This window comes from Bacillus chungangensis (assembly GCF_030812995.1).
Lineage (GTDB): Bacteria > Bacillota > Bacilli > Bacillales > Bacillaceae_C > Bacillus_CF > Bacillus_CF chungangensis.
Window position 1 is genome coordinate 57,672 of record NZ_JAUSTT010000007.1, and the last position, 115,343, is coordinate 173,014.

Consider the following 115,343-nt stretch of genomic DNA (forward strand, 5'->3'; position numbering starts at 1 on the left):
CTGATTGATCGCGATAAAATAAGGAAATCTTCAGCAGTGATACAGCGAATCTTTTTTCGATCTTTGCATCGTTTATAACAGAAGCTCCCCCTTTTTCAGGTATAAAAGGCCTTGTGATGACAAACAGAATTGTAAAATAAGCTCTCTTTGTAGAAAAGGCAGGCCAGAAACGGGTTTTAGGTATTTTAAAAAGACTGCATACATATATTTCCTCATTATAGTTTTTCAAAAAATATTTCTCTTTTTAGTGAGATATAGTATATTGATGATTGATTGCTGGGAGGGAAAAAGATGAGATTAATTAAATTTCTGTTCATTACATTGTTGATTTTAGGTGGATTAGGATATAGTGTCTATTATTTTGGAACAAAGTATGCTTCAGATAAGGCGATAGATATCATTTCAGAGCAGCTGGAGAATAATGAACAGTTGGAAGAAGAAATAATCCAGCAAATAGAGGATGATCCGATGCTCACAGACTTTATAAAAGAAGCGGAGCATGTTGATGAAAGTAAGCTGCCGTTTACAACAAAGGAAGAAGCAATGCGGGCTTTAATTGGAAAATTTAGTGTTAGTGAATTAATGGATATACAATCTCAAGTGCAAAAGGGGCTTTCGCCTGAGGAACAACAAGCACTTTTAAACGAAATGGAAAGTAAACTGACTGAGGAAGAAATATTAGCGCTAAAAGTCATTGTATATAAAGAGATCAACAAGTAGCTTATAGATTAGGGGCTTCACGAGCGCTTACACTCCTATATAAATGCTTTTATTTAAAAACCAAGCATGCGTCAAGTGCTCGACGCATGCTTTTTTTTCGTGCGATCTTTTTTCCACATCTATTTAGTAAATGGATGTTTAGAACCGACAGTCATTCCCTATTGGAGAAAGCTTCTTTAATCAAAAACTCCCATTCATACATTTCTCTGCCAGGAGAAAAGAATCCCTGCTTTCATTCATCACGCAGTTTTTATCCCACATCTAACTGGCAAGTCAAGCCCCCCACCTTAAGAGTAAGAGGAATCAGAAGCGCTAGGTGAGGGATAGCTAAAAGTCAAATGAGCCGGACAGGATAAGGGAAGAAAAAGCAGTTTCCTTTTTCGAGGACGTTCACGATCTTACCCTTTGTTCTACTTCTTATAAGTGGGGGATAAGAGAAAACCCCTCACTTCACTTTTTAAGTCTTGATTAAGAAAGGCACATCAATATCAATTAATCGTTTTTGTCAACTTCTAAAACATTCCCGCTCTGTGCGTCCACTTTTATCTCAAATTCATTTTGCCGCTCATCTAACAGATCAATTTCATAATAAGTGGGGCCATTTTCCCGCTTCAACATCCATTCAATTGCATTTCCATTTTCTTCTTTTTTTGCAATAGAGATAGCTTTTTTATGGCCGATTGTATTAGTTAAATCAATTTTTTTCCTTTGCCTTTCCGTATTTATTTCATCCTGATCCAATGGTTCTGTGATTTCTTTTAAGATGTCTCCAGTATCTGCATCGATTTTTACTTCTGTTTCTTCTGTATCTGTCATCATTTCAATTTTATATACATATCGATTGTTTTCTTTCTCTACGCCTAGCTCCGTTACATCGCCTTCGCTTTTTTCTTTGGCAATTTCGAGTGCTTCATCAGTAGAGAGCTTAAAATCAATGGTTTCAAGATCTTCTTCCTGTTTCTGATCCTGTTCCGTATTTTGATTTTGATCCGTATTTTGATCCTGTTGTGTGCGATCAGGAGAGGCATCCTCTGGCGTATTGTTGTTGGCGCAAGCTGTAATAAGACCGATTAACAAGAAAGCTCCTAAAATATTGTAGATTTTTTTCTTCAATTTTTATCCCTACTTTACATTTTGTTATAGATGATGTTACATATCCGAACAGAAGCGGACGCACGTTAAATGCTTATATTATCGTTTCGGATATAGCTTTTCTCGTTTTGTTGCTTTTTGAATATGTATGTAATTCTAATATTTACGTCCTTTATCCAATTTATACCGAAAATTTCTCTATTCCCTCAGTAAATTTTTCAATTGCTTATTAACTGTCATTAAAAGCCACTTTTTTATTATATTGTGAAAACTGATGAAAAATCTATTTATTTTTTATCCAACATCTAACTGGCAGTAAGACCCCGCCTTAAGAGTAAGAGGAAACAGAAGCGCTAGGTGGGGGATAACTGAAAGTCAAATGTCCGGTTGGTTCGGGCCTACAGGATAAGGAAAGCTTCTTGAATCAACATCGCACGAAGAAAAAGTGAACTTCTTTTTCGAGGACGTAGGTCACTCTAGCGTTGCGACATCTTTGTATGGGGGATGAGAGAAATTCCCCACTGATGGAAGTTTCACTTTATTCATTTAAACATTTTTAAGCAAAAAGTGTTTAAAAAAGTGGCAATTTTAGACACTAATTGTCATTGTTTAAATAATCAGAAATATTTATGATAAGGATATGCAAGGGTTTACACTGTGAAAAACGTATAAAAGGAGAGGGGAAAAACTTCATGATGAATGGGAAAGAGTATTTAGAAAGCTTGAGGGACGGCAGGGTCGTTTTTTTAAATGGGGAAAAGGTGGAAGATGTAACAACACACCCAGCTTACCGAAATGCAGCAAGATCTTATGCGAGGATGTATGATGCACTTCATGATCCTGATACGAAAGATGTGTTAACGACAAAAACAGAAGATGGCTATAGAACACATAAGTTTTTTAAAGCTCCTAAAAGCAAGCAGGATTTAATTGAATCTAGAGATGCGATAGCAGAGTGGTCGCGGTTAAGCTATGGTTTTATGGGCAGAACGCCAGATTATAAAGCATCTTTTACTGCTCATTTAGAGCCATTTGCCGATTATTATAAAGGCTTCGAAAACAATGCTCGCAATTGGTATAAAAAAGCGGTGAAGGAAGTGCCGTTTTGCAACCATACGATTATTAATCCGATGCTGGATCGCTCGAAGCCACTGCATGAAAATAAAGATGTATTTGTAAGAGCAGTAGAAGAACGAGATGACGGCATCATCGTTAGTGGTGCGAAGATGGTCGGGACAGCAGCGGCTTTAACGCACTACAATTTTGTCTCTAATTATGCTCCAACAGATTTAGGGGATGGAGATCAGAGCCATGCATTAATTTTCTTTGTGCCTATGAACGCACCGGGAGTAAAAATGATTAGTCGGCAATCATATGAATTGCTGGCAGCAAAAAGCGGCACCCCTTTTGATTACCCGCTGTCCAGCCGTTTTGATGAAAATGATGCCGTCATTGTGCTGGATCATGTCTTTATTCCTTGGGAAGATGTGTTAACTTACAAAAATGTAGAAGTGACCAATAGCTTTTTTGTCGAAACAGGTTTCTTTAATCGCTTTACTTTCCATGGCTGTACACGGTTTGCGGTAAAGCTCGATTTTATGGCTGGTCTATTAATGAAAGCGACAGAGACTGCTGGTTCTAGTGTCTTTCGGGGGGTGCAGGCACATGTTGGCGAAATTTTAGCGTGGCGCAATACATTTTGGGCAATGTCAGACGCAATGGCTATGAATCCACAGGAGGGGCCAAATGGTGTTGTTATTCCTAACGGTCACTACGGAGCAGCATATCGAGTCTTGGCTCCGATGGTTTGGCCAAAAATGGTGGAGGTTTTTGAAAAAATCGTTGCTGGCGGCTTAATCCAGTTGCCTTCAAGTTCTCAAGATTTTTTAAATGCAGAGCTGCGTCCTTATTTAGATAAATATTATCGCGGTTCCAATGGGGTGGACGCAGAAGAGAGAACGAAATTAATGAAAATGATTTGGGATGCGATTGGTTCAGAATTTGGCGGCCGACATGAATTATATGAAATTAATTATGGAGGGAATCATGAAAATATACGCCTCGAAGTATTGAAATATGCGGATGCACTTGGGAATGCTGGCCAATACAAAGCATTTGCCGAACAAGCGATGGCTGACTATAACTTAAAAGGCTGGACGAATAAAACGTGGATGCAAACAGAAAAAGAGCCGCAGTTGCAAAATTGAAACATTCTTTGACAAAAGAAAGACATGAAAAAAGTCGTTAGACCCTAAGGAGATTCTTGAGAATTACAGAGTTCATGATGACTTAAAGCTAGAAAAAGGAGGGAAATGAATGGATGGCAGGACGTTTAGACAGGCAATGGGAAAATTTGCAACAGGCATTACCGTTCTTACAACAGAGATGGCTGGTGAGATACATGGAATGACTGCGAATGCTTTTATGTCTGTGTCACTTGATCCAAAGCTCATTCTTATTTCAATAGATAAAAAAGCAAATATGCTGTCAAAGATTCGAGCATCAAATATGTTTGCCGTAAATGTATTAGCAGAAGAGCAGCAACAATACTCAATGATATTTGCTGGGCAGTTAAAGGAGCATGAGAAGGTAAGTTTTGCGAGACTGAATGGGCTGCCGGTTCTTCAAGATGCATTATTAACGCTTGCTTGCCAAGTGTATGCGGAATATGAAGCAGGAGATCATATTTTGTTTGTTGGCAAAGTAGATGAATTACAAATGAGAGAAGGCGATCCACTGCTATTTTATTGTGGAAAGTACCGGAGCATCAAAGATTGGGAGGAGCAGCTATTAGTCTAAGTTTCTCGATTAATGTAAAAGTTCATACTTAGTGCAGAAAGCAAAGTGATGAAATCTGTAATTTCAGAAGTGATCATTTAAATGTAATCTATGAAACTATTCTAGAAGAACATACGATATTACAAGAAATGGAAAAAGGGGAGGGGTGGTATTTCATGAAAATGATTGAAAAAAAAGCGATCTCCAATGCTCTGGCACTTGAAATGATCGAAGCAGCAAGTAAAAAGGCGCAGGAGTTAAAGATTACCGTCAATATAGCCATTGTGGATGAAGGCGGGCATTTGACAGCTTTTTCACGAATGGATCATGCTGCCATCTTAAGTATAAAGATTGCTCAGAATAAAGCTTACACTGCTGTTGCATTTGGGATACCAACTCATGAGTGGTATGGATTGATTAAAGAAAATGATGCATTAAAAACAGGGATCGTGCATACAGATCGACTCGTTATTTTTGGCGGCGGATACCCAATCTATTGGAACGATTTTTTGGCTGGGGGTATAGGCGTCAGCGGCGGTTCAGAGGAAGAAGATCAGCTTTGCTGTCAAGCAGCACTGCAAGTTTTACAATCTTATCAAATGAAGGGATGAAAAAGGCATGAGCGGAATTATGCGAATTGGGAGACTAGAGCTGCGGGTACTTGATTTAGAAGAATCTATCCATTATTACACAAATGTCATTGGTTTAGAGGAAACTGGCCGCGACAAAGATCGCATTTATTTAAAAGCTTGGGATGAATATGATCATCATAGCATTATTCTTCAAAAATCTGATAGAGCTGGCATGGATCACATGGGTTTTAAAGTGGCGGACGTTTATGCATTAGAAAAACTAGAAAAGAAAATCGAAGCATTTGGCTGTACGCTTACACGTATTACAGACCGAACCCGTTTAGCAGAAGGGCAAGCTGTTCGCTTCGAGATTCCAACAGGCCATAGTATGGAGCTTTATACAGAAATAGAACAGGTCGGCACTTCAACTGGTACGTTTAATCCCCATCCATGGCCGGATGGTTTGCGGGGAATAGCGCCTCACCGCCTCGATCATACGTTATTAACAGGCGATGATTTGGAAACGGTTACAAGATTCTTCAAAGAAGTACTCGGCTTTCACCAAACCGAAAAAATTGTCACTGTTGATGGCGAAACGATGGTTGGCAGCTTTTTATCGGCCACTAACAAGGCGCACGATTTGGCTTTTGTAAAAGGTCCTGATAACAAATTTCATCATGCGGGCTTCTTTGTCGACAATTGGTATGAAGTGTTAAAAGCCGCTGACATTTTATCAAAAAACAAAGTACAAGTAGAAGTAACCCCTACTCGCCATGGGATTACAAGAGGACAAACCGTCTATTTCTTTGATCCGTCAGGGAACCGCAATGAAGCTTTTGCCAGCGGCTATTTATCCTATGCGGATTTCCCAACGATTACGTGGACAGAAGACAAAATTGGGACAGGAATTTTCTATCATCGCCGCGAAATGATCGAATCATTTTCCAAAGCGTTAACGTAAGGTGGTGAATAAGTGAATGGACTATCAAAGAATAGCAACGGCATTATTAGAGGCGGAGAAAAGCGGTGTTCCAATTGAACCGCTTACGAAGCAAAATCCTAATCTAACAGCAGAGGATGCTTATCAAATTCAACTCGCTCAGGTAGCTCTAAAGGTGATGAAAGGTGCCAAGGTTGTTGGGAAGAAAATTGGCTTGACAAGTGCTGTTATGCAGGAAATGTTTCAAGTGAATGAACCAGATTATGGTCATTTGCTAGACGATATGATGTATGTAGATGGAGACACGCTTCCTTTAGATTCATTTATCGAACCAAAGCTGGAATCAGAAATTGCTTTCGTTTTAAAGCAAGACTTGCGAGGTCCTGGGATTACAGCCGTAGATGTTGCTGCTGCAACAGACTACGTTGTACCAGCTTTTGAATTAATTGATAGCCGGATTGTTGACTGGAACATTAAGTTTGCAGATACCGTAGCAGATAATGGTTCCTCTGCAAGGGCAATCCTTGGCGGGCAGCCAACTCCATTAGCAGCGGTAGATCTTGCTCATATTGGGATGAATGTATGGAAGAATGGGAGACAAATTGATACGGCAGCGGGAGCAGCTGTAATGGGAAATCCACTACAAGCAGTCGTATGGTTGGCAAATGCGCTTGGAAACTTTGGAATTTCGTTAAATGCAGGAGAAATTGTACTGTCTGGTGCTTTGGCAAAAGCAGTGCCAGTTCAAGAAGGGGATGTATTTAGTGCTTCATTCGCTCATATTGGTTCTGTCAGTGTATCGTTCACAAAGGAGGAGATGAGCTAGATGAAGAAAGTCAAAGCGGCCATTATAGGATCTGGAAATATTGGAACTGATTTAATGTATAAGCTGGAACGAAGCAAATATCTTGAAATGTCGGCTATGATTGGGATTGATCCTGATTCAGAAGGATTAAAGAGAGCCTTTGAACGAGAATACGAAACCATTGATTGCGGAATAGAAGGCTTTTTAAAAAAGCCGTATCTTGCTGACATTGTATTCGATGCTACGACGGCAAAAGCGCATGCAGAGCACAATCACCTCTTACAAAAAATTGGAAAAAAAGTGATTGATTTAACGCCAGCCGCAATCGGGCCATTTGCAGTTCCTGCTGCCAACCTGCAAGCACATTTAGATGAAAAAAATGTCAACATGATTACTTGCGGCGGACAAGCAACGATTCCAATTGTCCACGCGATTAGTAAAGTGGCCGCGGTTGAATATGCAGAAATTGTTGCTACTGTCGCCAGTAAAAGTGCAGGGCCGGGAACGAGGGCGAATATTGATGAGTTTACAAGAACGACAGCTCGGGGAATTGAAGTAATTGGCGGTGCCAAAAAAGGAAAAGCGATTATTATTTTGAATCCTGCTGAACCACCTATCATGATGAGAAATACGATTCATGCCCTTGTTGCTAAAGAAGGAAAAGAGGCGGAAATAATAGCATCGATTCAAGAGACAGTGAAAGCCGTTCAGGCATATGTGCCAGGCTATCGATTGCGAGGAGTGCCGCTTTTTGATGGCAAACGATTATCTGTTTTTATTGAAGTAGAAGGAGCGGGCGATTTTTTCCCTGCTTATTCAGGGAACCTTGATATTATGACGGCTGCTGCAGTGAAGGTCGGTGAGGAATTCGCTAAGAAGCAATTCGCCATTTTACAAAATCAATAAAGGAGGGACGCGAGATGACAGCAAAAAAAGCTGCTTTAACAATAGTTGATGTGACGCTCAGGGATGGCAGCCATGCGATGAAGCATGCTTTTACAGAGGAACAAATCCGCGATACAGCAAGGGGATTGGATGAGGCGGGAGTGCCATACTTTGAAGTGTCGCATGGCGATGGTCTCGGTGGTTCTTCCTTGCAATACGGGTTTTCGGCTATAGATGAATTGAAGTTAATCGCAGCTGCGAAAGAGGTTTGCCAGCAAGCGAAAATATCCGTCTTGCTGCTGCCAGGCATTGGGGTAAAAGAAGATTTAGAAGCAGCAGTAACGGCAGGTGCCGAAATGGTGAGAGTGGCAACTCATGTAACAGAGGCAGATGTCTCCAAACAGCATATTGAGCTGGGCAGGAAGCTTGGCTTGAAAACAGTCGGGTTTTTGATGATGGCACATATGGCGCCAACAGCAAAGCTCGTTGAGCAGGCAAAGTTGTTTGAGGAGTATGGCGCTGAAATTGTGTATGCAGTTGATTCTGCTGGAGCGTTGCTGCCGTATGAAGTGACGGAGAAAATTGGCGCTTTGCGTCAGTCATTGTCCATTGAAATTGGTTTCCATGGCCATAACAATTTGTCATTAGCCCTTGCGAATACGCTAGCGGCAATTGATGCAGGAGCTTCGTACATTGACGGCAGTCTTCGTTGTTTAGGAGCAGGAAGCGGGAATACACAGACAGAAGTAATGGCAGCAGTGTTAGATCGTTTAGGTTATGAGACGGGTGTTGATTTATACAAAATCATGGATGTTGCCAATAACGTGGTAGCCCCTTATATGCCGCGGCCGCAGGAAATCACTGGCGGTAGTTTAATTTTAGGCTATTCTGGCGTGTACTCCAGTTTTCTTTTACATGCGGGTGCAGCAGCAAAACGTTTTCAAGTGGACGAAAGAGATATTTTAATTGAGCTCGGTAGGCGGAAAGCGGTTGGAGGACAGGAAGACTTAATTATGGAAGTTGCAGCAGAAATTGCTCGCAGCTAGTAGAAAGATGGAGGGAAAGCATTGAAAAAGACAGCACTGATAGAAAAAGTAGCAACAGCACTTTTTGAGGCGGAAAGCACAGGAACGGAAGTAGATAAATTTACTGCCGCATATTCCGAGCTGGATGCAGAGCTTGGCTATCAAATATCTGAACGCCTCATAGAAATAAAATGTGAAACAGGGCAAACAAGAATTGTCGGTCGTAAATTAGGGTTAACAAGCGAAGCAAAAATGAAGCAAATGAATGTAGATGAGCCATGTTATGGAACGTTGCTCGCTAATATGGCTTGTACTGAAAATGAACCAATTTCATTAGCTAACCTCATTCATCCAAAAATTGAGCCAGAAATTGCATTTATTTTTAATCGCTCCTTGGAGGGGTCGCATATTACGGTTCCGCAAGTATTAGAGGCTGCTAGCTATATTGCGCCTGCTTTGGAAATAATCGATAGCAGATATCGACATTTTTCATTTACATTGCCGGATGTGATTGCTGACAATGCTTCTTCCTCGCGTTATATCATCGGAGATCAATTTTTTAAGCCAACTGAATTTAATTTGGCGCTGATGGGGATGGTGTTCAAAAAGAACGGAAAGATCGTATCAACTGGTACAGGGGCAGCCGTAATGGGGCATCCTGCCCGTGCAATTGCGTGGCTAGCAAATAAACTTAGTCAATCCGGAAAAACGATCCAAGCAGGTGATGTTGTGCTTAGTGGTGCTTTGGCAGGTGCAATAGACATTCAGCCGAACGATCACGTTTCTGTTAGCTTTGACGGAATTGGCAGTGTTTCTGCATCATTTTGTTGATAAAAGCAGATACAACAGCAAAGGAGTTTTGATATGCCGATCATTCAAATTCATATGATGGAAGGCCGCCCAGCCGACAAAAAAGAGCGATTGATTCAGGAAGTGTCGCAGACAGTTTCTGAAGTGCTCGAAGCGCCATTGGAAACAGTTCGTGTGCTTATTAATGAAATGCCGACTGAACATTGGGGAATTGCTGGACAGTCGGTTAGAAAACGTCGAGAAAAGAAAGAGGAGGCGATTCCAAGTGAAGCAAACTTTAACAAAGGTACGTGAAATTAAATTATTCATCAACGGAGAATATGTAGAATCAAGTGAAAATAAAACGTTCACTGTTAAAAATCCTGCAACACAGGAAGTGATTGCAACGGTACACGAAGCAACAAAGGCAGATGTCGATCGTGCTTGCCGTGCTGCCCGCGCAGCGTTTGAAAGCGGACCTTGGCGAATGATGCCGGTAAGTGAACGAAGTGCAAAGATTCGTAGAATGGCAGAGATAATGATGGAACGTCGCGAAGAGATTGCAAGAATGGAAGCATTAGATGTAGGGAAGCCCTACCCAATCGCCTATGAGCGAGAAATTCCTCGGGCGGCGTATAATTTAACCTTTTTTGCTGATTTTATGGAGCAGCAGGGAGGGGAAACGTTCCCAATGGATGAAGAATACCTTAATTATACTAGATATGAACCAGTTGGAGTCGCTGCTTTAATTACTCCTTGGAATTTGCCGCTTATGCTGACTACTTGGAAGCTTGGCCCTTGTTTGGCAGCTGGCAACACAGCAGTTATTAAACCCGCAGAACATACACCGATGACTGTGTCTTTACTTGGCGAAATTGCGAAGGAAGCTGGGATTCCAGACGGTGTTGTGAATGTCATTCAAGGCTTTGGAGCAAACTCCGCTGGTGCATATATGACGACGCATCCAGATGTAGACATGGTCTCCTTTACAGGCGAGACAACGACTGGAAAAACGATTATGAAAAGTGCAGCAGATTCATTAAAACGAGTATCGTTTGAGCTTGGCGGGAAGGCAGCCAACATTGTTTTTGAAGATGCGAACCTTGAAAAAGCAGTTCCAACGTCAATTACTGCCGCCTTTATGAACTCTGGCCAAGTTTGTTTAGCTGGATCACGCATTTTAGTTCAAAGGAGTATTTTAGATGCTTTCGTTGAAAAGTTTAAAGAAGCTGCTAATGCGTTAAAGGTTGGTGATCCCCAAGATAGCAAAACGAATATGGGACCGCTTGTAAGCGATGAACATTATCAAAAAGTGAGCAGTTATCTTGAGATTGCAAAAGAAGAAGGAGCAACGCTTGTTGCCGGCGGGAAAAGGCCTGAGCTGCCAGGTTATTTGAAAGATGGCTATTATTTAGAGCCTACGATCTATGTACAAGAAAATCCACAAGCAAGAATTTGTCAAGAGGAAATTTTCGGGCCTGTTGTAACGATCATTCCTTTTGATACTGAAGAAGAAGCTTTAGAGATTGCCAATGATACGGAATATGGTTTAAATGCTGTAGTTTGGACAGATAATTTACAGCGGGCACACCGAATTTCTCATCACGTAAGGGCAGGTACAATCTGGGTCAACTGCTGGTTTGTTCGTGACCTGCGTGCACCATTTGGCGGGATGAAAAAGAGCGGAATTGGCAGAGAAGGAGGAAAATTCAGCTTAGAGTTTTTCACAGAGTCTAAAAATATTTGTATTGCATTGAAATAATGAAACAGAGAGAGACTGTATAGCAATGAGTATAAAACTGGGAGGAAATGCATTTCCGACTTGCTCATCTTGATACAGTCTTCTTTCATCTATTTCTTTTAGAGGAGGAATGGAAGGATGTATCAAATTTCCTTTAGAAATGAGTCATTTACATGCAAAGAGGATGAGAGTATATTAGGAGCAGCGCGAAAAAAAGCAGTACAAATTCCTTATGGCTGTGCAAATGGCGGCTGTGGAATGTGTAAAATGCGAGTAGTACAGGGGGAATATAAAATTGGCAGATGTTCCAAAGGTGCGCTCGCTGATGAAGAAAGAGTAAATAAGTATGTACTTACTTGCAAAACGTATCCATTAAGCGATCTACAATTAAAATTGATAGAAAATTGAGAATATAAAGGTGTGAATGATGAATGGAAATTGATAATCAACTTGCCAGCAATTTTACTTTTACAAAGGACAAAGAGCTTATATTTATGGACGATGATCGACATATCTTTATTTCCATTTCAGCATTTGGAGAACTTAGAAAAGATTTAATTGATAATATTGGAATGAAAAGAATGAAAGGTTTTTTGTTTCGCTATGGCTGGGAGTTGGGACGCACTGATGGGAAAAAGGTAAAAAAGAAAAATATCCACTGCATTGAGGAAATGATTGAGTATGGACCAATGCTCCATTCGATGAAGGGGCATGTGATGGCAAGAAGTACGAAAATCCAAATAGATGAGTCGCAAAAATGTCCTTTCATTAGCATGGAAGGAACGTGGAAATCATCATATGAAGCAGCCGAACATATTCGCTTGTTTGGTCAATCTCATCAGCCTGTTTGCTACACACTAGTTGGCTATGCGAGTGGTTATATTTCCGAGTTATTTAAAAAAGTGGTGATCTTTAAAGAAATTGCTTGTGAAGGAAAGGGCGATGCGGAATGCCGCTGGATTGGGAAGCCGATTGATGGCTGGGGCCCAGAAATCGAAAGTGAATTGATGCACTTTAAAGAAACACCTATCGTTCAGGAGTTGGAAGAAACATACGAAAAACTATTATCTGAACGAAATAACTTAGCACAAACAGCGAAAATTCATAAGAAACTTACGGAAGAAATTATTCAAGGCAATGACCTCCAATCTATTGCGAATGTCGTTTATGAGACAATGGAAATTCCAATTTTAATTGAAGATGCTCAGTTCCGTCCACTAGCTTCCTCTGGTCTTGTTGATCATCATTATCATATTGCAAGCCAATCGTTGCAGTCTTATTTAGATAAAAAGAATTTTTCCTTATTTCTTGAAAATGATCAAACATTTCGTCCCTTTACAAAAACGAGAATGATAGAGACAACTGAACTTAAGCGCCTTATTACTCCTGTTTTTCTACAGGGGAAGATTTATGGGTACTGCTCGTTTCTCTTTTTTGCATCAAACAAAATGTGTACAGATATTGCTTATATGATCATTGAGCGTGTATCTTCGATTTGTTCTATCTATTTGCTTAATGAAAAATCAAAATTTGAAGCAGCAGAACGTGTAAAAGGCCATTTTTTAGAAGAACTGATTGGAGGCCATTACCGCTCTAAAAAAGAAGTCTTAAAAAGGGGAAATTATTTACATCTTGATTTAGCAAAGCCTTATTACATTGTCGTTATCCGTTATCATATTGCACAGTATCATCTCCAAAACGATATCGCCTTTCATGAAGAACTGCTCGAGGAAATCAGCCACTTTTTTAAAAAAGAAAAACTTAATTTGCTGCTTGGACAACGATCAAATAGTCTCTTTTTTCTAATACAAACGGAATTATTAAAGGAACAGGCAATTGAGCCTTTTTGTGAAGAGATCCTAGCGTACTTAATCGCTTTATTTCCACAAACTTCCTTTCAGATTGGCATCAGCATGAAAGGAGAGAAAATTGAATATGCACCTCGGCATTATAAGGAAGCGCTTACAGCGGTGAGAATGACGATGCCAACGAAGGCAATTGCTACCTTTGAATCTTTAGGAATTGTCGGTTCTTTAATTAATGACAATAATAAGGAAGCGGTATTGCAGATGGCTCAATATACGTTAGGATCCCTTTATCAGCCGATAGACGAAAGAAAGCATGACCTTTTAAAAACGTTATATTTCTTCTTGGCTAATGGTGGGAATTTGGAGCTGACAGCTGCAGACTTATCTTTATCGATTAGTGGTTTGCGTTACAGAATTCGCAAAATGGAAAAAACGATAGGACAAGAACTAAGAAATCCTGTTGTCAATTACCAGCTGTTCTTATCACTCCAGGCATTGATGTTAACAGGCGAATTAAATTTGGAACAGCCGTCTATTTAGAATGCATGAATCGTAATCGTCGTTTCAGAAGCCATTTAAAGCAGTATATATGATCATTTTCCCTTAAAAAAGTTTACTTTAAATGATAAAGTGAAACTTCCATGAGTAGGGGTTTTCTCTCATCCCCCACTGATAAGAAATTAGAACGAAGGCTAGGATCGCAACGTCCTCGAAAAGGAAACCGCTTTTCTTCGTGCGATGTATCGCTGCCGAAGCTTTCCTTGTCCTGTTGCAACGCCTTTGTGACCGACATCCTCGAAAAAGAAGAGCACTTTTTCTTCGTGCGATGCCGATTCAAGAAGCTTTCCTTATCCTGCCGGCCCGAACCAATCGGACATTTGACTTTCAGTTATCCCCACCCAGCGCTTCTGATTCCTGTTACTCTTGAGATGGGTTTTACTGCCAGTTAGATGTGGGATAAACAAGTCTTAAAAATTAGGAGAGCACATAGTAGTCCAATGTGTTCTCCTTTTCTTTTTTAAAAAGTTTCGTGAATAACTTCTTGCCAATTAGTTGAACCTTCCTTATTACTTGGGAAATAAATTGGATTGAAACAGCGAGGTAGCATGATGTAAATAGAAATGGACAAACTAGTAGGTATCAAATAATCGTTATGATAAGGTACATAAATTAGAGATTTTTTTCCTAACGCAACAATATGATATTTCGCCTACTTATATAAAACGATGCAAAAAGGTTGCTCTAGACCCACCCATATTATCGTTGATATCATAATCAAATACTTCATTAGGAGGTTAGAGGATGGAAGATCAAAAGTATTATGATCTTAAATTAGGTGAACGTGGAGCAATTATTAGTATTATTGCTTATATATGTCTTTCTATCATAAAAATAATGATCGGATATACGAGCAACTCTGCTGCGTTGAAAGCAGATGGCCTAAACAATACAACTGATATTATTGCATCTCTTGCTGTACTTATCGGCCTAAAGCTTTCACAAAAACCACCTGATAAAGATCATCGATATGGTCATTGGAAAAGTGAAACAATTGCTTCAATGGTTGCATCTTTTATTATGTTAGCAGTTGGTATACAAGTACTGATAGCTGCTATCACCTCTATATTTCAAGGGGGTAAAGAGTCACCTGACATTATGGCTGCTTATGTAGGTATTTTTTCAGCAATCGCAATGTATGGTGTTTATATATACAACAAAAAATTAGCGATTAAAATTAACAGTAAAGCAGTGATGGCTGCCGCAAAAGATAATATTTCAGATGCTTGGGTCAGTATAGGAACAGCTGTAGGGATATTTGGTTCTCAATTGAATATGCCTTGGCTTGATACGTTAACTGCGATTATCGTGGGGCTGCTAATATGTAAAACAGCTTGGGATATATTTAAACAAGCTTCACACGAACTTTCAGATGGGTTTGACGAAACTAAAATTCAATTTTATCAGGATGTCATTACAAAAGTGGATGGCGTTAAAGGAATAAAAGAAATGAAAGGGAGAAGCTACGGGAATAATGAAGTGATTGATATTGTAATACTTGTTAATTCCACGTTAAATATTAAAGAAGCCCATGACATCGCTACCCATGTTGAAAAAGTCATGATAAACGATTATGGGGTATATCGTGTTCATGTTCATGTAGAGCCAAATTAATTTTTAAAAAGGGGATGTAAAGTACTTGTTGTAGTATGCTATGTTTCAATAATAGTTATTTATCCCCACATCTCATTGGCGTTCATAAAAAAAAATCAAAGTTGCTAGGTGGTTAGCTTGACTCTTCTTACTTAAAAAGAAAATATTTACTTAACATCATGAGAAAAATTCCTTTCAAAAGAACAATTCTGAATGATTCTTAAGCTTTAAACAATCATTTCTTCCATTTGTTACATCTACAAGTCTCATTTAACGAAAGGTAGATTACCTTTTATCATTAGCCTTCAGCAAAAAAAGTCGTTTTTTCGTATCATATATATAAGACAACGATTATAAAATCTTTAGTCAAACAGCCTCAATTATTGAGTCTATTAATAGTAAAGAAATTATTTTTTAGAAAAAAATTTCACTTTATTTCAACTTAATGAAACTTTTTTCTGTTTTTACCCGTATAAAGTAGTATCAAATAATGGTAAAGGATAGATGGATATGACATTATTCGGCACTTCTATTGAAACGATTTATTTAGTGGCATTGATTGTGTCAGGAGCCATTACATTACTTTACATCTTGTTTTCTGACTTTCTTGAGGGAATTGCAGAAGCAGTTGGTTTCAATCCAACATTATTGTTAGCTTTTATTACTTTTTTTTCAGCAAGCGGCTATATATTGGAACGGACTACAACCTTTCATAGCTATATCATTATTGCGGTATCGATTTTGATTGCACTTATCCTTGATACACTGTTAAATGTTTTTGTTTTAATTCCGTTATCTTCAGCAGAGCAATCTCTTGTTTATACAGAAGATTCTTTAAAAGGCCGAGTTGGCAAGGTTATTATCCCAATACCAGAACAAGGATATGGGGAAGTAGTTATCGAAAGCAACAGCGGGATGATTTCTAAGCCTGCTGCAAGCTATAAAGGGACAATGGTAGAGGAAGGAACAACGGTTTTGGTGATTGAAGTGGAAAATGGCGTCCTATCAGTTGTCTCTTACAACAACAATAGATTACATGAAGAGGAGGAAGAATAATGGCAATGGAAATTTGGGTTGTGATTGGAATAGTATTCTGTTTTTTAATTGCGCTTCTTGCTGTATTTGTTACTAAATATCGAACAGCTGGTCCAGATGAAGCCTTAATTGTAACTGGAAGCTATCTTGGCGGTAAAAATGTTCATGTCGATGAAGCAGGCAATAAGATTAAAATTATTCGAGGAGGAGGAACGTTTGTACTTCCAGTTTTCCAACAAGCAGAGCCATTAAGCTTGTTATCTAGCAAACTAGAAGTAACAACACCTGAAGTTTACACAGAGCAAGGTGTTCCGGTGATGGCTGATGGAACAGCGATTATTAAAATTGGCGGTTCTATTGGAGAAATTGCCACAGCTGCTGAGCAATTTTTAGGAAAAACAAAAGAAGATCGAGAAATTGAAGCGAAAGAAGTTTTGGAAGGTCATTTACGCTCTATACTCGGTTCTATGACGGTGGAGGAAATCTACAAAAACCGCGATAAATTTTCCCAAGAAGTGCAGCGAGTTGCTTCTCAAGATTTAGCAAAAATGGGACTTGTCATCGTATCGTTTACGATTAAAGAAGTACGGGATAAAAATGGCTATTTAGATTCATTAGGGAAGCCGCGGATTGCCCAAGTAAAACGAGATGCTGATATTGCGACTTCTTTAGCCGAGAAAGAAACAAGAATTAAACGTGCTGAAGCAGATAAAGATGCAAAACGGGCAGAACTGGAAAGAGCAACAGAAATCGCCGAGGCCGAAAAAACAAATCAATTAAAAATGGCAGAATATCGCAGAGAGCAAGACATTGCTCGTGCCAACGCTGACCAAGCTTATGATTTAGAAACTGCTCGTGCCAAGCAAGAAGTAACAGAACACGAAATGCAAATTAAAATCATTGAACGTCAAAAACTCATTGAGTTAGAGGAAAAAGAAATTTTACGTCGTGAGAAACAATACGATTCAGAAGTGAAGAAAAAAGCAGATGCGGATCGCTATGCAGTCGAGCAGGCTGCAAATGCAGAAAAAATGAAGCAAATTGCTGAAGCAGACGCTAACCAATACCGAATTGAAGCAATGGCTAAAGCTGAAGCGGAAAAAATTCGGATTGATGGATTGGCAAAAGCGGATGCCGAGCGGGCACAAGGGGAATCAGCAGCAGAAGTTATTCGCTTGAAGGGGCTTGCTGAAGCCGAAGCAAAACAAAAAATTGCCGAAGCATTCGAAAAATTTGGCCAAGCTGCTGTCTTGGATATGGTCTTGAAGATGCTTCCTGAATATGCGAAACAGGTTGCTGCTCCATTAGGCAATATTGATAAAATTACGGTTGTGGATACTGGTAGCAATAGTGAAAATGGCGGCGGTGCAAACAAAGTTACAAGCTACGCAACAAATTTAATGTCGACACTTCAGTCGTCATTAAAGGCTTCTTCTGGTATTGATGTAAAAGAATTGCTGGAAAATCTATCAGGCAAAAACAATATTCGCACAAGCATTGATGAATTAACGAAGGAAGTAAAAGAAAGTAAGCAGCATCCAGAAGCAATAACAATAAAAAGTACGGAAATAGATGAACAAGAAAGTTAATGATAGCAGCAATGAGGTGAAGCCCGATGCTTCGCCTGATTGCTTTATTTTTTGTTCATAAGACCAAAATAGAATAAGGGCTTTTCAAAGCCCCTTCTCAACTCATTATTTTGTTTAATTGATGAATAAATTGAAGGGATCGCCCTGTTCCGATTGCGACTGATTCTAACGGATTTGGTGCAAGATGTACAGGAACGATAATTTCGTCGCTTAACCATTCTTGTAGTCCATTTAATAGTGCACCACCGCCACTAAGAATCACTCCGCGATCGACGATATCTCCACTTAATTCAGCAGGGCAATTTTCTAATGTTGCTCGTATCACTTCTAATATTTGCAGAAGAGATTCTTTTAGGGCTTGTTGAATCTCCTTTGAAGTAATGGAAATAGTCTTTGGAAGTCCTGTTACTAAATCACGGCCGCGAATATCCATTGCTAATATGTCATGATCTACAAGGGCATAGCCAATTTCCATTTTGATCATTTCCGCAGTGCGTTCTCCAATAAGCAAATTATAGTTTTTGCGTATATGTTGTATGATATTATCATCTAATTGGTCGCCGCCGATCCGGATTGCATTGTTCGTTACAACACCACCATAAGATATAATGGCTACTTCTGTCGTTCCGCCGCCAATATCTACTATGACATTAGCAATCGGTTCTCCAACAGGAAGATCGGCTCCAATAGCAGCTGCTACTGGTTCTTCAATTAAATATACATTCTTCGCACCAGTTTGCTTGACAGCATCATGAATAGCACGTTTTTCTACTGAGGTGGCCCCAGAGGGAGCACATACGATCACATCTGGTTTTCTCCAAGACAAACCTAATTGTTTACTGGCTTTTTTCATAATTACTTTTAACATTTCTGTTGTGACATCGAAATCGGCAATAACACCATCTTTTAAAGGCCGTACAGCAATGACTTTACTTGGTGTTTTACCTATCATTCTTTTTGCTTCCATGCCAACTGCAAGGATGGCCTTCGTTTCTGTATTCATTGCTACGACAGAAGGCTCATTCATCATGATGCCTTTGTTTTTACTATAAACTAGAATGTTGGCGGTTCCAAGGTCAATGCCTATGATTGTATTTGATAACATGTATAAATTCCACCCTTACCTTTAAAATCTGCACTTGCTAGTTCATTATAAAAGAATGATCATTATTTTTGGGGTGGGATATTATGACAGTCGCATAATATTACAAATGCGTCTTTTGGTGATATGCGCTTAACAGTAGAACGGCAAGCATTTGAGCATCCTTAGTCACTTTGAAGAAATAGTGACTGTTAATAAAGTTTAATATCTATGTAACATATAGAAGTTTTTCAAAAAATCATGAAAATGCTGCTATATAATCACTTCATACTACATGTATACTAGTACAGGTAGAAGCAAGCATACTTCTACCTGTTAACTTTATTTTTTAAGAGATGCAGGACAAGGAGAGCTTTGTCACCGATACATCGCACGAAGAAAAAGCGATTTTTTTCGAGGCTGCCTGCGTATTTAGCTTGAGATTTTCTTATAATAAAAATCAACTTCTAGAAATTTACATTTTCATATAAATACACTGAAATAGGTTAAAACAGATAACACAACAGAGACAATCATTAAGGCGATTAATGGTCGCAGCGCTTTTTCTCTTAACGTTTTCAAATGAATATTTAAGCCTAGTCCTGTCATCGCCATTGTTAAGATAAATGTAGTGCCCTTAGAAATGGAATCTAGTGTTCCTACTGTTGCAAGTTGTTTTTCTGATATAATTGTGCCGACAATACTCATTATAATGAAGCCAAGCAAAAACCATGGAAAAGGAATGGAGGCCGCCTCCTTCTGATCTTTACTATTACGTTTCTTCCAGTACATAAGAATAAAGCAGACAGGGATGAGCAAGAGAACTCGTCCAAGCTTTGCTAAAAGGGATAATGCAAGTGCTTCTTGGCCAGCAGGAGCAGCTGCTAAGGCAACATGGGCAATTTCGTGCAGACTAATCCCCGACCAAAGGGCATACGCTTTTTCAGACAGAGGCAAAATGGGAAATAAAACGGTATATAAAACTGCAAATATCGTACCAACTAGTGCGATCATTCCAACTCCTGCTGCAGTATCTTCCTCCTTTGCTTGTAAAATCGGGGCTGCCGCTGCAATCGCTGCTGCACCACAAATTCCCGTTCCAATGCCAAGCAAGAGGGCGATCTGTAAATCTGCTTTTAGCCATTTTGCAATAAGGAGCATAAAAGCAATCGAGAAGATAATAACGATGCCCCCGCGCACCAATACACTAACACCTTCTTGAAGGATCAAAGAAATATTTAATTTTAAACCATAAAGAACGATAGCTAAGCGAAGCAATGTTTTGGAAGAAAAGGCAATACCAGCTTCAATACGATGCGGAAAGCCAAAAAATTGTCTGTACAATACAGCAATGAAAATAGCACTTGCCAATGGTCCGATTTTTTCGAAAATAGGCAGTAAAGCGAGCAGCGTGCCAGCAAGTGCTATAAGGACTGTAAAGCCTATTCCACCAAGTAAACGAACAACCTTTGATGGTTGTTTTTGTATTTCTAATTGTTCGGGTTGCATCATCTACACTCCAATCTGTTTCCTTCTTTATCCCACATCTAACTAGCAGTAAGCCCCCCACCTCGGGGAGTATGATGAATCGAAGAAGTCTAGGTGGGGGATAACTGCCAGTAAATGTCCGATTGGTTCGGGCCGACAGGATGTCGGTCACAAAGGCGTTGCAACAGGACGTTGCGATCCTAGCCTTTGTTCTAATTTCTTATCAGTGGGGGATGAGAGAAAACCCCCACTGATGGAAGTTTCACTTTATCTATTTTAAGCTATAATCTATTATAAATAAAATGAATAATTATGATTATTAATATAAGTAATTACTTATATTAATAGGAAGAGAGGTGAGCACAATCGAACAGAAATTTATTGTATTTTTAGCAGTTGCAGCCGAAAAAAACTTTTCACGGGCGGCTTCTAAGCTTTTTATTTCACAGCCGGCGATTAGCCAATACATTCAAGCGTTAGAGGCGGAGTTAGGGACCATATTATTTGAGCGAGGACGTAAAGGGGTGGTGCTGACAAAAGCAGGAGAAATTGTTTTAAAACATGTGAAAGAATTGAAGAGCGTGTATGAAAGTATGGCGAGAGAGGTAGAAGAAAATATTCATGAGCCGAAAGGAACGTTAAAAATTGGGGCGAGCTACACTTTTGGCGAATATGTGCTTCCATATGTAATTGCGAAGCTTTTAAAGCGGTATCCGTTGATACAGCCTTCGATTGTGATCGGCAATACGAAAGAAATAGGAGAGGGAGTAGCAAACCGCAAGTTAGATATTGGCTTGATAGAAGGAGAGACGCATCATTCATCACTGCACATCCAGCATGTAGCGAAGGATGAAATGTACATTGTTGCCCATAAAAAACACCCATTGTTATTAAGAAGCATTATTGAAAGAGAGGATTTGCAGGATGTTACTTGGTTAATTCGCGAGCAAGGATCAGGGACGAGAGAGGCAATCGAACGATTTTTTCTTCTATATGAGATAAAACCAAGCAAAACTTTGGAATTTGGAAGTACTCAAATTATTAAAGAGTCAGTGGAAGCCGGAATCGGTATTTCCTTGCTTTCGGCATGGGCGGTAAGAAAAGAGCTTCAACATGGTGTGTTCCAATATCTCAAGATGGAAGGAATGCCTTTGCGGAGGAATTTTTCCATGATAAAAGCAAGAAGTCAATTTGAAACGAAAGCTTGTGAAGTTTTCCGAAATACGATCATTGCCTTTTTTCAAGACGATCATAATATTTAGAAATTCCAAGGTTTAAAAAAAGCTATGCTATATTTTTGATCATTCATTACTCATAAAAGGTCTTAATATATTGCATAAAAAAACCTCACTTTATTTACCAGGAAATAAAGTGAGTAGATTCTCAATATTGGGTTTGTTTTCGATTTTTATACATTTGGAAGTTAATTACATATAGAAGCGCACTAATCACTGTAAGTAACGTTAAAATAAAGAAAGCTCTTGCCGCTTATAAAGAGACAAGAGCTTAAAAATTGAACTAAAATGCCCAATTCCCATTACGGAAAATTGGTTCAGTTGTGCCATCTGCTTGGATGCCGTCAATATTCATAACGTCTGATCCAATCATAAAGTCAACATGCGTAATACTGGAGTTCAACCCATGCTCTTCAAGCTCTGCTTTTGACATTTTCTTCCCGCCTTCAATACAGAAGGCATAGGCGCTTCCAATTGCAAGATGATTGGAGGCATTTTCATCAAATAATGTGTTGAAGAATAAAATGTTTGACTGCGAAATAGGTGATTGATGCGGCACTAGAGCAACCTCGCCAAGATAGTGTGAACCTTCGTCAGTTTCTACAAGGCGTTTTAAAATTTCTTCTCCTTCTTTCGCTTGAATATCAACAATTTTTCCTTCTTTAAAAGTGATTTTGAATTGATCGATAATATTGCCCCCATAGCTCAAAGGCTTTGTACTTGATACGTAGCCATTTACGCCCGTTTTATGAGGAACAGTGAAAACTTCCTCAGTAGGCATATTTGCCATAAATTCGCCCCCTTGTTCATTGATGCTGCCTGCTCCACACCAAAGGTGCCCTTGAGGAAGTTCGATAACTAAATCTGTACCTGGTGCTGTATAATGTAATTTTGCATAGCGTTTTTTATTTAAATAATCGACTTTTTCATGGAGGAGCTTGTCATGCTCCTGCCATGCATGTACAGGATCAGCTAAATCGGATCGAGTTGCCTTGAAAATGGCATCCCAAAGCATTTCTATACTTTCTGCTGGTAATGCATCTGGGAATACCTTCTGCGCCCATGCTTCAGATGGAGCGGCAATAACGGTCCAGCTCACTTTATCTGCTTGTATGTATTGACGATATGTATCCAGGGCTTGTCCAGCAGCCTTTTGGAAATCTGCAATTCGTTGAGGATTTACACCTTTTAAAAGGTCTGGACTGGAAGAGACGACAGATATAAATGCAGCGCCTTTTTTAGCAAGCTCTTCCATCTCTTGGGCACGAAACTTTGGATACTCTTGGAAAGCTTCATCAGGAGCGAGCTCATATTTTAAACGTGCTACTTGATCATCACTCCAATTCACAATTACATCTTTGGCGCCAGCCTCATATGCTTTTTTTACAATAAGGCGAATAAATGCAGCATTATCTAACGCTGTATTAATGACCAACGTTTGATTTTTCTGGATATTTACCCCGACTTTCACTGCAAGTTCCGCATATTTTTCTAATTTCTGTTGAAAAGTAGACATAATTTTCATTCCTTTCTTTTTCTAAGTAGTAAATGATTTGAAAACGATTACAAGTGTTATCCATCATACGTTCCCGTAATTCAGGAAGCTTTTTCATTTTATCACATTTTGATGTAAAAACGGAACGAATACTCTTTCGAGGAAAACATGTAAAGGGAAAATTAGATGGTAATAGAAGCAGCATAAACATTTGAGGCAGTTGATCATTATAGTCCGATATTGCTATTGATAATCGAACACCAGCAATTTATCAACGCCACTTCATATTTTCTAATTGCTGTTTATCCCGATTACAAATGTCTATTTTATGTTTAATATCCATTATCGTCATTGATTTTACCATACGATTTTTGCTGTTTTTAATGTACAGGAGTAATGAGCTGGATAAGTTACGAAAATATTCTTTATTTCTTGTATTGTTTCAACATCTAAAATGAAGAAAGTGGATGATAAAGACCTAAATTTGTATACATCATTTGCAACTATTTTGTATATACTATGTATATACAATAAACTTGGAGCGTGTTAGAATGGATGAGAAGGAAACACTCAATGAAAAAGAGGGGGAAATCATGACATTGACTACGACTGTCCAAAAATGGGGAAATAGTCTTGCAATACGAATTCCTAAAGATATTGCCGAACGAGTGGAGATTCATCAAGGATCCGAAATGGAGATGAAAGTTGTAAACAATGAAGGAACCATTACATTAGTTCCTAAAAAACAACAAAAGAAATACTCATTAGAAGAGCTCTTGGAACAATGTAAATCTGAAAATCGTCATCAAGAAATTTATCTAGGTACAGAGGGGAATGAATTAACTTAATGTTAACACCAGAACGTGGCGACCTTGTTTACGTGAACTTTAATCCACAAACAGGATATGAGCAGGCAGGCAAACGTCCTGGAATTGTTTTATCGCCAAAATCTTTTAATGACATAACAGGTTTTGCAGCAATATGTCCAATCACAAACACCATCAGGGGATGGGGTTATGAGGTTATACTCTCTGATGGTTTAGCTTTTCAAGGTGTTATTTTAACAGACCAAGTGAAAAGCTTAGATTGGCGAGCCCGTAATCTTCAAGTGAAAGGACAAGCTCCTCAAGAAATTGTAAAGGATTGTTTAGCTAAGATACATACTTTTTTATCAGAATAACTTTTTTACGAATTAATTACTGCATTATTTATACTCCGTTTTCATTATAAAGCTGCTTATGGTACAGCCTATTTGTAAACCACTATCCAATGTCCGCAAATTTATCTATTCTCCCGGGTTGCGTCACCATCTAATTTGAAAGAAAATGATTGTACATTTTTTATAAAAAAACGTACATTTCGTTATCCTGGTTAAGGATGACGAAATGTACTCTTCCAATCATTTAAAAATCAATATGATCTGGGTCTGGTCCTATTCTTTTATCAAGATTTAATCCATTTATTTGTTCCATATCCACTGGATCTAATTCAAAATCAAAAATTTGTGCATTTTCAATAATACGCTGTTCCTTAACTGATTTTGGGATGGTTATTACTTCGCTTTGAATATCCCAGCGCAAGATGATTTGTGCAGGTGTTTTGTTATATTTTTGTCCCATTTTTACAATCAATTCATGGTTAAGCAATTGTCCTTGCATAAGTGGCGACCATGCTTCCAATTGGATGTTGCTTTCTTTACAAAATTGCCGTAGCTCTATTTGTGTAAGAAGCGGGTGAAACTCGACTTGGTTGACCATTGGTTTGATTTCACAATCTGCCAAAATATCTTTGAGATGATGCACTTTGAAGTTGCTGACGCCTATTGCACGAACTCTGCCATTTTTATAAAGTGTTTCAAGTGCTTTCCAAGTTTCTTTATATTTTCCTACTACTGGCCAATGCACTAAATAAAGGTCAAGGTAATCTAGACCGAGCTTATGCAAGCTTTCATCAAAAGCATGCAGTGTTGATTCATAGCCTTGTTCACTATTCCAAACTTTTGTTGTCACAAAAAGTTCTTCACGAGGAATGCCTGACTCTTTAATAGCTTGGCCGACACCTTCTTCATTTTGGTATATTGCTGCAGTATCTATACTCCGATAGCCTGTTTTAAGAGCTGCTTTCACTGCATTGATAACTTCTTCACCATTCTCTACTTTAAATACCCCAATGCCTACCCACGGCATTTTCACGCCATTATGCAGTATCGTTGTATCTTGTAAATTTTTTACCATTGCTTCGGTCCTCCTTGTTATTTTAGTATGCCACCTTTCCCCTTCCAAGTTATTTTACTGCCTCGAATGTAAAAATGCTTGTTTCATTTGTTGGCTGTTTGTGATCTTTATAATCAGCAGCAGTGCTGATTTCAGAAAAGCCGACATTTGCAAGAATTAATTTGAACTCTTCATACCCATACCATCGCAAAGGAAAGCGCTGGAGTTCCGATTGAATAAGCTTGCCCTCGCGCCATTTTTCATACTTTAAATAAGAAACAGTACATTGGTTGATATAATCGATTTCGGCGCAATTTTCTTCCATAGTGATCAATTCTCCTGATGGCAGCGGATAAGCTGAAAAAGATGTTTTTCCGATTTCTAAGTTAGATGCAGGTAAAAAAAGATCAACTATCAGACGCCCACCTGGAGCGAGATGGTCAAACAATCGTTTCAAAGTACGCATCGATGTCTTGCGATCTTCAATTAGTAAAAAAGATCCAGTTGGAATAATAATCGCTTCATATTGATGAGAAGAGGAGAAATGTTCGACACTTCCTTCGATCAAAATGGGATCAAAACCTTGCTCTAAGCAACGTTTACGACACGATGCAAGCATTTCTGGGGAATAATCGATGCCATCAACTGTAAACCCAGCTTTTAATAGGGGGATCAACATGCGGCCTGATCCGACAAATGGTTCTAAAATACGTCCTTTGCAGCCCTTTAGCTTTTCTAAGTAATATTCTTTGTCGCCATTAATAGAAAATCCAACAGGTTTTGTAAGGTCATAAACTTCAGTACTTAGTTCATTATAAGAAAACATTTTCAATTCCCTCCTGTTATTAACGGAAGGCTTAGTCTATAAATTCCTCCCGTACAATGAATATATGATTGTGTTTACTAGAGCTGACTATCATTTTCTTCACTCGCTTTCATAAAAGATAGATATATCATAACATAGACAATGTAGGATAATAACTTTTTATTTTTAGAATTTTTTATACATTGATTCATGACCAGTATGACTAATAACTTCATTATGTGTAAGTAATACTTTAGTTTTATTTGACGATCTGTTCACAATTAGGTCTAAAGGTATTAATATGGATAGATTTTTATCCTATTTAGGATTAAAATAAGCATAAAGTATGATGGGTGAAAAAGATGATTTTTATTAAAGCCTTCAAATAAATTTTTTTTATCCGATATATATAGTGGACTATTTTAAACGTTAGGGTGAGGCGTATGGACAAAACATCAGTGATAGGTTTAATTTTAGGTATCATTGCAGTTGGCGTTGGAATGGTGCTGAAGGGCGTTGGTTTGGCCGCTTTAGTAAATCCAGCTGCGATCCTCATTATTATTATCGGGACAATAGCAACAGTTGTGATTGCTTTTCCAACAGATGAAATCAAAAAGGTTCCAAAGTTATTTAAAATTCTTTTTACAAATCAACAGCTCATGCAGCCGAAAGAAATTATCATGCTTTTTTCTGATATGGCACAATTGGCTAGGAAAGAAGGTCTTCTTGCATTAGAATCACGTACTTCTGAAATTAACGATCCTTTTTTAAAGCATGGCTTAAGTCTAGCTGTTGATGGACAAAATGCCGATTATATCCGCGATGTTTTAACAGAAGAAATAGATGCAATGGAAGAAAGGCATCAAGTTGGTTCAACGATTTTTTCTCAAGCTGGTACATATGCTCCAACCCTTGGTGTATTAGGTGCGGTTATCGGGCTTATTGCAGCGCTTGGAAATATGGATAATACAGATGCACTTGGAGAAGCGATTGCAGCAGCGTTTGTGGCAACGATGCTTGGTATTTTCACAGGATATGTGTTCTGGCATCCTTTTGCAAATAAACTAAAGCGAAAATCAAAAAAAGAAGTGCAGACAAAAGAAATGATGATCGAGGGAATTTTATCGATTATTGAAGGAGAAGCACCGAGAGTTATTGAACAAAAGCTAGCATCCTATTTACCGGCAGCTGAGAGGAAAAAACTATTGGAAGAAAGCGGCGGTGTCACTCAAGATGTCAAAGCGTAGAAAGAAAAAAAAAGACGAAGTACATATTAGTGAGTCATGGCTGCTTCCATATGCTGACATTTTAACATTACTGCTGGCTCTTTTTATTGTATTATTTTCAATGAGTTCGGTAGATGCTCAAAAATTCCAACGTCTTTCCCAAGTCTTTAACGGGATTTTCGTTGGAGGAACTGGTGTGAGCGAATATAACGATCTTCTTCCTCCTGATAATTCGCAAGCAAGCGTTGGGAAAAATGAAAATGATGGCGAAAAGGAAGAAAAGGAAGTTCAATTTGCAAAACACGAGCAAGAAGAGCTGGAACATATTCAAATGAAAATAAATGCCTATATGATCCAAAAAAATCTTGAAGGAAAATTTGATATTTCTTTAACACAAGAGGGTCTATTGCTTACGATTAGGGATAATGTGTTATTTGAATCAGGAGTAGCAGATGTTCGAAAAGAAGATTTAACAACAGCTAAAGAAATCTCAGAACTGCTTGTAATGGATATTCCTCGTGAAATTATTATTAGCGGCCATACAGATAATGTTCCAATTAAAAATGCTCGCTTTCAGTCAAACTGGGAATTAAGTGTCATGCGGGCAGTCAACTTTATGAAGATTATATTGGAGAATGATGCGCTTGATCCTGGGTTATTTAGTGCAAAAGGCTTTGGAGAATTTCAACCAATTGCCACCAATGATAATGCCGAAGGGAAAGCAAAGAATAGAAGGGTCGAAGTCTTAATTCTCCCTCAAACTGAAATGTCAAACCAATAGGAAAAAGCTTTGAACATCTTAAGGTGTCAAAGCTTTTTCTCGTTTATCCCACATCAAACTTGCAAGTCAAGCCCCAACCTCGGGAAGTAAGAAGGGAAAACTGAAAGTCAAATGTCCGATTGGTTCGAGCCTATAGGACAAGGAAAACTTCCGCAGTGATACATCGCACGAAGAAAAAGCGGGTTTCCTTTTTCGAGGACGTCGCGCTTTTAGCTTGAGATCCATTGTATTGGGGATGAGAAAACCCCTACTCATGGAAGTTTCACTTTATTGATGAAACCATTTTCATTTTTATGTTAGCGCAGACTTCAACGATTGCTTGTTGACAATGTCAGCAAATTGCTTCCCAAATGCTCTACATCGTTCAAGGTCTTCATCTTCAGGCGTTAAATCAACTTTTAAGCTATCGAGCACGATGGAAGCACCTAATTCTCGCAATCTTTCTGTCAATGAATCAACTGCTTTTGCAAATTTAGGATAAAAGCGATCTCCAGAACCGAAAACAGCTGCCGCTTTCCCACCAAGATAAAGCCCTTCCATTTCTTCGTAAAAACCCATAAACTCATCAGGGATTGCTCCATCTTCATAAGTATGGCTGCCGAATAAAATGCCATCATAGTCAAGAAGTTCATCTGCATAAGCATCAAGCGAATCTTTGATGATGACATTCATATTTTCAGCTTGTATCGCTTCTGAAATTACTTCCGCCATCATTTCCGTATTTCCTGTCATGCTTGTAAACACAAGAATGATTTTTTTCATTACATTCACACTCTCTATTATTCTTCACTTGAGAAGCAATTTTCAATACATTGCTTAAAGATTTGTGTGTATATCGAAAAAATCACATCTGCTGACAACGTATTTCGAGTTTTACTATCTTTGAACACGTTATTCCGCTTATGGCCTTTTGAACAAAAGTGATAAGCGAAAATAGCTTCTCATTTTTATTTTACTATGAAACAGTCTCATGCGCCTAATGATAAGCATGTACAAGAAGCCCCGAAAAATAAAGTGTTTTTATCGAGAAATGCAACATTTAATCTAAGTAAACGTAAGGAATATGAATAACGATTGATTTTTGTAAACAGGACTAATGTTGATTATACTATCTTGTATAGGGATAAAATTAATTTTAAAAAACCGTATGCCACAGGAAAAGCGAATGAAAAAAGGAAATTGCTATCCAACAAACATAAAGATAAGATAGAAGAGACTGTTTAGAAGTGAAATAGAAGGTCCTTTTTTCTCATTTTGCTGAAAGTATATAGTCTTAGGCAAGGAATTAAAAATGGTATTTTATAAAGTGAACAAAAAATTGGTTTTAATCATATAAAGCCATCATAACAGCTATAACGGTGGAGGAAGGGAAGAGAAAATGGTTACCATAAAATCTCAACGGGAAATAAACATGATGAAAAAATCGGGCGAGCTGCTTGCTTCCATTCATAAAGAAATTGCAAAAATGATGAGACCTGGGCTAACGACCTGGGATATCGAAGTTTTTGTAGATGATTATTTGAAAAAACATGGTGCTACACCAGAGCAAAAAGGGTACAGAGGATATGAATATGCGACCTGTGCAAGTATCAATGATGAAATATGCCACGGATTTCCACGGAAACAGCCTTTAAAGAATGGCGACTTGGTAACGATTGATATGGTGGTGAATTTAAATGGAGGATTAGCAGATTCAGCATGGTCGTACGTAGTTGGAGAAGCAGATGAATCCGTTCTAAAACTAATGGATGTTACAAAAACAGCATTATATAAAGGAATTGAACAAGTAAAACCGGGAAATAGAATCGGGGACATTGGTCATGCAATCCAAACCTATGTAGAGGGAGAAGGTTATTCTGTTGTACGTGATTTTATCGGACATGGGATCGGTCCTTCCATTCATGAAAAACCAGAAGTGCCGCATTTTGGTTTGCCAGGGAAAGGGCTCCGTATAAAAGAAGGCATGGTTTTTACAATCGAACCAATGGTTAATGTGGGAAGATACCATTCAAAAATGGATGCCAATGGTTGGACTGCTAGAACGGCAGACGGATCATTATCTTGCCAATATGAGCATACACTTGCGGTAACGAAGGACGGAGTCATCATTTTAACAGATCAAGATTCTACTGGCGATGACAATTAGTCATTCATTAAGATCGAGTGGTATGAAGGTTCTAAAAGGAATAAGGAATAGGGGTGCTTACTGAAATAGGATTGCAATCAGGTTAAGCAATCATTCTGCTTGATTGCAATTCTTATATACACTGTTATTCTCGCTGCTCCTAGTTTGAATGCCATGTTTTCATTTGTCTGCAAGTATGGTAAAATTTTTCAAATAATAGGTTTTATTAAAGGAGTTAGCATGAAAGGACTCATCCTGCTTATTGTTGCTTACTTAATCGGTTCTGTAATGACTGGGCATTTATTGTCTAAGTATTATCAACACGGTAATATGAAAACAGAAGGGAGCGGCAATATCGGTGCACGCAATGCAGGGCGTTTATATGGGAAAAAAGCATTCATCATTACATTTATCGGCGATGCTCTAAAAGGCGTGCTCGTGATTGTTCTTGCTTCTTCTTTCGATTTTACAGTTGAATGGCAGCTGCTCGCTTTACTGGCTGCAATTTGCGGCCACATTTATCCTATTACATTGGGATTTCATGGCGGGAAAGGCATGTCCACTTTTATCGGCGGTTTTTTAACGTTTAGCCCACAATTGTTTTGTGTTTTTTTAGGAGTGTTTCTTGTCTTATTTTTAATCACTAGAAGTTTGACAGTAGCGGGAATGGCAGCAATGTTTTTTATGCCATTTATATTTATTCTTTTTCCATTTTCTTATTTCACTTTCTTTATATCTGCGGCGATGTCTTTGCTCATTATTTTTAAACATCGAGAAAACTTGCAAGAAAAAATCAATTCACGGAAAGGAATGCGTCTATGAGTTTTGTTTTCAAAATTGCTAGAGAGCCCGCTGAATTTGAACAAATTAATATCTTAAACTATAAAACTTTTGCAGAGGAAATTCCGCAGCATGAAGAAAATGACCAACAGCGGTTAGTGGATAAATTTCACACTGAGAACACTTATATCATTTGCAAGAAGGACAACCAGGTAATTGGCATGATTGCTGTCCGTGGAAAACGTCCATTTTCTTTGGATGGCAAAATTGGCTCTGTGGAAAAACACTTGCCAATCTCTCCTCAAAAAATGTGTGAAATCCGTCTGCTTGCTGTTGATCCTGCGCATCGAAATGGCAGAGTATTTTTAGGACTGGCACAGGGGTTAATTAGATATTGCTTAAAAGAAGGATATGATACCGCGCTTATTTCTGGGACAACCATTCAAGAGAAATTATATAAACAAATGGGATTTACACCATTTGCCTATCTTACTGGCGAGCAAGGCGCTTATTTTCAGCCAATGTATTTAACAAAGCAGACATTTGAAATGTCTCTTGCCGGCAGAATTCGCCACGATCATATCAATTTTTTGCCAGGACCTTTAATGATTGCGGAAGAAGTGAGCGAAGCATTAAATGCGACACCAATTTCTCATCGCTCAACTGCCTATCGGTCTTTGCTAACTTCTGTTCAAAACAAACTGAAAAAATTAACGAATGCAAATCATGTTCAATTGTTTCACGGTACAGGCACTTTGGCAAATGATGTTGTTGCAGGACAGCTATTATTATTAAAAGGTAAAGGCCTCATCTTAGTAAACGGAGAATTTGGTCAACGCTTGGTCGACCATGCGACTAGATTTGGCCTAGATTTTGAATGCTTGCAAGTTGAATGGGGACAGCCCTTCCAAGCAACTGAAGTAGCTCGTGTTTTAAACAGCAGTAATTACCGATGGATGTGGGCGGTTCATAGTGAAACATCAACAGGTATTTTAAATGATCTCCATATGTTAAAAGAGCTAAGCACACGTTTTCATCTTCAGTTAGCATTGGATTGTATTAGCTCCTTAGGTACGGTTGCTTTGGATTTGCAAGGAATTTCCTACGCATCAGGGGTGAGCGGCAAAGGCTTGGCAGGTTATACTGGCATTTCCTTTGTTTTTCATGATCAAAAAGCAGAACCCACTTTGGCTTTGCCGAGGTATTTGGATCTAGGGACATATCAAATGCTCGAAAGTCTTCCTTATTCCCAATCTTCCAATTTAGTTCAAGCTTTAGAAACTGCGCTCAGAAGATTTCGTGAACCCGAACAGGTATATAAGCGAATTTATCATACGTATTGTAAGATTAGAGAGAAATTAGAAAGTGCAGGCGTTGAAATTTTAACGCCAATGGAACATGCTACTCCTGCAATTATGACGGTTGCCCTAAAAAAAGATATCTCCTCTCAACAAATAGGAGATGATATGTACCTAAATGGTTATTTGCTTCATTATGAAAGTTCCTATTTATGCAGCCATAATTGGATTCAGATTGCATGTATGAGTGAACTGACAGATAAACAGATAGAAAAAATGGCCATCTTATTCGGAAAATTACTCGCTGAGAGAAGTTCACATCCAACACTTTCTTAGAGTGCCAGTGAACGGACCCTAATAGAAGCAGCTTCATCTGAAGAATTGCTAGTTTTCTTTTATAAGGCGGCAGACATATTTTCAAACTCATTGGCAAAAAACCAATGAGTTCTTTTTTTGTGTTGCATAGCAAGAGAAACTAACTACTTATCTGGTAAATTTTCAATTAACGTGATAATTATTGACAAAGGTAGTTGATTAAATATGAATTTTTTGTGTATATGAAAAAAAAGGATTTCAAAGTCAGAACATTTAGTATATAATTAATAGATCAGTCCATATTAATATTAAGAAAGAGATGGTGAGTCTTTATAAAAATAAGATAAGGTGGGATTTTATGCAATCAGCAAAAACTGTACATGCGTCAAAAGAATCGCTTAATCCGTTTGAAATTGTTCAAAAGCAAATTGATTCTGCAGCATCTATTCTTCAATTGCCTTCGTCCATTACGAAAATTTTAAAAAAGCCAAAACGTGTTATTTCCGTTAGCTTTCCTGTAAAAATGGATGACGGTACAATTGAGGTATTTGATGGATATCGCTCGCAGCACAATGACGCTTCTGGACCAACAAAGGGGGGAATTCGTTTTCATCCTGATGTTGATATAGACGAAGTAAAGGCATTATCGATGTGGATGACATTTAAGTGCCAAGTCGTTGGCCTTCCTTATGGAGGGGGAAAGGGTGGCGTTGTATGTGATCCACATCACTATAGTACATCCGAGCTTGAAAGAATTAGTCGAGGATTTATGGAAGCAATAGCGGATGTTGTTGGTCCAGAAACGGACATTCCTGCTCCAGATGTTTATACTACTCCGCAAATTATGGGGTGGATGATGGACACCTATAGCCGTCTAAAGGGGACATACAGCCCTGGTGTTATTACAGGCAAACCCCTCAGTATCGGAGGCTCTAAAGGGCGTTCGTCTGCGACTGCAACTGGATGCGTTTATACGATTAGGGAAGCGATGAAAGACCTTGGGCTGCCGATGGAAGGCGCAACAGTGGCCATTCAAGGATTTGGCAATGCTGGGCGAATTTCGGCGCTTTTATTAGCGGAATTAGGATGCAAGATTGTGGCGGTCTGTGATACGAAAGGCGGAATTTATCATCCAGACGGTTTAGATGTTGATACACTTTGCCGCTTAAAGGATGAGACGTCAATCATGGAATATCCAGAAAAACAAGTGATAGGCGGCGATCAGCTCTTAAAACTAGATGTTGATATTTTAATTCCTGCTGCTTTGGAAAATGTCATCACTAGTGAAAATGCTGACAAAATAAAAGCCAAGATCATCGCTGAAGCTGCTAATGGTCCGACAACGCCATATGCAGATGAAGTGTTAAAAGAACGTGGAGTTATTGTCATCCCTGATATTCTAGCTAATGCTGGAGGAGTAACTGTTTCTTATTTTGAATGGGTGCAAAATCAAATGCATTTCTATTGGACTGAAAAAGAAATCAATGAAAGACTAGAGCAGATAATGGTGACTGCCTATCGAGAAGTTGCAGATATTTCTAAAGAATATCAAGTTGATATGCGCAACGGCGCCTTTATCATTGCGATAAAAAAACTTGCTGAAACAATGGAAGCAAGAGGCTGGATATAAAAAAGTTCCCTTAGGAGAAAGGACTCCTAAGGTGTTTTTTGCCGCTGAATGGAAACGCTTTAATTTCGCTTTCCTTATGGATCACTCCCTGCCCCCTCATTGTAAAAGGACCCAGTACAATCATGAACCCCTTTTTTCTATACCCAATTTTCCTATCTACTTTATTTGTAATGCGTTTTAATCAGCATCCGTAAGTTTTTTGAAAGCATTGCCAGTCGATGCAAGACGTCTAAGTGAAAAACCCTACCCTGGATAATAGTAAAGCTCTGGCGAATTAGGATAGGATAAATCTTTATGCCATATCTAACTTGAAGCAAAGCCCTCACCTTGAACGTTTAAGGATCAGAAGCGCAAGGTGGGGGCCGCAGGATGAGGAAATCTTCTTAAAATAGCCTTCACAAGAGAAAAAGTTTCTTTTTGAAGCAGCCAGGCTTCTGTTGAGAAGATGGGAGAAAGATTTCACTGAAGGAAGTCCCTATTTTCTTAAATATCCTAATTCTTCGACAATAGCTTGCATTTCATTTGGACTAAAGGATTGTTTCTTCATGACCATTTCATATATTTCTTTTAAATCTTCGTACTGATCTTCACTATAATCAGAAGATTGAATTGCTTCGGCGTTAACCATCTTTAATTTTTTCGTTATTTCTTTAATAAGATCATGAATGTTGTCAGGTGTATTGTTTGAAAGTGCCAATTGTTTTTCCCCCTTTTACAGCATACTATCATATTTCCATGAATTCTAGTGGTTGTCAAACTAGGAATCAACTTAGGAACTTTTGGAAGTGATTGGTTAAGCGGCTAATGTTTTTTGAATCTAGGGGGAAAATTTGGCCGTTAAGCAGTATATAAGTAGGTATTACAAGCAATGAAATGAAATGCATCGTTCAACTGCTTTGCTCTTCTCTATGTATGAAACAATAAAATGAACGAAAGCAAACCAATTCAAGTGAATTGGTTTGCTTTTCTATCATCTCTTACGCTAAAGCATCTGTTAAATCTTCCAATAAGTCTTCTACATCTTCTATGCCAACTGAAATGCGAACGAGTCCATCGGTAATGCCAAGTTCTAAACGGCGTTCACGCGGGATCGAAGCATGCGTCATTCTTGCAGGAACAGAAATTAAGCTTTCCACTGCTCCAAGGCTTTCGGCAAGTGTGAAATAACGAAGCTTGGCAAGCAGCTCATCGGCTTTTGATTCACTTCCAACATCAAAAGATATCATCCCGCCATAACCGGTCGTTTGTTTTTTCATTAACTCGTGCCCAGGGTGATCCGAGAGGCCTGGGTAATATACTTTCTGAACTGCATGATGGTTATTTAAAAACGCCGCAATACGCTGTGCATTTGTATGATGCTCTTCCATACGAAGACCGAGCGTCTTCATTCCGCGCATTAATAGCCAAGCATCTTGGGGTCCCAGCACTGCCCCAACTGAGTTTTGAACAAAATGTAAATCTTCAGCCAGTTGCTCAGAGTTGACAACAACGAGTCCGGCTACAACGTCACTATGTCCCCCAAGATATTTTGTTGCACTATGCACAACGATATCAGCTCCAAGTGCAATTGGCTGCTGGAAATATGGTGTCATAAATGTATTATCCACTATTGTTAATAGCCCTTTCGCTTTTGCAAGCTTCGCAATTGCTTCAATGTCTGTTATTTTTAATAAAGGATTTGTGGGTGTTTCTAAAAATATCGCTTTCGTATTGTCTAAAATAGCATTTTCCACATGAGATATATTACTCGAATCAACAAATGTCGCGTCTATTCCGAAACGGTTTAATACTTTTGTGATGACACGGAATGTGCCGCCATATACATCATCCGTAATAATAACGTGATCGCCTTTACTAAAGAGCATCATAATCGAGCTTGTTGCCGCCATTCCGGAAGCAAATGCAAATCCTGCCGCTCCGCCTTCTAAATCGCGGATGAATACTTCTAATGCATGACGAGTCGGATTTCCAGTCCGGGAATATTCATAGCCTTTAAATTTACCGACTGCATCTTGTTTATACGTACTTACCTGGTAAATCGGCGTCGACACAGCGCCAGTTGCTTTGTCGCCAACAATTCCTGCATGAATGAGCTTTGTTTTTGCACGCATATATTATCTCTTCTCCTTCAATAAATCGTATACTTTCTGACTTAAATACCGTTCGCTTGAATCGGGAAAAATCGTCGCAATATGACTTCCTTCTTTCGCAATTTCCGCTTCTTTCAGTGCAGCATAAAAAGCTGCACCTGATGAACTTCCGACAAGCAATCCTTCTTCTTTTGACAATGCCCGCAATTGTGCAAAAGCATCTTCATCACTCACTGTGTGAACCGCATCAAAATACGAGCGATCCATAAAAGCTGGCAAGAACTCCATCCCTATTCCTTCTGTATGATGGAAGCCTGCAGTGCCTCCATTTATAATCGATCCTACGGGCTCCACTATCACTGTCTTTACACGAGCATGTTGTTCTTTTAAAAAGATAGCTGTTCCCATAAATGTTCCGCCAGATCCAGCACCGGCAACAAATATATCAATCTGGCCATCTAAATCACGCCATAATTCAGGACCAAGTGTTTTTGTATATGTTGCTGGATTCATTGGATTCGAAAATTGAGATGGCAAAAATGTATTTGGCATTTCTGCGGCTAATTCTCGTGCTTTATCGATCGCGCCTTTCATCCCAAGTGCTGTATCCGTATTGATAATTTCTGCACCAAGGGCACGCATCAAAGTCTGTTTCTCCACGCTGAACTTTTGGGGAACGATAAATATTACTTTGTAGCCCTTGCCGATAGCTGCAAGCGCTATACCAATTCCTGTATTACCTGCAGTCGGTTCAATAATCGTTCCACCTGGCAATAACTTGCCGGACTGTTCTGCATCCTCGATTAAAGATAAACCAAGTCGATCTTTCACACTGCCGCCCGGATTTAAATATTCAAGCTTGGCAAATATTCGGCATTTATTTGGAATTGGGATATGGGAAATCTCCACAACAGGAGTGTTTCCAACCAACTCCTGTACATTTCGATAAATATTCATTACGCTTCCTCTTGATAAATTTGCCGCCACTCGTCTTTTTTCGCAAGCATTTCTGCGGCAATTTCTTTCGCGCCTTCTAAACTATGACTTGCAGCCCATCCGCATTGCACTTCATTGCACGCGGGAACCTCTGTTGCGTCCAACACATTTTGTAATGTTTTTTCTAAAATCGTTAAAATATCGTCATAATCAGTATGATTAATAACAGATAAATAAAAGCCTGTTTGGCAGCCCATTGGACTAATATCTACTACTTGATCTGTATGATTACGGATATTTTCCGCCATTAAATGCTCTAGTGAATGTAAACTTGGCATTTCCATATGCGCTTTATTAGGCTGTTTAAAACGAATATCATACTTATAAATTTCATCACCGTGAATACCTTTTTTCGTCCCAGCTAAACGTATAAATGGTGCAGCTACTTTTGTGTGATCTAAGTTAAAACTCTCAACATTCATTTTTTTCATGTTAATCGCTCCCTTTTTTGACGCATCCATTAACCAGACATAGTCATTCATTTGTGTAAAGTTTACTTGAAATCCAGCCTCTTCGAATAAACTCATTAGGATTGGAATCGTCGTGTAATATTCTCTTTCTAGATCATCTGCTACTAAGTGAAAATGACGATTTCTTTCTTTCGCAATTTGTAGATGTTTTGCTTCTTCTGAAATAAAGGCAGTATCCGCAAAAACGATTTTCCCGTTAGGTGGGAGCAGCTCCGCATATTTCTTCAGTGCAGCTCCTTTTTCCTCATCTGTTAAATGGTGAAACACATACGAACTGACAATCGCATCGATGTTATCTAGTCCTGCGTCAAATTGAAGCAAATCACCATCAATTACTTTTATAGCAGGGAAGCGTCTAGCAGTTAGCTTGCGCATCGTTTTGTTAGGTTCGATGGCGATTACGGAAGCACCTTTATCAATTAACTTCGCGGTTAAATTTCCTGTCCCAGTTCCAAATTCAATAACAGTCCCAGAAACTCGCTTCGCAACTTCACTTAAAATATTTTCATAGTCTTTAAATACATCTCGATACTCTGGGTCTTTACCAGAGACAGAGGCCTCATAAGAGTGTGCCCATTCATCAAATATACCAACAAATTCTCTGCCCATTCCGTTATCCTCCTTTTAAAATATATTATTCCTACCGGATTACTTTGGTTTGGGCGTAACATAAATATTAATATCACGAATAGATAAAATTGTCAAATAAAAAAAGAGCTTATCCACAATTGGAGAAACTCTTTTTGATAAAATGATAGTGAGAAAGAAAGGAAAAGCATTAGGTTCATATATTATTGAACAACTGGTTCATAGTCTCACTAGATACTCATTTCTATTGAGACTGGCCATTTTTATCCCATATCTAAATGCGAGTCAAGACCCCCACCTTGGGGACTAAAGGAATCAGAAGCGCTCGTTGGGGATAACTGAAAGTCAATGTCCGCTTGGTTTGGGTCGACAGGATAAGGAAAGCTTCTTGAATCACATCGCACGAAGAAAAAGCAGTTTCCTTTTTCGAGGATGTTGCAGCCTTAGCCGTTGTTCTATTTCCCATTAGTGGGGGATGAGAGAAAAACCCCCACTGATAGCAGTTTCGCTTTATCCAGCTTTTAATCCTGCATTCGGATCAATCTTCAGTGCTTTCATTGAAGGGATCCACGCACCGATTATACCGACGAGAATAGGAAAGATCAAGGCAGCTCCAAAAACCCAAAACTGATGATAAGGAACAGAACCGTACATTACTTTTAACATCATCAGTGCAAAAATGATGCCTGTTATTCCACTAATACATCCGATGAAAGCTCCTTCTAACAATACTAGTTTTCGAATCATGCCGTCTTTCCAGCCTAACGCTTTATACAAGGATATTTCACTGGTTCTTTCTAATAAGTTTTGCCACATCATTTCTGCTGTCGTTAAAATAGCAATTACAAAAGCAATCGCAATCGATATGTAATGGGGGGCTTTTACTTCCAGGGCAACATATTGCCCAAGCCAAGATGTAAATAACGTACCATCCATTTTGATTGATACAAAAATAAACAGAATAAGTAGTGCGCTAGGTAAGCTGATTGCTAAAATAGAGACAATGTTCCTTAACCATCGACTGAAAACACTGTTAATGACGATGCCCATTTTTCCTCTAACACGAACCAATCGTGAATGGCGCTTGACACTTACTTCACCAGCTTTCATTACCTGGACAGGTTGCAGTTTGCTGATATGGTAGCAAGGCCAAAATGATCCTGACACATAAATGAACAAGATAAAGATCATGATGAGTAGGAAGCTTGTTAAACTTAAAGACTCAGGATTTCGGATTTTCATCATAAGTAGAACAATGAGCGTTAAAAAACTGACGATGCTGCCAATGAGAAGAGATTCAATAAATAGCATCTTCCTCATCTGTTTTGTCTTCCAACCTAACGCTGATAATACAGCAAATTGTTTTTTTCTTGCTAAAAATGAAACAAGGTTGGTTGCAAAGACATACATAAGCGAAACAAACAATAAGCAGCCGATGATGCCAGAATACCCTAACTTCGTTTCCTTAAAAATAGAAATAGATGCACCTGTTTTGATCCAAGGTTGTTCTATCCAGCCTAAATCAGGAGCAAGATTTACCTTTGGAATATGAATTAATACTGGTTGTGGAGAGGATCCTAATGTAATCGTTGCTTTCAAGCCTGTTTGTTTCTCAATTTCCTTTGCGATATCTTCTAATTTGGTCTGACTCTTTTCATTTAACTGTTCCACTCCATCCACTTTTATTCTTATGGAAGAAATCGGTTTTTCACCTAATAATGCTTCTGCTGCTTCTAATGTAGTCAGCATGACTGGAGGCTGCATAATATAGCCAAAAGGATTAGAAGTGGCTTTAATGAATGTCGGTGGATTGATCGGTTGTTTTTTGTGATCTAAGACAAGATTGGCTGTTGGAGAACGATATGTTTCCATTGGCAACTCTGTCGTTGGGTCCAACGGTATATTCAATTTTGCAGGATCATAAAAACCAATGAAATCAGGTGCTATTCTTGGAACTTTAGATGTATCGTTGTCATAGAGACTTGGTTTTCGATAGACTGGGTAAGAATGCAAATAAAGAGACCCTTCGGTTGGCACAGTTATTTCATATGCTTTTTCCCATCGATCTTGAAATGGGCTGTCAACTGATTTGTAAGTTAATGGACTCGTTTTTAATAACAACAGACTTTCAAGGGAGTTTATTCCTCGATTAAACCCAAATACGACATTTTCAATCAATGCCTGGTGCGATTCTGCTGAAGTAAAGGAAAACGTTTGTTTATGCATTGCTTTTAACGTTTCTAAATAATGAATTCCTCCTTTTTCTTTAATAAGGTTGAATGTTTCCTGTGCATCCTTCACGGTTTGAAATGGCAATGGAAGTTTCTCAATCGTATAATGAAAGGTCTGATCAACAAAATGATGGCTGCTCATGATTAACGGGAGGGAGATTGTTTTAAACCCCATGTCTGGGTGGACCGTTGATGTTACTTTGTCTTTTTTGTTAAAGTAGCGGCTTTGATGATCTTGGATGATAGCCTTGTCAAGGCCTACTAGTTGCGCCTCCTCATCAGGATCAATAGCGGCTATTAAGACACGCGATAGATTCCCTAATGTACCATCAAATTGAATGAGGCCATATTGGTTAAAGGTATCGCTAGAATCTTTAGGAGAATAACCAATATGAAAATAATTACTCGTTACAATTTCCTGATCATTTATTCCATCATGATCAATAATGGAACTTGTAAGTTTATAGATACCTTTTTCCTTTATATCAATTTTATCAAAAGCAAAGCTATTTGACGCATAGCCCAAAACACTTAGAGGTGCTGTGATAGAAATCCCATCGATTTTTTTAATCGTTTCATATTCTTCAAGGGAAATTCCTCCTGATATCCCACTTAAATAGTTGGGATCCACTAGGCTATTATCGGTCATGTTGCCTTCTGAACGAGCAGGTAAAACTACGATATCATAGGATGCCCGCCATTTCTTTTCCAGCATATGAATGATTGTTCCTTTGTTTGTTTCGGAGAGGCCGATTAAGAAACTTAAACCAGAACTAATAAAAAGCGCACCAATAAGCAGCAGAATGAATTTTTCTTTTTGGCGAATCCAATTTTTCCAAATGAATGATATCATTGTTTCACCTTTTCTTGAGATCGGATCATCTCATCACGAATGATTGCGCCATCTTTCATTTCAATGATGCGATCCGTTTTTTCTGCTAAGGAAGGATCATGAGTGACAAGGATAATTCCACAGTGATTGATTTCTTTAACAGAGATTAAAAGCTCAAAAATATTTTTGCCAGTTTCCGAATCTAAATTACCGGTAGGTTCATCAGCTAAAAGCCAATCTGGTCGTGTAATGAGAGCACGAGCAATTGCAACACGCTGTTGTTGTCCACCTGATAACTGGGAAGGAAAGGATGAAATCTTTTCTTTTAATCCAACTAGCTGCAGCAATTCCTTCGCTCTTTTTTCTTTATGAAAAGGAACATGTTGATGAAACAAGGGAATACAGACATTCTCTAACGCTGTTAAGGAAGGCAACAAATGAAATTGTTGAAAAATGAAACCGATGTTACGGCTGCGTATATCAGCCAAATCATTTGAATGAAGCATCGTTACATCCCTGTCTCCAAGAAGTACATTTCCAGAGGATGGCCGCTCAAGTGTACCGATCATATTTAAAAGTGTTGATTTTCCAGAACCAGAAGCACCAATAATACTAGTGAAATCCTTTTGATGAAAAACGGTCGTAATGTCTTGCAGTGCCCATATCAGCGCATCATTGTTTCCATAATATTTAGAAACTTTTTGAAGTGTTATCGTACTAAACAAATAATCAGCTACTTTCTATAATACTTTTATTGTATTTTAAATTTTTCTATTTAGGTTTTTGTGATATCATCATATTATAAAAAATAGAAAAGTCAACATAATCTGACATATCGGCCAGAAAAAATCTAATACTAGTATTTATTTTAACTTATTTATGTAAAATGACGGGATAAATGTATTGACTTTGATTGAAATTTTGCTTAATGATTTCATGTTTATTAGCCTTCATCTGAACATCGAGTAAAATATACGTTCAATTTTGATGAAGGGGGTTAAGACAATTAGTCTACATATAAGACAGAAATATAAAGAACTTATAAAAATATAGTCAATCATAAAACTAAAAAAAGCATAGAAGGGAAGTCACAATGTCTGAAGAAATTACAATTAAAAGAACGGATGTTCCACGGACGCGTTCGTCGTTAGCAAATAATTTCCGTACGCTCGGTCTTAAAGAATGCATGACAGTAATCGTGCATACCTCCATGAGTTCTCTAGGTTGGGTTTGCGGCGGTTCAATAGCCGTCATACAAGCATTACAGGATGTCGTTACGTCTAAAGGAACGCTAGTAATGCCAACACATAGCGCTAATGTTTCTGATCCGATAAAATGGGAAAATCCACCCGTACCTAAATCGTGGTGGTCAACAATTCGTGAAGAAATGCCTGCCTTTGATCCGGAATTGACACCTACGTTTTTGATGGGATGTATAGCGGAAGCATTCCGTACATTTCCTGATGTCAAGCGAAGTCATCATCCTACCCACTCCTTTGCGGCATGGGGGAAACATCGAGATACTATTGTCAATGAACATTCGTTGAACAACGGCCTCGGGGAAAAATCACCGTTGGCTATGGTCTATAAATTGAATGGTTATGTTTTGTTACTGGGAGTGGGCTATGATAACAATACATCTATGCATCTAGGCGAACATCGTTCAAAATGCCTTGATACTATAACAAATGCAAGTCCGATACTAGAAAAGGGTGAGAGGGTTTGGAAGAATTATGAGGAATTAGATTATAATGACGAAATGTTTCCTAAAATTGGGGAAGCGTTTGAGGGAGCAAATAGAGTCAATATAGGTATGGTAGGCTCTGCGGAGTCAAGATTGATGTCTCAGCCTGCTATAGTTGACTTCACAGCTGAGCACATATGCAGATATAGCAAAGGGTATTCGGGTCTAACTTAATAAGTAACGGCCAGCTTAAAGTCTACATATCGTGTACAAAATGTTATCTAGATCTATCTCATATCTAACTGGCGCGTCAAGATTCCCACCTCGGGGAGTAAGAGAAATCAGAAACGCTGGGTGGGAGATAACAGAAATCAAATGTCCGTTTTAGACAAGCTTCTTAAAATCAGCATCGCACGAAGAAAAAGCAATTTCCTTTTTCGAGTACGTTTTTGTGATCTTAGTCTTTATCACCATGTCGAGAAAAATGATCATATTTATCATAAAATTCAGTCTTGACAGATTATTCCGGGTGCGATATGGTTATCTATAACATTAAATAAAGGTTTGCACATTGTATTGCAGCCTTCAATTAAATAGCTGATTTCTTATCCAGAGAGGTGGAGGGACTGGCCCTTTGAAGCCTCGGCAACAGACTCTATCGTACTGTGCCAATTCCAGCCAGCGTTAAAGCTGAAAGATAAGAAGGGATAAATGAATTGCTTAAACAATCCTCTTCTTATTTTTCGAAGAGGATTTTTGTATTTTGTATAAACTAAATCATTTATATGCTGATTAGACAATTAGACAACTGGGAAATCATTTCATCTATTGATAATCCGCAAATCCGGGCGTGATACGTATTTTTAATGAGGAGAGATGAATGAAATGAGTGAAATCGTCCTATTATCAGGGAGTCCGTCAGAATGTTCTAAGACTGACAAAGTACTCCACTATTTAGGTGCATTACTTGAAAAAGAACATTTTTCTGTGAAGCATATTTCGGTCAAAGATGTACCACCAGAGGTCTTAATATTTGGAAAGTACGATAGTCCGGTAATTAAAAGAATATCAAAGCAAATTCAAGGTGCACTCGGTGTCATTGTTGGATCGCCGGTATATAAAGCTGCTTATTCAGGGGCTTTAAAAACATTGCTTGATATTCTTCCGCAAGATGTACTTAAGAATACTCCAGTACTGCCATTGATGACCGGTGGAAGTTCTTCACACCTTTTAGCTATTGAGTATTCATTAAAGCCGCTATTGGCAACATTAAAAGGTCAGAATTTAAAGGGCGTTTATTTGTTGGATAGCCAAATTGATAAACATCAAGAAAACCCAATTATCGATAAGGAAATTTTACAAAGGACGAAAAAGCAGCTCCAGTATTTTATTGATATATTAAATAAAAGAAGGCTTTTCGAAACACTTTCATCATAATGAAGTGATTGTTGCATTGTCTGTGCCCTAATAACACATAAGTATCACATAAGTACGAAAAAGTTCATGCAGTAATGAAGATAAATGATCCGTATCAACAAAAAACATGCATCATTTGGATGTTCGGGGCTGTCGAAAACACTCGGCAGCCTCTTTTTACTGCTTAAGCACATTCTCTGCAAAAAGTTGATATGTAACATTTGATACGGTTAATCTAATGATGACGTAGATATGGCCATACTAATGATATATACAAGACTAGACTGTTTCCCCCTTTTCAGGAATAATAAAGAGAGCGAAGAAATGGATGATTGAGGTGAGATGATGGAAAGGTCAAATTGGGATAAGTATAAAATAATGACGATGATGCAAATTTTTATCGATCGGTTTATCAAAAATGATATTATTGGTTTGGCTGCGCAGCTATCCTATTTCTTTATACTATCCTTATTTCCGCTACTCATCTTTTTGGTAACGCTCATTCCCTACTTGCCAATTACTCAGGAGGATATGATTGGTCTTATTCGTGATTTCGCTCCTGTACAAACAATGGATTTTCTTGAAACGACACTTGCAGAAATTATGAGCAACCGCAGCAGCGGACTTTTATCCTTTGGGATTATCGGGACGATATGGTCTGCATCTAATGGAATGAATGCTGTAATAAAGGCGTTAAATCGGGCGTACAATGCAGAAGAAAGACGGCCTTTTTTAATTGCTCGCGGAATGTCCATTATATTAACGATCGGAATGATTATCGTCATTATAATCGTTTTAGTACTCCCTGTCTTCGGAAAGCAGATTGGCAAATATTTATTTCACAACCTTGGGTTTTCTATGGAGTTTGTAGCGCTTTGGAATGCTTTGCGTTGGGTTGTAACACCAATCGTTCTGTTTCTAGTCTTTCAAGTCCTTTACTTTTTAGCCCCATCTGAAAAAATCCGTTGGAAATCAGTGAGGCCTGGAGCAGTGTTTGCGTCAATAGGCTGGATTATTGTGTCGCTGGGCTTTTCTTCTTACATATCTAATTTTGGAAACTTCACTGCTGCTTATGGAAGTTTGGGGGGAATGATTGTATTAATGCTTTGGCTTTATTTGTCTGGGATGATTTTAATGATCGGCGGTGAGCTGAATGCTGTACTGGCTGAGAGTAAAAAAAATCCTTTTTAAAGAGCTGTTATTTGAACAGGGGATGATTAGATGAATGTGAGACGATACGGGAGTGGTCCATATACAGTGGCTGTGATTCATGGCGGTCCTGGAGCCCCAGGGACTGTTGCAGCAATTGCTAGAGAATTATCGAAAGAATATGGCGTATTGGAACCTATCCAGACAAAAGCATCTCTTGAGGAGCAAGTAAATGAGCTTTATGATGTGATTAAAAACAAGGGAGAGCTTCCGATCACGTTAATCGGCCATTCGTGGGGAGCTTGGTTGGCATTTATCGTAGCTGCAGCATACCCTTTTTTAGTAAAAAAAATAGTACTTGTAAGCAGCGGGCCTTTTGAAGACAAATACGTCCAAGAGCTGGAAGAGAATAGGCTGAACCGATTAAGCACTGTGGAAAAGGATGAATTCAATGACTTAATCGCTCATTTAAACAATCTCCATCCGCAAAAAAAGGACGAACACCTTGCTAGACTTGGTGAACTTGTAACAAAATCAGATCATTATCAAGCAATTCATATTCCAACAGATGAACAAGACATCATTCAAGTCAATAGCGATATTTTTCAATCAGTTTGGACAGAAGCGTCAATATTAAGAAAGACAGGATCACTTTTAGCACTCGGAAGAAAAATAAAGTGTCCTGTTTATGCAATCCATGGAAACGATGATCCCCATCCAGCAGAAGGAGTAAGCGTTCCTTTAAAAAAAATTTTAACCAATTTTCAATTTTACTTATTAGATAAATGCGGCCATACTCCTTGGAAAGAACAATATGCAAAAGATGCTTTTTATCAAATAGTGCGGGAAATACTGAATAGAAAGTGACAGACATGATTCGTTGGGGAGTTCCTGCTATTAATGAGGCGGCAGTTAAATGAACGCTTTAGCGTCCTCTTAGCTGCCGCTTATTTGCGTTCTAAAACAGCCACATCCAGCCGAGTGACATTAGAATAATAACAAATAAAGCTCCAATGACAACCAAAGAAATACTTTTCAATAAATCATTTTCTGCGGAGCGAATGCCCAACAAGGAAGAGCCTAGCATAACGCGGGCCGGTGAAGCCATACTTGCATGGGATGCGCTCGTATTTTGTATATAAATGTATAAATCAGGAGAGATCCCTAATGATTTCGCCGTTTGCATTTGCAATTGAATAAACATGGCGTTTGAGCCTGCATTACTGCCGGTTAGAAAGCCTCCCAATCCGCCAATGAAAGGAGAAATAATGACAAAGCTTGTACCAAATGCAGTTGCAGCCGCATTCGCAATAAACATCGTCATGCCAGCCTCCGTCATCACTTCTGCCATTGCGACAAATGCCGAGGTTGAAATAAAGAACGGCACCCATTGTTTGATGGTCAGCCGCAGCGATGTACGTACGACTTGCCAGTGAATCTTTAAGATAAAAATGGCGAATAAACTAGCAACGAACAGCCAAAATCCAGGCGAATATAACAGGGCTAAAGAGTAAGAATAGGCTGGTAAATCGATTACGAGATGCGATGTTAAAAAATGATTGATATTCGGCACAAGACGGGAGAGAAAAATACAAAAAGTTAAGAGCAAGTATGGACTCATCACTTTTAAAATAGTGAAGCTATTTTTTTCTGCTGCAGCAGAAAGTTCTGCAACAGTTTCTTCTCTTTTCTTTGCCTTTATTTTTAACAATCCTACTCCGAGCGTTGTTGTGATCAGAGCTGCTAGTACTCCTGCTAATTCGACGCTGACATAGGCATTAAAGAACAGAACGGATAAGCCAAATAGGATCGAGAAAAAGGTGATCTCTTTCCATTTTTCTTGAAGGGCTCGTTTGCCGCCAGCAATGAAAACCGCAGCGACCACAAAATAAAGGAAAACAGGTATGCTCATCACTGCACTTCCGATGCCTACTTTTTGCAGCGAGAGATCCCCAATTTCAGCGCCAACGACCATTCCAGTCGCTAAGGCGCCCCAAGGAACAGCTAGCAAACTAATAAGTCCGATTAATGCAGCACGAAAGGGAGCAAAGCCTAAAGCAATGAAAACAGGCGCGACAATTAAAAAAGCAGTTCCAAAGCCGCTTGCTGATTCAATTAATGGTGAAAAACCGATCACTAAAATAATGACTTGCAACATTTTATCATCCGTTGCTTGCGAGATAAAAGCCGCAATGACATCAATTGCGCCTGATTGTTTCATAAGATGAAAAAGAAAAATGCCAAAAAACAATACATAGGCGACAATAAAAGAGATTAAGACACCTTTAAAAGAAGCGTGGAATATCTCCTTTGTAAATAAAGGGAAAACCGAAGACCATTTTGTAATGATTACTGTAATAACGTAAGCGCAGATAGCAGCACGCAAAGAAGACTGCTTTAATAGAAATAAACATCCGACAATTGCAACAATAGGTAATAATGCAATCATTAACTCCATGCAAACATCTCCACTGCGATGATTTCTTGAACATATTCTTTCCTGTATTATAAAGGAAGGAAGCGATCATGTCAGCAATCGTTTGGACAAAATTTTCTCCCACCTCAATTGCTTTCGGCATTAAAGTGGGGGATAACTGAAAGTCAAATGTCCGATTGATTTAGGTCGACAGGATAAGGAAAGCTTCTTGAATCAGTATCGCACGAAGAAAAAGCGGTTTCCTTTTTCAAGGTAGTTCACGATCTAAGCCTTTGTTCTACCTTCCATAAGTGGGGAGAGAGAAGCCCCTCCCACAATGAATGTTTCCCTTTATTTAAGTAATCTAAGACTATTTAAAATGACAAGAATGGTGCTGCCTTCATGTCCAATGACTCCGTAAGGCAGGTCTAATATTTGTAAGAAGTTTGAAGCAATTAACCCCATGATGACGATAATGGAGAAGAAGACGTTCTGTTTTATAATACGATTCATTCGTTTCGATAGACGAATGGCTTCAGCTATACGAGGCAAATCGTTTTTCATCAGGACGACATCTGCTGTTTCAAGGGCAACATCCGTTCCTTCACCCATAGCAATGCCAACGTTTGCGGTTGCTAATGCCGGTGCATCATTGATGCCATCTCCGACCATTGCTACTGAACCATATTGCTTCATCAAATTCTTTAACTCTTTTACTTTTCCTTCAGGCAAGCATTCAGCAATATAACCGTCAATATGCGCTTCCTGGGCAATTGCTTTTGCTGTTGTTTCACTGTCGCCAGTCAGCATAATCGTATGAATCCCTTCTTTTCTTAAGGCTTCAATTGCTGCTTTTGTTTCCTCACGAACGATATCTTTTAAAGCAATAAGTGCAGCAATGCCATCTTTGTCTTTCACGTACACCATCGTTTTTCCATTTGCTGCTAATTTCTCTGCCACACCATCCGCAAAAGCAAGTGCTTGTTCTTTACCAACAAATTCTGCTTTGCCAATCAGCCATTGTTGGCCATCCATTACTGCTTTAATTCCCCAGCCGGCAACATCTTCTAAATCGTCGGGCTGACGGAGCGGTGCATCTATTGTTTGCTTAGTATAAGAAACGATTGCTTGTGCCAATGGATGGTTTGATTGGTTTTCAATAGAGGCAACAAGATGCAGCAATGATTCTTTCTGAATATCCTCACGTACATAAATATCCGTTACTTCAGGTTTCCCTTTTGTCAACGTTCCAGTTTTATCAAATGCAATACCCTTCATATGACTTAAATTTTCCAGATGAACGCCGCCTTTAAATAATATCCCGCTGCGCGCTCCATTAGAAATGGCCGATAAGGTTGCTGGCATAATAGAAGCAACAAGTGCACAAGGCGAAGCAACAACTAGTAAAACCATTGCGCGATAAAAGGTTGTGGTCCAATCCCAGTCTAGCAAATAATGGGGCAAGAACATCATCAGCCCGACAACTAATAATACGATTTTTACATATGTTCCTTCAAATTTCTCAATAAAGAGCTGCGATGGCGATTTTTCACTTTGAGCTGATTGTACGAGCTGAAGAATTTTTTGGAACAGCGTTTCTGTGCTAAGCTTTGTCACTTCAACTGTTAGAGATCCGTTCATATTCACCGTTCCAGCAAATACTTCATCGTGAAGTTCTTTCGTTACAGGAATGGATTCACCTGTGATCATCGCTTCATCGATAGCAGAGCGGCCTCTAATGACGATGCCATCTGAAGGAATTCGTTCTCCTGGCTTTACTAAAATATGATCTCCTATTGTTAATTCTGAGACATGAACGAGCGTTTCTTTGCCATTTTTTATGAGCAGTGCTTGTTCTGGCTGCATACCCATTAAAGAAGAAATTTCTTTTTGACTCTTATTCAACGTATAGGTTTCTAGTGCGCCGCTAACAGCGAAAATGAAAATAAGAATGGCGCCTTCTGCCCAATAGCCAATAACGGCTGAGCCGATAGCAGCAAAAACCATTAACATTTCAACATTTAACTCTTTTTCTTTGATCGTTTCTTGAATCCCTTCTTTAGCTTTTGCAAAACCGCCAATACAAAAAGCGAGTAAATAAAAAATCGCAGATGCAGTAGAAAGGTCTGATTTAGATAAACTCCATCCAATGAGAATGAGAACACCACTTAACAATGCAGATATTAATTCTACATGCGGCCTTATTTTTTGGAGAAAAGATGGAGAATCTTTTATCGCTTCTTTTTGTATGTTAATAGTTGCTTCGACGTCTGTCATAACAACAACCTCCTTTTAATATCATTTAAATTTTCTAATTGAGAAAAATAATCACCATCAATACGCTGATTAAACAACGAATGCTGTCACCGTGAAAGGAGACAGCAAAACTAGATGATTATAAGGGATATATAGTTTTAAAAGGGCAGATCACCCTTTCTTTAAAATCATTCTAACATATCTTTATAATGAAGTAAATAAAAATAATTATTAAGTAATATTTATTATTAGATAATGATTTCCGTTCTCAATTAGAATGAGATGTGAAAAAATACGCTGTATGATTGTTTTTTATATGCTTAGAAGGTGAATAATTGTCATGCAAAGTAAAAAAAGGGCTCGGCGTTTAGCCTGAGTCCTTTTTTTATGTGTATACTCTATTCTATTTTGATAGATATTTAGAGAAAAGTTAGAAGTATCTTATTCTGATATTTTTTCAATTATAGGTGCAATTGCAATCGGTGGAATGGAATTAGTCATCGCATCAGCATATACATTTAATTTATCGCCCACTTCATAAGCATCGTCACTTGATACTGGTACTTTTAATATTTTGTTTTGTAAAGCCAACTCCCACCAATCATCTTTGTACGAAAGGGCTTCTTCTTTTGTAGGAGTGTCTGCAACGATCATGTAGATGTCATCAATGGAGATAAGATATCCTGTAAAAGGTTGTTGCTCTTCTTTTTCTACAGAAGAGAGACTACGATGTGATGAGAAATCGTTCACTTCTGCAAAAGCTGGTGCTGAACCTACAGTAAGTCCACACCCTAATACTAAAGTGGTTGCTAAAACTACTAATTTTTGTTTTGTTTTGATCATCAACATTTCCTCCTTGTAAATTTTTCCTACAAATCCATCTTACTACACTTACATGTATAAAACTTCATTTATACAAATATTTAACAAATATGTCACAAGTGTAATAAAAATGGTCATTATTGTTTTAAATAAAAACCAAAATTGATTTAAATAAAAATTTGATGAAAATTGAAGAAGCTGCACGAAAAAATATGGTCTATCAAATAGGTGACATCGTGAAGGTATTGAAATTGCAAAAAGGCAAGGTAAATACAAAGGTAGGAAACAAAATATCATTCAGCAGCTGCTGGTAAAGATAAGGTTATTTATAATAAGGTTGTTCGTTTAATAAAATTTAAAGAAAGCATTATGGATATACACCGTCGTACAAGTTTAGCCAGGAATACAATTTGTCCTATTCGTGATGAAGGCGTTGAAAGAACAATGATTCATGAAGCGACAATTGGACGAATCTATTTGGCACAAGGGGCAACCAATTTACGCAAGTCCATCGATGGACTTGTGGCTATCGTAAAGGAAGAGTTCAACCTGGATCCTTTTTTATCCGTTTGTCTTCTGTAAATGCTCACGCGATAAAGTAAAAATTCTATTCTGGGGTCACAATGGATTTTGGCTCTATTATAGCCGTTTGGAGAAAGGAACATTTCATTGGCCAGCAGAAAAAGAAGGGATTTATCCATCACAAGAAGACAACTCAGGTGGTTATTGGATGGACTTCCCTTCATCAAAAGCACACCGAGAAGTCACAGCTCGTACCATTGGATAAAATTGTTTGAAAAAAAAGGGATTTGACGGGTTCTGAAGAATATATTCCTTTATGAAAAAGATGACGAAACAAACGCAATCTCTTACAATTGAATAAATGAAAGAATGAAATTAGACCTTAAAAATTAATTTTACGACTTCTTTAGGTCTATTTGTCGTTTACGAATAACTCGAAAACAACGAAAAATCGTAGTCGACCTGAAATCATTTGAATTTTCGTGGGTGATAATATGAAAATTTCTATAGAAGAAATAAGCAAAGAACAGGTAGAAGAAATCCTCATTAGGTGTCATGAGGTAGATGACGAAATACACGAAATCTTAAACAAGTTGGAAACTGAAAACCTTATTGTACTCGGACATCAAAAAGATAAAGTTCACCGTATTAAGCTTAGTGATATCTATTATTTCGAGGCAGTTGACGGAAAGGTTTTTATTTACTGTAAGGACAACGTTTTTGAGGTAAAACAAAAGCTTTATGAATTAGAGGAATTATGCAAAGAAAAGAACTGTTTTCGTGCATCCAAATCTACAATTTTGAACATAGCTAAAATTTCATCTATATATCCGTCCATAAGCGGCCGATTCGAAGCGGTGCTTGATAACGGGGAACGTACAGTCATCTCAAGGAAGTATGTGCCTGTCCTTAAAAAAATGCTTGGATTGTAAAAGGAGAGATAAATATGAAGATGTCTGAATTTGTACAAAAGATTATTAAGAATTTCTTCATCATCTTTGCATCCATCATCATGATGATTACAATTTTGCGACAAATCTATTATCCCAATATGGCCTTTGATTTGAAGTCGATTTATATCATTATGGCATTTTCATTTTTAAGTTCATTAACGGGGTTTATTTTGTATTCTCCTAATGATATAAGTGAGAAGAAAATGCGTATAAGAATTATCATTCATTTTTTCACTTTGGAGATTCTATTGATTGCCATTGGTAGCGTTATTGATCTTGTGAATAGTGCATTAGATGGAATCATTCTTGCACTGCAAATTGCCGTAATCTATACCCTAGTTCGTCTGCTGTCATGGCGAAATGATAAAAAAGAAGCCCAAAAAATCAACGAAAAACTAAAGGCATTAAAGAATAAAGAAAATCAATAAGCAGCAGTTGTCTGTAACAGATTATTTTACGGTAAGCATTATAGCTTACCGCTTTTTTTTGCATCTTATTTGCTTGTGGAAGCAACTTACCTTTTTTTTATATACTTCCTTTCAGCAGTTTATTAAGATGAGTTCATCAAAAATAATTCGAAAAGGAAGGAGTAACTACTATGGGAACTTTACTATTATTAATTGCTTTGACTTTCGAGATTGCTTTTGCAATTTACTGTATAGTAACTAAGCAAAATCATAAAAAAATTAAGAATTGGATAAGGATTGCTGCATTTATTGCATTTGTAATTCTCACACTTTCATCTGTAATTGTGTGGAGTTTCAGCTGGGTAATGTTTGCTATACTGCTTTTCATATTAGCGGTAAAGGGGACAGTTGCTCTTATCCATAACAAAACAAATACCAAAAAATACAAATCTTCTAAAATTGTGTGGAAATCCATAATGATGATATTAGCAACTGTATTTGTACTTGCACCTGCAATTGTTTTTCCGCAGAATAAATCACCAAAAGTGACAGGTGATGATGATGTCGAAACCGCTACTTATACATATGTTGACAAAAACCGTATGGAGAAATTTACAGACAAGAGGCAAAACAGATTTGTTAATGTGGAATTTTGGTATCCAAAAAATTTAGATGGAACATACCCGCTTTTGGTGTTCTCACATGGAGCATACGGTATCAAGGCAAGCAATACCTCTACCTATACTGAGCTTGCAAGCCACGGTTATGTAGTCGTTTCAATCGATCATCCCTATCACTCCTTTTATACCCGTTCAGAGGATGGAACAGTGACTATGATCAATACAGATTTTAAGCGTGAAATCGACAATATGAATAAAGGAGTTTACTCGAATGAAGAACTCTACGAACTCTACGAAAAATGGATGAAACTACGAACAGACGATATGAATTTTGTAATTGATACGATTCTTAAAAAAGCCAAAAGTGACCAAAATCCCATTTATCAACATATCAATACAGAGAAAATCGGTGTGTTCGGGCACTCAATGGGCGGCGCAGCAAGTGTTGGGCTAGGCAGAGAGCGTGATGATATACGTGCAGTTGTAAATATTGATGGCCCGTTCTTTAGTGAGCTTGTTTATAAGAAAAAAATAGATGATTATGTGGCAAGCAGCGAAGCCTACACGACCCCACTTCTTAACATTTATTCTGACGATGTTTGGAGACAGCTCGAAAGCAATTCCTTTTATGTAGCGAACAAACCGAATAATGAACACTTCAAAGATGTATATACTGTTCATTTTCAAGGTGCAAAACATTTAAGCTTGACCGATTTACCGCTTTTCTCTCCTATACTTGCAAATATTCTGCAAGGCGGAAAAGCCGACATTGATCCATATTACTGTATTGAAACTGAAAATGAACTAATTCTTAAATTTTTTGACTATGAATTAAAGGGAATTAGCCATTTCACTCCCAAAGGAACATATTAAATAAAAATTCGATTAAAGGCTGAAATATACATATATAAACTGTATATAGTTCAGCCTTTTTTATTTTACCTAATTAATTTAAAAGTAAACGACAAATAGACCATTTTTTCTTTTTGCGAATAGGGCAAAACCTGAAAAGGGAGCTAAACCATGTTTATCCCACATCTAACTGGCAGTAAAACCCCCACCTTAAGAGTTAAGAGGAATCGAAGAAGTCTAGGTAGGGGATAACTGAAAGTCAAATGTCCGATTGGTTCAACTAACCATCAGTGGGGGATGAGAGAAAACCCCGACTCATGGAAGTTTCACTTTATCTTCCTCAAGCGACTTATTTATGCATTCTCTATATTGAGCTAAAGCAACTTCATTGCGCCCAAAAATCAAGTGTTTATTTGCTTTAGTCCTAAAACCGACTTGCATTGTTTCACATGTTTCAAGATCCTCCATAATAGCAGCTTTGAATAAACGGATATTCTCCTCCCAAAAAGATCGTTTACTTAGACAGTCTTCTTGAACGATATGTGTTACTTCAATAAGGCTTGTCTCTGGACTTTCAGGAAAAATTTGCAATAAACTGAGGTGGCTTTTTTCAATAAAAAAAGTGGATAAAGGAAAGATCGTATATAGAATGGTGGCATTCGGCCGAAGATCCCATTCTTCAACAGGCTGTTGAAAAAGATCCTTGACACTCCGTTTTGGAGCAATTCCACGGATGTGATTCTGAAATTGATCGCAAATCGCTAAGTTATGAAGAAATAGCCAATTCGTACTATCCTTATGAAGAAATGCAAAATGATAGTTTTCTAAAAACTGTTCCACTCCACATTTCCAATTAAATTTCATGCGCCACGATTCTTTTCGATAAAATGTGTATTGATCAAATTGATAAGCCTTAAATTCTTGATCAAGCTGAAGTCCTAAGAAAGATTCAACATTGACAGTTCGTTCTTCGGATTTTTTCTCCTGATTTAACCGCACCCAAATAAAACCATGCCGTTCACTCACAGGCAAGGAAGAGAGAGGATAACAATTCATTTCTAAGTTGGGAAAGCTGCGTTCTTTATCTGGAACATTACATAAGTTTCCTTCCATATCATACGCCCACCCATGATATGGGCAGATAAAATTCTTTCTTATTCGACCATGATCCTTTAAAACTAAAGATGCTCCACGATGTTTGCAAGCATTTACAAAAGCATTCACAGATTTATTAGGTGTTCGAATAATAATGATTGGTACGCCCATCACTGTTTTCGATATATAATCTCCTACTTTTGGAATCTCACTCCCATGGGCAACAATAAGGGGCTGATTCATAATCATTGAAAATTCTTTTGTATACTGTTCAGAATCATAATAATCACTTACTAGCCAATGTGTTTCTTTTTCCCCTAGTTCCGTCTCTTTGTTCGTTATACGTTTGCGTATTTCTTCAATTAACTGAATTTGCGTTCGCTGTTCCATTTTCCCATCCACCTCTCCAATATTTTTACTAAGGCATAGCCCGCTCAACAATCTTCTCTAGTACTCCTTTATTTGCAAGCTGGCCAAAAAGAAGACTGTGATGCAAAAGTCGATTTTCACAAAAGGCATCTGCAACAAAAGACGGTGCATATCTTAACAGAAGGCTGGCTTGGAAAGTAACGGCCATGCTTCCAGTTAAACGGCGCGAAAAATACTCCACTCCCTCTTCTGAAATAGATGTAAACAGCAAGTTTTTCAGTTTATCGAGATGATCATCAAATAACGGATTCTCTCCTTTTCCATATTCACATTCGTCTATAAACCTTTCTAACACTTCTTTACGTTTCGTAATGATTCGAAGCACATCTAATGCTGCAATGTTTCCCGGTCCTTCCCAAATGGCGTTTAATGGTGCATCTCGGTAAAGGCGTGGGAGAATAGACTCTTCTACATATCCATTTCCTCCTAGACATTCCATGCATTCATTTACATGTACAGGTGTACGCTTACAAATCCAATACTTCATTAAAGCAGTCGCAAGCCTTGCAAAATCACTGTCGTTCTCGTCTAATGCACGAGCGATTCGAAACACTGCTGTCGTAGCAGCTTCAGATTCGATAGCAAGATCAGCAAGGACATTTTGCATTAATGGCTTTTCTAATAAACTTGAACCGAATGCTTTCCTATGTCTTGCATGATGTATAGCCTGAGTTAGAGCAATCCGCATTAGACCAGCAGAGGCAAGAACACAATCAAACCTTCCTAGATTGATCATGCGCATGATCATTTTTAACCCTTCTCCTTCATTGCCAATTAAACTGCCACGCACTCCATAAAATTCTACTTCAGCAGATGGGAGAGAACGAGTACCCATCTTTTCTTTTAAACGCTGAATAGTAAATCCATCATCATTGCTTTCAATTAAGAAACAAGAAAGCCCATTTGGTGTACGAGCAAGCGTAATAAAAATATCACATGAAGGGTAGGAGCAAAACCACTTATGCCCCGTAATTTCATATTCTCCTTCTCCAGCAGGCTTTGCAATCGTTGAAATTTTCCGTAAATCTGCTCCGCCTTGTTTCTCAGTTGTCGTAATACCTGCTAATACTGCTTGATCATATGAGTGTGAGAGCAGTCGTTGTCCCCATTTATTGAAAACCTTCTGATTGCTTTTCATAAGCGGTATCGCTGAATGAGTAGTAGCGAGCGGTGTCATTACCCCAATGTTCACCTGGCTCCATAGGTAAGCAAGCCCTCCTCTCACTACATGTGACCCTGGTATATCCATACTCCAAGGCAGTGCATGCAAACCTGCTTCAATTCCTTTACGGAGCAGCCAATTCCACGAAGGGTCAAGATCGATTCGATCAATTCTTCTTCCAAAACGATCATGTGTATGAAGAACCGGTTCATTTTTCTCAGCACGTTCAGCGTGTTCTAACGTTTCAATAGACCCTGCGATCGTCCCGAATTTGCGGCAGCGCTCCATCCCCCAGTCGCCTTTTTCTCTTGTTATCGCCTCTTGAAGTGGAATATCACTATCAAAAGGTTGGAAGGGATACAGTGGGGGAGACTGATTGGTCACTTCGTGTGTCCCGTACATGGATATCCACCTCTTCTATTATTATTCATTACTTTTTTCAGATGCTGAAGCCATAATCGTCCCTTGTGCAATCGCACAAACGGTTTCTTTTTCTCCCTTACGAATAGAAATATCGCATCTGCAAACCGCCTGGCGTTTACCTGAAGAAACGACTGTACCACGAGCAATGATCTTTTCTCCAACTGCAGGCCTTAAGTAATTGATCTTATATTCTGCGGTCAACACATTCGGCCCAAGAACAGAGCCAGCAACGAACGTTAATGTATTATCAGCTGCATAGCTTAAAACTCCGCCGTGCACAAATCCATTTTGCTGCAATACATCTTCACTAACTGGAATTTCTAGCACTGCTACACCAGGTTTGAATTCAATAAGAACTGTACCAAGAAGCCTGCTAAAAGACTGCGCTTTTAACGCTTGTTGGCCTACTTTAAATAATTCTTGCGTTTCCATGTCATTACTCCCTTCTTTCAATTGTTATCCGCTTTGCTTTTTTAAATAATCGAGCTTCTTCTCAAATTTTTCTTTAAAGTGCAGCAGTTCATCTCTAAGTTCGGTTAATGCTTCAATTTGAGCTTCTACTTGTTTTACTTTCTGCTCCCCATATTCAATTGTTCTTTCCAATTGTTTCATACCTGCTTGGTCTTCATAAAATAAATCAATCATTTCTTTGATTTCATCAAGTGAAAATCCAAACCTTTTTCCTCTTAAAATCAACTTAACTCGTGCGCGATCCTCCTTTGTATAATGCCTCGTACCGTTAGGAGAACGCTTTGGACTTAATAACTTTTTTTCTTCGTAATAACGAATCGTTCGAGTGCTCACTTCAAATTCCTCAGACAAGTCAGAAATAGTGTAGTATAAACAAGATTTTTTCATATTTATCTCTAGTAAAACTAGCATCCACCTTCTTTCTTTTTTGTTCACTTATACTCTAGATGAATTTGACGTTAACGTCAACAGTAAATTCTATAAAATCAGAAAAATTTAAAAAGAATAATAATTTATCGTTGTGATGAATCTTTGATAAAAACCGTGCAGCAATCTACACGGTTCATTTCAACGCTTTTGGTTTTATTCTTACGAAAGTACGTGCACCGTCTATTTGGAAAACCAAGATGATCATTGAAAGCAAAAATAGCATCGCACTGAAAATCATGAAGAGGCTAATGTCTTTCGTATGTTGAATGAAAAGCCCGCCAATGTAAGGACCAGTTAAACTACCGATGCTAAAAGCAATACCACATAATAAGTTGCCGGTCGGCAGCAGATTTTTCGGTGTTAAATCGGCCATAAAACTAATCCCAAGGCTAAAAGTAGAGCCAACGACCATTCCGGCAATAAAAATACAGATGAGGATTGCCACGAATGTTTCTTCAAAAAGGCTTGCTCCAGTAAAGCAAAGCCCACCTAAACTACAAACAATAACGAGTACCCTCCTTCTTCCGTACTGATCGCTAAGCATCCCTAAAGGAAGTTGAAAGAGAATGCCGCCAATTGCAAATGCAAACAACAACATCGAGACTTGCGAAATGGAGAGGCCAATTCGAAGTCCATATACCGGAAAGCTGCCATTCAATGTTGCTTCTAAAAAACCATAGCCAAAAGCAGGCAAAAACGCTAGCCAAGCAAACTTCCATGTATGCACAAATCGGGCAAAGATATCTTTAAACGTATTTATTTGTACTGTTTGTTCAGGAAACTCATTTATTAGTACAAATAATAATGTCCAAACAAGCAGACACAATAGAGACGACAACATAAATGGCAATGCTTCATTTATCCCACATCTAACTGGCAGTAAGACCCCCACCTCAAGAGTTAGAGTAATCGAGAAGTCTAGGTGGGGGATAACTGCCAGTAAATGTCCGATTGGTTCAACTAACCATCAGTGGGGGATGAGAGAAAACCCCCACTGATGGAAGTTTCACTTTATCTTTACTAATGGCGTCATCAATGGTCCAACGGCAAATCCAACGCCAAAAAATAATCCATACAGAGAAATATTTCGACCGCGTTTATGTACTGGAGAAAAATCGGTAATCCAAGTTTGAGTCCCGAAATGTAAAGCATGGTCGCCTATTCCAATAAAGAGGCGGAGAAGAAACCAGAACCAAAAAGACTTCCATAATGGAAAAAGTGCTAGAGATAAAATAACCAATAAGCCTCCCCCAATGATGATCGGCTTATAGCCATATTTACGTAAAGGTGCTTCCATAAATGGACTAATAAGTAAAATTCCGATATATAATCCTGCTGCATTGAGTCCATTTAAGGAGGAAGAAATGCCATCTTGTTCAAAAATAATCGCAATTAAAGGCAGGAGCATACCTTGGCTAAAACCAGAAATAGCAACAATGCTTACTAATATCCAGAAACGGCTTTTAACACGATTCATTTACAGACCCCCGATCTTAAATTTTTATTTGTAATGAATAGGAGCTGTAGTCGAATAAAGAAAATTTATAAAGAACGAACATGTGATGGAATGATGTTTATGCCAACATTTCATCATTTTAATCAGGTGATTCCATCTGATATTTAAGTACAGCTTAAAAAATTCGAATACGAGCAAACCTCTTATGATGTTAAAAGGAAATCCTTATCTTGACAAGATCAAACAAGCAAAATATTTTTATTCTAAAGAAAAGAGTTGTATACTTTAAATACACTGGGTGGTATATAAGAAGGGGTCTTTCATAAGACCTATATTTAGGTGAGATCGTTTACTTCATCTATTTTAAAGAGAAAGGAAGACCGATAATGAAATTTAACATGAAGGATGGCGGTTTTTATACAGAGCTTCCGTATGGAAGATTGGATATTTCCGGTAATGAGGAGAATGGTTTTCGTCCATTTCAGCTTCTAGTAACATCCGTCGCTGTATGCAGTGGTGGCGTTTTGAGGAAAGTTTTAGAAAAACAGCGTATGGAAGTAGAGGACATGACGATTACTGCGGATGTAAAGAGAAATGAAGAGGCTGCAAATCGTATTGAAAAAATCACGATCCATTTTAAAATCAAAGGGAAGAAGTTAGAGGAAAAAAAGGTCGCAAAAGCTTTGGAATTGGCGCAAAAAAATTGTTCTATGTTCCAATCTGTTATTGGAGCAATTGATGTAACAGAAACATTTGAGCTTGTCTAAATAATACGAATAATAACAGAGCTTCATTTTTAACAATACCTAATAACAATACTAAAAAACTGTCTCGAAAAAGGCGGTTTTTTATTTTGCATTTATAGGAGGCTTCATAAGATGTATTATTTGAAAAATCAGATTATAAATGCTAAATTTTTTCAATTGTAAATGGGATAATAACGTCGTTCTCGGTAAAAATAAAACAAGTAATGAAACGCTGTAGAAAGGAGTTTTGTAATGAAACAGCTACGCTTAGCCGCTATTTTTATTCTTGTTTTTACAATGATGTGTTTGCACGTTTCTGCTGAGAAAAAGACAACCAGTGAGAAGAAAAAACAATTAGCCATTCCATCCTCAGTGCTGCATATTGGGAAAGAAAATACGTACTCTAATTCCGATGAGGATCTGCCTAATCTTGAACCGAGCGAATGGACAAAGGAAATTCTTAAAACGACAAACGTTAAAATTGAAAACCCAAATCTTATTCGTATGCTAAATGAATCGGCAGTTAATAAGACGCCATTTGCAATCGGTCTTCGGGCAACTATTTATTTAGGAGAATGGCCTTTAAACTATGAATCGATTGAAACGATTCCAAATTGGCAGTATCAAAAAATAAATACAAATTATTATGATAATCGTGGCGGAAACACGAATTACCAGGTTCACTACGTCCAAGAGGTACAGAAAGTAGTAAAAGGTGGATTGACTGCAAAAGTGGATAAGGCGGATGATGTCAGGAAAATGATGCTCTTAAAAGCAATGTCTGCAACAAATTTGCCGCTTTCTTTTGAAACTGTGATTGGTGCTGGAACAAAGAAAGAACAAAGATATAACATTCCACCTCAGCGCTTAGGGTATTTATATACTTATGCTCCGGCGATTAGTGAAAAAGGGAAAGTAACGTCTGGTGAAGTGTATTTAGTAATAAAGGGTTCGAAGCGCAGTATTATGGTGAAAAATATTACTTCTCAAGGCATAGGAGCTTGGATTCCATTGCAAGATTACGTCTCGTTTAGCTTTAATGCAACAAATCAGCCTAGATAATGGAGAAGAAAAGGACGCTAGAGGCGTTCTTTTCTTCTCCAATTTATCCCACATCTAACTGGCAGTAAGACCCCGACCTCAAAAATAAGAGGACTCGAAGAAGTCTAGGTGAGGGATAACTGAAAGTCAAATGTCCGATTGGTTCGGGCCGACAGGATAAGGAAAGCTTCTTGAATCAACATCGCACGAAGAAAAGCGGTTTCCTTTTCGAGGACGTTGCGGTCTTAGCCTTTGTTCTACTTCCCATCAGTGGGGGATGAGAGAAAACCCCCACTGATGGAAGTTTCACTTTATTATGGTGCTTAAGATGACAGCTGTGACTGCCGTTTCATAAAGTCGACTTCTTTGTAATAAGCATCCTTTACAAGCAAATTTGGACCAAGGCAATGAACGGCAGGGCAGTGGCAATTTACAGATGATGCAAGTGAACCAGATAGCCATTTGTTAAACATTGTTGGTAATGAGGAATGTTGAATGTTTCCAATTGCTGGTATGTTGCTAAAGTCAGTCACGATGACATCACCAGAAAAAATATTAACATTCAAACGTGATCGTCCATCGGGATCATTCCTTAATGTGACATTCTTACTATTATAAAGTCTTCGCAATAATGCAAGGTCATCCTCTTTCGGACTGCATGGATAAAAAGGCAATGTTCCAAATAACATCCATACATTTTCATCACGAATATCGAGTAAGTGATGAATAGCTTCTCTTATTTCATCCAATGTCAATACTTCTAAATTGGAAGCGAAATCGACAGGATACATCGGATGAATTTCATGGCGTGCACATTTCATTTCGTTGACGATTTGATGGTGAATTCGCTCAATATGAGGAAGTGTTCGTTTGTTTAGCATCGTTTCAGCTGAAACCATCACTCCAGCTTCTACAAGCGTACGGCTATTTTCGATCATTTGTTCTAGAAATTTTTTCCGTTGTTCTCGCGTTGGTTTTTTAGGCATATTCGCAAAGCCGCCGTCAATAAACTCATCGGCATTCCCCCAATTATGGGAAATATGCAGAACACTTAAGTAAGGAGCAATCTCCATATAGCGATCGGTTTTCAAAGTGAGATTCGAATTAATTTGGGTATGAACCCCTCGCTCATGGGCATATTGCAGCAAAGGCAGGACATAATGATCCACACTTTTTTTAGATAGCATTGGTTCGCCGCCAGTAATACTTAAAGATCGCAAGTTGGGGATCTCTTCTAGTCTATCAATCAATAATTCTAGCGGGAGCGCTTGTGGATCTTTCGACTGAAGGGAATACCCTACTGCACAGTGCTCACAGCGCATGTTGCACAAATATGTTGTTGTAAATTCAATATTCGATAAAGTGAGCTGACCGTGGTCTTTTATGTCTAAATAAGATTCCCAAGGATCATAAGCAGGCGTTATTGTTTGTAATTTTTGAGAAACGTGTTGCATCATCAAAACCCCTCTAATTTGTAAGTGAACCTCTTAGGATAGTGCTTCACTGATATGTATGTTAGAAAAAAAGGAAGCATACCTGTTGTTTACGGTCCATTACTATTATTGGAGAACGATGTTCAGAAGTCAAATCTTGTCCTTACATTATTTTTTCCTTTTTATGAAAAATAAATAGTTGAAAACATCGATAATACTTGACCGAGTCTTGATATGTTGTTCTAATGAAGCCTTACTCTTCCATTCACTCGTTTCGAGGCGTATAATGATGTGGGTGGAGATAAGATCAAAAGGTAAAGTGTAAGAGGGGGATTCTAGCATGAATGTAGAGAAATTTCAAGAAAGCGTATACAAACTAATTGTAGAAACATCCACAAATCTTCCTAAAGATGTGAGAAGGGCAGTGAAGCTTGCCAAGGAAAAAGAAAGTGCCGGTACACGCTCTGCGATGGGACTAGCTACTATTACACATAACATCAAAATGGCAGATGAGCATGTTTCTCCGATATGTCAAGACACTGGACTGCCGACATTTAAAATTAAAACACCAGTGGGGATGAATCAGCTTGTGATGAAAGATGCGATCTATCGTGCAATCGCTTCCGCAACCAAAGATGCGAAGCTGCGGCCGAATTCCGTCGACTCTTTAACTGGCGAGAATAGCGGTGATAATCTTGGTTCTGGCACTCCGGTAATAAAATTTGAGCAATGGGAAAAAGATTATGTGGATATCCGTTTAATTTTAAAAGGCGGTGGCTGTGAGAATAAGAATATTCAATATAGTCTTCCGTGTAAATTAGAAGGCTTGGGACGAGCAGGACGAAACTTAGACGGGATTCGAAAATGCATCATGCATGCAGTCTATCAAGCTCAAGGGCAAGGTTGCAGTGCAGGCTTTATTGGCGTTGGCATTGGCGGGGATCGTTCCAGCGGCTATGATTTGGCGAAGGAGCAGCTCTTCCGTTCTGTTGATGATGTAAGTCCACATGAAGATTTAAGAAAGCTGGAAGAATACGTGATGGAGCACGCAAATAAGCTTGGTATTGGCACAATGGGATTTGGCGGCGAAACGACGCTATTAGGCTGTAAAATTGGAGTGATGAATCGAATTCCAGCGAGCTTTTTCGTCTCTGTAGCTTATAATTGCTGGGCTTTTCGACGTTTAGGTGCTGCCATTAATCCTGTAACAGGAGAAATCGACGAATGGTTTTACCAAGAGGGAGAAAAGATCGATTTTCTTGGAGAAGCAGAAACTGCTGCTGCTCATGAAACAGAAACAAAAGTTGTGACGCTTCAAGCGCCAATTTCAGAGGCGCAAATTCGTGAGTTAAAAGTTGGAGATGTGGTTCAAATTACAGGAAGAATGTATACTGGACGAGATGCAATTCATCACTATTTAATGGATCATGATGCACCAGTTGACCTCGACGGACAAGTAATCTATCATTGTGGACCTGTGATGGCAAAGGATGAACAGGGGAACTGGTCAGTGAAAGCAGCAGGACCGACGACATCAATTCGTGAAGAGCCTTATCAAGGAGACATTATGAAAAAATTTGGTATTCGCGCTGTCATCGGTAAAGGCGGCATGGGGCCAAAAACACTTACTGCGTTAAAGGAGCATGGCGGTGTTTACTTAAATGCAATTGGTGGAGCAGCACAATATTATGCTGATTGCATTAAGCAAGTAGATGGAGTAGATTTGCTGCAATTTGGCATTCCGGAAGCAATGTGGCATCTGCGTGTTGAAAACTTTACAGCTGTTGTCACAATGGATGCCCATGGCAATAGCCTTCACGAAGATGTCGATAAAACATCACTTGAAAAGCTTGCTCAATTTAAAGAGACTGTTTTTTAAATATTGAATGAACATGGGGGAATAAAAACTAGTCCCCCATGTTTAGTAAGAGAATACTCTTATGGCCCAATGTTTTTAAGGCAGTGTTATGAATGAAAGAAAAAATAATCATAAGTACTTTTTTAAATATTAGGCGGCATATTATCGACTTTTTTTAAATGAAGCAACTGTTATTATATGTATCATCATTCTGGCTGTCCTAGCAATTTATGATATTTATCATTTTGAAAAAGTATACCGCGCACCAAGTTAAACATTGTAGAATTGACATTTATAAAAATATTAATTGATAACATTAACTTTCAGTTTTCATTTTCTCATTGTATGCATTTCCATACTTTCCACTGCTACAAAGTCGGCAGCTTTTTTCACAATCGATATTTTTGTGTTGATGAACTTTGACTGGTTAGCAGAATATGTTAATTTATCTGAATCATTCGTATTTTATAAAGGCGCAAGTAATAAGAGCAAAAAAAATGGAAAAACAGCCTCGATTTTTACTTTAACTTCTCTATTTTGTCATTTTTAAAGTTTTGTTCACAAGCTTATCCCTCTTATTCCATATATTCTTTATAGATCAATAAAGGATTTTTTCTTTCTAACATTAAGTTAGTTTTCCAAGTGATAAGGATGCTTAAACAGCTATTAAATAGCTGTTTTCTTTTGTAATATAGCGATCATCGGCTATTTTTACTATTAGATGAAGCTCTAAGAATGTCGGAGCATGTTTGTCTTTTTCTTTATGGACGCTTAAATATAAAGCAATTCAATATCAGGGTAAATCGTTTCTTTTTCATTTTGTCAAAGCAAGCAACTTGATCTCCTTAAATCAGATTTCAAAATGAAGATGCTAAAAAATAAAAGCAAGCATAATAACAGGATTTTGGAAAAAAATAAGGAAAAGCTGAAAAAGGAAGGATGCTTAATGAAAAAATGGATAAAACTGTTTGCTGTTATCATTGTGCTATTCTCTGGAAGCACCGCAGTAAATGCGATTTCAAATAAACCAGTGCATTGGGGATTTAAGAAGGGCAGTAATGGTAAGCAAGCTGATGCTGGTGAAGAGTATGAGAAGTTGTTACATCAATATGGCGGATTTTACAAAGGCAGCAAAGATGAAAAAGTGGTCTATTTAACATTTGATAATGGCTACGAAAATGGCTATACGAAAAAAATTCTAAATATATTAAAGAAAGAGAAGGTGCCAGCGGCATTTTTTGTTACAGGTCATTATATACAAACTGAGCCTGAACTGATAAAAAGAATGGTGGATGAGGGGCATATTATTGGCAATCATTCATGGAGCCATCCAGATATGACGAAGGTGGACAAAGAGAGATTTGTGAGAGAACTTTCCCTTGTTGCTGAAGAAACAGCAAAAATAACAGGCCAAAAACAGATGCATTATTTACGTCCTCCCCGTGGTATTTTGAGTGAACGTACTTTACAGCTTGGCAATGAAGAGGGATACACTCACGTTATGTGGTCGTTGGCATTTAAAGATTGGGATGTAGACAAGCAAAGGGGTTGGAAATACGCTTATGATCAAATTAAGAAGCAAATTCATCCTGGTGCAGTGATCCTTCTACATTCTGTATCCAAAGATAATGCCGGCGCTTTAGAAAAGGCAATCAAAGACTTGAAAAAGGAAGGCTACCAATTTAAAAACTTAGATTATTTTATGGTCAAAGAAAAGATAAAAAATCCTGCATTATTTCATTAAGAAGGAAGGAGGTGGCAAAAAAAAGAACCAAAAACTCTTTTGCTTACCTCCTTTACTTATTTAATGTAAAAAGTGAAAGTAGTTTCTAACTTCGATATCATTCCCCCAACAACAATCTTAAATCATTCTCCGCCATGTATGAAAGTGTTTAATTTCATTCTCCCACATGAATCTTAATATCTCTTTAAAAAATAGGCTCGTTTAATGTTGAAAATTTGGGGAAACCCTAATAAATAGGGTTTCCCCAATACTTAATAAAATAAATGTAATCTTTAGCTTAATAAGAACCCTTCAATTGATACATATAATGAAAATAAAAAAACAGCAATTAGAAACCAACCCGTTACATTTCGTTTTTTTTGAAATTCTTCTATCCCAAAACCTACATAGTTAGACCTAAGAAGAGAATCATAATATCCACAAATTTAAAATCTTTCGTAATTCTTCCATAAAAAGCAAATAAAAGAGTTATTATTGATAACACATAACGAAGAATTTTTAACAAGATTATCCTTCCTTTCTTCTTGAACAAACTTGTTCCGTTAGTTGAATTGACTAAAATTTGAATTTTGACAATCCTTAAACTATCATATGTGTCCGTCATTTCAAATACAAATGATGTTAAATGATGTTAATAGAAATTCCTTGATATGCTGTTTAGTACTTTCGTCAACGATACCGTTGCCGACCATTATATTTTCTCAAATCGAACAACGTGTTCTGATGAACAATGAGGACACTCGAATCCTTCCTTGAATCGAGTCCCTCATTTCATTGATTAAACGACCATCAGCAGAGGAAGAAGGTTCAACATAGCGTTTAACCCATTGGTAAACTTGCTCTTTTTTGGTGTGTGGTAATTTGTCGATATACTTTAACAAGTTGCTAAACGCTTTGCTCACCTTGATAAGTCCACAAACACTTGTTCCTATGGTGATTATATCAAAAATTCAGACAGGCATCAAATATCAACATCTACCTTTAACAGAGCCAAAAAATAAAAAGCTTGATTGACTATATACACAAGATTCCGCTAATATTTAACGAAACCTCGGTCACTTCGTGAGTTGTAAGAGATAGGTTTCTTTATCTTATTAAAAAACCCTAGGCTAATTCGCCCATTAGCAAAATCTCCAAATCTTGACTAACATGAGTAGACATGGTATTAAAACATTAGCGGATATCAAGTATCCGAGCTGAAAATAACTAAAGACTGCTAAACTTCATAGCAGTCTTTACTCTTGTGTAAACATTTATCCCACATCAACTGGCGAGTCAAAACCCTCACCTAGGGGAGTAAGGGAATCAGAAGCGCAGGTGGGGGATGACTGAAAGTCAAATGTCCGATTGGTTCGGGCCGACAGGATAAGGAAAGCTTCTCGAATTAGCATCGCATGAAGAAAAAGTGCTCTTCTTTTTCGAGGACGTTGAGGCCTTAGCCTTTGTTTTACTTCTTATGAGTGGGGGATGAAAGAAAACCCCACTCATGGAAGTTTCACTTTATAGAAAATATGAATGTTGTATTCTTTCAACAAGGAGAGATTTTATTATGAAGCTATTATGGATAGAAGATGAGTATCGTATCGTTGCCGAGGTCATCCCTTTTTTGGAACAAGAAGGATGTAAGATAACACATGTTCTCAACTCCAATGAAGCATTATCTATTCTTGAAAAAGAAAGGTTTGATTTACTGCTGATAGATTGGATGCTTCCAGGAATGCCAGGGACTGAATTATGCAAAGAAGTGCAGCAAAGATGGAAAGTCCCTGTTATTATGTTAACAGCAAGATCCGAAGAATGGGATAAAGTGATTGCTCTTGAAATTGGTGCAGATGATTATATCGTAAAACCTTTTGGAATGAGAGAATTGTTTGCGAGAATAAAAGCAGTTTTACGAAGGGCGGGTTCCTATAATATAGCAAAAGATCGTGTTTTACAAATACAATCATTAACGATTGACATTTTAGGTCATGAAGTAAGAAAGAATGATGAACTTGTCTCCCTTACTCCAACAGAATTTAATATATTAGTAACCTTAGCTCAACAGCCTGGTCGTGTATTTAGTCGATTACAGCTGATAGATGATGCTTTAGGAGAGACTTATTACGGATTTGAAAGAACGATTGATTCGCACATTCGGAATTTAAGACAAAAAGTGGAGGATGATCCCGCTGACCCGCAATACATCTTAACCGTATATGGAATCGGTTATAAATTTGGAGGAGGCATTGATTAATATGTGGTCAATCGTTAGAAAGCGCTCTCTCCTAACGGCACTTATCACAGCTGTTGCCTGCTCTTTGTTTATATTTGTTTTTATTACATGGTTACAATTTCAAGCTAATCGAGATTATGAGCAGCAACAGAAGATGCAAACGGAGATTTTTCTAGCCTCCTATTACGAAATTTATGGAAACTGGGAAAATGCTATCGACAAGCTTCAAACAGCAAAACTATTTCAGAATAGTGACATTCAGATTTGGTCGTCCACTAATCAACCCCTCTGGCCGCAGAAAACAGTAGATCATGGTTCGGATGAGATAGGTAATCGCAACGTTGAGGAGAGTCGACGTCATGTGTTGATTTTAAATGGACAAGTAATTGGAACTTTTACAGGTACCTTTGAAAGAGAAAGCATCCCAGTTCCATATTTGATGATTTTCTCATTTACCATTGGTTTGCTCTTATTTATCATCATCTATAGCGTCATATTAAAAAAAGAACGAACGCATAGGCAGTCTCTTAAGAAGATCATCACGCAACTAGCTTTTTTTGAGCCGCCTAAACATGAAAAAAGACAGGATTCCTATTCAGATATGGAGCAATTAATAGAAACAAAAGTAAATAAGATTGCAGAGCGTCTGTATCTGCTTGAGACGATTAGGAAGTCAATGGTAGCGGATATTGCCCATGAATTACGAACCCCACTAACAGTGATGCGGGCTAAGCTTGATAATTCTTTACGTAACCAGATCCCATTGGAACTTCCTCAAGCTTCATTGCTTCAGGACGAAATATATCGAATGAGTAAGCTTCTTGGAGATTTACAGCAACTTGCCTTAGCGGAATCAGGCCATCTGATATTGCATAAAAATTGGTTTTCGTTACGGAGCATGTTAGAAGAGCTGACATCTTTATTAGCGATAGATTCGAAGGAATCAGGAATAGCAGTAAGATTACAAAGTGAAGAAGCTTTTCGTGTCTACGCGGATGAAAACCGTCTTAGACAAGTATTTGTGAATATCGTCGGCAATGCCCTAAGATTTGCACGCTCTATGGTTTCCATCTCAGTGTCTTTTGAGTCTTCTTCCTGTATCATTACAGTGACTGATGATGGAGTAGGGATAGAGGAGGAAGAGATTCCCTATCTATTTGAGCGTTTCTATAGAGGAACGGTAAACCGACGAAAAGAAGGGAACGGCTCTTTAACTGGTCTTGGTTTAGGGCTTCCTATTGCAAACGAGTTAATCGAAGCACATCATGGAACGATCGATGTAACAAGCAGATGGCAAGAAGGGACAACTTTTCAAATTAAATTCCCTATTTATTACGAAGCAACATAATCTGCACAACATCTGCATCATTCCTCTATCACTTCTGAATAATTACTTGTTACATTTATATCTAGTGAACTATTTAACATGTTATGGTGAGGCATATGCCCAGAACATCAGTGATAGGCTTAATTGTAGGTGTAACTGCAGTTGTTGTTGGAATAGTGCTAAAGGGTGTTGGACTTTCTTCTTTGCTTAATGAAGTTGCAATTCTTATGATTATCGCTGGGACAATTGTAACAGTTATCATTGCTTTTCCAAAGTGGTACTAAGAAGAGAAGAGGTAGGAAGATGATCAAAGCAAATCAACTAACCAAGATATTTGGAGAGGGCGAATCGATGGTTCGCGCATTGAAAGAAGTGAATCTCGTTATTGAGAAAGGTGAAATGGTCAGTATTGTAGGTCCATCAGGATGTGGAAAATCAACATTGCTCCATGTTCTTTCTGGAATTGACGATCCGACAGAAGGAGAAGTCTATATCGATGGATTTGACCTTTATGGAGCTAAAGATAATAAGCGCTCTGCGTTCCGCCTAACAAAAATGGGGTTTGTATTTCAAGCGTTTCATTTGATACCGGTGTTAACTGCTCTTGAAAATGTAGCGCTTCCGCTTATTGGACAAGGTCTGTCAACAAAGGAAGCAAATGATAAAGCGCGAGCAGCATTAAAGCAAGTAGGCCTCGAAGAAAAACTGTATACTCGTCCTGGTCAATTATCGGGAGGACAAAACCAACGTATTGCGATAGCCCGTGCGATTGTTACAGAACCTGCTGTGATTTGGGCAGATGAACCTACAGGGGCCCTTGACAGCCAAACTGCCCAGCAAATTGTCGGATTGCTTCGTCATATTAATGATACGATGGGGACAACGATTGTGGTGGTGACACACGACCTAAGCATTTCCAAACAAACCGACCGTATTTTTAGCATGAAAAATGGGCGAATCATAAAGACAGATACAGTAAACAACTTCGATATATCTGCTGCATTAAAGTTGGTGAGAGAATGAAAAGATTGTTTAATCATGGTATTGCTTGGAAAATGGCGTGGCGAAACCTTATGTCACAACGTCGACGGACACTGTTAACGATAGCAGGAGGCTGTATTAGTACAGCACTTATCATGGCGTCGATTATTTTTTATCAATCATTTGATGAAAGCGGCAACCGCTGGCTGAAAAAACACTACGGTCCGATTGATTGGGAGTTGCGTCCACCTAATAACAACTCCTTTTTTTCAGCCGAAGAATTGCTTACCATTGAACAATTTTTAGAACTATCTCAACTGCAACAATTACCAGCGGTTACATTTGAGACCCAAGTCAGCAAGGTAGACGGCAATCTTCAATCTGTTCGAAAGGGTATGCGATATCTTGGCATTGGACTGGATTTTTCACAAGCATCCATATTCGATACTGAAAATCTTTTGTGGAACCTTTCTCTATCCGAAGATCAGATCGTTCTCTCTGAAGCGATTGCAAAGCCGCTAGAACTTACGGAAGGAGATACGGTGACATTAACAGATGTTAAAGGGAAGGAGCATTTTTTTCAGGTTAAAAAAGTTGTCAAGGAAGAAGGAATTTCCGGTTATAGAGGCAGTTCCTTTACTGAAGGTACATTATTAATGGGATTGTCTCCTGCTAGAATGCTTGCTGGGCTTTCAGATCAAGCAATCACTTCTATATTTACCGGTATACCCGACAATTCATTATTTACCGGTATATCCGACAATTCAGATATACCCGACAATTCATTTATAATGCCGATTTTTCCAGCCCCATCGCCGTTATTTGAGGTAATAGAACAAAAACGGTTAGATTTTAATCAAGTCCAAGAGATGAAAATGAAGCATAGGGATATCTTTGTCGGTTGTAGCATGACAGCAATTATAGCCGGAGCCGTGCTCATGATACAAATCCTTCTTATGTTGGCGGATAGCCGTAAAGAAACAACAGCAATACTACGGGCCATTGGGTTTCAGCGCAAACAAACGCAAACAATTTTTTTTATCGAGGCTTTTTTAATCAATCTGCTCTGTACAGGTGTAGGAATTCTTTTGGGGACTCCACTCGGCTATTGTATCATCGTTTTATTTGGGTGGTTCAATCGTGATCTTTTATTTGCCTACAGTGCAAATAACATTCCAATCATACCGTATATCTCTCTTGAAGGAATGTTGTTAACAGGTATAATCGTTTTTGGGTTAATCATGTTAACTTCGCTTTCCGCTTGTTTCAACCTAGGAAATCTGAACATTGTACCTGTCTTACGAGGGAGAGACAATAAAATCGAACTGCGGAGCGCAAGCAAGTATACGAAAGCGCGAATCGGAGTAACGTTATGTGCAGCAATGATTCTAGGGATATATATCGTGCAATTAGTGATGGGAAAGGGAATTGCAAATAAAATGATAGACTCCAGATCATACTCTGCACCTGCTTTTGCTTTCTGGTTTGTTGCTTCCATTTCTTTATTATATCTAGTCATACAAATTATTCCATTCGTTCAAAAGCTGTTAAAACCATTATTGCTGCGATTGGGAATTGGAGAAGCAGCACAAATTCTTGCTTTTCGCTATCCTGCGGGAAACTATCGGCGTACATTCGGCATAACCGTATTATTTAGCTGTTGTTTCATGCTGCTTACGCTTGTTGTCATCATTACACAATATTTTGTTCAAGTCATGGAACAAAATCCTTATACAATTCTTAGCTATCCTGCTTATATCAAATATGAAACGGATAGCGAAAAAGAACAGATTTTATCCATCCTTCACCAAGATCGAAAACTCAGAAAAATAGCTAAAAAATCAGCTGTTCTCGAGCCCTATATGATCCAAACTGCTTCAAAAGGAGCATTCCCAGCAGGGGCTCAATTAAATTTGACAATTCCAAACGATGCTTTTTTCCATCATAAAAATCTCACCCTTTCCGAGCGTTCCACTGCTTTTGTTTCGGATGAGGAGGCTTGGAAAGCAGTGATGAATAATCCGCAATATGTCATTCTGGATAAAAAATATAGTTATGCACTTGAAGAGTGGCCTGGAATGGAACGAAATGTTTTGCGAAAATTAAATGTGGGAGATAAATTGAGATTGGATGTACTTGGCGTTAATGTTGAACCAAATACACCCGGTTTTGGAGAGGAACCTAAGGTTGTGGATTCCATTGATATCGAGATTATTGGTTTTGCAGATATTTTATCAAGTATCGAATTTTATAATATCATGTTCGTTCACCCGCAAGTTCATGAAAAGCTGAAGCCACTAGGATATCGGTGGCCGAATACTCCTGAAAAAGGCTATATCATGCTTCCTTTACTTTCTAAAGATATGAAATATCTACGTAAAATAGAAGAACAGGTTGCCATTTTAGGTATAAACGGTTTTTTTGCTCCTGGAATCGTGGATGCATCAGACGATATTAAACACATTCAGATGATGTGGATTTATAATGGTTTCATGATCTTGTCTTTAGGTATTGGTTTAACGGGTTTAGCGATTCTTCAGTTTCGTGCTGTCCAAGAACGGTCTAAAATCATTGCCATGATGCGTTGCATTGGACTCAGCACTCGACTTGTTCGACAAATGCTAGTACTTGAAGGAACGATGATAGGATGGATTGGTATCCTTAATGGTTTTTTGTTTGGTACGATAGGAGGGTATGTGATCGTAAATATATACGAGTCTTACAAGAGGCCAACAGACCCTTCACTGTCCTTTTATTTTCCTTGGGAGTTGATGTTACCAATAGTTGGTACACTCATGCTCTTAACACTTTTACTAAATGTAGAACCATCAAAACGTATCTTGCAGCTTTCGCCAAGTGAAGCGATCCGTTCAGTAGACTAGTAGAAGAATCTTACGAAAAGTTGGATGTTCAGCAACATGTGTTCTAAGAATAAGGAATGAGATGGTTCATCGGTAAAATATTATAAAGAACTGTGCTGCTGCCCACGGTAACATAAATACAGGTATTTTTTCATTCTGAAGTAAGGAGGTGAACAGAAAGATTCTTTTGTTCACCTTCTTTACTTATAAAAATAAAATAACATCTTGCAAAACAACTATCTATCCTTATAAAAATATTACATTTATTCAGTATTTTTCCACTTTTAATTCATTAAAGATCCTTGCGTTAGCCACTATGTAACACTATTTGAAAAGAAAAGGAAAAAACTATATTCTCCGTTTTTTCACAAATATACTTGACAAAAGCAACTATCTTACATTATATTATCATTACTTTCAGAAAAGGGTGATTTTTATAAATGGAGCAATACACGGAGGAGATAAGAAAATTTAACCGATTTTATACTCGGGTAATCGGAGTGAACAATCAATATACAGACAAAAGCAAATATTCGGCGACAGAGGCACAAATTCTCTATGAGATTAGTATAAAGCATCATTGCAGTGCTGGTTATTTAAGTGACTATTTTTATCTCGATAAGGGCTATTTAAGCCGAATCATTAAGCGCTTTGAAAAGGATGAAATCATTCGTAAAAGACCAGCGCTTGAAGATAAAAGAGTTGCGTACATAGAAATAACCGAAAAAGGCCGAAACGAGCTTAGTGAGTTAATTTCATCGGCAAATGATGTTGTTTCGAAGATGATTGCTCACCTCTCTGATGAAAAAAAACAGTCGCTCATTGAAGCAATGGAAAAAATTCAAGAAATATTAATTGATTATTGATCTCCATTTTTAAAAAATAAAAACCGATATTTAAATATCGTGATTTTTTTCAATCTTTTAGATTTTAAAAAAGAGGGGAGTTTTATTAAAAATGAGAAAACAGGCATACACCTTTATTTTTATGATTTTTCTGATAGTCACAACTGCGTGTTCTCCAGAAACAGCAGGAACAGATACGTCAGATAAAAAATCGAATAACAAGGGAGCAGAACAAGCAAACAAAACAGATGTGACGATTGCGATTGAAGCAGACGCAGGAACTTTACTAGCGAATACAGATGTAAACTATACAACAGATGTGCAAATTAGAAATATTTACGATCCTTTAATCGATCGCGACCCAAAAACTGGTGAAGTGATTCCAGCATTAGCAACAGAATGGGAAAACATTGATGAACATACGTGGGAATTCACCCTTAAAGAAGGAGTATCTTTTCACAATGGAGCTCCTTTTAATGCGGAAGCAGTAAAGTTTAGTATCGATTTTATTCTCGATGAAGCAAATAATTCTTTTTACCGCTCACGATGGGTAGATGTACAAGAAGTAAAGGTGATTGATGACTATAAAGTACAGATTATGACGTCAGCACCTTTTCCTAGCATGGTACAAAGAGTTGCAGAAGATCTTTTAATCATGGAACCAGGCTATGTAAAAGAAGTAGGACTTGATGAAGCAGCGAAGAAGCCAATTGGTACAGGTGCCTATAAATTTAAAGAATGGAGAAGAGATGAGCACTTAAAGTTAGAAGCAAATGAAGAGTATTGGAATGGCAAACCAGCAATTAAAGATGTAACATTTCGCTACGTACCTGAGTTTGGATCACGACTTTCTTCATTTTTAAGCGGAGAAATTGATTTGTTTAAAAACGTGCCAGTAGACTCAGTTGAAAATATTAAGTCTAATCAAAACGCGAAAATTGAAAGTATTGGCTCTTCTAGAGTGAACTATGTTGCCCTTAATAATTTCTTTAATGGGCCGCTTAAAGATAAAAAAGTGAGACAAGCTCTTAATTATGCAGTAGATGTCGATGAGTTGCTTGAAACTGTACTTAATGGCAATGGCACAAAAATGACCGGTCCGTTAGCAAAAATTAACCTTGAGTATACGGAAACTGAAGGCTATCAACATGATCCAGATAAAGCAATTGCACTATTGAAAGAAGCCGGATATGAGCCGGAAGATCTTAATCTTACATTAGATACACCGAATGGCAGATATCCGATGGATACACAGGTAGCACAAGCAATTGCTGCTCAACTCCAACGAATTGGCATTAAAGTAGATGTTGAAGTAAACGAATGGGGCAACCACCTAACGAAAATTCGTCAACGTGAAATGGGAGATATGTTTATTCTAGGTTGGGGTCCAGCCTTTGAAGGCCAGTCAACAATTGAAAACTTATTTACAGAAGCAGCTCCATACAGCGGTTTTTATGAGCCGGCAGTAGAAGAAGAAATTAAAAAAGCAATTCCACTTTTCGATCCAGAAGAACGTAAAAAAGCATTTGCTGACATCCAGCATCTTTTAGTAGAGGAAGCTGCTTGGATTCCGTTGTGGCAGCAAGCAGATTTATATGCAGTGCATAAAGACTTGCAATTTCATCCTCGTGTTGATGAAAGAATACAAGTATTTGAGATGAAGTGGTAGAAAAAAGGGGGGAGAAGCTCCCCCTTTTCAAATGAAAGAGTAAGAATTGGAGGATCATTATGCTTGAATTTGTCATTAAACGTACAGCGCAAATGCTCGTCGTCATTTTCTTAGCACTTACTGTCGTATTTTTCCTCATTAGACTTTCAGGCGACCCTACTGCCTTATTTCTACCACCAGATGCACCGAGAGAGCAGCTCGATAAATACCGCGAATTATTAGGTTTTGATCAGCCGCTGATTATTCAATATAAAGATTTTATGATCAATGCAGTGCAAGGGGATTTTGGAGATTCATTAAGAACGAGAGAGGATGCTCTTTCCGTCGTATTGGATCGGCTTCCTGCTACATTTCAATTGGCACTGTCTGCTTTAGTAGTATCGATTGTCATTGCTATACCGATCGGTGTGCTTTCTGCTTATAAACGAAATACCATTTTTGATCGCATCGGTGTTGCGTTGACAGTATTAGGACAAGCAGTACCAAGTTTTTGGCTAGGTTTAATCTTGATTTATTTTTTTGCAGCGACACTCAATATCCTCCCATCAGGAGGGGGAGGCTCGCCGCTTCATATGGTCTTGCCAACTTTGACCTTGGCAGCATACAGTGTTGCGAGATTCGCCCGTTTTACAAGATCAACGATGTTGGATGTATTGCGTAAAGATTATATTCGAACAGCGCGAGCTTCAGGTGTGCCAATGATAAAAGTGTTGTCAAAATATGCTTTAAAAAATTCACTTATTCCGATTATTACGTTAGTAGCCCTTGATTTAGGCGTGCTGCTGGGAGGCGCTGTAATTACCGAGGTCGTCTTCTCATGGCCTGGAATCGGAAGACTGCTGATGCAATCACTCTTAAATAGAGATTTTCCAATTGTGCTCGCCGGCGTGTTTTTAATCGCTGTCATATATTCAGTTATCAATTTCATCGCGGATCTTTTATATGCGTATGTAAATCCTCAAATTCGCGTGAAGTAGGGGGTTAGAGAATGTCAAATACCGTCATCGAGAAAGCAGCTCATCAAACAAAAACGAAGAAAAAACAGTCTGCATTCGCCTACTATGCTAAAAGTTTATGTAAAAGCGGAACTGGACTTCTTGGATTTATCATTATTTTGATCGTGTTGCTATGTGGAATTGCTGGGCATTGGATCGCCCCCTTCGACCCGCTTGCAACAGACTTTAGCAAAAAATTGCTGCCCCCAATGACAGCTGGGCATTTGTTAGGGACAGATCAATTAGGACGAGATATTTTATCTCGGTTGATTGCTGGGACGAAAATTTCTTTAATCATCGGTATCACTACTGTTATTTTCGCCGGGTTTATCGGCAGCATTGTTGGCATTATTTCTGGCTATTTTCGCGGTTGGATCGATACTGTCTTAATGAGAATTGTTGATGTGCAGTTAAGCTTTCCTTTTATTCTTCTTGTTTTGGTTATTAATGCGGTTATTGGAACAGGCTTAAAAAATATCATTATTTCGCTTGTGATCGGCGGCTGGGTTATTTTTGCGAGAGTCGTTCGCAGTGAAGTGCTTGCGCTTAGAGAGAAAGAATTTATTTTAGCTTGTGTTGCAACAGGAGTTCGGCGTTGGGAGATTATTGTGAAGCATATTTTGCCTAACTTATTTACGCCTATTATTATTTTGTCTTCTTTGCAAGTAGCAACCTTTATTATCGCTGAAGCGTCTGTAAGCTTTCTAGGATTTGGTGTGCAGCCTCCTCAGCCAGCATGGGGAAATATGTTGAATGAAGGGAAAGACTACATCTTCAATTCTTGGTGGCTCATCACATTTCCAGGTATAGCAATCGTGATCACTGCACTAGGAGTTAATTTATTTGGAGATTGGCTGCGCGATGTATTAGATCCTGAATTAAAAGGAAATTAAATGCGACTTCAGGGGGAGAGCTTATGAAAAAAATACTTGAAGTAAAGGATCTGAAAATTCAATTTAAAACGCCAAATGGCACGATTCAACCAGTGAACGGAACTAGTTTCCATGTAGTAGAAGGTGAAACACTTGGCATTGTTGGTGAATCCGGCTGTGGCAAGAGTGTCACTTCTCTTGCGGTAATGGGGCTGCTGCCAGTTCCGATTGGCTATGTTGCTGCAGGAGAAATTTTATTAGAGGGTAGAGATATTTCCCATTTGAAAGAAAAAGAGATGCGAAAATTAAGAGGTAATGATATTTCGATGATTTTTCAAGAGCCGATGACCTCCTTAAATCCTGTATTTACAATTGGGCAGCAGCTTAGTGAACCGCTGAAACAACATACAAAACTAAGCAAAAAAGAACGGAAAAAACGGATTGTTGAGATGCTGGAGCTTGTTGGAATCCCAAGAGCAAATGAAATAATAGATGACTACCCGCACCAATTGTCTGGAGGAATGAGGCAAAGAGTAATGATTTCTTTAGCAATGCTGTGCGAACCGAAGTTGTTGATTGCTGATGAGCCAACGACTGCGCTTGACGTAACCATTCAGGCACAAATTTTAGATTTAATGAAGAAGATAAAAGCAGATACGCAAATGGCGATGTTGCTCATTACGCATGATCTAGGGGTTGTAGCAGAAACGTGTGATCGTGTCATTGTCATGTATGCAGGGCAAATTGTAGAGGGAACCGATGTCCGAACGCTTTTTGATGACCCGAAGCATCCGTATACGAAGGGACTATTAGCATCTTTGCCGAAATCCAGCGAGCGAAAGCAGGATTTACATGCGATTAAAGGAAATGTGCCGAGGCCTGATGAGTTGCCGAAGGGGTGTGCTTTTTCTAATCGCTGCCCGCAATCGTTTGAAAAATGTTTCACGGAGAAACCGCCGCTCTTTAACATGGAAAAGCAATCATGCCGCTGTTGGTTGTATGAAACGGAAGAGAAAGAGGTGGCTGTGATTGGTAAATAACGCTGTACTAGAGGTAAAGCATTTAAAAAAATATTATGAAATCAACCAGGGCTGGTTTAAACCAAAAATTCAAGTAAAAGCCGTAGACGATATTAGCTTTACAGTGATGAAAGGGGAAACGTTTGGTCTAGTTGGCGAGAGCGGCTGTGGGAAATCAACGACAGGCAGGTCGATCTTACGGCTAAATCCAATTACAAACGGTCAAATTCTTTTTCATGGCAAGGATATAAGCAAGCTTTCTTATGAAGAGATGAGAAAATTGAGGCGTAAAATGCAAATGGTGTTTCAAGATCCTTACGCTTCTCTGAATCCGAAAAAAACGATACGGCAAATTTTAACAGAGCCTTTGCGAGTACATGGTCTTTATTCTAAACAGGAACGGGAGCAAAAGACAGTAGAAATGCTCGAAACGGTTGGTCTGTCTGCTTACCATCTTGATCGCTACCCGCACGAATTTTCTGGGGGGCAGCGGCAAAGGATAGGCATTGCACGTGCAGTTATTTTGCATCCAGAGTTGATTGTGACAGATGAGCCAGTTTCTGCGCTAGATGTTTCCGTACAATCGCAGGTGATCAATTTATTATTAAAGCTGCAAAAAGAATTTCAGCTTACTTATGTATTTATCTCACATGATTTAAGTGTTGTCGAACATGTAACAGATCGAGTTGCAGTCATGTATTTAGGAAAGATCGTTGAATTAGCAGAAACAGAAGCATTATTTGCTAATCCACTGCACCCTTATACGAAAGCATTGATTTCCGCTGTTCCTGCCAGCCATCCAGATGAAGAGAAGCAAAGAATCGTGTTAAAGGGGGATGTTCCAAGTCCGGCTAATCCTCCAAGCGGCTGTACCTTTCATCCAAGATGTTCCGCATGTATGGCAATTTGCAAAACGAAAAAGCCGCCTATCATTACTTTAGATAATGGCCATACTGTGGCCTGTCATTTATATGAGTAATTGATTTCACTGCTAGTATCTAAATGAAGAAGGGAAGGATTTCAAATGTTATTAGCCATTCCAAAAGAAGAAATTTTAGAGAGGCAAGAAAAATTCTATACCTATTTGCAGTCGAAGCAAGTGGATTGTGCAGTACTTTTTAGCGTTACAGATATTTTTTATTTAACTGGTTTCCACTTTTATCCTACAGAACGTCCGATTGCTTTTTTCATTGATGATAAACAGGGAACACACTTGTTTTTGCCTGCATTAGAGCATGAACATGCTGAAAGCTTTGCTTATGTGGATTATGTGCATTCTTATCCAGAATACCCGGGATTGCAGCATCCAATGGAATACCTGAAAAACGTGTTGCAGCGATTGCGATTCGCTGGGAAGAAAGTTGGCTATGATGCAATTGGCTATGGGTCTCCAATGGGATATAAAGGACCAATATTAAAAGATTTGCTTCAAGCTGAGTATATTTCAATTAGCGGTGTTATTCAAGAAATGCGGGCTGTGAAATCCTTTAATGAAATTGAGTTAATCAAAGAATCTTGCAGATGGGGGAATTTAGCCCATCGTTTATTGCAAAAATATTCAAAACAAGGCTTGAGTGAAATTGAGATTACAAGCAAAGCGACAACTGAAGCTACAATGGCGATGATTGAAACGCTTGGACCAGCTTATAAACCGCATGGAAGGACAGCATATGCGCTTTTTCGCGGCCAAATTGGAGAAATGTCTGCATTCCCGCATGCAGTTACTCAAAATCTTGTGCTGAAAAAAGGAGACACATTGGTAACAGGTGCGGCTGGCGAAGTTTGGGGCTATCATAGCGAGTTGGAAAGAACAATGTTTGTACAAGAAGCAAGCAAAGAGCAGGAGAAGTACTTCAATATCATGTATGAAGCACAAGAAGTTGCTTTTCAAGCAATTAAGCCTGGAGCTGCTTGTTCTGATGTCGAGCATGCTGTCCAAACTTATTTCAAGGATGCAGGTGTTTCGCATTTGGTTCAGCACCATACAGGCCATGCAATTGGCTTATTAGGACACGAAGCGCCGTTTTTTGATTTAGGAGATGAAACAATCATGGAGCCTGGAATGGTCTTTACCGTAGAACCCGGTATTTATGTGAGAGGATTAGGCGGATTTAGACATTCAGATACCGTACTTGTTACGGAGAAAGGCATGGAAATGTTGACTTACTATCCACGAGATTTGGCTTCACTAATCTGTCATTAATGTCTGGCCTTACCATCTAAAAAGTGAACGATAAAAAGAGAGGAAGCTATCTATGAGATTATCAATATCACAAGCAGAATTAAGAGAGCGTCAAACAACATTCTTTGAAAGATTGCAGGCAAAAGGGGCAGAATGTGCGGTGCTGTTTAGTGTAACAGATATTTTTTATTTGACAGGGTTTCATTTTCATCCGACAGAGCGTCCGATTGGATTTTTCATAGATCCTGAGCAAAAATCACATTTATTTGTCCCAGCATTAGAACATGAGCATGCTCAAAGCTTTGCTGCTATTGATTATGTTCACTCTTACCCAGAATATCCAGGGCTTCGCCATCCGATGGAATATTTAAAAGATGTTTTGGTGGACGCAGCTTTAGCAGGAAAAGCTGTTGGCTATGATTCCGATGGCTACGGTTCTGCGATGGGATATACCGGTCCTGCTTTAAGTGAAATATTGGCAGCTAAAACTTTTATCTCTTTACAAGGTCTCGTCGAGGAAATGCGATACGTAAAGTCACCTGCTGAAATAGAACTGATTAAAGAATCTTGCAGATGGGGAAACCTTGCTCACCGTCTGTTGCAAAAGTATTCAAAAGCAGGCTTAAGTGAAATTGAAATTACAAGTAAAGCGACAACCGAAGCAACGATCGCAATGATTGAAACGTTAGGTCCAGACTATAAACCACATGGAAGTCCAGCTAATGCTTTTTTTCGTGGACAAGTAGGGGAAATGTCTGCAATTCCTCACGCGGTAACACAAAACCTTGTACTAAAGCGAGGAGATAACTTAGTGACTGCTGCTTTATGTGATGTTTGGGGATATAAGAGTGAATTAGAGCGGACGATGTTTGTAGAAGAAGTGAGCACGGAGCAGGAAAAATATTTTCAGTTGATGGTTGAAGCCCAGGAAATCGCTTTTGCTCACATTAAACCAGGGAAAACTGTATCCGAAGTAGACAAAGCCGTTCGCCAATTTTTTAAAGAAAACAATGTCCAGCATCTTACACAGCACCATACCGGGCATTCAATTGGGTTATTGGATCATGAGGCGCCATTTTTTGATTTGGGAGACGAGACGATCATGGAACCAGGGATGGTCTTTACCGTAGAACCTGGTATTTATCTACGTGGACTTGGTGGCTTCCGTCATTCTGATACTGTGTTAGTAACAGAGGAAGGCATGGAATCATTAACGTATTATCCACGCGATCTAGCATCTTTGATTTGCTTCTGAGACAACTTGTTTCGATACGAAGCAATGAGAAGCTTTGTACCATCATTGTCAATGCAGCAAAGTGATAGACGCTAAAGATTCAAGAAATGTATCCCCTTCTTCATTTTGTTCATTTTCGTTGTAGATAGGCTGACAATAGATTATTCTAATAGAAAGTATAGTGATAGAGGTTTTAAAAAGGATGGATAAGTTCAAAAATTGCAGTGACTCTTTGAGAGGATATGGGATAACAAAAATCTGTTCTTTGAGTTTCCAATAGAACTTTTACGCGTTTTATAAAAGATACTTTTTAAATACTTTTATCATATTGAAAGGAAGAGGAGCATGACACAAGAACAGCGTTCATTTTTAGAAGCAAAGCTTTTAAAAGATTATCAGCTTGAATTAGATGATGAAGGCGTCAGCGGTGAGCGCCTTGCTTATCGGCTTGGCAAGATTGCAGAGATTGGGCTCACAAGTGAAGGCGGTTCTTATCGGATCGGTTTTTCAAAAGGAGAAAGGCAAGCAAAAGAGCTAATAAAAAGTTGGATGCGAGCTGCTGGTTTAAAGGTAACGGAAGATGGTGCTGGAAACGTTTTTGGAAGATTAGCTGGAAAACAAGCGCATTTGCCAGCAATTCTTTCTGGTTCACATGTTGATTCAGTACCAAATGGCGGGCATTTTGACGGTGTTTTAGGTGTTCTTACAGCACTTGAAGTCGTCGAAGCATGGAAGGAATCGAATTTTCAGCCGAAGAAACCTTTTGAAGTTGTTATCTTTACAGACGAAGAAGGATCCCGTTTTAATGGTGGGTTGACAGGCAGTGAAGGAATGATGGGCAACATAAAGCTGGAAGAAAGAAAACAACTAAAAGATCAGAATGGTCTTTCTTTCCAGGAGGTGTTAGAAGCAGATGGACTTAACATTGATGGGTATGTACAATCCCCTCGTCCATTAAATGAGCTTGAGATGTTTGTTGAAGTACATATTGAACAAGGGAAACAGCTTGAAAAAGCAGGCCTTCCTTGTGGGATTGTTACTGGAATTGCAGGTCCATGCTGGCTGGAAATTAAATTTTCTGGTGTTGCAGGTCATGCAGGGAATACACCGATGAATGATCGACAAGATGCATTAGTTGCTGCCAGTCAATTTGTATATGAAGTGAGCAAACTGCCAAAGCAAGTAAGCGAAACAGCAGTTGCCACCGTCGGAAAAATGTTTGTGCATCCTAATGGTGCTAACGTAATTCCTGGAGAGGTTCAATTATATGTTGATATAAGAGATATATTTGAAGAAACACGAAATCAACTTGTCGATTCAGTTATTTCATGCTTAAACGAAATAGCTGCCCAGTCGCAAGTGAAGGTGAAAGTGAAAGAATTACTTCGTGTAAGGCCTGTGCCAATTGCTAGTGAAATGCAAGAAAAGCTTAGTCATTCATTGCAAGCTCATGGAATAAAAGAAATGAGACTACCGAGTGGAGCAGGTCATGATGCGATGATTGTTGGGGAGAAGCTTCCTGTTGCCATGCTGTTCGTGCGCAGCAAAGACGGCATCAGCCATAATCCAAAGGAATGGACTTCTTTATCTGACTGTGTCCAAGCTGTTCATGTATTAAAACACTTTGTTGAACAGCTGCAGCAAAAATGAACATAAAGAAGACCCGAAGGCAAAATGCTTTTGGGTCTTTTACATGAGTCCCTCACCCCGAATTATAAGGGAGAGTCTAGGGTGTTCTAAAGGTGAGGGGCTGGAAGTAAAGTGGGAAGTGAATATTTTTCATTTCCCACTTTTTACAAGTAAATGGTTGTTTTAGGTCGACAAGATAAGAACGCTTCAATATTGAAGAAAAAGCGAAGGATCTTCTTCAAGAATGATGCATTCTGCACTTTTAAGCCTACAGATTTAGGTTAATTGCCACATGTTGTTGCGCTTTAAAAATGAGAAGTCTTTAATGTGTAATGAACAACCTAGCTGTAAGATGGTTCGTTGTTATTCTGGTTTTTTAATGGAAACGATTGGTACCGCTTTTAAAGAATCTTTTACTGGACACATTTTTTCTGCATGAGCAATCAGTGCCTGTATATTTTCTTCTGGCGAAGAGGAAGTAATATCAATGTGATAGCGAATTTCTTGATATCCTGGACGAACATCAGGATTCTTCCCTAAAAATCCATCTGTATCTAGATCTCCTTCCACATATGTTTGAACATCCTCAACAACAACTTTAAATTTTCGTGCAAACGTAACGATTACAACATTGATGCAGCCACCTAAAGCCGCTAGCAAGTATTCTACTGGGTTGGGACCTTGATCGGTTCCACCAAGAGAAGCCGGTTCATCTATTATTACTTCTTTCCCATTAATATCTGCAACAGATAAAACTTTGTTGCCAGACCATTTTACGTTTGTTGAAAATTTAACTTTGGCCATTATCTTCACCTCTACAATATGGTTGTGTACATTACACATGATAGAAACAGAATGATTTGTGAAGTAGTGAGCATGAATGTTTAAACAAAAATCATCCTATTTCTATCTTTAGTATACATGATAACGTCTCCATATGTCTATAAAATTATGAAAAACTAGTGACATATGGAGAAAAAGGTCGATTTTTATCCCACATCTAACTGGCAGTAAGCCCCACACTTAGTAAGAGGAATCGAAGAGATAACTGAAAGTCCGATTGGTTCGGGCCTACAGGATAAGGAAAGCTTCTTGAATCAGCATCGCACGAAGGAAAAAGCGGTTTCCTTTTTCTTTAGCTTGAGTTCCTTTGTAAAGGGGATGAGACGCCCTATTCATGGAAGCTTCACTTTATCAAAGCTTTCTAAAACAAATACTTGATAAGTGTCAACTGGATGGCATTCGCGGTAAAATGATGAATAGGAAAAGTTAGAGAGGAGGAAGAAGCGATATGAAAATAGTGATTGCCCCTGACTCATTTAAGGAAAGCTTAACGGCAAGAGAAGTAGCAGAAGCAATCGAAAAGGGATTAGCCTCTATTTTTCCAGAGGCAGAAATTGTAAAGATTCCGATGGCAGATGGTGGGGAAGGAACTGTTCAATCACTGGTAGATGCCACAAATGGCAAAATAATAGAAAAGACGGTAACAGGACCAATGGGAACTCCTGTAAACGCTTATTTTGGGTTGTTAGGGGATGGAAGAACTGCTGTAATAGAAATGGCGGCAGCATCAGGATTACAGTTAGTGCCTAAAGAGAAAAGAAATCCACTCTATACAACTACTTTTGGAACAGGTGAATTAATGACAGCAGCGCTTGAATTAGGGGCAAGTGAACTGATAATTGGCCTTGGCGGGAGCGCAACGAATGATGGCGGTGCTGGCATGGCGCAAGCATTGGGAGTCGTTTTTTTCGATCAATATGGAAAAACGCTTGACATGAATGGCGACAGTTTAATAAAAATTGCTAAGATAGATCATTCGCAACTTGATAGGCGTTTTCAAGATATTACGATAAAAGTTGCTTGTGATGTGAATAATCCATTAATAGGAGTACGAGGAGCAGCAGCTGTCTATAGTCCGCAAAAAGGAGCAACACCAGAAATCGCTAAAAAGCTTGATGTTCATCTGCAACATTATGCAAAGATGATAGAAGTATATGTAAAGAAAGATGTGCGGAACTTTCCAGGTGCTGGAGCAGCAGGTGGTCTTGCCGCAGGGTTGATGGCATTTTTTTCTCCAGTAATGATGCCGGGGATAGATATCGTGATAGAAGCAGCAAATGTAGAAATGTACTTAAAGGATGCTGCGTTCGTTGTAACTGGTGAGGGAAAGATGGACGGACAGACGCTGTACGGAAAAACACCAATAGGGATTGCAAGGCTTGCCCAAAAACATGATATTCCAGTGATCGGTATCACCGGATCAATCGGAGAAAATATCGATGTATTATTTGATTATGGGTTTGATGCAGTACTGTCAATCGTACCGGGTCCTGTTACTTTGGATAAGGCAATGGCCAATGCGGAAGACTATATCGTCCAAACGATGGCAAATGCTGCGAGATTAATGAAATTAAAGATATGAGGGGTATGGGATGATTGAAGACGTTCATTCATCCCATACGATTTTAACGTTAAGAAATCACTTTTGTGCAGTTATAGAGATGTTTTCTCTTAAGCTTGCTACAATCCGTTCTCTTTCCTCTTCAGAAACTTGATAATAATATGTGTTATTAATCATCGTATCTTCGCCTTTAATTTCTAATGTTTCGATAGGGAATTTTTTCCATTCTTTTGTATATAGTGCGAAGAAGGATTTCAATTCATCAAATGAAATATTGGTTTTAATATTATTTCCGATGATTTTATTAAAGTCTTGAATTTTAAAGATGGAGGACACATTTGTTGCTTTATCAACTAATGCAGAGAGTACTTGTCGCTGTCTCTCATTCCGTCCAAAGTCTCCCCGCGGATCTGTTTTTCGCATTCTTGAATAATGCAAAGCTCTTTCGCCATCGAGAGAGATTAAACCTTTATCGTAATGATGCGTTTTCTTCCCTAGCTCATCAGCCTGATCAAATGCAAACTTATTTTCGACTTCAATGCCGCCGACAGTATCAACTAATTCTCTGAATCCATTCATGTTAACTTGAACCACATAGTCAATAGGCTGTTCTATGAAATGTTCAACTGTTTTCTTTGCCATTTCGGTTCCACCATAAGCATAAGAATGGTTTATTTTATCTTTTATCCCTTTGCCGACTATTTCTGTTCGTGTATCGCGCGGAATATTGAACATAAGAATAGATTCATTTTTAGGGTTTACTGATACACATATAATGGAATCTGCTCTTCCCGGATCATTTGGCCGATCGCCAATGCCTAATAAGAGAAATAAAAGCGGATCACCTTTATCAATTACTTCTGTTTTCTCCTCATCCTCTGGAAAATCAATCTGCATCTCTTCCATATTTTTTTCGAGCGTTTTATATGTGTTAAATAAATACCCACCAGAAACAATAGCAAATAATGTGAATATTCCTAGTCCTATGTATAATAATTTCTTCATGTCGATCACCTTCCCTTTGTTGCAAAATCCCTCGCATCCATTCATAAGCATTCAAAAACAATGAAGGAGAACCTTCACATTCCGAATTATCTGTCAGTTAGTCAATGACCCAAGTGATTTATGCTGCATATATTATGTTGAAACGTTTCATGATGGTAATAATATGAAACTCTCTTCAAGTGATATAGAAGCATAATCATTGTAATAATAGATAATAAAAAAGAAATTGTCAATCTCGATTGTTTATCTTTTCCTATTGAAGCTAAATGATTACACCTCATTATTTTGTTATTTATTTTACATTTTATGCTGGATGAATTTGCCGAATTGGCGAATGGTAAGCAAACGCTCTATTATTAGTTTTCGGGTTTTATAGGACGTAGGTCATTAAAGCTTTGTTAGCAGATCGAACTGCTAGTTTCTAAAAAAATGAAGGTATGTTCTTTAGGAATTTATTTTAAAATCATATTTTTAAAAGTTTTTTAAGATCGAGGATATAAAAATAAATAAACTAGATTGTTGACGAAAATCAGTGAAAATTGGCGAATATATGAGAATGAAAATCAATTTTGTTTCATTTTCGAAGAATGTTTCCCTTGTCAAAAAAATGTGGTAGTAGTAAAATGTAATGCATCAACGAAATTAAGGAGGGAGTATAATGTCCTACGCAGTATCAGTTAAAAACTTACATGTCTCTTATTATGGAAATGAAGCGGTTAGAAATGTAAGTTTTACAATAGAAAAGAAAAATCTGGTTGGCATCATCGGACCAAATGGAGCGGGAAAATCAACACTATTAAAATCTCTTTTAGGACTAATCCCTAAAGATAAAGGTGAAGTTCAATTGTTAGGGAAGAACATACAAGAAGTTCGCAAACAAATTGCTTACGTTCCACAACGCAGCAACATTGATTGGGATTTTCCGATTACTGTGATTGATACTGTTCTACTTGGGACGTATCCAGCATTGGGTCTGCTGCGGCGTCCAAGGAAAAAAGAAAAGGAATGGGCATATGAGTGTTTGAAAAAAGTTGGGATGGAATCATTTAGTAAACGTCAAATTGGAGAATTATCAGGTGGACAGCAGCAGCGTGTTTTCATTGCAAGAGCACTTGCTCAGAAAGCAGAGATGTTTTTTCTAGATGAACCATTCGTAGGCATCGATGTAACGAGTGAAGAAATGATCGTTACATTGTTGAAAGAACTCCGCGATAAAGGCAAGACAGTCTTGGTCGTACATCACGATTTAAGTAAAGCAACTAGCTACTTTAATGAACTTATATTAATTAATAAGGAATTGGTCGGATGTGGTGCTGTTGAAGAAATATTCCGTCCAGAATTAATGACTAAAGCATATAAATCGCAATTCCCAATGTTTCAAGAAATAGGGGTGAGTGTCTAATGGAGTTTATTCAAGCTTTATTTGAATACACCTTTTTACAAAAAGCACTCTTTACTTCTGTTATGGTCGGGATTATTTGTGGAGTAATCGGATGTTTCATTATTCTTCGCGGCATGGCTTTAATGGGAGACGCTATTTCACACGCAGTGCTACCAGGTGTGGCAATTTCATATTTGCTCGGTATAAACTTCTTTATTGGAGCGGTTGTTACTGGAGTATTGACAGCGTTAGGAATTGGTTTTGTTAGTCAAAATAGCCGCATTAAAAATGATTCATCGATTGGAATTGTTTTTACCGCAGCGTTTGCGGTAGGAATTATTCTTATTTCTCAAGCGAAGAGCAGTACAGATTTAAATAATATTTTGTTTGGGAATGTGCTGGCCGTTCGTTCTTCTGATATGTGGACAACTCTAGGAATTGGAATCTTTGTTATTATGGCGGTATTTCTCTTTTATAAAGAATTGCTTGTTAGTTCGTTTGATCCAACTTTGTCAGCAGCATACGGCTTGCCAAATCAATTTATTCATTATTTCCTTATGACACTGCTCACGATGGTAACGGTAGCTTCTTTGCAAACAGTCGGTATTGTGCTTGTCGTAGCAATGTTAATAACACCGGCGGCTACAGCTTATTTGTTAACAGATCGATTATGGGTAATGATTTACCTTTCAGCGTCCTTTGGCGTCATCTCTGCTATTATTGGCTTATATTTTAGTTTTGTTTATAACTTAGCATCAGGAGCAGTAATTGTCCTTGTTGCGACTATACTATTTGGTTTAGCATTTTTATTCTCGCCTAAACAAGGAGTCTTATGGCGTTCATTGCGTACAAGAAAAAAAAGAGCTTCTCTTCAATCATAGAAGAACGAAAGAGGAGATCTGCTCAAATAGATATTTTGAGCAGCTTCTTCTTTATCCTTTAGGATTACTGAAGGATGAAGAAGGAGATGCCTCCTTATTAATCGCATTTAAAAGCGATTTAAATGTGAAAAATATGATGAAAAAAGGAAAGAGAGAGGAAAAAATATGAAAAGACTTTTACAGTTAACGTTTACTGCTTTGCTTGCCGTTTTGCTGTTAGCAGCCTGTGGAGGCGGCAGTAAAGAGACTGATGGCAGCTCAAGTTCAAACAACGATAAGAAATCAGAGCAAAAAGAAGAGAAGAAGAGCAGTGATGAGAAGCTGCAAGTAGTAACAACATTCTCTATTTTGTATGATATTGTACAAAATGTTGGTGGAGATCGAGTCGAGATTCATAGCATGGTTCCGATTGGAACAGACCCACATGAATATAGTGCATTGCCAGAAGATATCAAAAAGGCTACAGATGCTGATGTCATGTTCTGGAATGGATTAAACATGGAAACTGGCGATGGCTGGTTTGAAAATTTAGTAGAAGTAGCTGGAAAGACGATGGATGGCGGTCAAGTGTTTGAATTAAATGAAGGGGTAGAACCAAAATATTTAACATCTGAAGATGGCCGCGAAGAAGAAATCAATCCACACTCATTTTTAGATGTAAAAGTTGGAATCAAAATGGCTGAAAATGCTAGAGACGCTTTGAAAAAAGTAGACCCTGATCATGCAGATGTTTATGAAGAAAATGCAAAATCTTACATCGAAGAATTAGAAAAAGTACATCAAGAATATCTTGACAAAATTGCTGATATACCAGAAGAAAATCGTGTGCTTGTCGCAAGTGAAAGAGCGTATCAATACATGACTGATGCATATGGTTTAGAAGCAGGATACATTTGGGAAATAGATACTGATGAACAAGGAACGCCAGAACAAATTACATCACTTGTTAAATTTATTAAAGAAAAGAACGTCCCAGCTTTATTTGTTGAGTCCAATGTTGATTCACGTCCAATGGAAACTGTTTCAAAAGAAACTGGTGTTCCTATTAAAGGAAAGTTATTTTCAGATGAGCTTGGAAAACCAGGTGAAGATGGCGATTCCTATATTAAAATGTTGAAATGGAATATCGATGTGATTCATAAAGGATTAACGGAATAAGAAATTTTTATTTTATTAGCCGTAGCGTAATGCTGCGGCTTATTTATGTTGCTTAGTATAAGGAAAATACAGATCAAATCATTACCTGCTATAATAAAGTGAAACTTCCATCAGTGGGAGGTTTCTTTCATCTCTCACTTCTTGAACAGTTAGATGTAGGATAAGCTATGTATGAGAATAAGAAGAGAATAGTAAATCGAGGTGCAAAAGATTCTCTCCATTTAAATACGATAGAGATTGGATGAAAACAAGATGACAGAAAAAGTAGTAAAGGTTAGAAAAAAACATCTTCCATCTTTGGAACGTGGTTTTCCATTAATCCTAAAAGATGCAATTATCGATGAAAATAATGTAAAGGAAGAAGGAGAGATTATCCGTCTAGTTGACGAGCAAAATAAGTTTTTAGGAAAAGGTTATTATGGTAAGCAGAATAAAGGAATTGGTTGGGTGTTGAGTTATGAACAAAATGAACAAATTGATTCAGCTTTTTTTGAAAGAAAACTGAAACAAGCACTAAACAAAAGGAAGCATTTCTTTGATCACACTGAAACAACAGCTTTTCGAGTGTTTAATGGTGAAGGAGATGGCATTGGCGGCTTAACAATTGACTATTTTGCAGGATACTACCTCATTAACTGGTATAGCAAAGGAATATATGCATTTCAAAAAGCAGTGATTGATGCTTTAGGTAAATTAGTCTCCTGGAAGGCAGTTTACCAGAAAAAAAGATTTGCAACTAAAGGTACTTATATAGATGACGATGATTTTGTTGCTGGTGAAAGAGGTATATTTCCGATCATTGTAAAAGAAAATAGTGTTCATCTAGCTGTTGATTTGAACGATGGAGCAATGGTCGGCGTGTTCTTAGATCAAAGGGAGGTGCGCAAAACAATAAAAGAAGCATACGCAAAAGGAAAGACCGTACTAAATACATTTTCTTATACGGGAGTCTTTTCTGTTTTTGCAGCTTTAGGCGGAGCGAAAAAAACGACTAGCGTTGATTTAGCTAAGAGAAGCTTAGAGAGAACGAAAGAGCAATTCAGAATCAATCAATTAAATGTTGAAGCACATGATATTCTTGTCATGGACGTTTTTCAATATTTCAAATATGCACGTAAAAAAAATCTGACATTTGATTTAGTTATTCTTGACCCTCCAAGCTTTGCCCGTTCAAAGAAAATGACCTTTAGTGCTGTACAGGATTACCAGAATCTGTTGAAAGAAGCGATTTCTGTTACTGAGAACGAAGGTGTTATCGTTGCATCCACTAATAGCAGTGCTATTTCTATGAACAAAATGAAGGGTTTTGTAGAGAAGGCTTTTAAAGAAATGAAAACATCCTATTATATAGTAGAGGAATTTTCACTTCCAGAGGATTTTCGTACAAAAAAGGGTTTTGAGGAAAGCAACTATTTGAAAGTGCTGTTTATTAAAAAGCTTGCTTCATTCTTGAAATAGTTATTGGAAGATACAATTGCCATTGTCTGATCCTATAGCAAAGGTCTTCAAGTCAGATCGGGATGGTAGCATTCGGATCTGACTATCTCTCTCAATCTTACTGCTAAATTAAACTCATCACCTCGTTATTTATCAAGACCTAAATTTAAAAAAAGCTTGTTTTCATGAGTGAAATGATGTAAACTAAAAGTGTAAAAAAGAATGTGAAAAGTTTCACAAACAAAATAAGCTTCTTGTAATTATATTTTTTTACATATGTTTGTGAGATTATTCACAAATAATTGAAAAGGAGTGCTTGAACAATGAAGTGGTGGGAGGATCGTCGTATCGCTGTTATATGGGGAGTATTAAGAATTTGGCTTGGTATTCAATGGCTGGAAGCTGGTTGGCACAAACTCGGTGGATTCGATGCAACAGGCTTTTTGCAAGGAGCTATTGCAAAAGCTGGAGGAGAATATCCCGAAGTTCAAGGATGGTATGCGGCCTTTTTAGAAAATGTAGCAATGCCAAATGCAGGCGTTTTTAATTTTTTAATCCCATGGGGTGAAGTATTGGTAGGACTTGGATTAATCCTTGGTCTGGCAACCATTCCTGCTTTGATAGCAGCAGCATTTATGAATTTAAACTTTTTATTAGCAGGGACTTTAAGCACAAATCCAATATTTTTTACAGTAGCAATTATTCTTCTCTTCGCTCATCGAGGTACGTATTACTGGGGTATGGATCGATTTGCTATTCCTTATGTGAAACAGTTTTTTCAAAAGGGAAAGATAGAGCATAAAGTAAATCTTCCATATTAAATAAAAAGAAGAAAAGTGGAAAACGAGGGAAAAATCATTTCCCTCGTTTTTAGGTTGATCAGTTTTTGCGTTAAGTCCTGTTGTCAAGTATCTACCTTCGCAGCCTACTTGTTAGGATGCTTACGCTTTATTAATGCCGACCGCAAGCCTTAACACGATTATTCGCTTGAGTAGCTCGTGCCAGTGCTTCTTGATCTTCGTGATCAAAGTTGTCATCGGCAAATTCGACATCATGGCCATCAGATGTAATATCTTTTGGGACTTGTGGAAGGTCTTGCTTATTTTTATCAGGTCGATAATGGTTTCCAGAGAAAACCCCTTCTGACCATTTATCAGATCGATTATCGTTCATGATAAAACCCCCTTGACCATTTAGCAGGGAGAGATGTTTCTCCCTTGTCTATAGAATGTGTCATTTAGATATTTTTTAGACAAGGTAAAAATCTCCTTCCTCAGCGGCGATAAATAGCGGATAGTGCTTCGTAAAGCTTTGGGTAAGTAAACGTAAACCCGTTCTCCATTAATTGTGCCGGCAATACTTTTTGGCCATGTAAAACCAAGTTGCTTTTTTCACCTAAAGCCATTTTCATCAGCAGGTTTGGGACTGGAAGCCAGTGAGGTCGACGAAGGACGGTGCTAAGGGTTTTCCCAAATTGCTTCATCGTTGTCGGTTGAGGAGCAGTAACATTAACAGGGCCGCTAATCTCTTCATGTTGAATAAGGAAAAGAATGGCTTTCGCGACGTCGAGAACGTGAATCCAAGATAGCCATTGGTTGCCTGAGCCAACTGTACCACCAACAAATAACTTATATGGAAATGCGATCAGTGGGAGTGCACCATCTTTTTTTCCCAGAATAATACCAAAACGGCAAAGTACGGTTCTAATACCGAGTCCAGTGGCCAATTTGGCTTCTGCTTCCCACCGTGTTACTGTTTTTGCCAGAAAATCATTTCCGCTATCTTGCATATTCTCCGTATATGTTTTCGTTTCTGAAGACTCATAGTAGCCAACTGCACTAGCTTGAATAAGAACTTTTGGCTTCGTTTTTACTGTGGATAATATTCTGAGGACTTCTTTTGTTGTTTGTATTCTACTATCAATAATGGTTTGTTTTTGCTTTGAAGACCAGCGTCCATTGTTAATAGATTCGCCAGCAAGATTAATGAAAACTTCAACGTTGTTTAATACATTTTCGGGTTTGGCATCCTCTGATAACCATTTTACGTACGTGACATTTTTCTTCTTTTTATACTTTACTGGATTTCGAGTTAATATCCATACCTCAAAACCATTTTCAACAAGCATTTCAGTAAGCATTGTACCAAGAAAACCAGTGCCTCCTGCAATCGCCGCCTTCATTTTTTCGTCCCCTTTTATTTTATTATTCACTCTTTTCCACTGAATGAAGTTTTACATATTCTATTGTACCATTTTCCCACTCTTGCTAAAGTAGAAGAAGAACTTTCGATTAGAGTGAAAGCAGGTGTGAGAAATGGCAGTCATTACAAGTATTTCTGTAAAAAAAGCCCAAGAAACGCGCTATCATATTTTTCTCGATGGTGAGTACGCTTTTAGTGTAGATGAAGAAGTACTGGCTCGTTTCCAATTAAAAAAAGGAAAGTCTATCTCAGAATCGGAGATGCAGATGATTTTGCAAGAAGATGAAATTCGCAAAGGAGTGCATCTTGCTGTACAGTTTTTATCTTATCGGATGCGTTCAAAAAAGGAGATAATCGACTATTTAGAGAGAAAAGGCGTAGAAGCTCCATTCATTGATGGGATTCTTACGAAGTTATCTGCTTATCATTATATAGACGATGCTGCATATGCAAATGCTTATGTTCGAACACAAGTACAAACAACAAAAAAAGGGCCGAATGTCATTAAACAAGAATTGCAAGTAAAAGGTATTCATGAACAACAAATACAGCAGTCTTTATCATTATATAAAGACGAACAAATATTGGAACATGCCATTTATTTAGGAGAAAAACTAGTTAGAAAGCATCAACAGCTTTCTGAACGGGCATTAAAACAAAAAATACAACATCACCTTATGATCAAAGGTTATTCAGAAGATCAAGCAGTCCGTGCGTTAAAGGAAATCCATTATCAAAAGGATGAAGACGAAGAGTGGGAAGCTTTGCAGCATCATGGGTTAAAAGCGCATAAACGTTATCGGCATCTTGAAAAAAAAGAATATCAAATGAAATTAAAACAAGTATTATATAGAAAAGGCTTTTCATTTGAGCAGATCGAACGTTTTATTATAGAAGTAAATGAATCACGATAATGAGATTTTAACGAATGTATCAAAAGCCGCAATAAAATAGTTTTACCGTTAGTACAGGTTAATCGAAAACGGTAAGTTACTAGCATTTAGTTTGCTCAATTCCCCACTTTGAATGATAATAGATAAAGGTGGTGTAACCAATGGATACAACAAAAAGATATAGTGAAATGACTGAGCATGAATTACATGAGGAAATTTCTAAACTGATTGAAAAAGCGAGAAAGGCAGAACAGCTTGGAATCATCAATGAGTATGCTGTGTTAGAAAGAAAAGCCCTCATGGCAAAATCATACCTTTTGAATGCAAGTGATTTTAAACCTGATGATGTGTATGAATTAGAAGGAGATCCAGGAACTTATTTTAAAATAGATTATATAAACGGTGTGTTTGCCTGGGGATATCGGATGAATGGCGGCGAGAAGCAAGAAGCAGTTCCTATTTCTCTGCTGAAACGGTGAAAAAATACAAGTTCAGGAAGATATTTAAAAACAATGTTTCCAAGGAATCAGGAGGCATTGATTGGTCTGAACCACAATAGTAGGAGGTAAATTGTATGTCAATTGTTGAAAATCAGAAAACAAGTATTGCACAGACTATCCGTGAAAGAAGATCCATCAAACGTTTTAATGGTGAACTTGTAGAAGAGGCGGAAATTGTTGCATTATTAGAAGATGCAGTTTGGGCGCCTAATCATGGGAAGCGAGAGCCATGGCGTTTTATCATTGCTGCAGGTGAAGGAAGAGAAAGATTGCTCGAATTGCTGCAAGAAGTTAGTATCGGTGTCAAAGCGTTAGAGATGTCACCAGAAGCATTAGAAAAAGCGATGGATAAGTTTACGAAACCCGGTGCTTATTTATTTGTTATAGTAGATGAAGATGCTAGGCAAAAACAACGATTAGAAGATTTTGCTGCAGCTAGTGCACTTGTGCAAAATTTTCAATTGTTGGCTTGGGGAAAAAATATAGGAGTTTGTTGGAAAACACCAGCGTTTATCGATGATCCGAAGTTTAGAGAAAAACTTGGTGTAAAACTTGGAGAACGAGTCATTGGCATGATTCAAATCGGTCGTTTTGATGAGGTTCCTGCTCCGAAAGAGCGCACTCCTGTAGCAGAAAAATTGACTAGATTTTAACTGGATCTCCGAAAAGAATTCTCCCACTTAAAATGTGAAGGGCATAGCCCAATGAAAGTAGGAGATAAATTTTCGATTGGCGTAAGCCAAAAGATTGTTCTATGATTAGTCTATACAATATGGAGTTTGATAGCACTATAAAAAACCATGTGCATGTTTAAGGCACATCCGAATAGTGAGTGATCAAAGTTTTTAAATGTGTAAGCGTGATATGTGACTACCAAAATAAAGAAGTAAAAAACCTAAATCTTCGTGAGTGGACTTGTCCAAAATGTAATAGCCATCACGATAGAGACGTAAATGCAAGTAAAAATTTGCTATAGGGACTATCCTTATAGCTTGGTAAATATAGATAGCTAACAAAAGTATCTAGTTCCCAAGAAGCTCCCACTTCAATCAGACCGCAAGGTCGATAAGTGGTGAGTAGTTCACATGTCTTATTTATCTAAAAAGGAACAAAGGCAAAACGACAGGCCTCGTTCCTTTTTTTATTTCCATTGCGGCTGTTAATTTGAATTTGGAATTGCATTTAATTTTTTTCGAAGTTTCTTCTCGCTGAAAATCCATCCCGTATAAGAGCGGATAATTTGGAGATCTTGATTTAACTGAACCACTGCAACAAAAGGGTAGTGCCCGTTGCTGCGATAGCGCAAGTCAATAAAGCGAACTTCATAATAATGTTGATATTCATTTATTTCCCACCTATAGATTGGTGAAAAGGATAAAAAAGCAGATAAATTCTTATCTTCTTTCGCAGCTTTAATAATCGGAGAATCAGGTACTGCTCGTCGATTGAATTTATCAAGAATCGTAATGGAGCGTTTATATGCTCTTCCTACATAAAAAGAATCTTTAGCCGTAATTGCAATTCGCCATTGATTGAATCGCATCGTGGAAGCGATAATAATTGTTTCAGCGTCAGGGACTGTTTTTAAAACAGCGTGACGCACTACTCTTTGCATGATAAATCTAGCCACATAATAAAAGAACAAAATGATATAAATCGCTAAAAAAGTGTATCCTGGATGTGCCCCTATTGCCCAAAGCATTAATCCGACAAGATGAATTCCAAATATAAATGGATCAAAAGTGTTAATAAACCCTAATGCGATCCATTTCGACGAAATCGGACGCAACGCTTGTGTTCCATACGAGTTAAAGATGTCGACAAACACATGCAGGAATACTGCGATAAATGTCCAAATCCATAAGTGTAGCAAGTTTGCTTCTGGAAAGAAAAAATGAAGCAAACCTGAAATAAGAATAGGCCAAAGCAATACTGCTGGTAAAGAGTGAGTAATGCCACGATGGTTGCGAATGTAAACAGCATTATTCTTTAGCTTTAATAATGCATCTATATCAGGTGCTTGTGATCCGACGATCGTTGCAATCAAAACACTTGTGGCAGTTGCGGTATTTTCCGCAACAACTGGATCCAATGTTGCGATTCCACCTAATGCGATCCCCATGACCACATGGGTTCCTGTATCCAAAAACCATTCCTCCTTTATCCCGCTTTTGCTGTCAGTGACGCTATAGAAAGCTGTATTCAGCAGGAAAAAAACCGATAATAATTATTTCACTGTCCATCAGTAAGAAATTAGATGTACTCACTTGTTAACGCTTTAAGAAAACATAATGGTGAGTACGCCTCTTAACAAAAAAACGCTTACCGATGGCAGTTTCACTTTACAAGGAAATTAAAAAGCTTGTTTTCATTGTAAAACATGATATTGTAAAAAGGGGTTGAATTCCTTGAACAATTTCTTACAGATGTATATTCAATACGAAATAGCAACATGTGCTTACCTTCATTATACACAGATAATGGAATTATTATCTGTTGAGATGTCTAGGTTTGAGGCCAAAAATTTTTATTGGGAACAAGTAGATACAAATCCCGCTATCGTAATCGAAAGATGTGATATTCCATCTGAGTCTCACTTTCATGCCCTGAAACAATTTCGTAAAATGGAAGCACATCAAGTTTTTGGCCAGCTAGAAACATTTATTATTGGTGGTTTAGAGACAATTCGTTTCTTTTGTGTAAAGAAAACGAACAGCTAAGAATTAACACATAGTTCAAAAATTGGGGTAAAAAGAACTAATAAGTTCAAAAACCATTAGCTTTAAAAGAAAATCAAACTCTCATGAAAATAGCACTACAGTTCTAGCATCAAATGGCGTTTCCCTGGAATTTATTGAACAACCTCTATTATAAATAACATGGAGGCATCATCATGAGCATACCTTCTTTGAAGAACTTAGAAAACATCCACATACAGAATTTCCAAGATGACTTAATCCAGTGGTTTAAGAAAAGTCATCGCCAGCTGCCTTGGAGAATAAATCGTGATCCTTACCGAATCTGGGTATCTGAAATTATGCTTCAGCAAACAAAGGTAGATACCGTTATTCCCTACTTTGAAAAATTCATGAAAAGCTTTCCGACAATTGAAGCTTTTGCAGAAGCAAATGAAGATACCGTTCTAAAAGCATGGGAAGGATTGGGGTATTATTCACGAGTTCGAAATTTGAATACAGCTGCAAAGGAAGTAGTAAACATCCATGCTGGAAAAGTTCCTCATACATTAGATGTGCTTTTGCAGTTAAAAGGGATAGGACCTTACACTGCGGGTGCCATTTTAAGCATTGCCTATGGCGTACCAGCACCAGCTGTAGATGGAAATGTGATGAGGGTGCTGTCTCGGATTCTGATTATTCCTGATGACATTGCCAAACCAGCAACGAGAAAGATATTTGAAACAGCTGTAAAACAGTTAATATCTCATGAAGATCCGTCTGCTTTTAATCAAGGCTTAATGGAATTAGGTGCTTTAATATGTACACCTACTTCACCGGCATGTTTATTATGCCCTGTTAGGGTGCATTGTCATGCGTATCATCAAGGAATTGAAATGCAATTGCCAGTAAAATCAAAGAAAAAACAACCAAAAAAGGTTCAATTAATTGCTGGCATCCTTCGCAATGAAGAAGGAAAAATTTTAATCCGCAAGCGAGAGAATGAAGGATTGCTTGCCAACCTTTGGGAATTTCCTAACTGTGAACGGCCAAATCAATACATGCCTTCACATTTTATTTTAACAGATTATCTTGAAAATACACACAAAATTGTTTCACTAGTACAACCTTCAAAACTTACTGAGGTGAAGCATGTTTTTACGCATTTAATTTGGAATGTTCATGTCCACGTTGGAGAATTAAAAAACGCAGTAGAAGAGACAACTCATTTAAAGTTGGTTTCTGAAGACGAAATAGCTGCCTATGCTTTTCCTGTTGCTCATCAAAAAATGTGGGACAGCTATATAGAGATGAAGACAAAAGTTGAAAAATCGTAAACATTTCTATTTTAACTAGGGGAAAAAATCATGGCTGATTTTAACTCTATGGGCAGATCAGAAAATAAAATAACAGCTGATGAACAGAAAGGTGAAGTAATATGAATAAAGTGGCTTTAGTAACTGGCAGCAGCCGTGGAGTAGGGAGAGCGCTTGCCATCGCGTTGGCAGAACGAGGGTATGATATTATTGTTAATTATGCACGAAGCAAGTCCGCGGCATTAGAAACAGCACAAGAAATTGAAAAATTAGGACAAAAAGCGCTCGTCATTAAAGCAAATGTTGGTGATGTTGCCAAAATTAAGGCAATGTTTGCACAAATAAAGGAATCATTTGGTAGATTGGATGTTTTTATTAATAACGCAGCTTCTGGAGTGCTGCGGCCCGCGATGGAGCTGGAAGAGTCACATTGGGATTGGACGATGAATATAAACAGTAAAGCGCTGCTTTTTTGTGCACAGGAAGCCGCCAAGCTTATGGACAAAAATGGCGGTGGAAATATTGTAAGTATTAGTTCACTTGGTTCTATTCGCTACTTAGATAATTATACGACAGTAGGTGTTTCAAAAGCAGCTGTAGAGGCGCTTACTCGCTATTTGGCAGTTGAGCTTGCGGAGAAAAATATCATTGTTAATGCTGTGTCAGGCGGCGCAATTGATACCGATGCACTTAAGCATTTCCCTAATCGTGAAGCGTTATTAGCGGATGCACGTGCGAAAACGCCAGCTGGAAGAATGGTGGAGATAGATGATCTTGTTAAAGCTGTTCTGTTTCTATTGTCTGAAAATGCCTTTATGATTCGCGGCCAAACAATTATTGTGGACGGCGGTCGATCCCTGCTTGTTTAGGTAATATGTGAGACAGGATTAATCTGAATAGTGAGGTATAATTTTCCTGTTAAAAATTCGGATAACTTCCACAGAGCATGGAAATATTAATGTATGTGGAGGTGAGAATGATGGCAAAGCAAAATAAAACTCAAGCTGGCACCAACATTCAAGAAGTAAGACAGCAAAATGCTCAATCTGCACAAGGTCAAACTAACGCAACAACACAACAATTCGGAACTGAGTTTGGAAGCGAAACTGATGTACAATCAGTAAGGCAACAAAATCAGCAAGCTGAAGCTCGTAAACAAGGTTCAACTTTCGGTCAACAAACAAAATAATTGACGATGAAGAGGACTTTCTCAAATGTTGAGATTGTCCTCTTTTTATGTACAGCAAGATTCCTGTTCTCCATAAAAAGACTTCAGGCAGCAATCGTGATGGAATAAAATCAGTTGCAACGATGCGAGATATTTTTATTATGTTGGATTAAAGCAATTAAAATGCTTTTGTTTTAATTTTTTTCGTAAAGCCGTTATAATATAAATCAAAACAACTATCTCTATGTATAGCTATGTGAACAAATATGACATTTTATCAAAAATTTGGCAAGAATAAAAAAGAAAATAAGTAATGAACTATTTTTTTGAGAAAATCAATGGTTGAACAAAACGAAAATTGAGCCGTTTAGTTGCTAACAAATAAAAGCAAAGATCTTATCGAAAGATCATTGTTAAAAACAAGGTAGGAGAGAGCGATGAGTGTTCCAATGGAAGGAGCGAAAATACAAATACATAGCTATAAACATGATGGAAAGATTCATCGCATTTGGAATGAAACTACCGTTCTAAAGGGGACAAAGAATCTTGTCATTGGCGGCAACGATCGTACGATGGTGACGGAATCGGATGGTAGAACATGGATTACAAGGGAACCTGCTATTTGCTATTTTCACACTGATCATTGGTTTAATGTCATTTCGATGATTCGTCAAGATGGTATTTATTATTATTGCAATCTCGGTTCTCCCTTTGTCTACGATAATCAAGCTTTAAAATATATTGACTATGATCTTGATATTAAAGTTTTTCCTGATATGACATATTCACTTTTAGATGAAGATGAATATGAGTATCATCGGAAACAGATGGGTTATCCAGAAGTGATTGACCACATTTTAAAAAGAAATGTTGAGCGGTTGATTCACTGGATTCATCAACGAAAAGGCCCTTTTGCTCCAGATTTTATTGACATTTGGTATGAGCGATTCCTAACATATCGTCACTGATTTTCAATCTCTTATAAGCAGGAGAATACCTGTTGGCTTAGGGCATCAACAGGTTTTTTTATATGTTTTTGAGGGGAACAAATAGCAAGTAGTGTGTTCGGGAGGGGGATTTATTGGAAACAATCAAGCGATATTTGCACTTTGTGAAGCCATACAAGCTGCAAATTTTTGCTACTATCATTATTGGGATTCTGAAGTTTGCCATTCCACTTTTGATTCCCGTATTAATAAAATATGTGATTGATGATATCGTTGATCACCCAACAATGGCAGTTGATGATAAAACAACAAAGCTTTTTATTATCATGGGAGTAATGTTAATTCTATTTGTCGTGATTCGTCCACCGGTAGAATATTATCGGCAATATTTTGCCCAGTGGACCTCAAGCAAAATTTTGTATGATATTCGTCATCGCTTATTTACACATATACAAAAACTAAGCTTTAAATTTTATGCAAATAACCGTGCTGGGGAAATTATTTCACGTGTCATTAATGACGTAGAACAGACGAAGGATTTTGTGATTACTGGTTTAATGAATGTTTGGTTGGATTTGGCAACGGTTTTCATTGCGATTACGATTATGCTTTTCTTAGATGTAAAATTAACACTCGTTTCACTGCTTGTTTTTCCGCTCTATATGATATCTGTAAGATATTTTTTTGGCAATTTGCGGAAGTTGACAAGGAAACGTTCACAGGCATTGGCAAATGTCCAAAGTTATTTACATGAGCGAGTAGCTGGAATGTCGGTCATTAAAAGCTTTGCAATTGAAGATCATGAACAGAAGCACTTTGATCAGCATAATTCCCATTTTTTAAATAGAGCATTGACACATACACGTTGGACTGCAAAGGCTTTTGCCGTTGTCAATACAATTACAGATATTGCTCCGCTAATTATTATTAGTTATGCTGGCTATCATGTCATTCAAGGAACTTTGTCGCTTGGAACAATGGTCGCTTTCATTGCATACATAGATCGCCTTTATAATCCATTGCGGAGGCTAGTTAATTCTGCAACGACGTTAACACAATCAATTGCCTCAATGGATCGCGTCTTTCAGTTGCTAGATGAAAAATATGATATTGATGATGCTCCTGGCGCAATTGAATGTAAAAATGTAGAGGGGAGGATTACATTCGAGAAAGTAAGCTTCGCTTATGATGAAAAAGACGGCCCTGTGTTAGAAAATATTGAACTTGATATAGCTCCCGGTGAAACAATCGCATTGGTTGGAATGAGCGGAGGAGGGAAATCATCTCTTATCAGCTTGATTCCACGTTTTTATGACGTATCAGAGGGAAGATTATTGCTCGATGGTACAGATATTCGTTCTTTCAAGGTAAGAAGCCTTCGCGATCAAATTGGAATGGTGCTTCAAGACAATGTCTTATTCAGTGAGTCTGTTAAAGATAATATTTTATTGGGACGTCCAGATGCAACGAATGAAGAAGTGATTGCTGCTGCGAAAGCAGCTCATGCACATGAATTTATTTTAAACCTTCCAGAAGGCTATGAAACGAAGGTTGGTGAACGTGGAATCAAGCTGTCAGGCGGGCAAAAACAGCGGATCGCGATTGCTCGCATTTTTTTGAAAAACCCATCAATTCTAATCCTTGATGAAGCGACTTCTGCACTTGATTTAGAAAGCGAGCACCTTATCCAAGGTGCATTAGAGCAATTAGCTTATAAACGAACAACAATCATCGTTGCTCATCGATTATCAACGATCACACATGCTGATCGCATTGTGTTAGTCGATCATGGAGAGATTAAAGAAATAGGCAGCCATGATGAATTGATGCATAGAAAAGGCCTTTATTATGATTTATTCCAAGTACAGCAACTAGATCACTAATAAACTATCTAAACAATGGCGGTAAAAGATGTGTTTGGAGAACATGCTTATAAGCTGGCAATCAGCTCAACAAAGTCCATGACTGGACATTTACTAGGAGCAGCTGGTGGGGTCGAGGCAATTATTTCGATTTTATCCATTAAAGAAGGTATTATACCGCCAACTATCCATTATGAAACACCAGATCCTGATTGTGATTTGGACTATGTAGCGAATAAGGCAAGAACGAGAGACGTTCGTGCTGCACTCAGCAATTCATTGGGCTTTGGCGGACATAATGCAACCATTGTCTTTAAGAAATACGAAGCATAAAAAAGGTGATCCAAAAGTACATTTGCTTTTGGATCACCTTTTATACGTTTAATCATCGTTAAGCACGGAAAGGCGCATTAGCGGCATAGCGCCAAATCGTTTCAACTGGCCCTTGTTTAAACTTTCGTAGCCAAACATTTGCAAAGAACATGAGAAATAACGAGATGAGCATCCATATAAGAAGAGTCAACCAAACATTGTTGATAGAATTTAAACCTAATCCCCATCCATAGAAAATCACTGAAGCGACGATGTTTTGCATGATGTAGCAGCTTAATGCTGTTCTGCCAACCTCTTGTAATCGACCTGTGAACAGTTTTATATAACCCTTTTCCAATATAATGGAGAACAAACCAATATAGCCAATCGCTAAGACTGGTGCAAAGATATACCTACCTACATGGTAGAAAAAGCCGTTATCAGCCATCATAAGCATATTAAGCGGCAGCCCAATGAGCATTCCCCATTTAAATAACTTTCTGCGAATTTGTCTACCCTTTTCATGATGACTAAAAGCGCCTGCACGAAATAATAGTATTCCTAGCAAAAATAATATCGTATTCATAGGAAGTACCATGATCGCTTCTATCCTAAACTCCAAAAAATGTTCGAAACGATAAAGAACTTGTTCCAGCCAACTTCCTTCCAAATATACCTGTGTACTTTTTAGGCTACTTTCTGCCAATTTCGCTTCTATTGTCTTATCATCATATGAGTTAAAAATCGCCCACTGCGCCCACGTTATAGCACCTATGATAAGCAAATGAATTGGAAGTAAAATAATAATAATTCTTTTTATAATCCGATTGCGCTTTTTCACTAGAAAGGAGACAATGATTGCCGTTATTGCATAGCTCATTAAGATATCCCATTCAAAAACTAGCAGAAAATGAATCAGACCTTCAATAAATAAGAGGATGCACGACCAAATATATGCTCTAGGCCAAGGCATTCCTTTTTCGAGTGTTTTTTCATATTTTATTGCAAGACCTACTCCAAACAAGATTGTGAGCAAACTTAAAAACTTCCCATTAGTGAAAACTCCAATTAGCATCGTGATCCATCCATCACTCGTTTTCCACCAACCAACTATTTCTTGAGAATCAAAAGAAGGATCGCCAACCGTTGCAAAAATCCAAATATTTGTTCCTAGTGTGCCGAGAATAGCAAAACCACGAAGTATATCTAATAATACTAATCTTTTCAAATTATCAACCTCTCAATACTCCATTTTATCAGATACTAAATCATCCTTAAATGTACTAGTTTATCCCGCCATCTAACTGGCAGTAAGACCCCCACCTCAATGAACTGCACCCCAATTGTTAGACACACATCTATAAGGCGCTCGCGTATACAATTTTATGAGTCTTGTAAAAATAGTTCCCGTATCAGTAAGCAATATATATATTTCTTTTGCCATTATCGTTACCTCGCAATCTTTTAGATGGCATCTCAAAAATCAAGAATGATTTGAAATTATGGCATAAACAGATATAAGATAGAAGGATCACTTCGTACATTTCCGTATCACTATTTATAGATTACGGGATTAGCAAGCCTTGCAAAACGAACCGAGGCTGTATTTTCCACTGAGACCACAGACTTACTCGTGTCATACAATTGCTCATAAATTCACTTTTTTTATAATTTAGTTAAAAAACTACTTTTCGGACAGCCCTTTCTTACCTTTAGTCAAGTGGTTTTCAGATAAGGTTTATGCTTTGAAATGAATCGATTCCATTTTTTTTACACGATCTCGAGAATCCAACATACTAAACTGATTTAAATAAGGATGTGAAGTTAGTCGGTTTTTAGTACGGACTCTGTATTTGGTCGTAGGGGTTGTTCGACTTTCCTTCACTTCTACTATAAAAAATAGTAGCACAAACCATGGCCGTGGTCTGTGCTACTAATGTTAGTATGTTTCTAATGTAATTTCTCAACTGCTTGAAGAAGAAGGGTTGGATGATTCTTTCAATAAATACTATTCTAAAAATTCATTATTGTCTTATGAGAAGATTAATGATAAAATGCGAATAAATCTTAAATTGCTTGTTCAAAAAAGAATAAGACAAGAAACAAAGCTTTTGACAATACAACATGAGAAAGGGGCGGAAACGTGGGAAGTCCTGTACTAAATGTGAAGGATCTACATACTTCATTTAAAACAGACGACGGAAATGTAAACGTTGTCAATGGGGTCGATTTCCAAGTGCACCCTGGAGAAGTATTAGGGATAGTAGGAGAGTCAGGTTGTGGAAAAAGTGTCACTTCGCTTTCAGTGATGGGACTAGTTCCATCATCGATAGGAAATGTTAGTGGACGAATTGAATTCAATGGAGAAAATCTTATTAAAGCATCTGAAAAGCGGATGCGAGAAATAAGAGGAAATCATATTGCCATGATCTTTCAAGAGCCGATGACAAGTTTAAATCCCGTTTTTACAATTGGCAATCAAATGGTGGAAGCACTAAACATTCATCGCAGATGGCCAAAGAAAAAAGCAAACGCATATGCGGTTGACATGTTAAAAAAAGTTGGGCTGGCCCGCGCAGAATTATTGATGAATGAATATCCTCATCAGCTATCCGGCGGTATGCGGCAGAGAGTGATGATTGCGATGGCCATGATTTGTGAACCGACACTATTAATTGCTGATGAGCCGACAACAGCACTTGATGTCACCATCCAAGCCCAGATACTTGATTTAATGAAAAGTCTGAATAGAGATACTAATACTGCAATTATGATGATTACCCATGATCTTGGCGTTGTTGCGGATATGTGTCAGCGAATCGTTGTCATGTATGCAGGTAAAATTGTTGAAGAAGCAGATCTAAATACAATTTTCAAACAACCGAAGCATCCCTATACGATTGGATTAATTCAATCCGTTCCTGATATGCGTGAGAAGAAACCGAGATTGTATTCGATTCCGGGAAATGTCCCGAAACCGGGTTCTATTCAAACAGGCTGCCAATTCGCACCGCGCTGTGAACATGCTTTTGACCGCTGTCGAAGCGAGACTCCTTCCTTGCTGGAATTAAGCACTGGCCAAAAGGTTCGTTGTTGGTTATATGAAAAAGGCGAGGAGGGAACAGTTTATGACAAAACAGCCACTATTAGAAGTTGAAAACTTAAAGAAGTATTTTCCGATCCGGGGAGGCAGCTTCGGGAAGAAGGTTGGAGAAGTGAAAGCAGTTGACGGTGTTTCTTTTGTTATTCACAAGGGTGAAACACTTGGTCTTGTCGGGGAAAGCGGATGTGGGAAATCGACAACGGGCAGGATGCTTTTAAGGCTGTTGGAACCAAGTGAAGGAAATATTTATTTTGAAGGTACAGATATGAGGAAGCTAAGCAATTCAGAAATGAGAAAGATGCGTCGAGAAATGCAAATGGTTTTTCAAGATCCATTCGCCTCTTTGAACCCTCGGCATACAGTTGGGAAAATATTGGAGGAGCCATTTATAGTCCATGGTGAAAAAGATAAAAAAGCACGCAAAGAAAAAGTATATGAACTTCTTGAAACAGTCGGCTTAAATAGCTACCATGCGAAAAGATATCCTCATCAATTCAGCGGCGGCCAACGGCAAAGAATAGGGATTGCAAGGGCATTGGCGGTTAATCCAAAGCTGATTGTTGCTGATGAACCTGTCTCGGCGCTGGATGTATCAATCCAATCACAAGTATTGAATTTACTTCAAGATCTACAGCAAAAATATCATCTCACCTACTTATTTATTGCTCATGATTTAGGCGTTGTTCGTCATATTAGTGATCGAGTCGGCGTTATGTATCTTGGAAGATTAGTGGAGCTGAGTGAAAGTGATAGATTATATGATGCTCCAAAACATCCGTATACAGAAGCGCTGCTCTCAGCTGTTCCGATTCCAGATGTAGAGTACGTTCAGAATAGAATCATCCTCACAGGTGATGTACCAAGTCCAGCAAACCCACCTACAGGTTGTCCCTTCCATACTCGTTGCCCAAAAGTGATGGAAAAATGTAAAACAAATGTACCAAATTTTAAAGAAATAGAAAAAGGCCACTATACAGCATGTCATCTTTACGATTGATGTGACGTATTGATAATAAAGGCAAATTATTTAAAAAATGGGGGAAAAAAATGAGAAAAAGAATATTGACAGCGATTGTCTTGCTGCTATTGTTTGCACTAGCTTTAGCAGGCTGCAGTGGAAAAACGAATAGTGTAAAAAATGATGGGAAAGAAGATGCAAAAAAATCTGCTAACGGCAGCAGTAATGGAGGCACCCTTGTCTATGCCCGTGGAGGAGATGCAGTGAAGTTGGATTCAATCATGGTAACGGATGGAGAGTCTTTAATTGTTACCCATCAAATTTTAGAAACACTCGTTGACTATGAGAAGCAAACAACAGAAGTAGTACCAAACCTCGCCAAAGATTGGAAGATTTCTGATGATGGCTTAACGTATACTTTTATTTTGGAAGAAGGCATTCAATTTACTGATGGAACTGATTTTAATGCAGATGCCGTCGTAGAAAACATCATGCGTTGGCATAAGAGCAAAGATGAAGCGAACTTCGCATACTATAAATCACAGTTTGGTGGTTTTGAGGGAGAAGAATCTGCAGTTATTAAAGATGTAAAAGCGGATGGCGATTACAAAGTTGTGATTACATTAAACCGACCGCAAGCACCATTCTTGAAAAACTTAGCGATGGTTCCGTTTGGAATGTCAAGCCCAACTGCTATTAAAAAATATGGCGATAAATATTCAGAAAATCCAGTTGGCACAGGCCCTTTTAAATTTGAAAGCTGGCAGCGCAGCGATAAAATAACACTCGTAAAAAATGAGAATTATTGGAAGGATGGTTTACCAAAACTAGATAAGATTATCTTTAAAGTGATTAAAGACAATTCAGCTCGCTTAAATGATTTAATAATTGGACAAGTGGATTTAATCGATGGTTTAAACCCAAGTGATATCGGAAAAGTAAATGACAATGATAAACTGCAAATTTTCGAACGTCCATCTATGAATGTCGGTTATTTAGGATTTAACGTCGAAAAAGAGCCGTTTAATGATGTAAAGGTGCGCAGAGCTTTAAGCCACGCGATTAATAAACAAGCGCTTATTGATAATTTTTATGAAGGAACTGCACAAGCCGCTAAAAATCCAATGCCGCCTTCTGTTGGAGGCTATAATGACGAAATTATCGATTATGAGTTTGATTTAAAGAAAGCAAAACAATTATTAGAGGAAGCTGGGTATAAAGATGGTTTCAAGATGGATCTTTGGGCAATGCCAGTTCCCCGTCCTTATATGCCTAATGGGCAAAAAGTAGCCGAGGCAATCCAAGCCGATTTTGAAAAAATTGGTGTTGAAGTAAATATTGTTTCTATGGAATGGGCGACTTATCTTGAAAAAGTCCAAGCGGGTGAATCGCCAATGTTTATGCTTGGATGGACAGGCGATAATGGCGATGCTGACAATTTCTTATATGCACTTTTAGATAAAGACAGCATCGGCTCTAACAACTATTCCCGTTATGCAAATGAGGATGTCCATAAGCTTTTAATTGAAGCGCAAACAGCTACTGATGAAGAGAAAAGAAACGAAATTTATAAAGAAGTCCAGCAAATCATACATGATGATGCCCCGTGGGTTCCATTAGCACACTCTGTCCCACAATTAGCAGGTTTAAAAACAATTAAAGGGTTTTTCCCACATCCAACCGGTTCACAAAGCTTTGCCGAAACGACATTAAAATAAAGGATGTTGGAAGTTGGGGGAGAGTTCGCTCTCTCCTCTCTTTTGAAATGACACAGCATGTGAGGTGATGGATGTGCTTCGTTATATCATAAAACGTTTAGCAATGTTAATTCCAGTCTTATTAGGAATGGTTTTAATCGTATTTTCCCTTATTCATTTTATTCCCGGCAATCCAGCTCAAGTGATGCTTGGCCAGCAAGCATCAAAAGAAGCAATTGCTGCTTTAACAAAAGAGCTAGGACTTGACCGTCCGCTGCCAATTCAATTCTTTGAATACGTAAAAGGTTTGTTGATGGGTGATCTTGGCAATTCATTTCGGACGCAAAACCCAATAACAGAAGAAATTTGGCCTTATTTAGCGGCCACAATAGAACTTGCATTCTTTGCAATGATTATCGCAATTTTTATCGGTGTCAATGCGGGCATCATTTCGGCTTGGTTTCAACATTCATGGTTTGATTATGTGGCGATGTTGATTGCTTTAATTGGTGTATCAATGCCAATTTTTTGGCTAGGTTTAATGGAACAGTATGTTTTCTCCATTCAGCTTGATCTGCTGCCGACAACTGGACGGGATAATATCCGTGATCCTGTAGCGGCTATTACCCATCTATATTTAATAGATACGCTCATACAAGGTCGATTTGATCAATTTTCTGAAGTTTTCCAGCACTTAGTTCTTCCTGGTTTTGCGCTGGCAACGATTCCAATGGCAATTATTGCAAGAATGACGCGCTCCAGCATGTTAGAGGTGATGCGATCAGATTATATTCGCACTGCTCGTGCGAAAGGAATGAGCATGTTTTGGGTTGTTTACAAGCACTCATTAAAAAATGCCTTTATCCCCGTTTTAACGATTATTGGCCTTCAAACCGGTTTGCTTCTCGGAGGCGCTATTTTAACAGAGACGATATTCGGCTGGCCAGGCATTGGCAACTATATTTATAATGCGATTGATTATCGAGATTACCCCGTTGTTCAGTCTGGAATTCTCGTGGTTGCGACTATTTTTGTCTTTATTAACTTGATCGTGGATTTACTATATGCAGCAATCGATCCACGGATTAAATATCAATAGGGGGATTACAGAATGTCAGGACAAGTAACGAATATCTCTCCTCAAATCCCAAAAGTTCAAACGGAGGATGAACAAGTCATTTCACCTTGGAAAGAAGCATGGAGGACGTACCGGAAAAATAAAGTCGCATTAATTGGCCTCGGAATTGTTTCTTTTTTTATACTGCTCGCTATCTTTGCTGATTTTATTGCGCCGTATGGCTTTAAAGAAACAGAGCTTGCGAATAAGCATATCCCGCCCTCCGCTGCCCATTGGCTAGGAACAGATGAGTTTGGCCGTGATATTTTAAGCCGGATTATCTATGGCGCAAGAATCTCTCTTTGGGTTGGCTTTTCCGCTGTTTCCGGTTCCATTATTGTGGGGTCTTTTTTAGGAATTTTAGCAGGGTATTATGGAAAATGGGTTGATGCAATCATTTCGCGTATGTTTGATATTTTACTCGCATTTCCAAGTATTTTATTAGCGATTGCAATTGTAGCGATGTTAGGCCCTTCTTTGCAAAATGCACTGATTGCAATTGCAATTATTAATATACCTACCTTTGGACGTTTACTTCGATCTCGAGTATTAAGTGTGAAAGAAGAGGAGTATATCACTGCTGCCAAGGCAATTGGAATGAAGGATGCAAGAATTCTATTTCATCATGTGCTGCCGAACAGCATGGCTCCGATTATTGTCCAAGGCACGTTGGCCATTGCAACTGCTATTATAGAAGCGGCGGCACTAGGCTTTCTTGGTCTCGGAGCGCAGCCGCCTGCCCCTGAGTGGGGAAAAATGCTTGCTGATTCGAAAGATTTTATTATTCAGGCTCCATGGACAGTATTTTTTCCAGGGATATCAATTATGCTTACCGTCTTAGGCTTTAATTTAATGGGCGATGGATTGCGAGATGCGCTTGATCCAAGAATGAAAAATTAAAACACAAGGCTGTCCGAAAGGGCAGCCTTGTGTGGTTCTATTTATACTTCTTCTGACTCTTCAATGGTCACTTTATTTACATTTTTATGAAATGATTTGAAGCTTTTAATCAGAATTTCTAAATGTTCCAGCTGTTCTTCATAATCAAAGATGCCAGAGAGCATATGCATTAATTGATAAGATTGAAAATCATCTTGGATGTAATAATCCTTTATTTCCCGCAAAAATAGATTCATTAGTTCATTGCGTTGAATATGAATATTTTGGAAGGAATCTAAGTCCGATTCAATAGGAACCTTCCCAATAAATTTAAGCAGGAGCTGTTCGTGAAAGTGCATTAAAAAATCCAATCGTTCACGAATTTGCATTTGTAAATTATCAGGCAATTGGTGTAGTACATTTTCAGAACGATGCAGCAGTTTCAATACTTCTAATCCTTTTTGTGAAGCAATGATCATTTGCCGATAAATCACAAGCTTTCTCGTTTTGGAAATGTCGTTTCTTTTAAAGTAGCGTCTTTCTTCTTTATATAAAGAATAAAATTGGTTTACTTTCGTCAGCCGTTCTTTGATGATGGCAATATCTTTTTTTAACAATCGATATTCAGAAGCATGGCGCATCGCCAATCTTGTCCATTTTAAAATTTCTTCTGTTACTCCTGAGATACGATAAAATAGCTTTGTTTCATATTTAGGCGGGATAAAAATAAAATTGACAAGAAAAGCTGACAAAATTCCAATCATAATAGTTGAAAAGCGTAATAGTGCAAATTGCATAAAATCTGGGTTAGGTGTTTCCATAATAACAATAAAGGTAACCAGCGTGAGACTGATCGTTTTCTCGAGCTTCAGCTTTAATAAAATCGTAATAATAATAATGGCCCCGAGCCCGACAATGAATATATCTTTTCCAAATACAAGCACAAATATAACGGCAACGGATGCACCGATAATGTTACCTTGAACTTGCTCGATAATTGATAAATAAGACCGATATATAGTAGGTTGGATAGCAAAAATGGCAGCAATCCCAGCAAAGACAGGCGATGGCATTTGCAGCAAATCAGCTAAAAATAATGCCAAGGTAATAGCAATTCCCGTTTTCAAAATGCGGGCACCAAGCTTCATGGATATTTGTTTCCTTTCTTGATTGATTGATGTGACGCATCTCGTTTGGATGCTTCAGGTCTGCTTTACATAGATGCATTATATTAATCTTTTTCAGAAAATATACTTGCTAAACAATATTGTACTATACAATGATTGAATTTAAATATCAAGCTTTTTCTTTTAATTTAATACAATTTTCATCATGTAAGTGAATTGTGGGAAATTTTGGGTTTAGTTGCTGTCATAAAGAAGCGAAATCAAGTATTCAAGTAAGAAAATCATGCACATTTATTATTTGTAAAAATGTGTTCTAACATGTCGATAGAAAAACCAATTGAAGACTAAAAAGCCAGATGATTGGTGATCATCCGGCTCTTTATATTTATTATTTTAATTCGGCAAATACAGCTTCTATAGCATGAATTGTTTCACGAATATCTTCTTCTGTATGAGCAGTTGTAATAAACCATGCTTCATATTTGGAAGGAGCAATGTTGATGCCTTTTTGCAGTAATAGCTTAAAGAACCTTGCAAACATTTTACCATCTGTTGCTTCCGCCTGTTCATAGTTAACGACTTTTTGATTTGTAAAGTAAAGTGTCAATGCACCTTTTAAACGATTAATGGTAACAGGTATTTGATGTTCTTTGGCAGCAGCAGCAATACCTTTTTCCAGCATTTCTCCAAGGCTATCAAGCTTTTCATAGACGCCATTTTCTTTCAATATTTCGAGACAAGCAATACCTGAACGAATCGAGGCTGGATTTCCTGCCATTGTTCCTGCTTGATAAGCTGGGCCTAATGGTGCAACTTTTTCCATTATATCGTTTCTGCCGCCATAAGCACCAATTGGAAGGCCGCCGCCAATAATTTTACCTAACGCAGTTAAATCTGGCTCTACTCCTAACAGATTTTGTGCGCCCCCATACATAAAGCGAAAAGCGGTAATGACTTCATCATAGATGACAAGTGCTCCGGCTTTATGAGCATATTCATTCACTTTTTCGAGAAATCCTGGTTGAGGCTCGACTATGCCGAAGTTGCCAACAATTGGTTCAACGAGGACAGCTGCAATGTCATCGCCCCATGTTGTTAGTGCTTCTTGAAAAGCTTGCACATCGTTGAATGGTACTGTAATCACTTCTTTGGCAATGCTTTTTGGCACACCTGCGGAATCTGGCATTCCGAGTTGTGAAGGGCCAGAGCCTGCCGCAACAAGCACAAGATCAGAGTGGCCATGATAACAGCCGGCAAACTTGATAATTTTATCACGGCCAGTGTAGGCACGGGCAACACGAATCGTTGTCATCACTGCTTCTGTACCAGAGTTTACAAATCTTACTTTTTCTAATGAAGGGATTGCTTCAGTCAACATCTTTGCAAATATCACTTCATACTGTGTCGGTGTTCCATATAATACGCCATCCTCAGCTGCTTCTTGGATTGCCTTCGTTATGTGGGGGTGGGCATGTCCTGTAATAATAGGTCCATATGCC

General features: G+C 38.3%; 103 protein-coding genes, 5 pseudogenes and 1 riboswitch (1 of these 109 only partly in view). Of the genes and pseudogenes, 74 read left to right on the forward strand and 34 right to left on the reverse strand.

Annotated features, from left to right (window positions below; genetic code table 11):
• The first annotated feature begins 291 nt into the window (after positions 1 to 291).
• Positions 292 to 720 (forward strand): hypothetical protein, encoded by a 429-nt coding sequence (locus J2S08_RS07170; RefSeq protein ID WP_307228067.1) that lies wholly within the window; start codon positions 292 to 294, stop codon positions 718 to 720.
• A gap of 492 nt (positions 721 to 1,212) precedes the next feature.
• Here the strand turns inward: J2S08_RS07170 and J2S08_RS07175 are convergent, their stop codons facing one another.
• Complete coding sequence (locus J2S08_RS07175; protein WP_307228069.1) at positions 1,213 to 1,833, reverse strand: PepSY domain-containing protein; 621 nt, start codon at positions 1,831 to 1,833, stop codon at positions 1,213 to 1,215.
• A gap of 671 nt (positions 1,834 to 2,504) precedes the next feature.
• Between J2S08_RS07175 and J2S08_RS07180 the strand changes: the two genes are divergently transcribed.
• From J2S08_RS07180 to J2S08_RS07250, 15 genes are all read left to right on the forward strand, one after another.
• Complete coding sequence (locus J2S08_RS07180; protein ID WP_307228072.1) at positions 2,505 to 4,019, forward strand: 4-hydroxyphenylacetate 3-hydroxylase family protein; 1,515 nt, start codon at positions 2,505 to 2,507, stop codon at positions 4,017 to 4,019.
• A 109-nt stretch (positions 4,020 to 4,128) separates the two neighbouring features.
• Positions 4,129 to 4,611 carry a flavin reductase family protein gene (locus tag J2S08_RS07185; protein ID WP_307228074.1) on the forward strand — a complete coding sequence of 161 codons (483 nt, stop codon included), beginning with the start codon at positions 4,129 to 4,131 and terminating at the stop codon, positions 4,609 to 4,611.
• A 155-nt stretch (positions 4,612 to 4,766) separates the two neighbouring features.
• The gene (locus J2S08_RS07190) at positions 4,767 to 5,201 is read left to right on the forward strand and encodes a GlcG/HbpS family heme-binding protein (protein WP_307228076.1); all 435 of its coding nucleotides are present in this window, start codon (positions 4,767 to 4,769) and stop codon (positions 5,199 to 5,201) included.
• Between the two features lie 7 nt (positions 5,202 to 5,208).
• Positions 5,209 to 6,123 (forward strand): catechol 2,3-dioxygenase, encoded by a 915-nt coding sequence (locus J2S08_RS07195; RefSeq protein ID WP_307228078.1) that lies wholly within the window; start codon positions 5,209 to 5,211, stop codon positions 6,121 to 6,123.
• Positions 6,124 to 6,139: 16 nt separating this feature from the next.
• Positions 6,140 to 6,928 carry a 2-keto-4-pentenoate hydratase gene (locus J2S08_RS07200; protein ID WP_307228080.1) on the forward strand — a complete coding sequence of 263 codons (789 nt, stop codon included), beginning with the start codon at positions 6,140 to 6,142 and terminating at the stop codon, positions 6,926 to 6,928.
• Complete coding sequence (locus J2S08_RS07205) at positions 6,929 to 7,813, forward strand: acetaldehyde dehydrogenase (acetylating) (protein ID WP_307228082.1); 885 nt, start codon at positions 6,929 to 6,931, stop codon at positions 7,811 to 7,813.
• Between the two features lie 14 nt (positions 7,814 to 7,827).
• Positions 7,828 to 8,838: a 4-hydroxy-2-oxovalerate aldolase gene (dmpG, locus tag J2S08_RS07210; protein ID WP_307228084.1), complete on the forward strand. Its 1,011-nt coding sequence runs from the start codon at positions 7,828 to 7,830 to the stop codon at positions 8,836 to 8,838.
• Positions 8,839 to 8,859: 21 nt separating this feature from the next.
• Complete coding sequence (locus tag J2S08_RS07215) at positions 8,860 to 9,648, forward strand: 2-keto-4-pentenoate hydratase (RefSeq protein WP_307228086.1); 789 nt, start codon at positions 8,860 to 8,862, stop codon at positions 9,646 to 9,648.
• Between the two features lie 9 nt (positions 9,649 to 9,657).
• The gene (locus tag J2S08_RS07220; RefSeq protein WP_307228272.1) at positions 9,658 to 9,921 is read left to right on the forward strand and encodes a 4-oxalocrotonate tautomerase; all 264 of its coding nucleotides are present in this window, start codon (positions 9,658 to 9,660) and stop codon (positions 9,919 to 9,921) included.
• The gene (locus J2S08_RS07225; protein WP_307228087.1) at positions 9,893 to 11,368 is read left to right on the forward strand and encodes an aldehyde dehydrogenase; all 1,476 of its coding nucleotides are present in this window, start codon (positions 9,893 to 9,895) and stop codon (positions 11,366 to 11,368) included. Before J2S08_RS07220 ends, J2S08_RS07225 begins: the two co-directional genes overlap by 29 nt.
• Before the next feature lie 117 nt (positions 11,369 to 11,485).
• The gene (locus tag J2S08_RS07230) at positions 11,486 to 11,755 is read left to right on the forward strand and encodes a 2Fe-2S iron-sulfur cluster-binding protein (RefSeq protein WP_307228089.1); all 270 of its coding nucleotides are present in this window, start codon (positions 11,486 to 11,488) and stop codon (positions 11,753 to 11,755) included.
• Positions 11,756 to 11,778: 23 nt separating this feature from the next.
• Entirely contained in the window at positions 11,779 to 13,695 is a 1,917-nt protein-coding gene (locus J2S08_RS07235; protein WP_307228090.1) for a XylR N-terminal domain-containing protein, read from the forward strand.
• Positions 13,696 to 14,457: 762 nt separating this feature from the next.
• A complete protein-coding gene (locus tag J2S08_RS07240; protein WP_307228092.1) occupies positions 14,458 to 15,327 on the forward strand; it encodes a cation diffusion facilitator family transporter in 870 nt (289 codons plus the stop codon).
• 489 nt (positions 15,328 to 15,816) lie between these two features.
• A complete protein-coding gene (locus J2S08_RS07245) occupies positions 15,817 to 16,362 on the forward strand; it encodes a hypothetical protein (RefSeq protein ID WP_307228094.1) in 546 nt (181 codons plus the stop codon).
• A complete protein-coding gene (locus J2S08_RS07250) occupies positions 16,362 to 17,930 on the forward strand; it encodes a flotillin family protein (RefSeq protein ID WP_307228097.1) in 1,569 nt (522 codons plus the stop codon). The genes J2S08_RS07245 and J2S08_RS07250 overlap by 1 nt, the downstream gene beginning before the upstream one ends.
• 97 nt (positions 17,931 to 18,027) lie before the next feature.
• Here the strand turns inward: J2S08_RS07250 and mreBH are convergent, their stop codons facing one another.
• Positions 18,028 to 19,035: a rod-share determining protein MreBH gene (gene mreBH / locus J2S08_RS07255; RefSeq protein ID WP_307228099.1), complete on the reverse strand. Its 1,008-nt coding sequence runs from the start codon at positions 19,033 to 19,035 to the stop codon at positions 18,028 to 18,030.
• Positions 19,036 to 19,494: 459 nt separating this feature from the next.
• Positions 19,495 to 20,520 carry a YeiH family protein gene (locus J2S08_RS07260; RefSeq protein ID WP_307228101.1) on the reverse strand — a complete coding sequence of 342 codons (1,026 nt, stop codon included), beginning with the start codon at positions 20,518 to 20,520 and terminating at the stop codon, positions 19,495 to 19,497.
• 335 nt (positions 20,521 to 20,855) lie between these two features.
• Here J2S08_RS07260 and J2S08_RS07265 point away from each other — a divergent pair, with 335 nt between their 5' ends.
• Positions 20,856 to 21,761 carry a LysR family transcriptional regulator gene (locus tag J2S08_RS07265; protein WP_307228103.1) on the forward strand — a complete coding sequence of 302 codons (906 nt, stop codon included), beginning with the start codon at positions 20,856 to 20,858 and terminating at the stop codon, positions 21,759 to 21,761.
• Between the two features lie 256 nt (positions 21,762 to 22,017).
• Here the strand turns inward: J2S08_RS07265 and J2S08_RS07270 are convergent, their stop codons facing one another.
• Positions 22,018 to 23,250 (reverse strand): aminopeptidase, encoded by a 1,233-nt coding sequence (locus J2S08_RS07270; RefSeq protein ID WP_307228105.1) that lies wholly within the window; start codon positions 23,248 to 23,250, stop codon positions 22,018 to 22,020.
• Positions 23,251 to 23,780: 530 nt separating this feature from the next.
• Here J2S08_RS07270 and J2S08_RS07275 point away from each other — a divergent pair.
• Both J2S08_RS07275 and J2S08_RS07280 read left to right on the forward strand, forming a co-directional pair.
• Positions 23,781 to 24,077 (forward strand): AbrB/MazE/SpoVT family DNA-binding domain-containing protein, encoded by a 297-nt coding sequence (locus tag J2S08_RS07275; RefSeq protein WP_307228107.1) that lies wholly within the window; start codon positions 23,781 to 23,783, stop codon positions 24,075 to 24,077.
• Positions 24,077 to 24,409: a type II toxin-antitoxin system PemK/MazF family toxin gene (locus J2S08_RS07280; RefSeq protein ID WP_307228109.1), complete on the forward strand. Its 333-nt coding sequence runs from the start codon at positions 24,077 to 24,079 to the stop codon at positions 24,407 to 24,409. The genes J2S08_RS07275 and J2S08_RS07280 overlap by 1 nt, the downstream gene beginning before the upstream one ends.
• A 223-nt stretch (positions 24,410 to 24,632) precedes the next feature.
• On the opposite strand, the gene J2S08_RS07285 is transcribed toward J2S08_RS07280, so the two are convergent.
• Positions 24,633 to 25,463 (reverse strand): aldo/keto reductase, encoded by an 831-nt coding sequence (locus J2S08_RS07285; protein ID WP_307228111.1) that lies wholly within the window; start codon positions 25,461 to 25,463, stop codon positions 24,633 to 24,635.
• A 49-nt stretch (positions 25,464 to 25,512) separates the two neighbouring features.
• A complete protein-coding gene (locus tag J2S08_RS07290; protein ID WP_307228113.1) occupies positions 25,513 to 26,268 on the reverse strand; it encodes a class I SAM-dependent methyltransferase in 756 nt (251 codons plus the stop codon).
• Positions 26,269 to 26,690: 422 nt separating this feature from the next.
• Between J2S08_RS07290 and motA the strand changes: the two genes are divergently transcribed.
• Both motA and motB read left to right on the forward strand, forming a co-directional pair.
• Positions 26,691 to 27,494 carry a flagellar motor stator protein MotA gene (gene motA / locus J2S08_RS07295; RefSeq protein ID WP_307228114.1) on the forward strand — a complete coding sequence of 268 codons (804 nt, stop codon included), beginning with the start codon at positions 26,691 to 26,693 and terminating at the stop codon, positions 27,492 to 27,494.
• Positions 27,481 to 28,254, forward strand: a complete 774-nt coding sequence (gene motB, locus J2S08_RS07300) for a flagellar motor protein MotB (protein ID WP_307228116.1) — start codon at positions 27,481 to 27,483, stop codon at positions 28,252 to 28,254. The genes motA and motB overlap by 14 nt, the downstream gene beginning before the upstream one ends.
• Before the next feature lie 291 nt (positions 28,255 to 28,545).
• Here the strand turns inward: motB and J2S08_RS07305 are convergent, their stop codons facing one another.
• A complete protein-coding gene (locus J2S08_RS07305; RefSeq protein ID WP_307228119.1) occupies positions 28,546 to 29,016 on the reverse strand; it encodes a flavodoxin in 471 nt (156 codons plus the stop codon).
• Between the two features lie 616 nt (positions 29,017 to 29,632).
• On the opposite strand from J2S08_RS07305, the gene map reads away from it, so the two are divergent.
• The 4 genes from map (at position 29,633) to J2S08_RS07325 (ending at position 34,402) form a co-directional block, all read left to right on the forward strand.
• Positions 29,633 to 30,400 carry a type I methionyl aminopeptidase gene (gene map / locus J2S08_RS07310; protein WP_307228121.1) on the forward strand — a complete coding sequence of 256 codons (768 nt, stop codon included), beginning with the start codon at positions 29,633 to 29,635 and terminating at the stop codon, positions 30,398 to 30,400.
• 219 nt (positions 30,401 to 30,619) lie between these two features.
• Complete coding sequence (locus J2S08_RS07315; RefSeq protein ID WP_307228123.1) at positions 30,620 to 31,201, forward strand: glycerol-3-phosphate acyltransferase; 582 nt, start codon at positions 30,620 to 30,622, stop codon at positions 31,199 to 31,201.
• Entirely contained in the window at positions 31,198 to 32,793 is a 1,596-nt protein-coding gene (locus J2S08_RS07320; protein ID WP_307228125.1) for a GNAT family N-acetyltransferase, read from the forward strand. Before J2S08_RS07315 ends, J2S08_RS07320 begins: the two co-directional genes overlap by 4 nt.
• Positions 32,794 to 33,130: 337 nt before the next feature.
• Positions 33,131 to 34,402 (forward strand): Glu/Leu/Phe/Val family dehydrogenase, encoded by a 1,272-nt coding sequence (locus J2S08_RS07325; protein WP_307228127.1) that lies wholly within the window; start codon positions 33,131 to 33,133, stop codon positions 34,400 to 34,402.
• A 475-nt stretch (positions 34,403 to 34,877) separates the two neighbouring features.
• Here J2S08_RS07325 and J2S08_RS07330 read toward each other — a convergent pair whose 3' ends face one another.
• From J2S08_RS07330 to J2S08_RS07360, 7 genes and pseudogenes are all read right to left on the reverse strand, one after another.
• Complete coding sequence (locus J2S08_RS07330) at positions 34,878 to 35,099, reverse strand: DUF1128 domain-containing protein (protein ID WP_307228129.1); 222 nt, start codon at positions 35,097 to 35,099, stop codon at positions 34,878 to 34,880.
• Between the two features lie 280 nt (positions 35,100 to 35,379).
• Positions 35,380 to 36,513, reverse strand: coding sequence for a bifunctional cystathionine gamma-lyase/homocysteine desulfhydrase (locus J2S08_RS07335; protein ID WP_307228131.1), 1,134 nt, complete (start codon positions 36,511 to 36,513; stop codon positions 35,380 to 35,382).
• 3 nt (positions 36,514 to 36,516) lie between these two features.
• Positions 36,517 to 37,449: a PLP-dependent cysteine synthase family protein gene (locus J2S08_RS07340; protein ID WP_307228133.1), complete on the reverse strand. Its 933-nt coding sequence runs from the start codon at positions 37,447 to 37,449 to the stop codon at positions 36,517 to 36,519.
• Positions 37,449 to 37,919, reverse strand: a complete 471-nt coding sequence (locus tag J2S08_RS07345) for an S-ribosylhomocysteine lyase (protein WP_307228274.1) — start codon at positions 37,917 to 37,919, stop codon at positions 37,449 to 37,451. Before J2S08_RS07345 ends, J2S08_RS07340 begins: the two co-directional genes overlap by 1 nt.
• Before the next feature lie 144 nt (positions 37,920 to 38,063).
• Positions 38,064 to 38,567, reverse strand: a pseudogene (locus tag J2S08_RS07350) (class I SAM-dependent methyltransferase); the annotation flags it as partial.
• A gap of 489 nt (positions 38,568 to 39,056) precedes the next feature.
• Positions 39,057 to 41,630, reverse strand: a complete 2,574-nt coding sequence (locus tag J2S08_RS07355) for an ABC transporter permease (RefSeq protein WP_307228135.1) — start codon at positions 41,628 to 41,630, stop codon at positions 39,057 to 39,059.
• Entirely contained in the window at positions 41,627 to 42,334 is a 708-nt protein-coding gene (locus J2S08_RS07360; protein WP_307228137.1) for an ABC transporter ATP-binding protein, read from the reverse strand. The genes J2S08_RS07355 and J2S08_RS07360 overlap by 4 nt, the downstream gene beginning before the upstream one ends.
• 368 nt (positions 42,335 to 42,702) lie before the next feature.
• On the opposite strand from J2S08_RS07360, the gene J2S08_RS07365 reads away from it, so the two are divergent.
• The 4 genes from J2S08_RS07365 (at position 42,703) to J2S08_RS07380 (ending at position 46,725) form a co-directional block, all read left to right on the forward strand.
• Positions 42,703 to 43,527 (forward strand): AAC(3) family N-acetyltransferase, encoded by an 825-nt coding sequence (locus J2S08_RS07365; protein ID WP_307228139.1) that lies wholly within the window; start codon positions 42,703 to 42,705, stop codon positions 43,525 to 43,527.
• 368 nt (positions 43,528 to 43,895) lie between these two features.
• Positions 43,896 to 43,997, forward strand: a riboswitch (SAM riboswitch).
• A 181-nt stretch (positions 43,998 to 44,178) separates the two neighbouring features.
• Positions 44,179 to 44,730 carry an NADPH-dependent FMN reductase gene (gene ssuE / locus J2S08_RS07370; protein ID WP_307228141.1) on the forward strand — a complete coding sequence of 184 codons (552 nt, stop codon included), beginning with the start codon at positions 44,179 to 44,181 and terminating at the stop codon, positions 44,728 to 44,730.
• A gap of 357 nt (positions 44,731 to 45,087) precedes the next feature.
• A complete protein-coding gene (locus J2S08_RS07375; protein ID WP_307228275.1) occupies positions 45,088 to 45,900 on the forward strand; it encodes a YihY/virulence factor BrkB family protein in 813 nt (270 codons plus the stop codon).
• 30 nt (positions 45,901 to 45,930) lie between these two features.
• The gene (locus J2S08_RS07380; protein ID WP_307228143.1) at positions 45,931 to 46,725 is read left to right on the forward strand and encodes an alpha/beta fold hydrolase; all 795 of its coding nucleotides are present in this window, start codon (positions 45,931 to 45,933) and stop codon (positions 46,723 to 46,725) included.
• A 91-nt stretch (positions 46,726 to 46,816) separates the two neighbouring features.
• Here the strand turns inward: J2S08_RS07380 and J2S08_RS07385 are convergent, their stop codons facing one another.
• The 3 genes from J2S08_RS07385 to J2S08_RS07395 form a co-directional block, all read right to left on the reverse strand.
• On the reverse strand, positions 46,817 to 48,316 hold the full coding sequence (locus J2S08_RS07385) for an L-lactate permease (protein WP_307228144.1): 1,500 nt from the start codon (positions 48,314 to 48,316) through the stop codon (positions 46,817 to 46,819).
• A 309-nt stretch (positions 48,317 to 48,625) separates the two neighbouring features.
• The gene (locus J2S08_RS07390) at positions 48,626 to 50,551 is read right to left on the reverse strand and encodes a heavy metal translocating P-type ATPase (protein WP_307228146.1); all 1,926 of its coding nucleotides are present in this window, start codon (positions 50,549 to 50,551) and stop codon (positions 48,626 to 48,628) included.
• Positions 50,552 to 50,971: 420 nt separating this feature from the next.
• Positions 50,972 to 51,373 carry a DUF3221 domain-containing protein gene (locus J2S08_RS07395; protein WP_307228148.1) on the reverse strand — a complete coding sequence of 134 codons (402 nt, stop codon included), beginning with the start codon at positions 51,371 to 51,373 and terminating at the stop codon, positions 50,972 to 50,974.
• A gap of 348 nt (positions 51,374 to 51,721) precedes the next feature.
• Between J2S08_RS07395 and tnpB (J2S08_RS07400) the strand changes: the two genes are divergently transcribed.
• The 5 genes from tnpB (J2S08_RS07400) (at position 51,722) to J2S08_RS07415 (ending at position 54,727) form a co-directional block, all read left to right on the forward strand.
• Positions 51,722 to 51,934, forward strand: coding sequence for an IS66 family insertion sequence element accessory protein TnpB (tnpB, locus tag J2S08_RS07400; RefSeq protein ID WP_307228150.1), 213 nt, complete (start codon positions 51,722 to 51,724; stop codon positions 51,932 to 51,934).
• 22 nt (positions 51,935 to 51,956) lie between these two features.
• Positions 51,957 to 52,139 carry an IS66 family insertion sequence element accessory protein TnpB gene (gene tnpB, locus J2S08_RS22475; RefSeq protein WP_370875648.1) on the forward strand — a complete coding sequence of 61 codons (183 nt, stop codon included), beginning with the start codon at positions 51,957 to 51,959 and terminating at the stop codon, positions 52,137 to 52,139.
• A 229-nt stretch (positions 52,140 to 52,368) separates the two neighbouring features.
• On the forward strand, positions 52,369 to 52,806 hold the full coding sequence (locus tag J2S08_RS07405; protein ID WP_307228152.1) for a LytTR family DNA-binding domain-containing protein: 438 nt from the start codon (positions 52,369 to 52,371) through the stop codon (positions 52,804 to 52,806).
• A gap of 14 nt (positions 52,807 to 52,820) precedes the next feature.
• Positions 52,821 to 53,255 (forward strand): DUF3021 family protein, encoded by a 435-nt coding sequence (locus J2S08_RS07410; protein WP_307228154.1) that lies wholly within the window; start codon positions 52,821 to 52,823, stop codon positions 53,253 to 53,255.
• Positions 53,256 to 53,425: 170 nt separating this feature from the next.
• Positions 53,426 to 54,727, forward strand: a complete 1,302-nt coding sequence (locus tag J2S08_RS07415; protein WP_307228155.1) for an alpha/beta hydrolase — start codon at positions 53,426 to 53,428, stop codon at positions 54,725 to 54,727.
• Between the two features lie 294 nt (positions 54,728 to 55,021).
• On the opposite strand, the gene J2S08_RS07420 is transcribed toward J2S08_RS07415, so the two are convergent.
• The 6 genes and pseudogenes from J2S08_RS07420 to J2S08_RS07445 all read right to left on the reverse strand — a co-directional run.
• Positions 55,022 to 56,191: an aromatic ring-hydroxylating oxygenase subunit alpha gene (locus J2S08_RS07420; RefSeq protein ID WP_307228157.1), complete on the reverse strand. Its 1,170-nt coding sequence runs from the start codon at positions 56,189 to 56,191 to the stop codon at positions 55,022 to 55,024.
• Between the two features lie 28 nt (positions 56,192 to 56,219).
• Positions 56,220 to 57,794 (reverse strand): acyl-CoA dehydrogenase family protein, encoded by a 1,575-nt coding sequence (locus J2S08_RS07425; RefSeq protein WP_307228159.1) that lies wholly within the window; start codon positions 57,792 to 57,794, stop codon positions 56,220 to 56,222.
• Positions 57,795 to 57,815: 21 nt separating this feature from the next.
• Complete coding sequence (locus J2S08_RS07430; RefSeq protein WP_307228161.1) at positions 57,816 to 58,247, reverse strand: PaaI family thioesterase; 432 nt, start codon at positions 58,245 to 58,247, stop codon at positions 57,816 to 57,818.
• 24 nt (positions 58,248 to 58,271) lie between these two features.
• Positions 58,272 to 58,697, reverse strand: a complete 426-nt coding sequence (locus J2S08_RS07435; RefSeq protein WP_307228163.1) for a MerR family transcriptional regulator — start codon at positions 58,695 to 58,697, stop codon at positions 58,272 to 58,274.
• A 151-nt stretch (positions 58,698 to 58,848) separates the two neighbouring features.
• The gene (locus J2S08_RS07440; RefSeq protein WP_307228277.1) at positions 58,849 to 59,556 is read right to left on the reverse strand and encodes an MFS transporter; all 708 of its coding nucleotides are present in this window, start codon (positions 59,554 to 59,556) and stop codon (positions 58,849 to 58,851) included.
• 174 nt (positions 59,557 to 59,730) lie between these two features.
• A pseudogene (locus J2S08_RS07445) lies at positions 59,731 to 60,192 on the reverse strand (MFS transporter); the annotation flags it as partial.
• A gap of 365 nt (positions 60,193 to 60,557) precedes the next feature.
• On the opposite strand from J2S08_RS07445, the gene J2S08_RS07450 reads away from it, so the two are divergent.
• Positions 60,558 to 60,938: an OsmC family protein gene (locus J2S08_RS07450; RefSeq protein ID WP_307228165.1), complete on the forward strand. Its 381-nt coding sequence runs from the start codon at positions 60,558 to 60,560 to the stop codon at positions 60,936 to 60,938.
• A gap of 231 nt (positions 60,939 to 61,169) precedes the next feature.
• The gene (locus J2S08_RS07455; RefSeq protein WP_307228167.1) at positions 61,170 to 61,979 is read left to right on the forward strand and encodes a YfkD famly protein; all 810 of its coding nucleotides are present in this window, start codon (positions 61,170 to 61,172) and stop codon (positions 61,977 to 61,979) included.
• Positions 61,980 to 62,281: 302 nt separating this feature from the next.
• Here the strand turns inward: J2S08_RS07455 and yfkAB are convergent, their stop codons facing one another.
• Positions 62,282 to 63,415, reverse strand: a complete 1,134-nt coding sequence (yfkAB, locus tag J2S08_RS07460; protein WP_307228169.1) for a radical SAM/CxCxxxxC motif protein YfkAB — start codon at positions 63,413 to 63,415, stop codon at positions 62,282 to 62,284.
• A gap of 316 nt (positions 63,416 to 63,731) precedes the next feature.
• Between yfkAB and J2S08_RS07465 the strand changes: the two genes are divergently transcribed.
• Positions 63,732 to 65,270, forward strand: a complete 1,539-nt coding sequence (locus tag J2S08_RS07465) for a fumarate hydratase (RefSeq protein ID WP_307228171.1) — start codon at positions 63,732 to 63,734, stop codon at positions 65,268 to 65,270.
• 925 nt (positions 65,271 to 66,195) lie between these two features.
• On the forward strand, positions 66,196 to 66,993 hold the full coding sequence (pdaA, locus tag J2S08_RS07470) for a delta-lactam-biosynthetic de-N-acetylase (protein ID WP_307228173.1): 798 nt from the start codon (positions 66,196 to 66,198) through the stop codon (positions 66,991 to 66,993).
• Positions 66,994 to 67,265: 272 nt separating this feature from the next.
• On the opposite strand, the gene J2S08_RS22480 is transcribed toward pdaA, so the two are convergent.
• Positions 67,266 to 67,418 (reverse strand): YczI family protein, encoded by a 153-nt coding sequence (locus J2S08_RS22480; protein ID WP_370875649.1) that lies wholly within the window; start codon positions 67,416 to 67,418, stop codon positions 67,266 to 67,268.
• A 247-nt stretch (positions 67,419 to 67,665) separates the two neighbouring features.
• Positions 67,666 to 67,895 (reverse strand): annotated as a pseudogene (locus J2S08_RS07475) (transposase-like zinc-binding domain-containing protein); the annotation flags it as partial.
• 647 nt (positions 67,896 to 68,542) lie between these two features.
• Here J2S08_RS07475 and J2S08_RS07480 point away from each other — a divergent pair.
• The 14 genes from J2S08_RS07480 to J2S08_RS07545 all read left to right on the forward strand — a co-directional run bounded on the left by J2S08_RS07480 (position 68,543) and on the right by J2S08_RS07545 (position 84,843).
• Positions 68,543 to 69,229, forward strand: a complete 687-nt coding sequence (locus tag J2S08_RS07480) for a response regulator transcription factor (protein ID WP_307228175.1) — start codon at positions 68,543 to 68,545, stop codon at positions 69,227 to 69,229.
• A 1-nt stretch (position 69,230) separates the two neighbouring features.
• A complete protein-coding gene (locus tag J2S08_RS07485) occupies positions 69,231 to 70,556 on the forward strand; it encodes a sensor histidine kinase (protein ID WP_307228176.1) in 1,326 nt (441 codons plus the stop codon).
• Positions 70,557 to 70,651: 95 nt separating this feature from the next.
• Entirely contained in the window at positions 70,652 to 70,819 is a 168-nt protein-coding gene (locus J2S08_RS07490; RefSeq protein ID WP_307228177.1) for a MotA/TolQ/ExbB proton channel family protein, read from the forward strand.
• A 19-nt stretch (positions 70,820 to 70,838) separates the two neighbouring features.
• On the forward strand, positions 70,839 to 71,558 hold the full coding sequence (locus J2S08_RS07495; RefSeq protein WP_307228178.1) for an ABC transporter ATP-binding protein: 720 nt from the start codon (positions 70,839 to 70,841) through the stop codon (positions 71,556 to 71,558).
• Entirely contained in the window at positions 71,555 to 74,398 is a 2,844-nt protein-coding gene (locus tag J2S08_RS07500) for an ABC transporter permease (protein WP_307228179.1), read from the forward strand. The genes J2S08_RS07495 and J2S08_RS07500 overlap by 4 nt, the downstream gene beginning before the upstream one ends.
• Before the next feature lie 419 nt (positions 74,399 to 74,817).
• Positions 74,818 to 75,243 (forward strand): MarR family winged helix-turn-helix transcriptional regulator, encoded by a 426-nt coding sequence (locus J2S08_RS07505; RefSeq protein ID WP_307228180.1) that lies wholly within the window; start codon positions 74,818 to 74,820, stop codon positions 75,241 to 75,243.
• 91 nt (positions 75,244 to 75,334) lie between these two features.
• Complete coding sequence (locus J2S08_RS07510) at positions 75,335 to 76,891, forward strand: ABC transporter substrate-binding protein (RefSeq protein ID WP_307228181.1); 1,557 nt, start codon at positions 75,335 to 75,337, stop codon at positions 76,889 to 76,891.
• 59 nt (positions 76,892 to 76,950) lie between these two features.
• Positions 76,951 to 77,868, forward strand: a complete 918-nt coding sequence (locus J2S08_RS07515) for an ABC transporter permease (protein WP_307228182.1) — start codon at positions 76,951 to 76,953, stop codon at positions 77,866 to 77,868.
• A gap of 11 nt (positions 77,869 to 77,879) precedes the next feature.
• Positions 77,880 to 78,779 (forward strand): ABC transporter permease, encoded by a 900-nt coding sequence (locus J2S08_RS07520; protein WP_307228183.1) that lies wholly within the window; start codon positions 77,880 to 77,882, stop codon positions 78,777 to 78,779.
• Between the two features lie 23 nt (positions 78,780 to 78,802).
• Positions 78,803 to 79,798 carry an ABC transporter ATP-binding protein gene (locus J2S08_RS07525; RefSeq protein WP_307228184.1) on the forward strand — a complete coding sequence of 332 codons (996 nt, stop codon included), beginning with the start codon at positions 78,803 to 78,805 and terminating at the stop codon, positions 79,796 to 79,798.
• Entirely contained in the window at positions 79,788 to 80,756 is a 969-nt protein-coding gene (locus J2S08_RS07530; RefSeq protein WP_307228185.1) for an ABC transporter ATP-binding protein, read from the forward strand. The genes J2S08_RS07525 and J2S08_RS07530 overlap by 11 nt, the downstream gene beginning before the upstream one ends.
• A gap of 45 nt (positions 80,757 to 80,801) precedes the next feature.
• Entirely contained in the window at positions 80,802 to 81,980 is a 1,179-nt protein-coding gene (locus J2S08_RS07535) for a M24 family metallopeptidase (RefSeq protein WP_307228187.1), read from the forward strand.
• Positions 81,981 to 82,032: 52 nt separating this feature from the next.
• Entirely contained in the window at positions 82,033 to 83,214 is a 1,182-nt protein-coding gene (locus J2S08_RS07540) for a M24 family metallopeptidase (protein ID WP_307228189.1), read from the forward strand.
• A 324-nt stretch (positions 83,215 to 83,538) separates the two neighbouring features.
• On the forward strand, positions 83,539 to 84,843 hold the full coding sequence (locus tag J2S08_RS07545; RefSeq protein WP_307228191.1) for a M20 family metallo-hydrolase: 1,305 nt from the start codon (positions 83,539 to 83,541) through the stop codon (positions 84,841 to 84,843).
• A 342-nt stretch (positions 84,844 to 85,185) separates the two neighbouring features.
• On the opposite strand, the gene J2S08_RS07550 is transcribed toward J2S08_RS07545, so the two are convergent.
• The gene (locus tag J2S08_RS07550) at positions 85,186 to 85,626 is read right to left on the reverse strand and encodes an OsmC family protein (RefSeq protein ID WP_307228193.1); all 441 of its coding nucleotides are present in this window, start codon (positions 85,624 to 85,626) and stop codon (positions 85,186 to 85,188) included.
• A 487-nt stretch (positions 85,627 to 86,113) separates the two neighbouring features.
• Between J2S08_RS07550 and J2S08_RS07555 the strand changes: the two genes are divergently transcribed.
• Positions 86,114 to 87,247, forward strand: coding sequence for a glycerate kinase (locus J2S08_RS07555; RefSeq protein ID WP_307228195.1), 1,134 nt, complete (start codon positions 86,114 to 86,116; stop codon positions 87,245 to 87,247).
• A gap of 57 nt (positions 87,248 to 87,304) precedes the next feature.
• Here the strand turns inward: J2S08_RS07555 and J2S08_RS07560 are convergent, their stop codons facing one another.
• The gene (locus J2S08_RS07560; protein WP_307228197.1) at positions 87,305 to 88,231 is read right to left on the reverse strand and encodes an LCP family glycopolymer transferase; all 927 of its coding nucleotides are present in this window, start codon (positions 88,229 to 88,231) and stop codon (positions 87,305 to 87,307) included.
• 658 nt (positions 88,232 to 88,889) lie between these two features.
• On the opposite strand from J2S08_RS07560, the gene J2S08_RS07565 reads away from it, so the two are divergent.
• From J2S08_RS07565 to J2S08_RS07585, 5 genes are all read left to right on the forward strand, one after another.
• Complete coding sequence (locus J2S08_RS07565; RefSeq protein ID WP_307228199.1) at positions 88,890 to 89,633, forward strand: metal ABC transporter ATP-binding protein; 744 nt, start codon at positions 88,890 to 88,892, stop codon at positions 89,631 to 89,633.
• Complete coding sequence (locus J2S08_RS07570) at positions 89,633 to 90,493, forward strand: metal ABC transporter permease (protein ID WP_307228201.1); 861 nt, start codon at positions 89,633 to 89,635, stop codon at positions 90,491 to 90,493. Before J2S08_RS07565 ends, J2S08_RS07570 begins: the two co-directional genes overlap by 1 nt.
• A gap of 165 nt (positions 90,494 to 90,658) precedes the next feature.
• A complete protein-coding gene (locus J2S08_RS07575; protein ID WP_307228203.1) occupies positions 90,659 to 91,651 on the forward strand; it encodes a metal ABC transporter solute-binding protein, Zn/Mn family in 993 nt (330 codons plus the stop codon).
• A gap of 252 nt (positions 91,652 to 91,903) precedes the next feature.
• Positions 91,904 to 93,109, forward strand: coding sequence for a class I SAM-dependent rRNA methyltransferase (locus J2S08_RS07580; protein ID WP_307228205.1), 1,206 nt, complete (start codon positions 91,904 to 91,906; stop codon positions 93,107 to 93,109).
• Between the two features lie 302 nt (positions 93,110 to 93,411).
• A complete protein-coding gene (locus tag J2S08_RS07585) occupies positions 93,412 to 93,909 on the forward strand; it encodes a DoxX family membrane protein (RefSeq protein WP_307228207.1) in 498 nt (165 codons plus the stop codon).
• 130 nt (positions 93,910 to 94,039) lie between these two features.
• On the opposite strand, the gene J2S08_RS07590 is transcribed toward J2S08_RS07585, so the two are convergent.
• Positions 94,040 to 94,261, reverse strand: coding sequence for a YfhD family protein (locus J2S08_RS07590; RefSeq protein WP_307228209.1), 222 nt, complete (start codon positions 94,259 to 94,261; stop codon positions 94,040 to 94,042).
• A 100-nt stretch (positions 94,262 to 94,361) separates the two neighbouring features.
• Positions 94,362 to 95,270, reverse strand: a complete 909-nt coding sequence (locus tag J2S08_RS07595) for a TIGR01777 family oxidoreductase (RefSeq protein ID WP_307228211.1) — start codon at positions 95,268 to 95,270, stop codon at positions 94,362 to 94,364.
• Between the two features lie 133 nt (positions 95,271 to 95,403).
• Here J2S08_RS07595 and recX point away from each other — a divergent pair, with 133 nt between their 5' ends.
• The 4 genes and pseudogenes from recX to J2S08_RS07615 form a co-directional block, all read left to right on the forward strand.
• Positions 95,404 to 96,204 carry a recombination regulator RecX gene (recX, locus tag J2S08_RS07600; RefSeq protein WP_307228213.1) on the forward strand — a complete coding sequence of 267 codons (801 nt, stop codon included), beginning with the start codon at positions 95,404 to 95,406 and terminating at the stop codon, positions 96,202 to 96,204.
• A gap of 140 nt (positions 96,205 to 96,344) precedes the next feature.
• The gene (locus tag J2S08_RS07605; protein ID WP_307228215.1) at positions 96,345 to 96,662 is read left to right on the forward strand and encodes a YfhH family protein; all 318 of its coding nucleotides are present in this window, start codon (positions 96,345 to 96,347) and stop codon (positions 96,660 to 96,662) included.
• Positions 96,663 to 96,757: 95 nt separating this feature from the next.
• A complete protein-coding gene (locus J2S08_RS07610) occupies positions 96,758 to 97,336 on the forward strand; it encodes a nitroreductase family protein (protein ID WP_307228217.1) in 579 nt (192 codons plus the stop codon).
• A gap of 212 nt (positions 97,337 to 97,548) precedes the next feature.
• Positions 97,549 to 97,659 (forward strand): annotated as a pseudogene (locus J2S08_RS07615) (zinc ribbon domain-containing protein); the annotation flags it as partial.
• A 183-nt stretch (positions 97,660 to 97,842) separates the two neighbouring features.
• Here J2S08_RS07615 and J2S08_RS07620 read toward each other — a convergent pair.
• Positions 97,843 to 98,829, reverse strand: coding sequence for a metal-dependent hydrolase (locus J2S08_RS07620; RefSeq protein ID WP_307228218.1), 987 nt, complete (start codon positions 98,827 to 98,829; stop codon positions 97,843 to 97,845).
• A 262-nt stretch (positions 98,830 to 99,091) separates the two neighbouring features.
• On the opposite strand from J2S08_RS07620, the gene J2S08_RS07625 reads away from it, so the two are divergent.
• The 7 genes and pseudogenes from J2S08_RS07625 to J2S08_RS07655 form a co-directional block, all read left to right on the forward strand.
• Positions 99,092 to 99,403 carry a hypothetical protein gene (locus J2S08_RS07625; RefSeq protein WP_307228220.1) on the forward strand — a complete coding sequence of 104 codons (312 nt, stop codon included), beginning with the start codon at positions 99,092 to 99,094 and terminating at the stop codon, positions 99,401 to 99,403.
• 173 nt (positions 99,404 to 99,576) lie between these two features.
• The gene (gene mutY, locus J2S08_RS07630) at positions 99,577 to 100,695 is read left to right on the forward strand and encodes an A/G-specific adenine glycosylase (protein ID WP_307228222.1); all 1,119 of its coding nucleotides are present in this window, start codon (positions 99,577 to 99,579) and stop codon (positions 100,693 to 100,695) included.
• A gap of 101 nt (positions 100,696 to 100,796) precedes the next feature.
• Positions 100,797 to 101,543, forward strand: a complete 747-nt coding sequence (fabL, locus tag J2S08_RS07635; RefSeq protein WP_307228223.1) for an enoyl-[acyl-carrier-protein] reductase FabL — start codon at positions 100,797 to 100,799, stop codon at positions 101,541 to 101,543.
• Positions 101,544 to 101,653: 110 nt separating this feature from the next.
• The gene (locus tag J2S08_RS07640) at positions 101,654 to 101,863 is read left to right on the forward strand and encodes a gamma-type small acid-soluble spore protein (protein ID WP_307228225.1); all 210 of its coding nucleotides are present in this window, start codon (positions 101,654 to 101,656) and stop codon (positions 101,861 to 101,863) included.
• A 416-nt stretch (positions 101,864 to 102,279) separates the two neighbouring features.
• Positions 102,280 to 102,810 (forward strand): nucleoside tri-diphosphate phosphatase, encoded by a 531-nt coding sequence (gene ntdP, locus J2S08_RS07645; RefSeq protein ID WP_307228227.1) that lies wholly within the window; start codon positions 102,280 to 102,282, stop codon positions 102,808 to 102,810.
• A 113-nt stretch (positions 102,811 to 102,923) separates the two neighbouring features.
• Positions 102,924 to 104,672 (forward strand): ABC transporter ATP-binding protein, encoded by a 1,749-nt coding sequence (locus J2S08_RS07650; RefSeq protein ID WP_307228229.1) that lies wholly within the window; start codon positions 102,924 to 102,926, stop codon positions 104,670 to 104,672.
• 12 nt (positions 104,673 to 104,684) lie between these two features.
• Positions 104,685 to 104,984: pseudogene (locus tag J2S08_RS07655) on the forward strand (beta-ketoacyl-[acyl-carrier-protein] synthase II); the annotation flags it as partial.
• A 58-nt stretch (positions 104,985 to 105,042) separates the two neighbouring features.
• Here J2S08_RS07655 and J2S08_RS07660 read toward each other — a convergent pair.
• Positions 105,043 to 106,191, reverse strand: coding sequence for a DUF418 domain-containing protein (locus tag J2S08_RS07660; RefSeq protein ID WP_307228231.1), 1,149 nt, complete (start codon positions 106,189 to 106,191; stop codon positions 105,043 to 105,045).
• A gap of 915 nt (positions 106,192 to 107,106) precedes the next feature.
• Between J2S08_RS07660 and J2S08_RS07665 the strand changes: the two genes are divergently transcribed.
• From J2S08_RS07665 to J2S08_RS07685, 5 genes are all read left to right on the forward strand, one after another.
• The gene (locus J2S08_RS07665) at positions 107,107 to 108,120 is read left to right on the forward strand and encodes an ABC transporter ATP-binding protein (RefSeq protein WP_307228232.1); all 1,014 of its coding nucleotides are present in this window, start codon (positions 107,107 to 107,109) and stop codon (positions 108,118 to 108,120) included.
• Entirely contained in the window at positions 108,092 to 109,063 is a 972-nt protein-coding gene (locus tag J2S08_RS07670) for an ABC transporter ATP-binding protein (RefSeq protein ID WP_307228234.1), read from the forward strand. Before J2S08_RS07665 ends, J2S08_RS07670 begins: the two co-directional genes overlap by 29 nt.
• 50 nt (positions 109,064 to 109,113) lie before the next feature.
• Positions 109,114 to 110,742, forward strand: a complete 1,629-nt coding sequence (locus J2S08_RS07675) for an ABC transporter substrate-binding protein (protein ID WP_307228236.1) — start codon at positions 109,114 to 109,116, stop codon at positions 110,740 to 110,742.
• A gap of 67 nt (positions 110,743 to 110,809) precedes the next feature.
• Entirely contained in the window at positions 110,810 to 111,820 is a 1,011-nt protein-coding gene (locus tag J2S08_RS07680) for an ABC transporter permease (RefSeq protein ID WP_370875646.1), read from the forward strand.
• 12 nt (positions 111,821 to 111,832) lie between these two features.
• A complete protein-coding gene (locus J2S08_RS07685; protein WP_307228241.1) occupies positions 111,833 to 112,738 on the forward strand; it encodes an ABC transporter permease in 906 nt (301 codons plus the stop codon).
• Positions 112,739 to 112,779: 41 nt separating this feature from the next.
• On the opposite strand, the gene J2S08_RS07690 is transcribed toward J2S08_RS07685, so the two are convergent.
• Together J2S08_RS07690 and J2S08_RS07695 are read right to left on the reverse strand one after the other, a co-directional pair.
• Positions 112,780 to 113,865, reverse strand: a complete 1,086-nt coding sequence (locus J2S08_RS07690; RefSeq protein WP_307228242.1) for an FUSC family protein — start codon at positions 113,863 to 113,865, stop codon at positions 112,780 to 112,782.
• Between the two features lie 367 nt (positions 113,866 to 114,232).
• Positions 114,233 to 115,343, reverse strand: partial view of a glutamate-1-semialdehyde 2,1-aminomutase gene (locus tag J2S08_RS07695; protein WP_307228244.1) — the 3' portion only. 179 nt of this gene lie beyond the right edge of the window; only the last 1,111 of its 1,290 coding nucleotides appear in the window; the start codon falls outside the window, past its right edge; the stop codon is at positions 114,233 to 114,235.

Excerpts from the sequence above, each read along its gene's own strand:
- J2S08_RS07585 (WP_307228207.1), top strand. The coding sequence starts at position 93,412 with ATGAAGTGGTGGGAGGATCGTCGTATCGCTGTTATATGGGGAGTATTA.
- J2S08_RS07170 (WP_307228067.1), top strand. The coding sequence starts at position 292 with ATGAGATTAATTAAATTTCTGTTCATTACATTGTTGATTTTAGGTGGA.
- J2S08_RS07325 (WP_307228127.1), top strand. The coding sequence starts at position 33,131 with ATGCAATCAGCAAAAACTGTACATGCGTCAAAAGAATCGCTTAATCCG.
- J2S08_RS07305 (WP_307228119.1), bottom strand. The coding sequence starts at position 29,016 with ATGAAAAAAATCATTCTTGTGTTTACAAGCATGACAGGAAATACGGAA.
- J2S08_RS07250 (WP_307228097.1), top strand. The coding sequence starts at position 16,362 with ATGGCAATGGAAATTTGGGTTGTGATTGGAATAGTATTCTGTTTTTTA.
- J2S08_RS07395 (WP_307228148.1), bottom strand. The coding sequence starts at position 51,373 with ATGATCAAAACAAAACAAAAATTAGTAGTTTTAGCAACCACTTTAGTA.
- J2S08_RS07275 (WP_307228107.1), top strand. The coding sequence starts at position 23,781 with ATGGATGAGAAGGAAACACTCAATGAAAAAGAGGGGGAAATCATGACA.
- J2S08_RS07335 (WP_307228131.1), bottom strand. The coding sequence starts at position 36,513 with ATGCGTGCAAAAACAAAGCTCATTCATGCAGGAATTGTTGGCGACAAA.
- J2S08_RS07550 (WP_307228193.1), bottom strand. The coding sequence starts at position 85,626 with ATGGCCAAAGTTAAATTTTCAACAAACGTAAAATGGTCTGGCAACAAA.
- J2S08_RS07500 (WP_307228179.1), top strand. The coding sequence starts at position 71,555 with ATGAAAAGATTGTTTAATCATGGTATTGCTTGGAAAATGGCGTGGCGA.
- J2S08_RS07605 (WP_307228215.1), top strand. The coding sequence starts at position 96,345 with ATGGATACAACAAAAAGATATAGTGAAATGACTGAGCATGAATTACAT.
- J2S08_RS07525 (WP_307228184.1), top strand. The coding sequence starts at position 78,803 with ATGAAAAAAATACTTGAAGTAAAGGATCTGAAAATTCAATTTAAAACG.
- J2S08_RS07485 (WP_307228176.1), top strand. The coding sequence starts at position 69,231 with ATGTGGTCAATCGTTAGAAAGCGCTCTCTCCTAACGGCACTTATCACA.
- J2S08_RS07450 (WP_307228165.1), top strand. The coding sequence starts at position 60,558 with ATGAAATTTAACATGAAGGATGGCGGTTTTTATACAGAGCTTCCGTAT.
- J2S08_RS07195 (WP_307228078.1), top strand. The coding sequence starts at position 5,209 with ATGAGCGGAATTATGCGAATTGGGAGACTAGAGCTGCGGGTACTTGAT.
- ntdP (WP_307228227.1), top strand. The coding sequence starts at position 102,280 with ATGAGTGTTCCAATGGAAGGAGCGAAAATACAAATACATAGCTATAAA.
- J2S08_RS07230 (WP_307228089.1), top strand. The coding sequence starts at position 11,486 with ATGTATCAAATTTCCTTTAGAAATGAGTCATTTACATGCAAAGAGGAT.
- J2S08_RS07260 (WP_307228101.1), bottom strand. The coding sequence starts at position 20,520 with ATGCAACCCGAACAATTAGAAATACAAAAACAACCATCAAAGGTTGTT.
- J2S08_RS07285 (WP_307228111.1), bottom strand. The coding sequence starts at position 25,463 with ATGGTAAAAAATTTACAAGATACAACGATACTGCATAATGGCGTGAAA.
- J2S08_RS07535 (WP_307228187.1), top strand. The coding sequence starts at position 80,802 with ATGTTATTAGCCATTCCAAAAGAAGAAATTTTAGAGAGGCAAGAAAAA.
- J2S08_RS07590 (WP_307228209.1), bottom strand. The coding sequence starts at position 94,261 with ATGAACGATAATCGATCTGATAAATGGTCAGAAGGGGTTTTCTCTGGA.
- J2S08_RS07240 (WP_307228092.1), top strand. The coding sequence starts at position 14,458 with ATGGAAGATCAAAAGTATTATGATCTTAAATTAGGTGAACGTGGAGCA.
- J2S08_RS07345 (WP_307228274.1), bottom strand. The coding sequence starts at position 37,919 with ATGAAAAAAATGAATGTTGAGAGTTTTAACTTAGATCACACAAAAGTA.
- J2S08_RS07185 (WP_307228074.1), top strand. The coding sequence starts at position 4,129 with ATGGATGGCAGGACGTTTAGACAGGCAATGGGAAAATTTGCAACAGGC.
- J2S08_RS07575 (WP_307228203.1), top strand. The coding sequence starts at position 90,659 with ATGAAAAGACTTTTACAGTTAACGTTTACTGCTTTGCTTGCCGTTTTG.
- J2S08_RS07245 (WP_307228094.1), top strand. The coding sequence starts at position 15,817 with ATGACATTATTCGGCACTTCTATTGAAACGATTTATTTAGTGGCATTG.
- J2S08_RS07510 (WP_307228181.1), top strand. The coding sequence starts at position 75,335 with ATGAGAAAACAGGCATACACCTTTATTTTTATGATTTTTCTGATAGTC.
- motA (WP_307228114.1), top strand. The coding sequence starts at position 26,691 with ATGGACAAAACATCAGTGATAGGTTTAATTTTAGGTATCATTGCAGTT.
- J2S08_RS07555 (WP_307228195.1), top strand. The coding sequence starts at position 86,114 with ATGAAAATAGTGATTGCCCCTGACTCATTTAAGGAAAGCTTAACGGCA.
- fabL (WP_307228223.1), top strand. The coding sequence starts at position 100,797 with ATGAATAAAGTGGCTTTAGTAACTGGCAGCAGCCGTGGAGTAGGGAGA.
- J2S08_RS07595 (WP_307228211.1), bottom strand. The coding sequence starts at position 95,270 with ATGAAGGCGGCGATTGCAGGAGGCACTGGTTTTCTTGGTACAATGCTT.
- J2S08_RS07365 (WP_307228139.1), top strand. The coding sequence starts at position 42,703 with ATGTCTGAAGAAATTACAATTAAAAGAACGGATGTTCCACGGACGCGT.
- J2S08_RS07385 (WP_307228144.1), bottom strand. The coding sequence starts at position 48,316 with ATGGAGTTAATGATTGCATTATTACCTATTGTTGCAATTGTCGGATGT.
- J2S08_RS07410 (WP_307228154.1), top strand. The coding sequence starts at position 52,821 with ATGAAGATGTCTGAATTTGTACAAAAGATTATTAAGAATTTCTTCATC.
- J2S08_RS07355 (WP_307228135.1), bottom strand. The coding sequence starts at position 41,630 with ATGATATCATTCATTTGGAAAAATTGGATTCGCCAAAAAGAAAAATTC.
- J2S08_RS07580 (WP_307228205.1), top strand. The coding sequence starts at position 91,904 with ATGACAGAAAAAGTAGTAAAGGTTAGAAAAAAACATCTTCCATCTTTG.
- yfkAB (WP_307228169.1), bottom strand. The coding sequence starts at position 63,415 with ATGATGCAACACGTTTCTCAAAAATTACAAACAATAACGCCTGCTTAT.
- J2S08_RS07465 (WP_307228171.1), top strand. The coding sequence starts at position 63,732 with ATGAATGTAGAGAAATTTCAAGAAAGCGTATACAAACTAATTGTAGAA.
- J2S08_RS07340 (WP_307228133.1), bottom strand. The coding sequence starts at position 37,449 with ATGAATATTTATCGAAATGTACAGGAGTTGGTTGGAAACACTCCTGTT.
- J2S08_RS07430 (WP_307228161.1), bottom strand. The coding sequence starts at position 58,247 with ATGGAAACGCAAGAATTATTTAAAGTAGGCCAACAAGCGTTAAAAGCG.
- J2S08_RS07640 (WP_307228225.1), top strand. The coding sequence starts at position 101,654 with ATGGCAAAGCAAAATAAAACTCAAGCTGGCACCAACATTCAAGAAGTA.
- J2S08_RS07200 (WP_307228080.1), top strand. The coding sequence starts at position 6,140 with ATGGACTATCAAAGAATAGCAACGGCATTATTAGAGGCGGAGAAAAGC.
- J2S08_RS07190 (WP_307228076.1), top strand. The coding sequence starts at position 4,767 with ATGAAAATGATTGAAAAAAAAGCGATCTCCAATGCTCTGGCACTTGAA.
- J2S08_RS07545 (WP_307228191.1), top strand. The coding sequence starts at position 83,539 with ATGACACAAGAACAGCGTTCATTTTTAGAAGCAAAGCTTTTAAAAGAT.
- mutY (WP_307228222.1), top strand. The coding sequence starts at position 99,577 with ATGAGCATACCTTCTTTGAAGAACTTAGAAAACATCCACATACAGAAT.
- J2S08_RS07490 (WP_307228177.1), top strand. The coding sequence starts at position 70,652 with ATGCCCAGAACATCAGTGATAGGCTTAATTGTAGGTGTAACTGCAGTT.
- J2S08_RS07205 (WP_307228082.1), top strand. The coding sequence starts at position 6,929 with ATGAAGAAAGTCAAAGCGGCCATTATAGGATCTGGAAATATTGGAACT.
- mreBH (WP_307228099.1), bottom strand. The coding sequence starts at position 19,035 with ATGTTATCAAATACAATCATAGGCATTGACCTTGGAACCGCCAACATT.
- J2S08_RS07435 (WP_307228163.1), bottom strand. The coding sequence starts at position 58,697 with ATGCTAGTTTTACTAGAGATAAATATGAAAAAATCTTGTTTATACTAC.
- ssuE (WP_307228141.1), top strand. The coding sequence starts at position 44,179 with ATGAGTGAAATCGTCCTATTATCAGGGAGTCCGTCAGAATGTTCTAAG.
- J2S08_RS07280 (WP_307228109.1), top strand. The coding sequence starts at position 24,077 with ATGTTAACACCAGAACGTGGCGACCTTGTTTACGTGAACTTTAATCCA.
- J2S08_RS07570 (WP_307228201.1), top strand. The coding sequence starts at position 89,633 with ATGGAGTTTATTCAAGCTTTATTTGAATACACCTTTTTACAAAAAGCA.
- J2S08_RS07675 (WP_307228236.1), top strand. The coding sequence starts at position 109,114 with ATGAGAAAAAGAATATTGACAGCGATTGTCTTGCTGCTATTGTTTGCA.
- J2S08_RS07440 (WP_307228277.1), bottom strand. The coding sequence starts at position 59,556 with ATGTTGTCGTCTCTATTGTGTCTGCTTGTTTGGACATTATTATTTGTA.
- map (WP_307228121.1), top strand. The coding sequence starts at position 29,633 with ATGGTTACCATAAAATCTCAACGGGAAATAAACATGATGAAAAAATCG.
- J2S08_RS07685 (WP_307228241.1), top strand. The coding sequence starts at position 111,833 with ATGTCAGGACAAGTAACGAATATCTCTCCTCAAATCCCAAAAGTTCAA.
- J2S08_RS07290 (WP_307228113.1), bottom strand. The coding sequence starts at position 26,268 with ATGTTTTCTTATAATGAACTAAGTACTGAAGTTTATGACCTTACAAAA.
- J2S08_RS07320 (WP_307228125.1), top strand. The coding sequence starts at position 31,198 with ATGAGTTTTGTTTTCAAAATTGCTAGAGAGCCCGCTGAATTTGAACAA.
- recX (WP_307228213.1), top strand. The coding sequence starts at position 95,404 with ATGGCAGTCATTACAAGTATTTCTGTAAAAAAAGCCCAAGAAACGCGC.
- J2S08_RS07480 (WP_307228175.1), top strand. The coding sequence starts at position 68,543 with ATGAAGCTATTATGGATAGAAGATGAGTATCGTATCGTTGCCGAGGTC.
- J2S08_RS07315 (WP_307228123.1), top strand. The coding sequence starts at position 30,620 with ATGAAAGGACTCATCCTGCTTATTGTTGCTTACTTAATCGGTTCTGTA.
- J2S08_RS07270 (WP_307228105.1), bottom strand. The coding sequence starts at position 23,250 with ATGTCTACTTTTCAACAGAAATTAGAAAAATATGCGGAACTTGCAGTG.
- J2S08_RS07405 (WP_307228152.1), top strand. The coding sequence starts at position 52,369 with ATGAAAATTTCTATAGAAGAAATAAGCAAAGAACAGGTAGAAGAAATC.
- J2S08_RS07520 (WP_307228183.1), top strand. The coding sequence starts at position 77,880 with ATGTCAAATACCGTCATCGAGAAAGCAGCTCATCAAACAAAAACGAAG.
- dmpG (WP_307228084.1), top strand. The coding sequence starts at position 7,828 with ATGACAGCAAAAAAAGCTGCTTTAACAATAGTTGATGTGACGCTCAGG.
- J2S08_RS07235 (WP_307228090.1), top strand. The coding sequence starts at position 11,779 with ATGGAAATTGATAATCAACTTGCCAGCAATTTTACTTTTACAAAGGAC.
- J2S08_RS07380 (WP_307228143.1), top strand. The coding sequence starts at position 45,931 with ATGAATGTGAGACGATACGGGAGTGGTCCATATACAGTGGCTGTGATT.
- J2S08_RS07505 (WP_307228180.1), top strand. The coding sequence starts at position 74,818 with ATGGAGCAATACACGGAGGAGATAAGAAAATTTAACCGATTTTATACT.
- J2S08_RS07540 (WP_307228189.1), top strand. The coding sequence starts at position 82,033 with ATGAGATTATCAATATCACAAGCAGAATTAAGAGAGCGTCAAACAACA.
- J2S08_RS07180 (WP_307228072.1), top strand. The coding sequence starts at position 2,505 with ATGATGAATGGGAAAGAGTATTTAGAAAGCTTGAGGGACGGCAGGGTC.
- pdaA (WP_307228173.1), top strand. The coding sequence starts at position 66,196 with ATGAAAAAATGGATAAAACTGTTTGCTGTTATCATTGTGCTATTCTCT.
- J2S08_RS07390 (WP_307228146.1), bottom strand. The coding sequence starts at position 50,551 with ATGACAGACGTCGAAGCAACTATTAACATACAAAAAGAAGCGATAAAA.
- J2S08_RS07610 (WP_307228217.1), top strand. The coding sequence starts at position 96,758 with ATGTCAATTGTTGAAAATCAGAAAACAAGTATTGCACAGACTATCCGT.
- J2S08_RS07560 (WP_307228197.1), bottom strand. The coding sequence starts at position 88,231 with ATGAAGAAATTATTATACATAGGACTAGGAATATTCACATTATTTGCT.
- J2S08_RS07670 (WP_307228234.1), top strand. The coding sequence starts at position 108,092 with ATGACAAAACAGCCACTATTAGAAGTTGAAAACTTAAAGAAGTATTTT.
- J2S08_RS07565 (WP_307228199.1), top strand. The coding sequence starts at position 88,890 with ATGTCCTACGCAGTATCAGTTAAAAACTTACATGTCTCTTATTATGGA.
- J2S08_RS07495 (WP_307228178.1), top strand. The coding sequence starts at position 70,839 with ATGATCAAAGCAAATCAACTAACCAAGATATTTGGAGAGGGCGAATCG.
- tnpB (WP_307228150.1), top strand. The coding sequence starts at position 51,722 with ATGGATATACACCGTCGTACAAGTTTAGCCAGGAATACAATTTGTCCT.
- J2S08_RS07375 (WP_307228275.1), top strand. The coding sequence starts at position 45,088 with ATGACGATGATGCAAATTTTTATCGATCGGTTTATCAAAAATGATATT.
- J2S08_RS07425 (WP_307228159.1), bottom strand. The coding sequence starts at position 57,794 with ATGTACGGGACACACGAAGTGACCAATCAGTCTCCCCCACTGTATCCC.
- J2S08_RS07420 (WP_307228157.1), bottom strand. The coding sequence starts at position 56,191 with ATGGAACAGCGAACGCAAATTCAGTTAATTGAAGAAATACGCAAACGT.
- motB (WP_307228116.1), top strand. The coding sequence starts at position 27,481 with ATGTCAAAGCGTAGAAAGAAAAAAAAAGACGAAGTACATATTAGTGAG.
- J2S08_RS07515 (WP_307228182.1), top strand. The coding sequence starts at position 76,951 with ATGCTTGAATTTGTCATTAAACGTACAGCGCAAATGCTCGTCGTCATT.
- J2S08_RS07680 (WP_370875646.1), top strand. The coding sequence starts at position 110,810 with ATGGATGTGCTTCGTTATATCATAAAACGTTTAGCAATGTTAATTCCA.
- J2S08_RS07690 (WP_307228242.1), bottom strand. The coding sequence starts at position 113,865 with ATGAAGCTTGGTGCCCGCATTTTGAAAACGGGAATTGCTATTACCTTG.
- J2S08_RS07455 (WP_307228167.1), top strand. The coding sequence starts at position 61,170 with ATGAAACAGCTACGCTTAGCCGCTATTTTTATTCTTGTTTTTACAATG.
- J2S08_RS07415 (WP_307228155.1), top strand. The coding sequence starts at position 53,426 with ATGGGAACTTTACTATTATTAATTGCTTTGACTTTCGAGATTGCTTTT.